Origin of the sequence: Thiomonas sp. FB-6 (assembly GCF_000377645.1) — a bacterium.
GTDB lineage: Bacteria > Pseudomonadota > Gammaproteobacteria > Burkholderiales > Burkholderiaceae_C > Thiomonas_A.
In genome coordinates, this window is record NZ_KB898471.1 from 438,429 (window position 1) to 552,810 (window position 114,382).

The 114,382-nt window shown below is 70.7% G+C and carries 95 protein-coding genes and 1 pseudogene (2 of these 96 only partly in view); 42 read left to right on the plus strand and 54 right to left on the minus strand.

What is annotated here, in order from left to right; genetic code table 11:
• The 7 genes from D466_RS0102055 to D466_RS0102085 all read right to left on the minus strand — a co-directional run.
• A protein-coding gene (locus tag D466_RS0102055) for a MoxR family ATPase (RefSeq protein WP_018912031.1) crosses the window boundary here: on the minus strand, positions 1-672 show its 5' portion. The gene continues 177 nt to the left of window position 1, outside the view; the window shows 672 of its 849 coding nt (coding positions 1-672); it begins with the start codon at positions 670-672; the stop codon falls past the left edge of the window.
• A gap of 17 nt (positions 673-689) precedes the next feature.
• Positions 690-1,337 carry a LysE family translocator gene (locus D466_RS0102060; RefSeq protein ID WP_018912032.1) on the minus strand — a complete coding sequence of 216 codons (648 nt, stop codon included), beginning with the start codon at positions 1,335-1,337 and terminating at the stop codon, positions 690-692.
• 99 nt (positions 1,338-1,436) lie between these two features.
• Positions 1,437-2,519 (minus strand): histone deacetylase family protein, encoded by a 1,083-nt coding sequence (locus tag D466_RS0102065; RefSeq protein WP_026284788.1) that lies wholly within the window; start codon positions 2,517-2,519, stop codon positions 1,437-1,439.
• A gap of 58 nt (positions 2,520-2,577) precedes the next feature.
• The gene (locus tag D466_RS0102070; RefSeq protein ID WP_018912034.1) at positions 2,578-5,712 is read right to left on the minus strand and encodes an error-prone DNA polymerase; all 3,135 of its coding nucleotides are present in this window, start codon (positions 5,710-5,712) and stop codon (positions 2,578-2,580) included.
• Between the two features lie 13 nt (positions 5,713-5,725).
• Positions 5,726-7,039, minus strand: a complete 1,314-nt coding sequence (locus D466_RS0102075; RefSeq protein ID WP_026284790.1) for a hypothetical protein — start codon at positions 7,037-7,039, stop codon at positions 5,726-5,728.
• A complete protein-coding gene (gene imuA, locus D466_RS0102080) occupies positions 7,002-7,718 on the minus strand; it encodes a translesion DNA synthesis-associated protein ImuA (RefSeq protein ID WP_018912036.1) in 717 nt (238 codons plus the stop codon). Before imuA ends, D466_RS0102075 begins: the two co-directional genes overlap by 38 nt.
• Positions 7,719-7,855: 137 nt before the next feature.
• Positions 7,856-8,317: an Lrp/AsnC family transcriptional regulator gene (locus D466_RS0102085; RefSeq protein WP_018912037.1), complete on the minus strand. Its 462-nt coding sequence runs from the start codon at positions 8,315-8,317 to the stop codon at positions 7,856-7,858.
• A 184-nt stretch (positions 8,318-8,501) separates the two neighbouring features.
• Between D466_RS0102085 and ald the strand changes: the two genes are divergently transcribed.
• From ald to D466_RS0102125, 8 genes are read left to right on the plus strand one after another with little or no spacing between them, the layout of a single operon-like run.
• Positions 8,502-9,620: an alanine dehydrogenase gene (gene ald, locus D466_RS0102090; protein WP_018912038.1), complete on the plus strand. Its 1,119-nt coding sequence runs from the start codon at positions 8,502-8,504 to the stop codon at positions 9,618-9,620.
• Between the two features lie 59 nt (positions 9,621-9,679).
• Positions 9,680-11,461, plus strand: coding sequence for a glycosyltransferase family 39 protein (locus D466_RS0102095; protein ID WP_026284791.1), 1,782 nt, complete (start codon positions 9,680-9,682; stop codon positions 11,459-11,461).
• Entirely contained in the window at positions 11,458-11,829 is a 372-nt protein-coding gene (locus tag D466_RS0102100; RefSeq protein WP_018912040.1) for an SMR family transporter, read from the plus strand. The genes D466_RS0102095 and D466_RS0102100 overlap by 4 nt, the downstream gene beginning before the upstream one ends.
• 10 nt (positions 11,830-11,839) lie before the next feature.
• Positions 11,840-12,985, plus strand: a complete 1,146-nt coding sequence (locus D466_RS0102105) for a DegT/DnrJ/EryC1/StrS aminotransferase family protein (protein WP_018912041.1) — start codon at positions 11,840-11,842, stop codon at positions 12,983-12,985.
• Positions 12,982-13,959, plus strand: a complete 978-nt coding sequence (locus D466_RS0102110) for a glycosyltransferase (protein WP_018912042.1) — start codon at positions 12,982-12,984, stop codon at positions 13,957-13,959. The genes D466_RS0102105 and D466_RS0102110 overlap by 4 nt, the downstream gene beginning before the upstream one ends.
• A gap of 29 nt (positions 13,960-13,988) precedes the next feature.
• Positions 13,989-14,918, plus strand: a complete 930-nt coding sequence (locus tag D466_RS0102115; RefSeq protein ID WP_026284792.1) for a formyltransferase — start codon at positions 13,989-13,991, stop codon at positions 14,916-14,918.
• Entirely contained in the window at positions 14,915-15,970 is a 1,056-nt protein-coding gene (locus tag D466_RS0102120; protein ID WP_018912044.1) for a bifunctional UDP-4-keto-pentose/UDP-xylose synthase, read from the plus strand. The genes D466_RS0102115 and D466_RS0102120 overlap by 4 nt, the downstream gene beginning before the upstream one ends.
• 26 nt (positions 15,971-15,996) lie before the next feature.
• Positions 15,997-16,896: a polysaccharide deacetylase family protein gene (locus D466_RS0102125; RefSeq protein ID WP_018912045.1), complete on the plus strand. Its 900-nt coding sequence runs from the start codon at positions 15,997-15,999 to the stop codon at positions 16,894-16,896.
• A gap of 54 nt (positions 16,897-16,950) precedes the next feature.
• On the opposite strand, the gene acs is transcribed toward D466_RS0102125, so the two are convergent.
• A complete protein-coding gene (gene acs, locus D466_RS0102130) occupies positions 16,951-18,933 on the minus strand; it encodes an acetate--CoA ligase (protein ID WP_018912046.1) in 1,983 nt (660 codons plus the stop codon).
• A gap of 304 nt (positions 18,934-19,237) precedes the next feature.
• Here acs and D466_RS0102135 point away from each other — a divergent pair, with 304 nt between their 5' ends.
• The 5 genes from D466_RS0102135 (at position 19,238) to D466_RS0102155 (ending at position 23,742) form a co-directional block, all read left to right on the plus strand.
• Positions 19,238-19,879 carry a YqhA family protein gene (locus D466_RS0102135; protein ID WP_026284793.1) on the plus strand — a complete coding sequence of 214 codons (642 nt, stop codon included), beginning with the start codon at positions 19,238-19,240 and terminating at the stop codon, positions 19,877-19,879.
• A 67-nt stretch (positions 19,880-19,946) separates the two neighbouring features.
• A complete protein-coding gene (locus D466_RS0102140; protein WP_018912048.1) occupies positions 19,947-21,476 on the plus strand; it encodes a fumarate hydratase in 1,530 nt (509 codons plus the stop codon).
• A 25-nt stretch (positions 21,477-21,501) separates the two neighbouring features.
• A complete protein-coding gene (murI, locus tag D466_RS20275) occupies positions 21,502-22,413 on the plus strand; it encodes a glutamate racemase (protein WP_018912049.1) in 912 nt (303 codons plus the stop codon).
• 39 nt (positions 22,414-22,452) lie between these two features.
• Positions 22,453-22,824 carry a methyl-accepting chemotaxis protein gene (locus tag D466_RS0102150; RefSeq protein WP_018912050.1) on the plus strand — a complete coding sequence of 124 codons (372 nt, stop codon included), beginning with the start codon at positions 22,453-22,455 and terminating at the stop codon, positions 22,822-22,824.
• A gap of 141 nt (positions 22,825-22,965) precedes the next feature.
• Positions 22,966-23,742 carry an exodeoxyribonuclease III gene (locus tag D466_RS0102155; protein ID WP_026284794.1) on the plus strand — a complete coding sequence of 259 codons (777 nt, stop codon included), beginning with the start codon at positions 22,966-22,968 and terminating at the stop codon, positions 23,740-23,742.
• Positions 23,743-23,813: 71 nt separating this feature from the next.
• Here the strand turns inward: D466_RS0102155 and ntrC are convergent, their stop codons facing one another.
• From ntrC to D466_RS0102180, 5 genes are all read right to left on the minus strand, one after another.
• Positions 23,814-25,316 (minus strand): nitrogen regulation protein NR(I), encoded by a 1,503-nt coding sequence (gene ntrC, locus D466_RS0102160; protein ID WP_018912052.1) that lies wholly within the window; start codon positions 25,314-25,316, stop codon positions 23,814-23,816.
• Between the two features lie 19 nt (positions 25,317-25,335).
• Positions 25,336-26,430, minus strand: coding sequence for a nitrogen regulation protein NR(II) (gene glnL / locus D466_RS0102165; RefSeq protein ID WP_018912053.1), 1,095 nt, complete (start codon positions 26,428-26,430; stop codon positions 25,336-25,338).
• Between the two features lie 21 nt (positions 26,431-26,451).
• Entirely contained in the window at positions 26,452-26,967 is a 516-nt protein-coding gene (locus D466_RS20280) for a hypothetical protein (RefSeq protein ID WP_156003907.1), read from the minus strand.
• Positions 26,968-27,141: 174 nt separating this feature from the next.
• A complete protein-coding gene (gene glnA / locus D466_RS0102175; protein WP_018912055.1) occupies positions 27,142-28,557 on the minus strand; it encodes a type I glutamate--ammonia ligase in 1,416 nt (471 codons plus the stop codon).
• Between the two features lie 292 nt (positions 28,558-28,849).
• Positions 28,850-29,635 (minus strand): molybdopterin-binding protein, encoded by a 786-nt coding sequence (locus D466_RS0102180; protein ID WP_018912056.1) that lies wholly within the window; start codon positions 29,633-29,635, stop codon positions 28,850-28,852.
• 116 nt (positions 29,636-29,751) lie between these two features.
• Here D466_RS0102180 and D466_RS0102185 point away from each other — a divergent pair, with 116 nt between their 5' ends.
• Together D466_RS0102185 and D466_RS0102190 are read left to right on the plus strand one after the other, a co-directional pair.
• Positions 29,752-31,116, plus strand: coding sequence for an aspartate aminotransferase family protein (locus tag D466_RS0102185; protein ID WP_369759383.1), 1,365 nt, complete (start codon positions 29,752-29,754; stop codon positions 31,114-31,116).
• 47 nt (positions 31,117-31,163) lie between these two features.
• Positions 31,164-31,673, plus strand: coding sequence for a hypothetical protein (locus D466_RS0102190; RefSeq protein WP_018912058.1), 510 nt, complete (start codon positions 31,164-31,166; stop codon positions 31,671-31,673).
• Positions 31,674-31,698: 25 nt separating this feature from the next.
• On the opposite strand, the gene D466_RS20285 is transcribed toward D466_RS0102190, so the two are convergent.
• Complete coding sequence (locus D466_RS20285; protein ID WP_196803399.1) at positions 31,699-35,436, minus strand: translocation/assembly module TamB domain-containing protein; 3,738 nt, start codon at positions 35,434-35,436, stop codon at positions 31,699-31,701.
• A gap of 62 nt (positions 35,437-35,498) precedes the next feature.
• Positions 35,499-37,304 (minus strand): autotransporter assembly complex family protein, encoded by a 1,806-nt coding sequence (locus tag D466_RS0102200; RefSeq protein WP_196803400.1) that lies wholly within the window; start codon positions 37,302-37,304, stop codon positions 35,499-35,501.
• Positions 37,305-37,477: 173 nt separating this feature from the next.
• Here D466_RS0102200 and D466_RS0102205 point away from each other — a divergent pair, with 173 nt between their 5' ends.
• Positions 37,478-38,116 (plus strand): FMN-binding negative transcriptional regulator, encoded by a 639-nt coding sequence (locus D466_RS0102205; protein WP_018912061.1) that lies wholly within the window; start codon positions 37,478-37,480, stop codon positions 38,114-38,116.
• A 38-nt stretch (positions 38,117-38,154) separates the two neighbouring features.
• On the opposite strand, the gene D466_RS0102210 is transcribed toward D466_RS0102205, so the two are convergent.
• Genes D466_RS0102210 through D466_RS0102230 form a run of 5 tightly spaced genes read right to left on the minus strand, consistent with a single transcriptional unit; the run spans position 38,155 to position 44,323 of the window.
• Complete coding sequence (locus D466_RS0102210) at positions 38,155-38,379, minus strand: formate dehydrogenase subunit delta (protein ID WP_018912062.1); 225 nt, start codon at positions 38,377-38,379, stop codon at positions 38,155-38,157.
• Positions 38,376-39,272 (minus strand): formate dehydrogenase accessory sulfurtransferase FdhD, encoded by an 897-nt coding sequence (gene fdhD / locus D466_RS0102215; RefSeq protein ID WP_018912063.1) that lies wholly within the window; start codon positions 39,270-39,272, stop codon positions 38,376-38,378. The genes D466_RS0102210 and fdhD overlap by 4 nt, the downstream gene beginning before the upstream one ends.
• The gene (fdhF, locus tag D466_RS0102220; RefSeq protein WP_018912064.1) at positions 39,269-42,199 is read right to left on the minus strand and encodes a formate dehydrogenase subunit alpha; all 2,931 of its coding nucleotides are present in this window, start codon (positions 42,197-42,199) and stop codon (positions 39,269-39,271) included. Before fdhF ends, fdhD begins: the two co-directional genes overlap by 4 nt.
• Positions 42,200-42,236: 37 nt before the next feature.
• On the minus strand, positions 42,237-43,805 hold the full coding sequence (locus tag D466_RS0102225) for an NADH-quinone oxidoreductase subunit NuoF (protein ID WP_018912065.1): 1,569 nt from the start codon (positions 43,803-43,805) through the stop codon (positions 42,237-42,239).
• Positions 43,802-44,323, minus strand: a complete 522-nt coding sequence (locus D466_RS0102230; RefSeq protein ID WP_018912066.1) for a formate dehydrogenase subunit gamma — start codon at positions 44,321-44,323, stop codon at positions 43,802-43,804. The genes D466_RS0102225 and D466_RS0102230 overlap by 4 nt, the downstream gene beginning before the upstream one ends.
• A gap of 172 nt (positions 44,324-44,495) precedes the next feature.
• On the opposite strand from D466_RS0102230, the gene D466_RS20290 reads away from it, so the two are divergent.
• Both D466_RS20290 and D466_RS0102240 read left to right on the plus strand, forming a co-directional pair.
• Complete coding sequence (locus D466_RS20290) at positions 44,496-45,623, plus strand: substrate-binding domain-containing protein (protein WP_018912067.1); 1,128 nt, start codon at positions 44,496-44,498, stop codon at positions 45,621-45,623.
• Between the two features lie 191 nt (positions 45,624-45,814).
• Positions 45,815-47,449 (plus strand): OFA family MFS transporter, encoded by a 1,635-nt coding sequence (locus tag D466_RS0102240; protein ID WP_038164765.1) that lies wholly within the window; start codon positions 45,815-45,817, stop codon positions 47,447-47,449.
• Positions 47,450-47,561: 112 nt separating this feature from the next.
• On the opposite strand, the gene D466_RS24645 is transcribed toward D466_RS0102240, so the two are convergent.
• The 3 genes from D466_RS24645 to D466_RS0102255 all read right to left on the minus strand — a co-directional run bounded on the left by D466_RS24645 (position 47,562) and on the right by D466_RS0102255 (position 52,641).
• Complete coding sequence (locus D466_RS24645) at positions 47,562-49,424, minus strand: methyl-accepting chemotaxis protein (protein WP_018912069.1); 1,863 nt, start codon at positions 49,422-49,424, stop codon at positions 47,562-47,564.
• Between the two features lie 92 nt (positions 49,425-49,516).
• Positions 49,517-51,829, minus strand: a complete 2,313-nt coding sequence (locus D466_RS20295) for a bifunctional diguanylate cyclase/phosphodiesterase (protein ID WP_018912070.1) — start codon at positions 51,827-51,829, stop codon at positions 49,517-49,519.
• Entirely contained in the window at positions 51,826-52,641 is an 816-nt protein-coding gene (locus D466_RS0102255; protein WP_018912071.1) for a metallophosphoesterase, read from the minus strand. The genes D466_RS20295 and D466_RS0102255 overlap by 4 nt, the downstream gene beginning before the upstream one ends.
• A gap of 124 nt (positions 52,642-52,765) precedes the next feature.
• Between D466_RS0102255 and D466_RS22615 the strand changes: the two genes are divergently transcribed.
• On the plus strand, positions 52,766-54,826 hold the full coding sequence (locus D466_RS22615) for a sensor domain-containing diguanylate cyclase (protein ID WP_018912072.1): 2,061 nt from the start codon (positions 52,766-52,768) through the stop codon (positions 54,824-54,826).
• On the opposite strand, the gene D466_RS0102265 is transcribed toward D466_RS22615, so the two are convergent.
• Complete coding sequence (locus D466_RS0102265; RefSeq protein WP_018912073.1) at positions 54,787-55,302, minus strand: GNAT family N-acetyltransferase; 516 nt, start codon at positions 55,300-55,302, stop codon at positions 54,787-54,789. The two genes, D466_RS22615 and D466_RS0102265, sit on opposite strands and share 40 nt — an antisense overlap.
• 122 nt (positions 55,303-55,424) lie before the next feature.
• Between D466_RS0102265 and D466_RS0102270 the strand changes: the two genes are divergently transcribed.
• Positions 55,425-55,637, plus strand: coding sequence for a DUF3563 family protein (locus D466_RS0102270; protein ID WP_018912074.1), 213 nt, complete (start codon positions 55,425-55,427; stop codon positions 55,635-55,637).
• Positions 55,638-55,689: 52 nt separating this feature from the next.
• On the opposite strand, the gene D466_RS0102275 is transcribed toward D466_RS0102270, so the two are convergent.
• The gene (locus tag D466_RS0102275; protein ID WP_018912075.1) at positions 55,690-55,890 is read right to left on the minus strand and encodes a hypothetical protein; all 201 of its coding nucleotides are present in this window, start codon (positions 55,888-55,890) and stop codon (positions 55,690-55,692) included.
• A gap of 493 nt (positions 55,891-56,383) precedes the next feature.
• Here D466_RS0102275 and D466_RS0102280 point away from each other — a divergent pair, with 493 nt between their 5' ends.
• On the plus strand, positions 56,384-56,779 hold the full coding sequence (locus D466_RS0102280; RefSeq protein ID WP_018912076.1) for a hypothetical protein: 396 nt from the start codon (positions 56,384-56,386) through the stop codon (positions 56,777-56,779).
• A 25-nt stretch (positions 56,780-56,804) separates the two neighbouring features.
• On the opposite strand, the gene D466_RS0102285 is transcribed toward D466_RS0102280, so the two are convergent.
• The 3 genes from D466_RS0102285 to D466_RS20305 form a co-directional block, all read right to left on the minus strand.
• Entirely contained in the window at positions 56,805-57,014 is a 210-nt protein-coding gene (locus D466_RS0102285) for a hypothetical protein (protein ID WP_018912077.1), read from the minus strand.
• A gap of 106 nt (positions 57,015-57,120) precedes the next feature.
• Positions 57,121-57,489, minus strand: coding sequence for a Gfo/Idh/MocA family oxidoreductase (locus D466_RS0102290; RefSeq protein WP_018912078.1), 369 nt, complete (start codon positions 57,487-57,489; stop codon positions 57,121-57,123).
• 188 nt (positions 57,490-57,677) lie between these two features.
• Positions 57,678-58,643, minus strand: a complete 966-nt coding sequence (locus tag D466_RS20305) for an AraC family transcriptional regulator (protein ID WP_018912079.1) — start codon at positions 58,641-58,643, stop codon at positions 57,678-57,680.
• A gap of 811 nt (positions 58,644-59,454) precedes the next feature.
• Between D466_RS20305 and D466_RS25080 the strand changes: the two are divergent.
• From D466_RS25080 to D466_RS0102310, 3 genes and pseudogenes are all read left to right on the plus strand, one after another.
• Positions 59,455-59,811, plus strand: a pseudogene (locus tag D466_RS25080) (methyl-accepting chemotaxis protein); the annotation flags it as partial.
• Between the two features lie 28 nt (positions 59,812-59,839).
• Positions 59,840-61,936 (plus strand): EAL domain-containing protein, encoded by a 2,097-nt coding sequence (locus tag D466_RS20315; protein WP_018912081.1) that lies wholly within the window; start codon positions 59,840-59,842, stop codon positions 61,934-61,936.
• 240 nt (positions 61,937-62,176) lie between these two features.
• A complete protein-coding gene (locus D466_RS0102310; RefSeq protein ID WP_018912082.1) occupies positions 62,177-63,304 on the plus strand; it encodes a mechanosensitive ion channel family protein in 1,128 nt (375 codons plus the stop codon).
• 16 nt (positions 63,305-63,320) lie between these two features.
• Here D466_RS0102310 and D466_RS0102315 read toward each other — a convergent pair whose 3' ends face one another.
• Genes D466_RS0102315 through D466_RS0102325 form a run of 3 tightly spaced genes read right to left on the minus strand, consistent with a single transcriptional unit; the run spans position 63,321 to position 66,879 of the window.
• Complete coding sequence (locus D466_RS0102315) at positions 63,321-65,051, minus strand: cobalt chelatase (protein WP_369759384.1); 1,731 nt, start codon at positions 65,049-65,051, stop codon at positions 63,321-63,323.
• Positions 65,052-65,059: 8 nt separating this feature from the next.
• Positions 65,060-66,034: a MoxR family ATPase gene (locus tag D466_RS0102320; protein ID WP_018912084.1), complete on the minus strand. Its 975-nt coding sequence runs from the start codon at positions 66,032-66,034 to the stop codon at positions 65,060-65,062.
• Between the two features lie 26 nt (positions 66,035-66,060).
• Entirely contained in the window at positions 66,061-66,879 is an 819-nt protein-coding gene (locus D466_RS0102325) for an IclR family transcriptional regulator (RefSeq protein WP_018912085.1), read from the minus strand.
• A 184-nt stretch (positions 66,880-67,063) separates the two neighbouring features.
• Here D466_RS0102325 and xsc point away from each other — a divergent pair, with 184 nt between their 5' ends.
• Positions 67,064-68,884 (plus strand): sulfoacetaldehyde acetyltransferase, encoded by a 1,821-nt coding sequence (xsc, locus tag D466_RS0102330; protein ID WP_018912086.1) that lies wholly within the window; start codon positions 67,064-67,066, stop codon positions 68,882-68,884.
• The gene (locus D466_RS0102335) at positions 68,881-69,903 is read left to right on the plus strand and encodes a bifunctional enoyl-CoA hydratase/phosphate acetyltransferase (protein ID WP_018912087.1); all 1,023 of its coding nucleotides are present in this window, start codon (positions 68,881-68,883) and stop codon (positions 69,901-69,903) included. Before xsc ends, D466_RS0102335 begins: the two co-directional genes overlap by 4 nt.
• Positions 69,904-70,052: 149 nt before the next feature.
• Here the strand turns inward: D466_RS0102335 and D466_RS0102340 are convergent, their stop codons facing one another.
• The 4 genes from D466_RS0102340 to D466_RS0102355 form a co-directional block, all read right to left on the minus strand.
• Positions 70,053-71,606, minus strand: coding sequence for a tripartite tricarboxylate transporter permease (locus D466_RS0102340; RefSeq protein WP_018912088.1), 1,554 nt, complete (start codon positions 71,604-71,606; stop codon positions 70,053-70,055).
• Positions 71,606-72,136, minus strand: coding sequence for a tripartite tricarboxylate transporter TctB family protein (locus D466_RS0102345; RefSeq protein ID WP_018912089.1), 531 nt, complete (start codon positions 72,134-72,136; stop codon positions 71,606-71,608). The genes D466_RS0102340 and D466_RS0102345 overlap by 1 nt, the downstream gene beginning before the upstream one ends.
• Before the next feature lie 61 nt (positions 72,137-72,197).
• Positions 72,198-73,190 (minus strand): tripartite tricarboxylate transporter substrate binding protein, encoded by a 993-nt coding sequence (locus D466_RS0102350; RefSeq protein ID WP_018912090.1) that lies wholly within the window; start codon positions 73,188-73,190, stop codon positions 72,198-72,200.
• A gap of 91 nt (positions 73,191-73,281) precedes the next feature.
• Positions 73,282-74,883, minus strand: a complete 1,602-nt coding sequence (locus D466_RS0102355; RefSeq protein ID WP_018912091.1) for an AMP-binding protein — start codon at positions 74,881-74,883, stop codon at positions 73,282-73,284.
• Between the two features lie 300 nt (positions 74,884-75,183).
• On the opposite strand from D466_RS0102355, the gene D466_RS20320 reads away from it, so the two are divergent.
• The 3 genes from D466_RS20320 to D466_RS0102370 all read left to right on the plus strand — a co-directional run bounded on the left by D466_RS20320 (position 75,184) and on the right by D466_RS0102370 (position 79,041).
• Complete coding sequence (locus D466_RS20320) at positions 75,184-75,996, plus strand: IclR family transcriptional regulator (RefSeq protein ID WP_018912092.1); 813 nt, start codon at positions 75,184-75,186, stop codon at positions 75,994-75,996.
• Between the two features lie 69 nt (positions 75,997-76,065).
• Positions 76,066-77,499: an aldehyde dehydrogenase family protein gene (locus D466_RS0102365; RefSeq protein ID WP_018912093.1), complete on the plus strand. Its 1,434-nt coding sequence runs from the start codon at positions 76,066-76,068 to the stop codon at positions 77,497-77,499.
• Between the two features lie 48 nt (positions 77,500-77,547).
• Positions 77,548-79,041 (plus strand): PLP-dependent aminotransferase family protein, encoded by a 1,494-nt coding sequence (locus D466_RS0102370; protein WP_018912094.1) that lies wholly within the window; start codon positions 77,548-77,550, stop codon positions 79,039-79,041.
• Between the two features lie 167 nt (positions 79,042-79,208).
• Here the strand turns inward: D466_RS0102370 and D466_RS0102375 are convergent, their stop codons facing one another.
• From D466_RS0102375 to D466_RS0102390, 4 genes are read right to left on the minus strand one after another with little or no spacing between them, the layout of a single operon-like run.
• Positions 79,209-79,946, minus strand: a complete 738-nt coding sequence (locus D466_RS0102375; RefSeq protein WP_018912095.1) for an ABC transporter ATP-binding protein — start codon at positions 79,944-79,946, stop codon at positions 79,209-79,211.
• A gap of 52 nt (positions 79,947-79,998) precedes the next feature.
• A complete protein-coding gene (locus D466_RS0102380; protein WP_018912096.1) occupies positions 79,999-81,018 on the minus strand; it encodes an ABC transporter substrate-binding protein in 1,020 nt (339 codons plus the stop codon).
• 58 nt (positions 81,019-81,076) lie between these two features.
• The gene (locus D466_RS0102385) at positions 81,077-81,928 is read right to left on the minus strand and encodes an ABC transporter permease (RefSeq protein ID WP_018912097.1); all 852 of its coding nucleotides are present in this window, start codon (positions 81,926-81,928) and stop codon (positions 81,077-81,079) included.
• A gap of 14 nt (positions 81,929-81,942) precedes the next feature.
• A complete protein-coding gene (locus D466_RS0102390) occupies positions 81,943-82,320 on the minus strand; it encodes a nuclear transport factor 2 family protein (RefSeq protein WP_038164768.1) in 378 nt (125 codons plus the stop codon).
• 383 nt (positions 82,321-82,703) lie between these two features.
• On the opposite strand from D466_RS0102390, the gene D466_RS0102395 reads away from it, so the two are divergent.
• A complete protein-coding gene (locus D466_RS0102395; RefSeq protein WP_018912099.1) occupies positions 82,704-84,131 on the plus strand; it encodes an FAD-binding oxidoreductase in 1,428 nt (475 codons plus the stop codon).
• A 110-nt stretch (positions 84,132-84,241) separates the two neighbouring features.
• Here the strand turns inward: D466_RS0102395 and D466_RS0102400 are convergent, their stop codons facing one another.
• Entirely contained in the window at positions 84,242-85,588 is a 1,347-nt protein-coding gene (locus D466_RS0102400) for an MFS transporter (RefSeq protein WP_231385647.1), read from the minus strand.
• Between the two features lie 275 nt (positions 85,589-85,863).
• Here D466_RS0102400 and D466_RS0102405 point away from each other — a divergent pair, with 275 nt between their 5' ends.
• The 3 genes from D466_RS0102405 to D466_RS20325 are packed head-to-tail and all read left to right on the plus strand — an operon-like array spanning position 85,864 to position 88,380.
• On the plus strand, positions 85,864-87,180 hold the full coding sequence (locus D466_RS0102405; protein ID WP_018912101.1) for a lipoprotein-releasing ABC transporter permease subunit: 1,317 nt from the start codon (positions 85,864-85,866) through the stop codon (positions 87,178-87,180).
• A gap of 46 nt (positions 87,181-87,226) precedes the next feature.
• A complete protein-coding gene (locus D466_RS0102410; RefSeq protein ID WP_018912102.1) occupies positions 87,227-87,811 on the plus strand; it encodes a DUF4337 domain-containing protein in 585 nt (194 codons plus the stop codon).
• A complete protein-coding gene (locus tag D466_RS20325; RefSeq protein WP_018912103.1) occupies positions 87,808-88,380 on the plus strand; it encodes a phosphatase PAP2 family protein in 573 nt (190 codons plus the stop codon). The genes D466_RS0102410 and D466_RS20325 overlap by 4 nt, the downstream gene beginning before the upstream one ends.
• Before the next feature lie 22 nt (positions 88,381-88,402).
• Here D466_RS20325 and D466_RS0102420 read toward each other — a convergent pair whose 3' ends face one another.
• On the minus strand, positions 88,403-90,046 hold the full coding sequence (locus D466_RS0102420) for an isovaleryl-CoA dehydrogenase (RefSeq protein WP_018912104.1): 1,644 nt from the start codon (positions 90,044-90,046) through the stop codon (positions 88,403-88,405).
• A 284-nt stretch (positions 90,047-90,330) separates the two neighbouring features.
• Here D466_RS0102420 and minC point away from each other — a divergent pair, with 284 nt between their 5' ends.
• The 3 genes from minC to minE all read left to right on the plus strand — a co-directional run bounded on the left by minC (position 90,331) and on the right by minE (position 92,221).
• Positions 90,331-91,062, plus strand: a complete 732-nt coding sequence (gene minC / locus D466_RS0102425; protein WP_018912105.1) for a septum site-determining protein MinC — start codon at positions 90,331-90,333, stop codon at positions 91,060-91,062.
• An 80-nt stretch (positions 91,063-91,142) separates the two neighbouring features.
• Positions 91,143-91,955, plus strand: coding sequence for a septum site-determining protein MinD (gene minD / locus D466_RS0102430; RefSeq protein ID WP_018912106.1), 813 nt, complete (start codon positions 91,143-91,145; stop codon positions 91,953-91,955).
• A gap of 14 nt (positions 91,956-91,969) precedes the next feature.
• Entirely contained in the window at positions 91,970-92,221 is a 252-nt protein-coding gene (gene minE / locus D466_RS0102435) for a cell division topological specificity factor MinE (protein WP_018912107.1), read from the plus strand.
• A gap of 123 nt (positions 92,222-92,344) precedes the next feature.
• Here the strand turns inward: minE and rfbD are convergent, their stop codons facing one another.
• A complete protein-coding gene (gene rfbD, locus D466_RS0102440; protein WP_018912108.1) occupies positions 92,345-93,271 on the minus strand; it encodes a dTDP-4-dehydrorhamnose reductase in 927 nt (308 codons plus the stop codon).
• A complete protein-coding gene (gene rfbB, locus D466_RS0102445; RefSeq protein ID WP_018912109.1) occupies positions 93,268-94,314 on the minus strand; it encodes a dTDP-glucose 4,6-dehydratase in 1,047 nt (348 codons plus the stop codon). Before rfbB ends, rfbD begins: the two co-directional genes overlap by 4 nt.
• A gap of 226 nt (positions 94,315-94,540) precedes the next feature.
• Between rfbB and D466_RS0102450 the strand changes: the two genes are divergently transcribed.
• The 5 genes from D466_RS0102450 (at position 94,541) to D466_RS0102470 (ending at position 99,841) form a co-directional block, all read left to right on the plus strand.
• The gene (locus D466_RS0102450) at positions 94,541-96,049 is read left to right on the plus strand and encodes a hypothetical protein (protein ID WP_018912110.1); all 1,509 of its coding nucleotides are present in this window, start codon (positions 94,541-94,543) and stop codon (positions 96,047-96,049) included.
• The gene (gene lysS, locus D466_RS0102455) at positions 96,046-97,575 is read left to right on the plus strand and encodes a lysine--tRNA ligase (RefSeq protein ID WP_018912111.1); all 1,530 of its coding nucleotides are present in this window, start codon (positions 96,046-96,048) and stop codon (positions 97,573-97,575) included. Before D466_RS0102450 ends, lysS begins: the two co-directional genes overlap by 4 nt.
• On the plus strand, positions 97,572-98,333 hold the full coding sequence (locus D466_RS0102460; RefSeq protein ID WP_018912112.1) for a methyltransferase domain-containing protein: 762 nt from the start codon (positions 97,572-97,574) through the stop codon (positions 98,331-98,333). Before lysS ends, D466_RS0102460 begins: the two co-directional genes overlap by 4 nt.
• A gap of 110 nt (positions 98,334-98,443) precedes the next feature.
• Entirely contained in the window at positions 98,444-98,923 is a 480-nt protein-coding gene (locus tag D466_RS0102465; protein ID WP_018912113.1) for a histidine phosphatase family protein, read from the plus strand.
• Positions 98,924-99,058: 135 nt separating this feature from the next.
• A complete protein-coding gene (locus D466_RS0102470) occupies positions 99,059-99,841 on the plus strand; it encodes a GNAT family N-acetyltransferase (protein ID WP_018912114.1) in 783 nt (260 codons plus the stop codon).
• Positions 99,842-99,855: 14 nt separating this feature from the next.
• On the opposite strand, the gene ppx is transcribed toward D466_RS0102470, so the two are convergent.
• Positions 99,856-101,385, minus strand: coding sequence for an exopolyphosphatase (ppx, locus tag D466_RS0102475; protein ID WP_018912115.1), 1,530 nt, complete (start codon positions 101,383-101,385; stop codon positions 99,856-99,858).
• 115 nt (positions 101,386-101,500) lie between these two features.
• Between ppx and ppk1 the strand changes: the two genes are divergently transcribed.
• Entirely contained in the window at positions 101,501-103,591 is a 2,091-nt protein-coding gene (ppk1, locus tag D466_RS0102480) for a polyphosphate kinase 1 (RefSeq protein WP_018912116.1), read from the plus strand.
• Between the two features lie 23 nt (positions 103,592-103,614).
• Here ppk1 and phoR read toward each other — a convergent pair whose 3' ends face one another.
• The 10 genes from phoR to ftsH form a co-directional block, all read right to left on the minus strand.
• Complete coding sequence (phoR, locus tag D466_RS0102485; protein ID WP_018912117.1) at positions 103,615-104,967, minus strand: phosphate regulon sensor histidine kinase PhoR; 1,353 nt, start codon at positions 104,965-104,967, stop codon at positions 103,615-103,617.
• A gap of 16 nt (positions 104,968-104,983) precedes the next feature.
• Complete coding sequence (gene phoB / locus D466_RS0102490) at positions 104,984-105,706, minus strand: phosphate regulon transcriptional regulator PhoB (RefSeq protein ID WP_018912118.1); 723 nt, start codon at positions 105,704-105,706, stop codon at positions 104,984-104,986.
• Positions 105,707-105,755: 49 nt separating this feature from the next.
• On the minus strand, positions 105,756-106,457 hold the full coding sequence (phoU, locus tag D466_RS0102495; RefSeq protein WP_018912119.1) for a phosphate signaling complex protein PhoU: 702 nt from the start codon (positions 106,455-106,457) through the stop codon (positions 105,756-105,758).
• A gap of 22 nt (positions 106,458-106,479) precedes the next feature.
• Positions 106,480-107,286 carry a phosphate ABC transporter ATP-binding protein PstB gene (gene pstB / locus D466_RS0102500; RefSeq protein ID WP_051083669.1) on the minus strand — a complete coding sequence of 269 codons (807 nt, stop codon included), beginning with the start codon at positions 107,284-107,286 and terminating at the stop codon, positions 106,480-106,482.
• A gap of 37 nt (positions 107,287-107,323) precedes the next feature.
• Positions 107,324-108,175: a phosphate ABC transporter permease PstA gene (gene pstA / locus D466_RS0102505; RefSeq protein WP_018912121.1), complete on the minus strand. Its 852-nt coding sequence runs from the start codon at positions 108,173-108,175 to the stop codon at positions 107,324-107,326.
• Positions 108,172-109,179 carry a phosphate ABC transporter permease subunit PstC gene (gene pstC, locus D466_RS0102510; RefSeq protein ID WP_018912122.1) on the minus strand — a complete coding sequence of 336 codons (1,008 nt, stop codon included), beginning with the start codon at positions 109,177-109,179 and terminating at the stop codon, positions 108,172-108,174. The genes pstA and pstC overlap by 4 nt, the downstream gene beginning before the upstream one ends.
• A 20-nt stretch (positions 109,180-109,199) precedes the next feature.
• The gene (pstS, locus tag D466_RS0102515; protein ID WP_018912123.1) at positions 109,200-110,237 is read right to left on the minus strand and encodes a phosphate ABC transporter substrate-binding protein PstS; all 1,038 of its coding nucleotides are present in this window, start codon (positions 110,235-110,237) and stop codon (positions 109,200-109,202) included.
• Between the two features lie 104 nt (positions 110,238-110,341).
• Positions 110,342-111,667: a phosphoglucosamine mutase gene (glmM, locus tag D466_RS0102520; RefSeq protein ID WP_018912124.1), complete on the minus strand. Its 1,326-nt coding sequence runs from the start codon at positions 111,665-111,667 to the stop codon at positions 110,342-110,344.
• Between the two features lie 58 nt (positions 111,668-111,725).
• Positions 111,726-112,499, minus strand: coding sequence for a dihydropteroate synthase (folP, locus tag D466_RS0102525; protein WP_051083670.1), 774 nt, complete (start codon positions 112,497-112,499; stop codon positions 111,726-111,728).
• Positions 112,500-112,615: 116 nt separating this feature from the next.
• Positions 112,616-114,382, minus strand: partial view of an ATP-dependent zinc metalloprotease FtsH gene (ftsH, locus tag D466_RS0102530; protein WP_018912126.1) — the 3' portion only. Its footprint extends 135 nt past the window's final position; 1,767 of the gene's 1,902 nt are visible here — the last part of the coding sequence; its start codon lies off the right edge, out of view — the gene reads right to left on this strand; its stop codon occupies positions 112,616-112,618.

Genomic DNA, 114,382 nt, shown 5'->3' on the forward strand with positions numbered 1-114,382 from the left:
GGAGGGCTTCTTCTTCAGCCCCTGCACTTCGCGCAGACCGAAGAACACCTCCAGCGCCTCGGTCAGCAGTTCCTTGCGCAGCCCGGGGAAATGCACGTCCACGATGCGCGTCATGGTCTCGCGGTCGGGGAACTGGATGTAGTGGAAAAAGCAGCGGCGCAGGAAGGCGTCCGGCAGTTCCTTCTCGTTGTTCGAGGTGATGAACACCAGCGGCCGGTGGAGCGCCCGCACGGTCTCGCGGGTCTCGTAGCAGTGGAACTCCATGCGGTCGAGTTCGCGCAGCAGGTCGTTGGGAAACTCGATGTCGGCCTTGTCGATCTCGTCGATCAGGACCACGCAGGGGCCTTCGTGCTCGAAGGCCTGCCACAGCACGCCCTTGACGATGTAGTTGCGGATGTCGTGCACCTTGGACTCGCCGAGCTGCGAGTCGCGCAGGCGCGAGACCGCGTCGTACTCGTACAGGCCCTGCTGCGCCTTGGTGGTGGACTTGACGTGCCACTGCAGCAGGGGCAGGTCCAGCGCGCGCGCCACCTCCTCGGCCAGCATGGTCTTGCCGGTTCCCGGCTCGCCCTTGATCAGCAGCGGACGCTGCAGCGTGATCGCGGCATTGACGGCGATCTTCAGGTCGGCCGTCGCCACGTAGTCGGAACTTCCCTCGAAACGCAGGGTCATGCAGGACTCTCCCGGAATCAGCCGGCGGCCAGGCGCGCGCCGAAGGCCAGGAACACCAGCCCGGTGCAGCGGTCGAGCGCGCGCGCCACGCGCCGGCTGGACAGCCAGCGCCCGATCGGCGCGGTGGCCGCGATCAGCACGGCGAACCAGGCCAGCGAAAGCACCACGTGCACGCAGGCCAGCAGGAACAGGAAGCCGCCCACCCACACGCCGTGCGGCACGAACTGAGGCAGGAAGCTGACGTAGAACACCCCGACCTTGGGGTTGAGCAGGTTGGTCAGCAGCCCGCGCAGCCCGTCCGACGCCGCCCCCGGCGCGCTGCCGCGGGGCGCGTGCACGGCGTCGGCGCGCGGCGCCGCCTGCGCGAAGGAGCGCCCCGGGCGCAGCAGCAGGCGCAGGCCCAGCCAGGCCAGGTAGGCGGCGCCCAGCAGGCGCAGCGCGTCGTAGGCGCGGGCGGAGGCCGCGAGCAGGGCCGCCAGGCCGGCCGCGGCGAGCAGGCCCCAGGCCAGGCAGCCCATGGCCACGCCCAGCGCGGCCGCCGCACCGCTGCGGCGCCCCGCGCCGGCCGCGCTGCGCAGCACCACGGCGGTGTCCACCCCCGGCGTGACGGTGAGCACCAGGGCCGCGGCGCTGAAGGCGAGCAGGGAGGAGACGACGGGGTTCATGGCCGGTGCCGGGGTTCGCGCAGACCCCCTATTGTGCACGGAGGTGCAGGCACCGCGCGCGGCAGCAGCCGTGCCGCGCCGGGCGCGCCGACGCGGGATTCAGCCCCCCGCCGAGCCCCCCGCCGCGCCGGCCTCGAAGCCCTGCAGCAGATTCACCGCGTTGGCCCCCAGCTCGGCCACCGCGTAGCCTCCCTCGAAGGTGAACAGCGTGGGCAGGCCGGCCCGCGCCAGGCGCTCGCCGACCCGCAGGTAGTGTTCGCCGCGCAGCGTGAAGCCGCTGATCGGATCGCCGGCGAAGGTGTCCAGGCCCATGGGCACCACCAGGGCCTGGGCACCGAAGTCGCACACCTCGCGCAGGGCACGCTCCAGGGCCTCGCTCCAGGCCTCGAAACCGCTGCCCCGCGGCAGCGGCAGGTTCAGGTTGCAGCCCTGCCCCGCGCCGGCTCCGCGCTCGTCGGCGAAGCCCAGGAAATAGGGGTATTCGGTGGCCGGATCGCCGTGCAGCGACACCGTGAGCACGTCGGGGCGCTCGTAGAACAGGGTCTGGGTGCCGTTGCCGTGGTGGTAGTCCACGTCCAGCACGGCCACGCGCGCGCAGCCGCCGTCGCGCAGCGCCTGCGCGGCCAGCGCCGCGTTGTTCAGGAAGCAGTAGCCGCCGAAGTAGTCGGGCCCGGCGTGGTGCCCGGGCGGCCGGGTCAGGGCGAAGGCTCCGCGCGCGCCCGCCAGCACTTCGCGCGCCGCGGCCAGCGCGCAGCCCGCGCCCGCGCGCGCCGCGGCCCAGCTTCCCGCGGTCAGCGGGGTGCCGGCGTCGAAGGCGTGCTGTCCCAGGCGAGCGGCGAAATGGTGCGTGGGCGCATCCATGCGGAAGGCGTGACGGTGGCCCAGCGGCCACACCGACGGCAGCGCGTCGCGTTGCGCGTTGTCGGGATCCAGCGCCACCCAGGCCTGCCAGGCGCCTCGCAGGAATTCCAGGTAGGCGCCCGTGTGCACGCGCAGCAGGGCCTGCTCCAGCGCGGCCTCGCCGACCTCGGGCTCGAGCAGTTCGCCCAGCGGACGCCGGCGCAGTTCGGCCAGCACGTATTCGAGGCGCTCGGGCACCTCGTAGCTGGGCACCATGCGCCCGCGGAACATTTCCTGCCGGCCGGCGTGCGCGGCGTGCAGGGGGTTGTGGAACGTCTTCATGCGCGAGGTCTCGAACCTGGGCGGGTGGGAGCCGGCCATTATCCCGGCAGCGGCGGGTTCAATGGAAATCGCGCGAGACGGTGGGCAGTTCCCCCAGCAGCGGCGTGAGGTCGAACAGGCGCTCGGCCAGCAGGCTGCCCACCGCGCCGTCGCTCTGCCAGCGCCCGGCCACCGCCAGCAGCCTCGCCCGCAGCAGCACCTGACGCTGGCGCTCGCGCAGGCTTTTCCAGCAGATCACCTGCACCACCCCGGTCTCGTCCTCCAGGGACACGAAGGTGGTGCCGCGCGCGGTCTCGGGCTGCTGGCGCAAGGTGACCAGCCCGCAGGCGCGCGCGCGGCTGCCGTCGGGCAGCGCGGCCAGCTGCTGCGCGCGCAGCCAGCGCGGATGCAGGCGCTCGCGCAGCAACGCCAGCGGGTGCCGGCGCAGGCTCAGGCCGGTGGCGGCGTAGTCGAACACCACGTCCTCGCCCTCCGAGGGCGCGGCCAGCTCCAGCTGCGGCTCGGCGGGGGCCGCACCGCGCAGCAGCGGCGGCAGCGCGTGCACCGCGGCGGCCTGCCAGACCTGCTGGCGCCGGTGCCCGGCCAGCCCGCGCAGCGCGTCGGCGGCGGCCAGCAGGCGCATGTCGCCGCCGGCCAGCGCGGCGCGGCGCGCCAGATCCACGGCGTCGGTGAAAGGGCCGTCCGCGCGCGCCGCCTCGATGCGCCGCGCCGCCTCGCGCCCGAGCCCGCGCACCAGGCGCAGTCCCAGGCGCACGGCGCCGCCTTCGAGGCTGCTGTCCCAGGCGCTGGCCCGCACGTCGGGCGGCAGCACGCGCACGCCGTGGCGCCGCGCATCCTGCACCAGCTGCGACGGGGTGTAGAAGCCCATGGGCTGGCTGTTGAGCAGCGCGGCCAGGAACTGCGCCGGATGGTGGCGCTTGATCCAGGCGCTGGCGTACACCAGCAGCGCGAAGGATGCGGCGTGGCTCTCCGGGAAACCGTACTCGGAAAAGCCCTGCACCTGGGCGTAGATCTGTTCGGCGAAGGCTGGGTCGTAGCCGCGCTCGACCATGCCGCCCACCAGGCGATCGCGCCAGACCTGCAGCGAGCCCTTGCGGCGCCACGCCGCCATCGCGCGGCGCAGCCCGTCGGCCTGGCCGGCGCTGAAACCGGCCGCCAGCATGCTGATCTGCATCACCTGCTCCTGGAACACCGGCACGCCCAGCGTGCGCTGCAGCGCCTGGCGCAGCGCGGAGCTGGGGTAGTGCACCGGCTCCAGGCCCTGGCGCCGCCGCAGGTAGGGGTGCACCATGCCGCCCTGGATCGGGCCCGGGCGCACGATCGCCACTTCCACCACCAGATCGTAGAAACAGCGCGGACGCAGGCGCGGCAGCATGCCCTGCTGGGCACGCGATTCCACCTGGAACACCCCCACCGAATCGGCCGCGCACAACATGTCGTAGGTGGCCGGATCCTCGGCCGGGATGTCCTGCATCGCGAAGGGCTGCCCGCGCGCGGCGCCGATCAGGTCCAGGGACTTGCGGATCGCCGTGAGCATGCCCAGCGCCAGCACGTCCACCTTGAGCATGCCCATCGCATCCAGGTCGTCCTTGTCCCACTCGATCACCGTGCGCCCGGGCATGGCCGCGTTCTCCACCGGCACCAGTTCGTGCAGCGGGTCGCCGCTGAGCACGAAACCCCCGGTGTGCTGCGACAGGTGGCGCGGGAAGCCCAGCAGCGCGCGCACCAGCGCCATCCACTGGCGCACCCCCAGGTCGGCGGGGTCCAGGCCGGCCTCGAACAGGCGCTCGGCGGCGATTTCGCGCCCGTCCCACCACTGCACGTTGCGCGCCAGGCGCTCGACCACCTCCGGCGCGAAACCCAGCGCCTTGCCCACGTCGCGGATGGCGCTGCGCGGGCGGTAGGTGATCACGCTGGCGGTCAGCGCCGCGCGCTCGCGCCCGTACTTGGCGTACAGGTACTGGATCACCTCCTCGCGGCGCTCATGCTCGAAATCGACGTCGATGTCCGGCGGCTCGTTGCGCTCGCGGCTGATGAACCGTTCGAACAGCACCTGCATGCGCGCCGGGTCCACCTCGGTCACCCCCAGGCACCAGCACACCACGCTGTTGGCCGCCGAGCCGCGCCCCTGGCACAGGATGCCGCGCGAGCGCGCGAAGGCGACGATGTCGTCGACGGTGAGAAAGTAATGCGCGTAGCCGAGCTCGGCGATCAGCGCCAGCTCGTGCTCGATGAGTTCGCGCATCGCCGCGTCGGGGCCGCCCGGCCAGCGCCGCTGCGCGCCTTCGAGCACGCGCCGGCGCAGGTGCTCGTCGGCCTCCAGGCCCGGCGGCACGATTTCGCGCGGGTAGTTGTAGCGCAGTTCCTCGAGCGAGAACACGCACTCGCGCGCCAGCCGCGCGCCGGCTTCGAGCAGATCGGCCGGATAGCGCCGGCCCAGCTGCTCCAGATCCTGCAGCGCGCGCTCGGCGTTGGGCTGCAGCTCCACGCCGCAGCCGGCCAGATCCCGTCCCAGGCGGATGGCGCACAAGGTGTCGTGCAGCGGCTGGCGCGACGCGGCGTGCATCTGTACGTCGGGGCAGGCCACGAGTTCCAGGCCCAGGCGCCGCGACAGCGCGCGCAGGCGCTGCAGCCAGCGCGCGTCGTCGAGCTCGCGGTGCAACTCCACGCCCAGCCGCAACGCATCGCCCAGGCTGTCGCGCAGCGCGGCGGCCCAGCCGAGCAGGCGCGCATCGTCGGCCCGGCGCGGCAGGCACAGCACGCCCAGGCAGGCGCCGGGCGGCTGGCGCAGCAAGGCCTCGAGCTCCAGGCGGTAGCTGCCCTTGGGCGACGCGCGGCGCAGCCCGGTGATGAAGCGGCACAGCGCGGCATAGTCCGCGCGCTGCCGCGCCAGCAGCACCAGCACCGCCTCGCTTTCGCCGTCCAGGCGCAGGCGGAACTGGCTGCCCAGCAGCAGTTTCACCCCGGCCTCGCGCGCCGCCACATGGGCGCGCACCACACCGGCCAGCGAGCATTCGTCGGTCAGCGCCAGCGCCGCGTAGCCCAGTTCGCCGGCGCGGCGCACCAGTTCCTCGGGATGGCTGGCGCCGCGCAGGAAACTGAAATTGGACATGCAGCGCAGCGCCGCACAGGCCGGCCGCGGCGCGTGCGCGCCAGGCTCGCCGCCGCCCCCGGGAATCGCGTGCTCCCGCATGCTTGCCGCTCCTTCAGAACACGCCGTGCAGGAACCACCGCGCGCGCGTTTCGCGCTCGCGGCTGCGAAACACCCACAGCAGTCCGGATCGCTCGTTCGCGGCCACCCAGTAGTCGCGCGCCACGTGATGCGTGCCGCCGGCCCCGTCGCGCTGCCACCAGCCGCCCTCGATGCGCTGGGGCCCCAGCAACAGCCGCAGCTCGCCCTGCCACAGCGGCTGCCCGCCGCGGCTGCGCAAGGGCAGCGGGCGCGGCAGCAGGAAGCTCGGCCGCGGCCCGGCGGCGCCAGCGGGCACCGCCGCAGCGGCCCGCGGGGCTTCGCCGAAGGCATGCCAGGCCTGCTGCCATTCGGGGCGATGGTCCGCCACCACGCTGCCCTGCAGCACCTTGCGCGGCCCCAGGCGCGCGGCCACGCGCTGCAGCGCCAGCACCAGTTCGCGCGCCGTGCCCGCATCCTGGGCCGAGGCCGCCGGCAGCAGGCTGGCGGTGACGCCGGCCAGGGGCTGCATGTCCTGCAATTCCAGTTCCAGCTCGATCACCGGAGCCGCCAGGCTCACATGCCCCAGGTGCTCGGCGAGCAGGCGCGCGAGCTGCTCGGTGCCGCGCAGCGGCAGCGCGGTGCGCACGGCCAGCTCGCCGCGGCCGTCGCCCAGGCGCGGCGTGTCGAAGCGCCAGCGCAGCAACAAGGCGGTGGCGCCGGCCTGGCGCGCGCCCAGCCAGCCTTCGAGTTGCAGCAACAAGCGGCGCGCGCCGAACAGCAGCGCCTGCGCGTCCTCCACCCGGGCCGGCAATTCCAGGCGAGCGCGAAAAGCCTGCGGCAGCGCGAACCAGGCATGCTGCTCGGCACGCAGGCCGTAGGCCTGGTCGAGCTGCTGCAGCAGTTGGGGGCCGCAGCGGCGCGCCAGGCCTTCGCGCGGCAGGCGCCGCAGATCCCCCAGGCAGCGGCAACCCAGGCGCTGCAGCAGCGCCGCCTGCGCGGCGGCGGCCTCCAGGCTGTGCAACGGCAGCGCGTCCAGCGCCCGCTCCAGGTCGCGCGGCGGCGTGGGCTCCGCGGCGGCGCGCGCCAGCGCCAGCGCCCCCAGCGCGGTTGCGGCCCAGGCCCGGCCCGCGGCGCCCAGTTCGGCCGACTCGGCGTCGATGCGCCGCCGCAAGGCCTCCAGGCCGCCGAACAGCCGCAGGCTGCGTTCGAGCTCGAGCAGCACCGCATGCTCCAGCAGTACCACGCGCGGCGTGAACTGCAGGCCCCAGACGGCCAGCGCATGCGCGCTCGCCGCGGCCGGCTCGGCCGGCTCAGGCCAGGCGCAAGCCAGCAATGCGACCCACAACATCGCCCTGCTCCTGCCCGGGAGTTTCGAGAATGGCCTGCGCGAGCGCGCCGGGCCGTGAGGCCAGGCGCAGTTCCTGCTCGTGGGCCGGGCCGCGGCGCTTGAGCAGGCGCACGCGCAGTTCCCAGGGCTCGCCGGGCCGTGCCTGCACGCGCAGCGGCGCCGGCGAGGCCTCGACGTGCGCCTGCTCGGGGCGCAACGCGAACACCGGGGCACGGCCTTCCTGGGCGTGGGCATGCAGGCGGCGCAGGGCTTCGGCGCGGCTGGCCGGCAGCCACACCAGCACCGCGGCCGCCCCGCCCGCGCGCAGCACCTGCTCGGCGGCCCACAGGCTCTGGCCGGCATCGCGGCTGCGCACCCACACCAGTTGCGCGGGGTCGAGGCCCTGCTCCTGCAGCCCCGGCAGGTACGGCACCGCCGGCGGCCCCACCAGCACCAGGCGGCCGCCCGACTGCAGCGCGGCACGCAAGGCCGTGCCCAGCAGGCGCCATTCCAGCAGCGCGCCCCGCGGGACAAGCAGTTCGGTCAGGCTGCCGCAGGGCCAGCCGCCCCCGGGGAGTTCGGCGTCGAGCCGCTCCCAGCCGCTGCGCAGCACCGGCGCGCCGGCATGCCCGAGGTCGACGCCGCGCCAGACGCTGGCGGCGAGCCCGGAAGACAACAGGGAGGATAGGGCGGCGGACATCGGACGGCCTCGCTTGCATCGACGGCGCCCGGATGTCCGGGCGGGAAGCGAAGCCTACCGAAAAACTGGATAAAAATACAGTGCACCGCGCATTCCGGGGCGGCCCGCCGCCGCCCCGCTCCCCACCCTTCGCCCGCCTACAAGGGATAGTCGGTGCGTCTGGCCACGGTGCGCAGCGCGAACACGCCCCGGATGCGCGCGACATGCGGCAGGCGCGCGAGCTCGCGCTTGTGCACGCGCTCGTACTCCTGCGGGTCCTGCACCGCGACGCGCAGAAGATAGTCGTAATCGCCGGCCACGAGATGACATTCAAGCACCTCGGGGCAGGCACTGGCCGCCTGCTCGAAAGCCGCCAGCGCCTCCTCGGTCTGCGCGTGCAGGCTCACTTCGACGAACACCGTGCTGGCCCGCCCCACCGCCCGCGCATCCAGCAGGGCCACGTAGCCGGCGATGATGCCCACCTTCTCCAGGCGCTGCACACGTCGCAGGCAGGCCGACGGGGACAGCCCCACGCGTTCGGCCAGTTCGGTATTGGCCATGCGCGCATTGCCTTGCAGCAAGGACAGAATGCTGCGGTCGAAACGGTCGAGTTCGGTCATCCCGGTAGCCTCCATTGGAATGCCAGCAATTCTGCACCTTTAACTGAAAATAATTCGTTGACGAATTGCAGAAACCGGTGTTTTCTTCGTGTGATTCCGAGAATCCCCACTGCAACACCTGGTTCGGGATTCGCGCCATGATGGCGGCCGGTCATGGAGCTCATTCGAGCGAGGAGCGCACAGCATGCTGGTAGGAGTCCCCCAGGAAATCAAGGTGCACGAATACCGGGTCGGGCTCACGCCCGAATCCGTGCGCGAACTCGTGCATCACGGCCACGACGTGCTGGTGCAGGCGGGCGCCGGCGAGGGCATCGGCGCGGACGACGCGACCTACGAGGCGGCGGGCGCGCGCATCGCCGCCGATGCGCAGGAGGTGTTCGCCCGCGCCGACATGGTGGTCAAGGTCAAGGAGCCGCAACCCGCCGAATGCCGCATGCTGCGCCCGGGGCAGTTGCTGTTCACCTACCTGCACCTGGCGCCCGACCCGGTGCAGGCGCAGGGGCTGCTGCAAAGCGGCTGCAGCGCCATCGCCTACGAGACCGTCACCGACGCGCACGGCCACCTGCCGCTGCTGGCGCCGATGAGCGAGGTGGCCGGGCGCATGGCCGTGCAGGTCGGCGCGGTGGCGCTGCAAAAGGCCGGCGGCGGCCGCGGCGTGCTGCTGGGAGGCCTGCCCGGCGTGCCCCCCGGCGAGGTGCTGGTGATCGGCGGCGGCACCGTGGGCACGCACGCGGCACGCATGGCCGTGGGCCTGGGCGCGCGCGTGACCGTGCTGGACAAGTCGCTGCCCCGCCTGCGCGAACTCGACGAGCTGTTCCAGGGCCGGGCGTCCACGCAGTACGCGACCCTGCACGCGCTGGAGGCCGCGCTGGAACGGACCGACCTGGTGATCGGCGCGGTGCTGGTGCCCGGCGCCGCGGCGCCCAAACTGGTGCGGCGCGACATGCTCGCGCGCATGCGCCCGGGCGCCGTGGTGGTCGACGTGGCCATCGACCAGGGCGGCTGTTTCGAGACCTCGCGCCCGACCACCCACGAGCAGCCCACCTATGTCGAATGCGGCGTGGTGCATTACTGCGTGGCCAACATGCCCGGCGCGGTGGCGCGCTCGTCCGCGCATGCGCTGAACAACGCCACGCTGCCCTTCGTGCTGGACCTGGCCGGCAAGGGCTGGGTACGCGCCTGCGAGGAAGACCCGCACCTGCTGGCCGGACTGAACGTGCACCGGGGGTGCATCACCCACCCGGCGGTGGCGCAGGCGCTGGGCCTGCCTTTCGTGCCGGCCCGGCAGGCGCTGGCGGAGTAGCCGGGAAGACCGGCGGGGGGCGGCTAAAATGCCCCCCGCGCACCGCCGCGCACTCCGCCGTGACCGAATCCTCCTCCGAAGACACCCTCCGAGATCCCCTGCCCTCGCGCCGCGCCCTGTTGGCGCTGGGCGCGCTGCTGGCCGTGTTGTGGCTGGGCGTGCTGGGCCTGCGCGACCTGGTGCCCACCGACGAAGGGCGCTACGCAGAGATCCCGCGCGAAATGGTGGCCACGGGCGACTGGGTCACGCCGCGCCTGGACGGGTTCAAGTACTTCGAGAAACCCCCGCTGCAATACTGGGCCACCGCCGCCAGCTACGAGCTGTTCGGCATCGGCCAGTGGCAGGCACGGCTGTGGACCGGGCTCAGCGGCCTGTTCGGCGTCGCCTTCACCGCCCTCGCCGGCTGTCTGCTGTGGGGGCGCCGCGCCGGGCTGTACGCGGGCGCCGTGCTGGCGAGCTGCGTGTACTGGCTCGCCATGGGCCACATCAACACCCTCGACATGGGCGTGTCCGCCTGCCTCGGCGGCAGCCTGCTGAGCTTCCTGCTGGCACAGCGCGACGGTGTGTCGCGCGGCGCCGAGCGGGGCTGGATGCTCGCCTGCTGGGGTTTCATGGGGCTGTCGCTGCTGTCCAAGGGGCTGATCGGGCTGGCCTTCCCCGGCATGACCCTGGTGCTGTACACGCTGTGGAGCCGGCAATGGGGGCTGTGGCGGCGCCTGCACATCCTGCCCGGGCTGGCGCTGCTGCTGGCCATCGCGCTGCCCTGGCACGTGATGGTGCAGTTGCGCAACCCCGAGTTCTTCCATTTCTATTTCATCTACCAGCAGTTCGACCGCTTCGCCACGCCCGACCTGTCGCGCCCGGGGCCGTGGTACTACTTCGTGCCGATCCTGCTGCTGGGCATGATGCCCTGGCTGGGGGCGCTGGCTCCGGCGCTGTGGCGTAGCGCCCGGCGCGGCCTGCGCCCGCCGCCGGACGAGAACTCCGGCTCGCTGCGCACACGGCGCGTGCTGCTGATCTGGGCGGGCTTCATCTTCGTGTTCTTCAGCGCCTCGCATTCCAAGCTGCCCTCCTACGTGCTGCCCATGTTCCCGGCGCTGGCGCTGCTGCTGGGCGAATACCTGGCGCGTGCGCGCGAGCGCGCCCTGGGCTGGCAGTTCGCGCTGTGGGCGCTGCTCAGCCTGGCCGCCGGCATCGGCTTCACCCAGCTGTGGCGGGCCGGCACCCACGTGACCCCGGGCGCGCTGTACCAGCGCTTCGGCTGGTGGCTGGAGATCACCGCGGTGCTGGGCCTGGCGGGCTCGCTGGCAGCCTGGCGCTGGGAGCGGCGGGAGCGCCGCAGCCTGGCGGTGCTGGCGCTGGCCGGCAGCATGTTCGTCGGGCTGACGGTGGCGACCCAGGCCTTCCAGATCCTCGGGCGTACCGCGTCCACGCGCGACGTGGTCGCGGCCATCCGGCCCTGGCTGCACCCGGACCAGCCCTTCTACACGGTGGGCACCTACGACCAGACCCTGCCCTTCTACCTGCGCCGCGAGGTCACGGTGGTGCAGTACCGCGGCGAACTCGATTTCGGCATCGGCCGGCAGCCCTCGCTGTGGGTGCCCACGCTGCACGACTTCGCCGCGCGCTGGCGCGCGGACCGGCTGCCGCTGGCCTTCCTGCCCAGCGGCGAGCTGCCGGCGCTGCGCGCCCTCGGCCTGCCGCTGCTGGTGATCGACAGCACCCCGCGCTACGTGGTCGTGGCCCGTCCCGACCAGGACTACGGCGCCGCGGCGCGCCAGGCGCGTTCGCGCCTGCCGGCGGCGTGGAATCCCGCATCCTCCCTGGAGAAGCAACCTTGACGCCCGTGGCCTTCGCGCTCGTGCTGACCGGCGTGATGCTCAACGCCGCCGCGCAACTGCTGATCAAGGCCGGCGCCGACACCGCCGGCCATTTCACCTTCACCGCCGGCCATATCCTGCGCGCCGGGCTGCATTTCGCGATGCAGTGGCAGATCCTCGCCGGCCTGGCCTGCTACGCGGTGTCGGTGGTGGTGTGGATCCTCGCGCTGACCCGCGTGCAGGTGTCCATCGCCTACCCCATGCTCTCGCTGGGCTACGTGGTCACCGCCTTCGCCGCCTGGGGCCTGTTCGGCGAATCCCTGAGCGCGCACAAGCTGCTGGGAATCGCCATCATCATCGCCGGCGTCGTCGTGCTCGCCCGTACCTGAAGGGTCCCCCATGTCCGCATCCGCCGCCGCCGAATTCCTGCCTTTCACGCGCCCCGAGATCGACGAGGAGACCATCGCCGGCGTGGTCGAGGTGCTGCGCTCGGGCTGGCTGACCACCGGCCCCTGGAATGCCCGCTTCGAGCAGGCGCTGTCGGAATACTTCGGCGGGCGCACGGTGCGCGCCTTCAATTCCGGCACCGTGACCATGGAGATCGCGCTGCGCATGATGGGCGTGGGCGCGGGCGACGAGGTCATCACCACGCCGCTGTCGTGGGTGGCCACGGCCAACGTGATCCTCGCGGTGGGCGCGCGCCCGGTGTTCGTGGACGTGGACCCGGCCACGCGCAACCTGGATCTGCGGCAAGTCGAGGCGGCGATCGGCCCCGCGACCAAGGTGCTGCTGCCCGTGCACCTGGCCGGCCTGCCCTGCGACCTGGATGCCCTCTACGACATCGCCGCGCGCCGCGGCCTGCGAGTGCTGGAGGATGCCGCGCAGGCCATCGGCAGCAGCTGGCGCGGACGCCGTGTGGGCAGCTTCGGGGACTTCGCCTCCTTCAGCTTCCACCCGAACAAGAACGCCACCAGCATCGAGGGCGGCTGCCTGGTGCTGCCGGCCGACGCCGACCCGGAACTGGCCGAGCGCTACCGCCTGCAGGGCGTGCGCCGCTTCGGCCTCGACGGCATGGACGTGGACCTGGTGGGCGGCAAGGCCAACCTGACCGACGTGGCGGCGCGCGTGGGCTGGGGCCAACTGCAGCGGGTGGAGGCCTTCAACGCGCGCCGGCGCGAACTGGCGCGCCTGTATTTCGAGGCGGCGGACGCCGCCGGGCTGGGCGCGCGCAGCGTGGAACTGCCGCCGCGCGAGTTCGCCGACTCCAACTGGCACATGTTCCAGGTGGTGCTGCCGGCGCGGGCGCCGCGCGCCGGGGTGATGCAGGCCCTGAAGGACCGCGGCATCGGCAGCGGCGTGCACTACCCGCCCATCCACCTGTTCAGCCTGTACCGCAATCTGGGCTTCGCCCCGGGCGACTTCCCGCAGGCCGAGCGCATCGGCGCGGGCATCCTCACGCTGCCGCTGTTTCCGGCGATGCGCGATGGCGACGTCGAACGCGTGCTTCGTGAACTTTCGGCAGTGCTGCGAGAATTCGGGGTATGAGCCAGTTGCCCTCCTCCCAGCCCGCGGTTTCGGTGGTCGTGCCCGTGTACAACGAGCAGGACGGCCTGGGCGCGCTGTTCGCCCGGCTGTATCCGGCGCTCGACGCGCTGGGCGAGCCCTACGAGATCATCTTCGTCAACGACGGCAGCCGCGACCGCTCGGCCGCGCTGCTGGCGGCGCAGCAACGCGAACGCCCCGACGTGACCCGGGTGATCCTGTTCAACGGCAACTACGGCCAGCACATGGCCATCCTGGCCGGTTTCGAGCATTGCCGCGGCGAGATCATCATCACGCTGGACGCCGACCTGCAGAACCCGCCGGAGGAGATCGGCCGCCTGGTGGCCAAGATGCGCGAGGGCCACGACTACGTCGGCTCCATCCGGCGCCAGCGCCAGGACAGCTGGTTCCGGCGCAACGCCAGCCTGTGGATGAACCGGCTGCGCGAGACCATCACCCACGTGCGCATGACCGACCAGGGCTGCATGCTGCGCGCCTACGGGCGCCACGTGGTGGACACCATCAACCGCTGCAACGAGGTCAACACCTTCGTGCCGGCGCTGGCCTACACCTTCTCGCTGAACCCCACCGAGATCGAGGTGGGGCACGAGGAGCGCGCGGCCGGGGAATCGAAGTACTCGCTGTTCAAGCTGGTGCGCCTGAACTTCGACCTGGTCACCGGCTTCTCGCTGATCCCGCTGCAGTTCATGTCCTTCCTGGGCATCGCGCTGGCGCTGGCCTCGGGCGCGCTGTTCCTGCTGCTCATGATCGACCGCCTGCTGTTCGGCTCGCAGGTGCAGGGGGTGTTCACGCTGTTCGCCATCACCTTCTGCCTGCTGGGCGTGCTGCTGTTCAGCATGGGCCTGCTGGGCGAGTACATCGGGCGCATCTACGAACAGGTGCGCGGGCGTCCGCGCTACGTGGTGCAGGCCGTGCTGGACGACACCGCGGGCGCCGGCGCGGCGAGCACGCCATGACCCCGGCCCCGGCGGCGGCCCCCGGCGCCATGCGCGCGGTGGTGTTCGCCTACCACAACGTGGGCGCGCGCTGCCTGCGCACCCTGCTGGCGCGCGGCATGCGCGTGGAACTGGTACTCACGCACCCGGACGACCCGGGCGAGAACCTGTGGTTCGAGCGCGTGGCCGACGTGGCCGCCGAGCACGGCATCCCCGTGCTGCTGGTGGACCAGGCGCTGGACCAGGCGCAGATCGAGCGCGTGCAGGCGCTGCGCGCCGACTACCTGTTCTCCTTTTACTTCCGGCGCATGCTGCCGCAGCCGGTGCTGGATTGCGCGCGCGTGGCGGCGCTGAACATGCACGGCTCGCTGCTGCCGCGCTACCGAGGGCGCGTGCCGGTGAACTGGGCCGTACTGCACGGCGAGACCGAGACCGGCGCCACGCTGCACCTGATGCAGGCCAGGCCCGACGCCGGCGACATCGTCGCGCAGCAAGCGGTGCCCATCCTGCCCGACGACACCGCGCGCGAGGTGTTCGACAAGGTCACGGTGGCCGCCGAGATCGCGCTGTGGCACGTGCTGCCGGCGCTGCTGCGCGGCGAAGTGCCCAGGAGCCCCAACCGCCTCGAGCGGGGCAGCTACTTCGGCGCTCGCAAGCCCGAGGACGGGCGCATCGACTGGAGCCGGCCGGCCGCGCAGGTCTACAACCTGATCCGGGCGGTGGCGCCGCCCTACCCCGGCGCCTTCTTCGAGGCCGGGGGACGCCGCCTGCTGGTGGCGCGCGCCCGGCTTGCAGCGCCGGCGCTGGCCGCCGCGCTGGAGGCCGGCGCCCCCGAAGGCCTTCATCTCCGCGCGGGTGCGCTGCTGGCACGCTGCGGCGACGGCGGCGTGCTGCACCTGCAACAGGTCTGGGACAGCGCGCAACCCGGCCTGGCCCTGGAGCCGCAACGCATCGCCCATCTCTTGCACCATCCATCATGAAAAAAGTCCTGATCCTCGGAGTCAACGGCTTCATCGGCCACCACCTGTCCAAGCGCATCCTCGGCACCACCGACTGGGAGGTGTACGGCATGGACATGAACACCGACCGCATCGCCGATCTGCTGGACAAGCCGCGGTTCCACTTTTTCGAAGGCGACATCACGATCAACAAGGAATGGATCGAATACCACGTGCGCAAGTGCGACGTGATCCTTCCGCTGGTGGCCATCGCCACGCCGGCCACCTACGTGAAGGCGCCGCTGCGGGTGTTCGAGCTGGACTTCGAGGCCAACCTGCCGATCGTGCGTGCCGCCGTCAAGCACCGCAAGCGCCTGGTGTTCCCGTCGACCTCCGAGGTCTACGGCATGTGCCCGGACGGCGAGTTCGACCCGGAAGCCTCGCCGCTGGTGTACGGGCCGATCAACAAGCCGCGCTGGATCTACGCCTGCTCCAAGCAGTTGATGGACCGCGTGATCGCCGGCTACGGCCAGCAGGAAGGGCTGGACTACACGCTGTTCCGTCCCTTCAACTGGATCGGCGCCGGGCTGGACACCATCTTCTCGGCCAAGGAAGGCAGCTCGCGCGTGGTCACGCAGTTCCTCGGCCACATCGTGCGCGGCGAGAACATCAGCCTGGTCGACGGCGGCATGCAAAAGCGCGCCTTCACCGACATCGACGACGGCATCGACGCGCTGATGCGCATCATCGAGAACCCGTCGGGCGTGGCCAGCGGGCAGATCTACAACATCGGCAACCCGGCCAACAACCATTCGGTGCGCGACCTGGCCGAGCGCATGCTGCGCCTGGCCGCCAGCATTCCCGAGTACGCCGAGACGGCGCACAAGGTGCAGCTGGTGGAGACCAGCTCGGGCGCCTACTACGGGGCCGGTTACCAGGACGTGGCCAACCGCGTGCCCAAGATCACCAACACCATGCGCGACCTCGACTGGGCGCCGCGCACCGACATGGACACCGCGCTGCGCAAGATCTTCGAGGCCTACCGCGGCCAGATCGCGCAGGCCCGCGCGCTGGTGGACGAGGCCGGCAACTGAGACGCCACGCCCCAGACGAGCCCCTCATGCCCCGCATCGCCCTCAAGGTGGACGTGGACACGCTGCGCGGCACCCTCGAGGGGGTTCCGGCGCTGCTGCGCCAGCTGGCGCGCCACGAGCTCCGCGCCACCTTCCTGTTCAGCCTCGGCCCGGACCACACGGGGCGCGCCCTCAAGCGCATCTTCCGCCCCGGCTTCCTCGCCAAGGTGCGCCGCACCTCGGTGGGCAGCAACTACGGACTCAAGACCCTGCTGTACGGCACGCTGCTGCCCGGCCCGGACATCGGGCGGCGCGCGGCCGAGCCGATGCGCGCCTCGTGGCGCGCCGGTCACGAGGTGGGGGTGCACACCTGGGACCACGTGCTGTGGCAGGACCACGTGGCGAGCCGCGATCGCGACTGGACCCGGCGCCAGCTGCAGCTGGCGGTCGAGCGCTTCGGCGAGGTGTTCGGGCGCGCGCCGGAGGTGCATGGCGCCGCGGGCTGGCAGATGAACCCGCAGGCCTACGAGCTGGAGCAGGAACTGGGCTTCAGCCTGGCCTCCGACTGCCGCGGCGACGCGCCCTTCCTGCCGCGCATCGGCGGGCGCGTGCTCGAGGTGCCGCAACTGCCCACGACGCTGCCCACGCTGGACGAGCTGATCGGCGTGGACGGCATCACCGCGGACAACGTGGCCGAGCACCTGCTGCGCCTGTCGCTGGACGGGCGCGACCACGTGTACACGCTGCACGCCGAGCTCGAGGGCGGCCAGCTCGGCCCGGTGTTCGAGGCCCTGCTGCAGGGCTGGATGGCCGCGGGGCTGCGCATCGGCACGCTGGGCGGCTACGCCGCCACGCTGGACCCGCGCCAGCTGCCGGTGCGCGAGGTGGGCCTGGGCAGCGTGCCGGGCCGCAGCGGCCTGCTCGCGGTGCCGCTGCCGGCGGCCTGAGCCGGGCTTCCCGGGCGCGAAAGGAGCCGGCGCATCGCGCCGGCCCGTTCCATCTCAGTGGTTGCGCGCCAGTTGATCGAGGATCGCCGGGTTCTCCAGGGTCGAGGTGTCCTGGGTGATCTGCTCGCCCTTGGCCAGCGTGCGCAGCAGGCGGCGCATGATCTTGCCCGAACGCGTCTTCGGCAGGTTGTCGCCGAAGCGGATGTCCCTGGGCTTGGCGATGGGGCCGATCTCGCGTCCGACGTGGTTGCGCAGCTCGTTGGCGATCTGCACCCCCTCCTCGCCCGTGGGCACCGCGCGCTTGAGCACCACGAAGGCGCAGATCGCCTCGCCGGTGAGTTCGTCCGGGCGCCCTACCACCGCGGCCTCGGCCACCAGCGGGTGCGAGACCAGCGCCGACTCGATTTCCATCGTACCCATGCGGTGGCCCGACACGTTCAGCACGTCGTCGATACGCCCGGTGATGGTGAAGTAGCCGGTGTTCGCATCGCGGATGGCGCCGTCGCCGGCCAGGTAGTAGCCCTTGAGCTCCTCAGGGTAGTAGCTCTTCTTGAAGCGCTCCGGATCCCCCCAGATGGTGCGGATCATCGCCGGCCAGGGCTTCTTGATCACCAGGATGCCCCCGGTGCCCCAGGGCAGGTCGTGGCCGGTCTCGTCCACCACCTCGGCGAACACCCCCGGCAGCGGCAGCGTGCACGAGCCCGGAACCATCGGCGTGGCGCCGGGCAGCGGGGTCATCATGTGGCCGCCGGTCTCGGTCTGCCACCAGGTGTCGACCACCGGGCAGCGGCTGCCGCCGATGTTCTGGTAGTACCACTCCCAGGCGGCCGGGTTGATCGGCTCGCCCACGGTGCCCAGGATGCGCAGGGAGTCGAGCTTGTAGTTGCGCGGATGCGCGGCCGGGTTGGCCTCCGCCGCCTTGATCAGCGAACGGATCGCGGTGGGCGCGGTGTAGAAGATCGTGACCTTGTGGTCCTGGATCATCTTCCAGAAGCGGCCGGCGTCGGGGAAGGTGGGCACGCCCTCGAACACGATCTCGGTCGCACCGCAGGCCAGCGGCCCGTAGGTGATGTAGGTGTGCCCGGTGACCCAGCCGATGTCGGCGGTGCACCAGAACAGGTCGTCGGGACGGATGTCGAAAGTCCACTGCATGGTCAGCTGGGCCCACAGCAGATAGCCCGCGGTGGAATGCTGCACGCCCTTGGGCTTGCCCGTCGACCCCGATGTGTACAGCAGGAACAGCGGGTGCTCGGCCTCGACCCACTCGGGCGCGCATTGCGCGGCCTGCGCCTCCACCAGCTCGTGCAGCCACAGGTCGCCCTTGGGGTTGAAGGCCACGTTGCCGCCGGTGCGCCGATACACCACCACGTTGCGCACGCTGTCGCAGCCGCCCAGGGCCAGCGCCTCGTCGACGATGGCCTTCAGCGCCAGCGACTTGCCGCCGCGGCGCTGCTCGTCGGCCGTGATCACCAGCACCGCGCCGGCATCCTCGATGCGGTCCCGCAGCGACTGCGCCGAGAAACCGCCGAACACCACCGAGTGGGTGGCGCCGATACGCGCGCAGGCCTGCATGGCCACGACGCCCTCGACCGACATGGGCATGTAGATCACCACCCGGTCGCCCTTCTTCACCCCCAGGCTCTTGAGCCCGTTGGCCATCCTGCAGGTGCGCTCGAGCAGTTCGCGGTAGCTCACCCGCGTGACCTTGCCGTCGTCGGCCTCGAACACGATGGCCGTGCGCTCGCCCTTGCCGGCCTCCACGTGGCGATCCAGGCAGTTGTAGGACACGTTGATCAGGCCGTCGCTGAACCACTTGTAGAAGGGCGCGGCGCTGGCGTCCAGCGTATGGGTGAAGGGCTTGTGCCAGCTCAGCCCCTCGCGGGCCAGGCGCGCCCAGAAACCCTCGAAGTCGCGCTCGGCCTCGTCCACCAGCGCGCGGTAGGCGTCCATGCCGGAGATGCGCGCGCCCTGCACGGCCTGCGCCGACGGGTAGTAGGTCTTCAGCGGCTGGTGTTCGGGGGCTTGTTGCTCGCTCATGGCTGTCTCCTGAGTGTTGGGCGGTTCGTGCCGCATTCGGGTTCCCGGCGGGCTGGCCCGCCCGCTGTCCGGTCCCACTGTAGGCTGTGGAAGTCCGATTGTGTACTCCCGGCTCTTACAGCGCCCTGACGTCGCGCAACGCGACGCCCCGACGGCGCCCGCCGCGCTTGCCGCCGCGTTTACACTTGGACGCATTCGCGGCGTGCCCCGGCGGCAGCTATGCTGGGCAGGCGGCTCCTGCCGCCGGCGCCCGGCTCCCCCGGCCTTGCGACTCCCCCGACTTCAGACTCCCCCTTCCGACCCGATGAGCGCACCCTCCCGCCCCAAGCCCCCCGTACCGCCGATTCCGGCGGTGGCGCGCCTGCTGTTCCTCAGCCGCTGGTTGCAACTGCCGCTGTACGCCGGCCTGATCGTGGCACTCGGCGTCTACGTGGTGCATTTCTGGATGGAGCTGTTCGACCTGGTGCGCGCGGCCATGGGCAGCCATCTGGCGCTGCAGCACCTGCTGGAGGGGCAGGCCGCGGGGCAGGCGGCCGAGCTCGGGCCGCAGCCCACGCGCCTGGGCGAGACCACCATCATGCTGGTGGCGCTGAGCCTGATCGACGTGGTCATGATCGCCAACCTGCTGATCATGGTGATCGTCGGCGGCTACGAGACCTTCGTGTCGCGCACCTACCTGGAGCAGCACCCCGACCACCCGGAATGGCTGTCCCACGTCAACGCCTCGGTGCTCAAGGTCAAGCTGGCCATGGCCATCATCGGCATCTCCTCCATCCACCTGCTGCGCACCTTCATCAACGCCGACGCCTACAGCGTCAAGGCGCTGGTGGCGCAGACCGCCATCCACATCACCTTCCTGGTGTCGGCGCTGGCGGTGGCCTGGACCGACCGGGTCATGACCCGCACCATCCACATGGGCGAGGAGCACGAGGCGGCGAGCCCATGAGCCGGCGCGGCGGGCTTAACATGCCGGGATAACCCGAAGACCATCCCGCCCCCCGGAGACCGCACCCATGACCAGCACCGTGATCCGCCAGGAAGACCTGGTGGAGTCCATCGCCGCCGCGCTGCAGTTCATCAGCTACTACCACCCGGCCGACTACATCCGCCACCTGGCGATGGCCTACGAGCGCGAACAGAGTCCGGCCGCGCGCGACGCCATCGCGCAGATCCTCACCAACAGCCGCATGTGCGCCGAAGGCCACCGGCCGATCTGCCAGGACACCGGCATCGTCAACGTGTTCCTGCGCGTGGGCATGGACGTGCGCTTCGAGGGCCTGAGCGGCTCGCTGCAGGACGCCGTCGACGAAGGGGTGCGCCGCGGCTACCTGAACCCGGACAACAAGCTGCGCGCCTCGGTGCTCGCCGATCCGCTGTTCGAGCGCAAGAACACGCGCGACAACACGCCGGCGGTGCTGCACGTGGAGCTGGTGCCGGGCAACACCGTGGACGTGCAGGTCGCCGCCAAGGGCGGCGGCTCGGAGGCCAAGTCCAAGTTCGCCATGCTCAATCCCTCGGACAGCGTGGTCGACTGGGTGCTCAAGACGGTGCCCACGATGGGCGCCGGCTGGTGCCCGCCGGGCATGCTGGGCATCGGCATCGGCGGCACGGCCGAGAAGGCGGTGCTGATGGCCAAGCAGGCGCTGATGGACGACATCGACATGAGCGAGCTGCTCACCCGCGGCCCCCGCGACCGCTTCGAGGAACTGCGCATCGAGCTGTACGAGAAGGTCAACGCGCTGGGCATCGGCGCGCAGGGTCTGGGCGGGCTGACCACGGTGCTGGACGTGAAGATCCGCCACTGGCCCTGCCACGCCGCCAACCTGCCGGTGGCCATGATCCCCAACTGCGCCGCCACGCGCCACGCCCACTTCGTGCTCGACGGCCAGGGCCCCGTGTACCTGGAGCCGCCCAGCCTGGACCTGTGGCCCGCCGTGCACTGGACCCCGGACACGCAGAAAAGCCGGCGCGTCAACCTGGACACCCTCACCCCCGAGCAGGTCGCGGCCTTCAAGCCCGGCGAGACCCTGCTGCTGTCGGGCAAGCTGCTCACCGGGCGCGACGCCGCGCACGCGCGCATCGCCTCCATGCTGGCCAAGGGCGAGAAGCTGCCGGTGGACTTCACCAACCGGGTGATCTACTACGTCGGCCCGGTCGATCCGGTGCGCGACGAAGCCGTGGGCCCGGCCGGGCCCACCACCGCCACGCGCATGGACAAGTTCACCGAGACCATGCTGGCGCAGACCGGGCTCATCGCCATGGTGGGCAAGGCCGAGCGCGGACCGGTCGCGCTGGAGGCCATCCGCAAGCACAGGAGCGCCTACCTGATCGCCGTGGGAGGCGCCGCGTACCTGGTGTCCAAGGCGATCAGGAGTTCGCGTCTGCTGGCCTTCCCCGACCTCGGCATGGAAGCGATCTACGAGTTCGAGGTGAGCGACATGCCGGTCACCGTGGCGGTGGACTCGCACGGCGACTCGGTGCACAAGAGCGGCCCGGCCGAATGGCAGGCGCGCATCGGCAAGATCCCGGTGAGCGCCGCCTGAGGCAGCGCGCCGCCCCGAGGCCCAGGTGAGCACGACCGCGCCGGACACGGCGCCCCTGGCGGACGCCACGGCGGACACGGCGGCGAGCCGGGCGGCGCAGGCTTCGGCGCCCTGCATCGGCGTGTTCGACTCGGGCCTGGGCGGGCTCACGGTGCTCGCGGCGCTGCACCGGCGCCTGCCGGGCGCGCGCCTGCTGTACGCGGCCGACTCCGCCTTCGCGCCCTACGGGGACCGCGACGCGGCCTACGTGCAGCAGCGCTCACGGGTGCTCACCCGCTTCCTGCTCGAACAGGGGGCGCAGATGATCGTGGTGGCCTGCAACACGGCCACCGCGCTGGCCATCGCCGAGCTGCGCGCCGAATGGCCGCGGCTGCCTTTCGTGGGCATCGAGCCGGCCATCAAGCCGGCGCTGGCGGCGCGCGCCGAGGCCGACGGTCCGGTGGGCGTGCTGGCCACCAGCGCCACGCTGGCCAGCGGCAGGTTCCGCAAGCTGCTGGAGCAGCACGGAGGGGGCGCGCGCGTGGTGCTGCAGGCCTGCCCCGGACTGGTCGAGGCCATCGAGGCCGACGGGCCGCAGGCGCCGCGCACGCTGGAACTGCTGCGGCGATTCTGCCAGCCCCTGCGTGAAGCCGGCTGCACCCGCGTGGTGCTGGGCTGCACCCACTATCCGCTGCTGGCCGAGGCCATCCGCGCGGCCGTCGGCGGCGCGGCACGCCTGCTGGACCCCGCCGATGCGGTGGCCGCCCAGGCCGAGCGCATGGCGCAGGGGCTGCCCTCGCGGGCGCCGGGCGCGGCGCTGCAGGCCTGGAGCAGCGGCGACCCTGCCTTGCTGCTGCGCGTGGCCGCGGCCTGCGCCTTGCCCATCGAGCGCGTGCTGGCGCTGCCGGCGCGGGACGCGACGGGCACGCGGCCTGGCGATCTCGCAAAAGCCCTGTAGGAAACCTTCAGAATCGTCCACAAGCGCAGCCTGGAGACCGTGGCCGGCACCCACGCGCGGGCCGAGCGCCTGGCCGCCTCCATGGCCCAGCAAGCGGCGCAGCACGCCCGCGGCACCGGCGAGGCCGTGCAGCGCACGGTGCAGGACATGCGCGCCATCGCCGAGCGCATCTCGGTGGTCGACGACATCGCCTACCAGACCAACATGCTGGCGCTCAACGCGGCCATCGAGGCCGCCGGCGCCTCGCAGGCCAGCGGCATCGCCCGGATCCACGCGGCGATGCCCCAGGTCAACGCCGCCACCCAGCACAACGCCTCGGCCCCCGAACAACTGGCGGCCACCGCCGAGCAGATGCGCGGCCAGGCCGCCGCGCTGCGCGCCAACGTCGAGCGCTTCCTCCTGGAAGCCTGAGGGTCTCGGGGGCGGCGCGATGAATGCAGGCGGCCGCGCCGCACGAGTATGCTCTGGCGCCATCGGCGCGCGCCCCGCGGCTTTCGGCCGCCGGGCGTGATGGGGTGCGCAGCGCATTCCGGCCGCTCCAACTCCGCCAAGATGAAAATCGCCACCTGGAACGTCAACTCCCTTTCCGTGCGCCTGCCGCAATTGCTCGACTGGCTGGCCGCGCAGCAGCCGGACATCGTGGTGCTGCAGGAGACCAAGCTGGTCGACGCGCGCTTTCCCCATGCCGAACTGCTGGCCGCCGGCTGGCAGGCGCAATGCTTCGGGCAGCCCACCTACAACGGCGTGGCCCTGCTGTCGCGCACGCCGGCGCAGGACGTGCAGCGCAACCTGCCGGGGCTGGACGATCCGCAGGCGCGCCTGATCGCCGCCAGCGTCGGCGGCCTGCGCGTGGTCGGCGCCTATTTCCCCAACGGCCAGGAACCGGGCAGCGAGAAGTTCGCCTACAAGATGGGATGGCTCGAAGCGCTGGAGACCTGGCTCGCCGGGCAGCTGGCCGCGCACCCCCGGCTGGTGCTGCTGGGCGACTTCAACGTGGCGCCGGAGGACCGCGACGTCTACGACCCCGAGGCCTGGCGCGGCAAGATCCACTGCACCGACGAGGAGCGCGCGCACTTCCACAAGTTGATCGGGCTCGGCCTGGTGGACGCCTTCCGCCTGTTCGAGCAGCCCGAGAAAAGCTGGAGCTGGTGGGACTACCGCAACCTGGCCTTCCGCCGCAACCAGGGGCTGCGCATCGACCACGTGCTGGTCTCGGAAGCGCTGCGCGCCAGCGTGCGCGCCTGCGCCATCGACCGCGCGCCGCGCAAGAACGAACGCCCCAGCGACCACGCGCCGGTGTGGGTGGAACTGGAGACGCCCGGCGCCTGAGACCGGCGCCTGAGACCGTCACCTCGGCGCGGCGCCCGATGGCGCCGCCCGGGGCCGGTCCGTGGCGCGGCTCAGTCCGGGTCCAGTCCCAGTTCCTGGATCTTGCGCGTGATGGTGTTGCGCCCGATACCCAGACGCTGGGCAGCCTCGATGCGTCGGCCGTGCGTGACCTCCAGCGCGGCCAGGATCACCGCGCGCTCGAAACGCTGGGTCAGCTGGTCCATCACCTGGGTGCCGCCGGATTGCAGCATCGAGCGGGCCTGGCCGGCCAGGTCGACCTCCCAGGCCGCGGCAACGGCAGCCGGCACGATGACAGCGCCCTGCGCCTCGGTACCGGACGCAGGCTCCGCCGCGGCAACCGGCGCGAAGGCTCCCGCGCCCGTCGCCACGCCGGCCACGCCCGCGCCCGCCGGCGCCTGCGTGGCGCCGCTGAGTTCGGGCGGCAGATCCTTCACGTCGACCACCAGGCCGGGCGCCATCACCGTGAGCCAGTGGCACAGGTTCTGCAGCTCGCGCACGTTGCCCGGGAAGGGATAGGCCTGCAGCACGGCCAGCGCGGCCTCGGACAGGCGCTTGGTCTCCACGCCCAGTTCGGCCGCGCTCTTGTGCAGGAAATGGCGCACCAGCAGTTCGATGTCCTCGCGGCGCTCGCGCAGCGGCGGCAGGCGCAGGCGGATCACGTTGAGCCGGTGGAACAGGTCCTCGCGGAACAGGCCGTCGCGCACACGCTGCTCCAGGTTCTGGTGCGTGGCGGCGATCACCCGCACGTTGGCGCGGATCGGCGCGTGCCCGCCCACCCTGTAGAAATTCCCGTCGGACAACACCCGCAGCAGCCGGGTCTGCAGTTCGTAGGGCATGTCGCCGATCTCGTCCAGGAACAGCGTGCCCCCCTCGGCCTGCTCGAAACGCCCCCGGCGCGAGGCCTGCGCGCCGGTGAAGGCCCCGCGCTCGTGGCCGAACAGCTCGCTTTCCAGAAGGTCGCGCGGGATGGCCGCGGTGTTGATGGCCACGAAGGGCCCCTGCGCCCGCGGGCTGTGACGGTGCAGCGCCTGCGCCACCAGTTCCTTGCCGCTGCCCGACTCGCCGGTGATCAGCACCGTCACCAGCGAGGGCGACAGGCGCCCGATGGCGCGGAACACATCCTGCATGGCCGGCGCCTGGCCGAGCAGTTCCGGCGTTTCCAGGCCGGCGCTCTCCGCGCCCTGCTCGCGCAGGCTCTCGTCGACGGCGCGCCGGATCAGGTCCACCGCCTTGTCTACGTCGAAGGGCTTGCTCAGGTACTCGAAGGCTCCGCTCTGGAAGGCCGACACCGCGCTGTCCAGGTCGGAGTAGGCGGTCATGATGATCACCGGCAGCTGCGGCTGGCTGCGCTTGAGCTCCTGCAACAGCGTGATGCCGCTGCCCCCCGGCATGCGGATGTCCGACACCAGCACCTGCGGCTGCTCGGTGGCCAGTGCCGCCTGCACCTCGCGGGTGCTGGCGAAGCTGCGTACGGGCAGCTCGGCCTTCTCCAGCGCCTTTTGCAGCACGAAACGGATGGATTGATCGTCGTCGACGATCCAGATGGGTTTCATCGCGGCCTCCGCGCCCGGTTCAGGCCAGAGGCAGCAGGATGCGGAAGTCGGTGTGTCCGGGCTGGCTGTCGCACTCGATGGTCCCCTGATGCTGTTGGATGAAGGTCTGCGCCAGGGTCAGACCCAGGCCCGAGCCACCGTCCCGCCCCGAGACCAGCGGAAAGAACATGCGGTCCTTGATGTGATCCGGGACCCCGGGGCCGTTGTCCATCACATGCAAGACCAATGCCAGGCGGTGGCGCTGCTTGACCACCGTCACCTGGCGTGCGATTCGCGTCTTGAACACGATGCGCGCGTCCCCGGCGGCGCGGCGCTCGGCCAGCGCCAGCGCCGCGTTGTGCGCGATGTTCAGCACGGCCTGGATCAGCTGCTCGCGGTCTCCGCGCAGCTCGGGCAGGCTGGCGTCGTAGTCGCGCACCACCTCCAGGCCGCGCGGGAACTCCGCCAGGATCACCGAGCGCACGCGCTCGAGCACCTCGTGGATGTTCAGCTCGGCCACCACGTGCGGCCTCCGGTGCGGCGCCAGCAGCCGGTCCACCAGGCTCTGCAGGCGGTCGGCTTCGTGGATGATCACCCGCGTGTATTCACGCAGTTCGCGGCTGTCCAGCTCGGCCTGCAGCAACTGCGCGGCGCCGCGGATGCCGCCCAGCGGGTTCTTGATCTCGTGCGCCAGGTTGCGGATCAGGTCCTTGCTGGCCTGCGCCTGGCGATGCCACTGCTCCTCGCGCTCCTGGCGGCTTTGCTGGCCCAGCTCCACCAGCTCGGCCAGCAGCAGCCCGGGCGCGTCGGTGCGCGAGACCACCACCTGCACCGGAATGGGCTCCGCGCCGGCACGCGCGATCATCGAATCGTCGAAGCGCTTGCTGGAGAATTCCTCGCCCAGTACCTGGCGCAGCGCCTCGCGCAACGGGCCGTGGCGGCTCAGCCAGTGCTCGAGTTCCTGGCCCAGAAGCTGGCGCCGCGACAGGCCCAGGCCGGCTTCCAGCGCCGCATTGGCGTGCACCACCCGCCCGTCGGCGTCCACCACCGCGGCCATCGTGGCCAGCCAGTCCAGCGCGGCCGCCGCGTGCAGCGCGGCATCCGGCTGCGCGTCGCCGCCGCCGTCCGCGGGCATGGCGGATTCGTTCACGCCTTCTCAGTTCGAGTAATGCTGAAGCTCACGCTGCAGCGCGTCGATGTTCGACTTGGTCAGGTCGATCTGCTGTTTCATCGCCTGCACCCGGTCGAGGTATTTCTGGTAGTTGCGCTCGTCGCCCAGGCGCTGCGGCTGGCCGTTGTTGTACTCCTGCATCTGCTGGGCCAGCTTGGCCTGCTGCGCCTGCAGCTCGCTTTGCAGCAACTGGCGCGCCTCGGCGTCGCGCTCGCTTTGCGCGCCGGAACTGACCTGCTCGGGGCCGGACGCGTGGTGCGCGTCGGCCGCCGGGCGGCGCGCCCGGTGCGCCGGCAGCGGCGTGGGCGAAAACACGCTGATATTCGCGTTGTCCACCGGCTTGCAGTTCTTCTCCCGCACCACGCTGAGCATGTTGGTGTAGGAGTTGTCGGGGCAGCGGTACACGCGAGCGGGATCGATGGCCTGCGCCGACGCGCCGGCCACGGCGCAGGCACCCAGACAGATCAGGAGAACAAGACGGCCAACGGCATCGGTGCGCATCGCAAACCCTGGAAGAACGGACCGGTCAACGGCATGATCGGCGGCGCCCGCGCGGCGGCCGGCATGCGCCCGAGTGTAAAGTAAACCGGCGCCGCAATCTCGCGACTGCGGCGCCGGCGGCTGCGAAGGCCCGGTCCGCCGCGGCCCCTCGCGGGCCCGCGGCGGGCGCGGACTTCACAGCGAGTAGTACATGTCGAACTCGACCGGGTGGGTGGTCATGCGGAAGCGCGTGACCTCCTCCATCTTCAGCGCGATGTAGGCGTCGATGAAATCGTTGCTGAACACGCCGCCGCGGGTCAGGAAGCCGCGGTCCTGGTCCAGGTAGCCCAGCGCCTGGTCGAGGCTGGAGCACACGGTCGGGATCTTCGCGTCCTCTTCCGGCGGCAGGTCGTACAGGTTCTTGCTCGCGGCCTCGCCCGGGTGGATCTTGTTCTCGACGCCGTCGAGGCCGGCCATCAGCATGGCGGCGAAGCCCAGGTACGGGTTGCAGGTCGGATCCGGGAAACGAACCTCGATGCGGCGGGCCTTGTCGCTTTGCACGTAGGGCACGCGGATCGACGCCGAACGGTTGCGGGCCGAGTAGGCCAGCTTCACCGGGGCCTCGAAGCCCGGCACCAGTCGCTTGTAGCTGTTGGTGCCCGGGTTGGTGATGGCGTTGAGCGCGCGCGCGTGCTTGATGATGCCGCCGACGTAGTACAGCGCGAAGTCCGACAGGCCCGCATAGCCGTTGCCGGCGAACAGGTTCTTGCCGTCCTTCCAGATCGACTGGTGCACGTGCATGCCCGAGCCGTTGTCGCCCACCACCGGCTTGGGCATGAAGGTGGCCGTCTTGCCGTAGCTGTGCGCCACGTTCTGCACCACGTACTTGAGCACCTGGGTCCAGTCGGCGCGCTGCACCAGGGTGGAGAACATGGTGCCGATCTCGCACTGGCCGGCGCCCGCCACTTCGTGGTGGTGCACTTCCACCGGAACGCCCATCTGCTCGAGGATCAGGCACATCTCGGAACGGATGTCCTGCAGGCTGTCCACCGGGGGCACGGGGAAGTAGCCGCCCTTGACCGCCGGGCGGTGGCCCATGTTGCCGCCTTCGATCTTCTCGCCGCTGGACCAGGAGGCCTCGTCGGAGTCGATCTTCACGAAGCAGCCGGACATGTCGACGTTCCAGCGCACCTGGTCGAAGATGAAGAATTCGGGTTCCGGACCGAAATAGGCGGTGTCGCCGATGCCCGAGGCCTTCAGGAAGGCCTCGGCCTTCTTGGCGATGGAGCGGGGGTCGCGGTCGTAGGGCTTGCCGTCGCCGGGTTCGAGCACGTCGCACTGCAGCAGCAGCGTGGTCTCTTCCATGAACGGGTCGATGTTGGCGGTGTTGGCGTCGGGCATCAGCAGCATGTCGGAGGCCTCGATGCCCTTCCAGCCGGCGACCGAGGAGCCGTCGAAGGCATGACCCTGGGTGAACTTGCTTTCATCGAACGCCGACACCGGCACGGTCACGTGCTGTTCCTTGCCGCGGGTGTCCGTGAAGCGGAAATCGACGAACTTGACGTCGTTTTCCTTCACCATGTTCAGTACGTCAGCAACCTGTTTGGTCATGCAAGTTCTCCGGAAAGGATGTTCGGTGGTGTGGAGGGAACGGCCCGCGGCTTCGGCCCGGTCGCTAGGCGCCGGAATGGCCGCCCATGCGGCTGCTCCGGGGCCCGCTCGACCCTGCTCGCAAATCTAGCAGAATCCATGCCATCCTCCGGTGATTTCACACCAGCCAGGACGGCCATGGGCGCAAGCCCGGCGCGCCGGGGGCCGCGCGCGCGGCAAGGCTGCGCCCCGTGCGCCGCGGCGTTCCGGCGCGCGCACCACGGACGTGCTCGACGCACCGGAATGGTGCTCATCAGATGGAACGCACCGTTTCGGTGCGCAGCTTCGCGCCCAGCTCGATCAGGCCCTGCCTGAGGGCATCGAAGGCGGGTTGCACGCACTGCGGTTCGCCCTTGACCCCGATCTCGATATGCCGCCCCCACTGGGCGTCGTCGACGCTGGGCAGGCTGTAGACCTTCACCTGCGCGTGCTCGCGCTCGATGCGCAGCATCAAGGGGGTGAGTTCCGACTCCATCGCGCCCTGCACGATCAGGCCGCGCTCCAGGTATCCGGCGGGACGCTGCAGATGCTGCAGCCGGGTATCGAGCACCCACTCGATCATCGGCCAGGCCATCACCGGGAAGCCGGGCACGAAATAGTGCTCGCGAATGAAAAAACCCGGGATCTGGTTGTAGGGGTTGGGAATGATCTGCGCGCCCTGCGGGAAGGTGCCCATCTGCAGGCGCTGCTGGTTGGCGGGCGATTCCGGCTCCCCCAGGGAGGCGGTGACGATGCGCTGGCGGATCAGCGCGGCCGCCTCGGGGTGCAGTTCCAGCGGCAGGCCGAGCGCGGCGGCGGCCGCGGCACGGGTGTGGTCGTCCGGCGTGGCGCCGATGCCCCCGCAGCTCAGCACGGTGTCTCCGCGCTCGAAACTCGCGCGCAGCGAATCGTGCAGCACCTGCGCATCGTCGCCCAGGTACTGCGCCCATTGCAATTGCATGCCGCGCGCGGCCAGCAGTTGCTGCACGCGGGAAAAATGCTTGTCCTGCCGCTTGCCGGACAGGATTTCGTCACCGATGATGTACAGACCCAGAGCCATGAGCTGGAGAAGCGCAGTTGAGCGGAACGATCTGGCAGCGCAAGTCCGGCATACCGGCATGCGCACCAGGGCCAAGTCGATCCCGTACATTGTTTGCGCAATCGGAGAAACTTTCCATGAACGCACGCGAGAATTCCCCTGATTCCCGGGCCGAGGCCGGCGCGGCGGCACCGATGCAGGCGCTGTGGATGCCCTTCACCGCCAACCGCGCCTTCAAGAGCGCGCCGCGCCTGCTGGTGCAGGCCAGCGGCATGTACTACCGCAGCGACGACGGCCGCGAGATCCTGGACGGCGCGGCGGGCCTGTGGTGCGTGAACGCCGGGCACTGCCGCGAGCCCATCACCCGCGCCATCCAGGAGCAGGCGGCGCGCATGGACTACGCCCCCTCCTTCCAGCTCGGGCATCCGCTGGAGTTCGAGGCCGCGCAGGCGCTGGCCGACATCGCGCCGGGGCGGCTCAAGCGCGTGTTCTTCACCAACTCCGGCTCGGAAAGCGTGGACACCGCGCTGAAGATCGCGCTGGCCTACCACCGCGCGCGCGGCCAGGGCCACCGCAACGTGTTCGTCGGCCGCGAGCGCGGCTACCACGGCGTGGGCTTCGGCGGCATCTCGGTGGGGGGCATTCCCGGCAACCGCAAGGTGTTCCATGGCGCGCTGCTGCCCCACGTGGACCACCTGCCGCACACCCACGACCTCGAGCACCAGGGTTTCTCGCGCGGCCAGCCGGCCTGGGGCGCGCACCTGGCGGACGAGCTCGAGCGCATCGTGCAGCTGCACGACGCCTCGAACATCGCCGCGGTCATCGTCGAGCCGGTGGCCGGCTCCACCGGCGTGCTGGTGCCGCCCCAGGGCTACCTGCAACGCCTGCGCGCGCTGTGCGACAAGCACGGCCTGCTGCTGGTGTTCGACGAGGTGATCACCGGCTACGGGCGCCTGGGCGCGCCCTTCGCCGCGCAGGCGCTGGGCGTGCTGCCCGACATCATGGTCACCGCCAAGGCGGTGAACAACGGCACCGTGCCCCTGGGCGCGGTGTTCGTGCGCGAGGACCTGGTCGACACCGTGTTCGACGCCGCCGGCGAGGGCGCCATCGAACTGCCCCACGGCTATACCTATTCCGGGCACCCGCTGGCCGCCGCCGCCACCTTGGCCACGCAGCGCCTGTATGCCGAGGAAGGGCTGCTCGACCGGGTGCGCCGCGACGGACTGGACAGCTACTGGGAACAGACCCTGCACGGCCTGCGCGACGCCCCGCACGTGCGAGACATCCGCAACATCGGCCTCATGGGGGCGGTGGAACTGCACCCCCGCGCCGACGGCGCCGGCCTGCGCGGGCAGGAGGTATTCGCGCGCTGCTTTGCACTTGGGGCGCTGGTGCGCTATACCGGAGACACGATCGCGCTGTCGCCGCCGCTGATCATCGAACGCGCGCAGGTCGACCGCCTCGCCGAGACGCTGCGCCGCGCGCTGCGGGAGACGCGCTGAGCGGCGGGCGAACCCATTCACCGCCCCACCCGCCCGAGGAGCCTTCCATGCGACGTCTCTATTTTCTGGTTCCGGACGTCCCCACGGCCTCGGCCGTGGTCGACGAGCTGCTGCTGGCGCGCGTGCCGGAGAAATCCATCCACGTCGTGGCGCGCGAAGGCACGCCGCTGGGCAACCTGCCCGAGGCAGGCCTGGCCGAGAAGTCCGACCTGATCCCGGCGCTCGAGCGCGGGCTCGGGCTCGGCGGAGTCACCGGCACGCTGGCCGGGCTGGTGGTCATCGCGGTGCCCGGCGCCGCCGTGGTCTCCGCGGGGGCCATCGTGCTCAGCCTGGCGGTGGCCGGCGGCGCGGTCGGCGCCTGGGTGAGCAGCATGATCGGGGTCAGCGTGGACAGCCCGCGCCTGCGGCCCTACGAGCAGGCCATCGAGCAGGGCAAGCTGCTGATGATGATCGACGTGCCCACGCAGCGCGTCGAGGAGATCGACCAGCTGGTAAGGCGCCAGCACCCCGAGGCCGAGCCCGAGGGCGTGGACCCCGACATTCCGGCCTTCCCCTGACCCCGCGCGCCTCCGGCGCGCGGGGTCAATCGAAATGGAAGGTGTAGAAAAGGTCGACGGCGTTGTCGGTGCCGGACTGCAGGCGCAGCGACAGGCGTTTGGTGAAGGTGTAACGCACGTTGAACAGGCTGCTGGCGGCCGCCAGCCCCTGTTCGATGCTCACCGACAGGCGTGAACTCAGCTTCTTGCCCACCGTGACCACGCTGTTCTGCAGGCCGCCCTGCCCGCTGAGCGTGAGCTGGTCCAGGCCCAGCGCGCCGGCCAGGCGACTGGTCAGCGGGACCCCCTGGCCGCTGGACAGCAGCGCCGCCGCGGCCGTTTGCAGCGCGGCGTTCTGGTCGCTGCCCACGGTGCTCGGGTCCTGGCCGAGGACCAGCCATGACAGGATGGCGCCGTCGGACATCGGCGGATCCGAGTTCAGTGCCACCTGGGGCGCGCGCAGCGTGCCCGTGACCCGCACCCCCACCTGCACCGGCAGGTTGTCGCGCTGCGCGGCCAGGTTCAGGCCCGGGTTGTCCACCGGCCCGGAGAAGTTCACGCTGCTGCCGGCGACCAGGCTCAGTTGCTGGCCGTAGGCCGAGTAGGTTCCGCTGCGCACGGCGACGCTGCCCTCGGCGTGCAGGGGCTGGCCGGGATCGGCGCGCAGCAGCAGCGCGCCCCCCAGGCGCGCGTCGACGCCGTAACCGCCGAGATGGAAGTCGCGGCCCAGGTCCAGGCGCAGTTGCGCGCTCACCGGCATCGCACCGCTTCCCGGAGGGGCCGGCGCCGGCCTGCCCTGCACCACCACGTCGGGCGCCAGGCGGGGCGTCTCGGCGCTGGCCAGCTCGATGTCGGCCTTGTCCACGTGCAAGGCGGCGTCCAGCGCCACCTGCCCATGCACCGCGCGCAGCGTGCCGCTTCCGCTGAGCTGCACCTGGCGCCCGGGGCGATCCAGCGCCTGCAGCCGGTCCAGCTTCCACGCGACGGCGCCGTTGAGCAGCCCCTCGGCCAGGCCCATGCTGCCGCTGGCCTGCAGGCTTCCCTGCCCGGAGGCATCGTCCACCCGCAGCGAGCGCAGGCGCAGGCGGTCGCCGTCGAACACGGCGTCGAGGCTGCCGTCGCGCAGGTCCAGGCCGATCTCGGGAAGGGCCAGCGCCAGGGCCTTGCCGGCCAGGCTTCCCTGCAGGCGCGGCGCCGCCAGGGTGCCCGATGCCCGCAGTTCGCCACGCAGGGCCCCGGCGGCGCGCGCGCCCTGGGGCAGCCAGCCCGACAGCCAGGAAAGCTCGGGCATGTCGAGCTTCGCGCGGCCGCTCAGCGGCGCCTGCGGGTCCACGCTCCAGCCCCGTGCCGACTGGCGCAGACCCAGGTCGGCACCCGCCTGCAGACTTCCCAGCCGGGCCCCGGCGGCGTCCAGCGCCGCGTGCAGGCTGCCCGCGCCGGCGTCCACGCGCAAGGCCAGGCGCGACAGGCCCAGCGGCAGGCCGCCCCCCGCCGGCAGCACGAGATCGCCGCTGCTGCGCTGAAGCTCCAGGTGCAGCGTCGGCGCGGGGCCGGTGCGCAGATCCCAGGCGGCCGCCAGGCGCAGGTCGGAGCGCAGCCCGTGCAGCCCTACGCCCGCCACGCGAGCCCAGTACGTCGGGTCGAGCCGGCTGGCTCGACCGCTGGACGACCAGGCCCCGGCTTCGCGGCGCAGGCTGCCCAGCTCGATGGTTCCGCCCGGGCTTTGCAGCGTTGCGTGGCGCAGCGCGAAACTCCCGTCCACGCCCACGCGCAACGCGGCAGGTGCGAGCAGGCGCAGGGGCAGCGAACCCGTGTTGTCCAGCGTGTCGATGCTCGCGCTCCAGCCCTTCGCGGGCAGCCAGGAGCCCTGCGCGCTCGCCTGCAGGCGCAGGCGCGGCGGAGCCAGCAGCCGCAGCTTCAGCGTGTGCGCGCGCAGGGTGCCGCGCAGTTGCAGCGCCAGCTCGCGCAGCGACTGGCCGGCCACGCGCAGGTCCTGGCCGCTGGCCTGCACGCGAAGCGGCCCCTGCAGTCCCTGGGCGATCTGCGCATCCAGATCGAGGCGGGCCAGCCGCAGCGAATCCGGCCCGCGCAACTCGCGCGCATGCAGGACGAGGCGGCCGCTGGGCGCGGGCAGTCCGCCGTGCACGGTGGCCCGCGCCTGCGCACTGCCGCTCCAGCCCTCGCCGAGTTGCGCCAGTGCCGGGGCCTGAAGCTGCAGCCGCAGGCTGTCGCCGGGCCGGCCGAAGCTGCCCTGGGCCTGCAGGCGGTTGGCCCCCAGGCGCAAGGCGGCCTGTACATCGCGCACCGTGCGCGGCGTCAGCAGTCCGCTGGCGCTGCCCTGCAGAGGCTGCCCGCGCCACCGGCTCGGCTCGACCCGCAGCGCAACGCGGGCGCTCGGCGCGGCCAGATCACCCTGCGCCTGCAATTGCAGGTTCAGGCGCGCGCGCGGCCAGTCGCCGAAACGCCGGGGATCGAAGTCGTGCAGGCGGGCCCGCAGCGAAAAAGCCCGTGCCTGCCCCTGTTCGAGGCTGCCGGCGAGGCTCAGTTCGGCGCCCTGGGCCTGCAGGCGCGCGCGCTCGACGTCGATGCGCCGCCCCGCGTGCCGCACTCGCAGCAGCGCCTGCCAGCCCGGCTGGCTCAGCGTGGCCGACAGGCTTTGCGCCTGCGCGCCGAGCGTGGCCTGCAGGCGGCCCTGCAGGCGCGTGGCCAGCAGGCGCGCATACAAGGCGTGCAGGTCCAGCGCGCGCGCCTGCAGGTCCACGGTGGCGCTGGCGTCGAGCGGCCAGGCGATGCTGCCGTCCAGGCTGCCGCCGCCCGCCAGGGCCGCGTGCAGGCCGGACGCGCGCAGCACGCCACCCTGCAGCGACAGCGCGGAGTCCAGGCGCGACAGGGGCAGGCGCCCCGCGTCGGCGCTTCCCGGCAAGGCGTTGCGCAGCGCAAGCTCGCCACGCAGCCCGTCCCGGGCGGTGCCGCGCAGGCGCGCCCGCAGGCTGAGTTCGGCTCGGGGCAGCGCGGGGTCGATGCGCCGCGGATCCAGGCCCTGTAGGTCCACGCTCGACGGGCCCAGCCATACGGGCTCGAAGGGAAGCAGCTCGGCCCGCAGCACGGCGCGCGCCTGCCAGGCCTTCAGCGTCGCCTCCAGACGCGGGTGTTCCAGGGTTCCGCCGACGCGGGAATCGAGCTGCAGGGGCTGGTGCCGCAGGTTCAGCTCGGCCCCCAGCGATCCGCGCAGCGAGAAGGGCGCGCGCGCGGCCATGTGCCAGCTCGTGCGCGCGCTGCCCCAGGGCCCGTTCCAGTCCCCCGCCAGCTGCCACGCGGCCGCGTCGCCGCGCAGGCGCGCCCGCAGCGAGCCCAGGTCCTGCCAGGCGCCCTGCCCCGCGCGGCGCCAGCGCAGGCGGCCCACACGCAGCGCGTCCACGCGCAGCGCCAGCGGCGGCGCCAGCTGCGCCGCCGGGCGCGAGGGCGCGCCGCCGGCGGAGGCGCTGGCGCCCTGCTGCAGATCCAGTTCCCCCGCCGACAGCTCCAGCACGTGCAGTTGGGGCGCCAGGTGCAGCAGGTCGCGCGGCTGCCAGCGCAGCACCAGGGCTCGCGCGTCCACGCGGGTCGTGCCGCGGCTCCACTGCAGGCGCGCCACGCGCAGGCCGCTCCACACGGAACCCTGCACGCCCTGCAGGCGCACGCCGCCGCGCGCGGCGGCCCAGCGCAGGCCCTCGGCGCTGCCCAGCCAGGCCAGCGCCGCGGCCAGTGCCGCGAGCAGCAGCACACAGCCCGCGGCGAGCCGCACGGCCCGGCGCCCGCGGCGCGGCGCGGCTGCCGCGCGAGAGCGGGGTTCGAGGCCGCCCGGCATCAGAAGCTCACGCCCGCGTTGAACTCGATGCGCGTCGAGCCGATCGCGCGCCCGTGCGCGAGGTTGACGCTCACCAGCCCCACCGGGCTGCGCCAGCGCACACCCACGCCGTAGCCCAGCACCGGGTGCAGGCTGTGAAAACTGTCCGCTGCGTTGCCGGCGTCGGCGAACAGCGCGACGCCCCAGCGCGGCAGCACCCAGTGCACGGCGTCGACGCCGGCGGTGAACAACGCGCGCCCGCCCACCACGGCACCGTCCTGCACCACGCCCAGGCTCTGGTAGGGGTAGCCGCGCACCGAACCGATGCCGCCCGCGCGGAACAGCACCTGCTGCGGAATGCCGTCCGCCGAGGGGCTCAGCACCTGGCCCAGCTCGGCGCGCAGGATCAGCTGGTTGTCCGGGCCCAGCGGCAGGTACTGCAGCGCGTGCAGGTCGATGCGCACGAAATTCTGGTCGGACAGCAGCGCCCGCGCGCCGCCGCTGATCTGCGCGCTCAACAGGTTGCCCCGCGTGGGGTCCAGCGGACTGTCCAGGCGCCGGCGCGTCCAGGTGTAGCCGGGCATCAGCGCCATGTTCGACGACACCGGGCCCCCGGTGAGCTGCTGCTGCTCGTTGATGAAGCGCAGCGACTCGATGGTATCGATCGGGCCGTCGCTGCGCCGGCGCTGCAGACCCAGGCTCTGGCTGCGCGTGGTCAGTCCCTGGATGTCCGAGTGCAGGAGCTGGGTGTCGATGCTGTAGCTGGCACCGTCGTGACGCTGCGGGAACTGCAGCGTGGCGCCCAGACTTTGCTGCAGGGTCTCCAGCTTGAGCGAGCTGCTCAGGCGCAGCGCGCGCCCGAACAGGTCCAGGTTGCCGTAGTCCATCTGGGTGCGCGCGCCGGTGTTGGTGCTGTAGCCCACGCCGAAGCCCAGGCGCTGCGCGCGCTGCTCGACCAGGTTCACGACCACCGGCAGCAGCTCGCCGCGCACGGCCGACAGCGGCGCGCCGACGGTCGCGCTGCGGAAATAGCGGCTGTCCTGCAGACGCGCCTGCAGTTGCAGCAGCTGGTCCTGGGAGTAGGGGTCACCCTGCGACCAGGGGGCCAGATTGCGCACCACGGACTCGGGATAGCGCCGCAGCCCGTGCACGCTCAGCGGACCGAAGCGGAAATCGGGGCCGGTGTCGAAATCCACCGAAAGACGCGCCGCGTGCCGTGCCGGGTCCACCAGCGCGCGGCTGGCGACGATGCGCGCCGCCGCATAGCGCCGCGTGCTCAGGCGCAACAGGGCATCGCTCTTGGCGGCCTGCCAGTCGGCGCTGTCGAACACGCTGCCGTCTCCCAGGCTCCAGTGGCGCAGCAGTTGCTCCTGCAGCGCGGGCGCCGGGCGGCCGTCGGGCCCGAGCACGCGCAAGCGCACGGCCGCCACGCGGCTGGGCTCGCCGGGCTCCACGCGCAGCACCACGCGCTGCGGGCGCCGCGTGGCGTCCAGGCGCGCCTCGACCCTGGGCGAGAAATAGCCCAGGGCCTCCAGCACGCGGCGCGCCTGCGCCGGCACGGTGTCGACCAGCGAGCGCAGTTGCTCCTCGCGCAGATCGCCGTAGTCCCGCCAGCGCTCCACGTCCAGGCTGCGACTCAGCACGCCGCGCAGTTCCTTCGGCGCCTCGATGTCGACCACGTAGGAGACGCCGCGGGGCGCCGAGGCGCCCCGCGCCGGCGCCACCGCGGCCGCGCCGGCGGCGCCCGGCAGGGCCAGCGCGGCGGCCAGCAGCCAACCCGCGCGACGCAGGGGCCGCGCCGCGGGGACAGGGACGCGGCGCGGCACGGAACGGAGGTGGCGCGGAAGCTGGATCGGCATGGGTGCTTGCGCCCGGCCGGCGTTCGGCACGAACGCGGACCCGGCAGACGGCATTATGGCTTCGCAGCAAATTCACCCTGTGCCCAGTCGGGTTTGCGAAGGCACAATCCAGGCTTGCGCAACCGGGAGGAGCCCGCGCCATGTACCTGCCCTGCCATTTCGCCGCCGAGGACCCCGCCGAGGTGCTGCGTCTGTTGCGCGCGCGCCCGCTGGCCACGCTGGTCACGCAGGACGCCGAGGGCCTGGACGCGAATCCAGTGGTGCTGCTGCCCGATACCGACGCGCAAGGCCGCCTGTCGCGCCTGCGCGGCCACGTGGCGCGCGGCAACCCGCTGTGGCGCCGCGCCGGCGCGGCGGGTTGCGAAGTGCTGGCGCTGTTCCACGGCGCGCAGGCCTACATCAGCCCGGGCGCACACCCGCGCAAGGCGGTGGACGGCAAGGTGGTGCCCACCTGGAACTACCTGATCGTGCAGGTGGCCGGGCGGCTGCGCGCCATCGACGACCCGGACTGGCTGCGCGCGCTGGTGGGCGAACTGACCGACACCCACGAGAGCGCGCGCGAGCAGCCCTGGGCCGTATCGGACGCACCGGAGGACTACGTGCGCTCGATGCTGGCCGGCGTGGTGGGCATCGACATCGAGGTGCTACGGGTCACGGCCAAGTTCAAGCTCAGCCAGAATCATCCCGAGCCGGCGCGCGCGGCGCTGGCGCGGGCCCTCGAGCAAGGCGCCGGCGACGACGCGCGCGAACTCGCGTCGCGCATGCTCGGCGCGTACTAAGGCCGGCGCGGCCGGCGCCGGGACGCGCCCGGAGCGCCTCAGGCCAGGAGCTGGCGGTGTTGGCGCAGGGCTTCCAGCACCACCGGCTCGATGCCCTTGCCGCCCTGGGCGTCGATGTAGTCCAGCAGTTCGCGGCGCATGCGCGGCTCCCAGAAGCGCTTGACGTGCATGGCGATGCCTTCCAGCGCCTCGCCGCGGTCCGGCATCGCCTGGAAGAACTGCCCGATGCGGTTGACCATGGAGATCAGGTTTTCGGTCTTCATGTGCAGAGCTGGCTGGTCGTGGTTTCGGGGAAGGATGCGGGGGCGGCTTCGAGGGCGATGCGCTGCGCCCCGCTGTACACCACCAGGTCGTCGCCGCGCGCCAGGCCGACCAGGCACATGCCGGCCTCGCGCGCGCTGCGCGCGGCCAGCGCCGTGGGAGCCGAAACGGCCACCAGCACGGGCACGCCGGCCTGCGCGGCCTTTTGCACCATTTCGACGCTGGCGCGGCTTGTGATCAACACGAAGCCCTGCGCGGCATCGGCGCCGGCGCGCGCCATGGCTCCGATCAGCTTGTCCAGCGCGTTGTGGCGCCCGACGTCCTCGCGCAGCAGCAGCAGCCGGCCTTGCGGGTCGCACCAGGCCGCCGCGTGCACGGCCCCGGTGGCCGCGTTCAGGCGCTGATGCTCGCGCAGCGAACCCAGCGCCCGGGCCACCGCGCGGGAACCCAGGGGCGTGCCCCGCGGGCGCGGCAGCGCGCGCAGCGGGCGCAGCGCCTGATCGAGGCTGTCGGTTCCGCACAGCCCGCAGCCGGTGCGCCCGGCCAGGCTGCGCCGGCGCTCGCGCAGGCCTTCGAAGCAGCGTGCCGCCACCTCGATCTGCAGCGTCAGCCCGCACGGCTCGCGCAGCACCTCGCAGTCATAGACCTCGGCGGCGCGCTCGACGATGCCCTCGCCCAGGCTGAAGCCCAGCGCGAAGTCTTCCAGGTCCAGCGGCGTGGCCAGCATCACGGCGTGCGACACGCCGTTGTACTGCAGCGCCACCGCGACCTCCTCGGGCAGCCAGTCGTCGACCTGCTGCGCGAGCCCGCCGCGCCAGCGCAGCACGTCCAGGCTGCGCGCGCCTTCGCACAGCCCACGCATGCCGGGCCCATCGGCGCCGCGCGCTGGCTTCATGTGGCCGCCACTTCCTTGCGCCCGGGCGCGGCCCCGGCCTCGCCCAGCGCATGCCCGGCGTGGCGCTGCGCCAGCAGCTGCTCCTGGGTGCGGCTGAAGCGCGTGTACTCGCGCTGCCAGCTCGAGGGCTGGCTGACCGGCATGACCTGCACCGCCGTCACCTTGTACTCCGGGCAGTTGGTCGCCCAGTCGGAGCTGTCGGTGGTGATCACGTTGGCCCCCGACTCGGGGAAGTGGAAGGTGGTGTAGACCACGCCGGGCTGCATGCGCTCGCTGACCTGGGCACGCAGCACGGTCTCGCCGGAACGGCTGGCAATGCCCACCCAGTCGCCGTCGCGGATGCCGCGGTCCTCGGCGTCGTGCGGGTGGATCTCCAGGCGGTCCTCCTCGTGCCAGCGGCTGTTCTCGGTGCGCCGGGTCTGCGCGCCCACGTTGTACTGCGACAGGATGCGCCCGGTGGTCAGCAGCAGCGGGTACTTGGGCGTGACCTTCTCGTCGCTGGCCACGTACTCGGTCAGGATGAAGCGGCCCTTGCCGCGCACGAAGGATCCGACGTGCATGGTCGGCGTGCCCTCGGGCGCCTGTTCGTTGCAGGGCCATTGCACGCTGCCCAGGCGGTCGATGAGATCGAAACTCACGCCGTGGAAGGTGGGCGTCAGCGCGGCGATCTCGTCCATGATCTCGCGCGGATGGCCGTAGTGCATCGGGTAGCCCAGCGCGTTGGACAGCAGCTGCGTGGCTTCCCAGTCGGCGTAGCCGGCCAGCGGGGGCATCACCTGGCGCACGCGCGAGATGCGGCGCTCGGCGTTGGTGAAGGTGCCGTCCTTCTCGAGGAAGGACGAACCGGGCAGGAACACGTGCGCGTACTTGGCGGTCTCGTTCAGGAAGATGTCCTGCACCACGATGCATTCCATGGCCGCCAGCGCGTGCGCAACGTGCTGGGTGTCGGGATCCGACTGCACGATGTCCTCGCCCTGGCAGTACAGCCCCAAGAAGGAGCCGTCCAGCGCGGCGTCGAACATGTTGGGAATGCGCAGGCCCGGCTCGGGCTGGATGTCCACGCCCCAGGCCTGCTCGAACTGCGAGCGCACGGTGCCGTCGGAGACGTGACGGTAGCCGGGCAGTTCGTGTGGGAAGGAGCCCATGTCGCAGGAACCCTGCACGTTGTTCTGGCCGCGCAGCGGGTTCACGCCCACGCCCTCGCGCCCGACGTTGCCGGTGGCCATGGCCAGGTTGGCGATGGCCATCACCGCGGTCGAGCCCTGCGCGTGCTCGGTCACGCCCAGGCCGTAGAAGATCGCAGAGTTCGGACGCCGCGCGCCCAGGCGGCCCTCGGTGTCGCCGGTGGCGAACAGGCGCGCGGCGGCGCGCAGTTCGGCCGCGGGCACGCCGGTCACGGCCTGCACCGCCTCGGGCGAATGCTCGGCACGGGCGACGAATTCACGCCACTGCTCGAAGGCCCTGGCTTCGCAGCGCTCGGCCACGAAGGCCTCGTCGACCAGGCCTTCGGTGACGATCACGTGGGCCAGCGCGTTGAGCACGGCCACGTTGGTCCCGGGACGCAGCGGGAGATGGTATTGCGCCTGCACGTGCGGGGACTTCACCAGGTCGATGCGCCGCGGGTCGACGACGATCAGCCGCGCGCCCTCGCGCAGGCGCTTTTTCATGCGCGACGCGAACACCGGGTGGCCGTCGGTGGGGTTGGCGCCGATGACCATGATCACGTCGGACTTCTCCACCGACTTGAAGGTCTGCGTGCCGGCGGATTCGCCCAGGGTCTGCTTCAGGCCGTAGCCGGTGGGCGAGTGGCACACGCGCGCGCAGGTGTCGACGTTGTTGTTGCCGAAGGCCGCGCGTACCAGCTTCTGCACCAGGTAGCCTTCCTCGTTGGTGCAGCGCGAGGACACGATGCCGCCGATGGAATCGCGACCGTGCTTGGCCTGGATGCGCTTGAACTCGGAAGCCGCGTAGCCGATGGCCTCCTCCCAGCTCACTTCCTGCCAGGGATCGGCGATGCTCTTGCGGATCATCGGCGTGGTGATGCGATCCTTGTGGGTGGCGTAGCCCCAGGCGAAGCGCCCCTTCACGCAGCTGTGCCCCTCGTTGGCCGCACCGTCCTTCCACGGCACCATGCGCACCACCTGGGAGCCCTTCATCTCGGCCTTGAAGCCGCAGCCCACGCCGCAGTAGGCGCAGGTGGTGGCGATGCTGTGCTCGGCCTGGCCCAGCTCGATCACGCTCTTTTCCATCAGCGTGGCCGTCGGGCAGGCCTGCACGCAGGCGCCGCAGCTCACGCACTCGGAATCCATGAAGGTCTCGCTCATGCCGGCGGCCACGCGGGACTCGAAGCCGCGCCCGCTGATGGTCAGCGCGAAGGTGCCCTGGGTCTCCTCGCAGGCCCGCACGCAGCGGTTGCACACGATGCACTTGGCGGGGTCGTAGCTGAAGTAGGGGTTCGACTCGTCCTTCGCGTCCGACAGATGGTTCGCCCCCGCGTAGCCGTAGCGCACGTTGCGCAGCCCGGTCACGCCGGCCATGTCCTGCAGCTCGCAGTTGCCGTTGGCGGCGCAGGTCAGGCAGTCCAGCGGATGGTCGGAGATGTACAGCTCCATCACGCCCTTGCGCAGTTCCTGCAGCCTGGGCGACTGGGTGCGCACCTTCATGCCGGCCTCGGCCGGCGTCGTGCAGGAAGCCGGGAAGCCCTTGCGGCCGTCGATCTCGACCAGGCACAGCCTGCACGAGCCGAAGGGCTCCAGGCTGTCGGTGGCGCACAGCTTGGGAACCATCACGCCGGCCTCGGCGGCCGCGCGCATCAGCGAGGTTCCCTCGGGAACCGTGACCTGCACGCCGTCGATGTCCAGCGTGACCTCGCGCTCGGATTCGCGCCGGGGGGTTCCCAGGTCGGCTTGCTTGAGTTGCTCGAGCATGGTTCGTGTCTCCGTGTCGGGGAATGCGCCGGGTGCTTCAGGCCGCCGCCGCGCCGGCGGCGTCCAGTCCGAAGTCCTGCGGGTAGTGGTTCAGGGCCGACAGCACCGGGTAGGGCGTCATGCCTCCCATCGCGCACAGGCTGCCGTGCACCATGGTGTCGCACAGGTCGCGCAGCAGGTGCACCTGCTGCGCGCGCTGCGCGGCGTCGCTCGCGCCGCGGATGCGGTCGATGACCTCCACGCCGCGGGTGGAGCCGATGCGGCAGGGCGTGCACTTGCCGCAGGACTCGATGGCGCAGAACTCCATCGCGTAGCGGGCCAGCCCGGCCAGGTCGGCGCTGTCGTCGTGGGCGACGATGCCGCCATGGCCCACCACCGCGCCCACCGCAGCGTAGGCCTCGTAGTCCAGCGGCAGGTCCCACTGCGACTCGGGCATGTAGGCCCCCAGCGGGCCGCCCACCTGCACGGTCTTGATCGGGCGCCCGCTGGCGCTGCCGCCGCCGAAATCGAACAGCAGTTCGCGCAGGCTGACGCCGAAGGCCAGTTCCACCAGGCCCGGACGCTTCAGGTTGCCGGCCAGCTGGATGGGCAGGGTGCCGCGCGAGCGGCCCATGCCGAAATCGCGGTAGAAGGCCGCGCCGCGCGCCAGGATCAGCGGCACCGAGGCGAAGCTGATCACGTTGTTGATCACCGTCGGCTGCCCGAACAGCCCGGCGATCGCCGGCAGCGGCGGCTTGGCGCGCACCACGCCGCGCTTGCCCTCCAGGCTTTCCAGCAGCGCCGTTTCCTCGCCGCACACGTAGGAGCCCGCGCCCAGGCGGGCCTCCAGGTCGAAGGACCGGCCCGAGCCCAGGATGTCCTCGCCCAGGAAGCCGGCCTCGCGGGCCAGCACGATGGCCCGCTGCATCGTGCGCATCGCGTCGGGGTATTCCGAGCGGATGTAGACGTAGCCGCGGGTGGCGCCGCTGGCCAGGCCGGCGATGGTCATGCCCTCGATGAGCATGAAGGGGTCGCCCTCCATGGTCATGCGGTCGGAGTAGGTGCCCGAGTCGCCCTCGTCGGCGTTGCACACCACGTATTTCTGCTCCGCCAGCGTGTTCAGCACGGTGCGCCACTTGATGGCCGTGGGGAAGGCGGCGCCGCCGCGCCCGCGCAGGCCGGATTCCATCACCTGCTCGACGATCTGCGGGGCCTGCAGGGCCAGCGCGGCACGCAGCCCGGCCCAGCCTTCGTGCGCCTCGTAGTCGGCGAGGGACAGCGGGTCGGTGATGCCCATGCGCGCGAAACACAGCCGCTGCTGGCGAGCCAGGTAGTCGATCTTCCCGGTGGGGCCGTGGCACAGCGGGTGGGCCGCGCCGCGCAGCAAGCCGGCATCGAGCAGCCCGGCCACGTCCCCCGGCTGCACCGGGCCGTAGGCGATGCGCCCATCGGCGGCCGCCACCTCGACCAGGGGCTCGAGCCAGAACATTCCGCGCGAGCCGTTGCGCACGACGTTCACGTCCAGCCCGCGGCGCGCGCATTCCTCGCGCAAGGCCTGAGCCACGGCGTCGGCGCCCAGCGCCCGCGCGGCGGAATCACAGGGAACGTACAGGGTCACGGTGCTCATGACTGGCCCTCCTCCAGCGCATCGATGCAGGCGTCGAAGCGCGACGGGGTGACGCGCGCGTGCAGGTCCTGGCCGATCATCACCGCGGGCGAGGCCGCGCACAGGCCCAGACAGTACACCGGTTCCACCTGGAAGCGGCCCTCGGCGTCGCGGCAGGCATGGCTGCCGGCGGCGTGGCCGTCGCAGCCGGTGCGCCGCAGCACGTGCTGGTACAGCGCCTCGGCGCCCATGGCCTGGCAGGACTCGGCGCGGCAGACCTGGATCACGTGGCGCGCCGGCGCCTCGGTGCGGAAATGATGGTAATAGCTGATCACGCCGTGCACTTCGGCGCGGGACAGGTTCAGGCCGCGGGCGATCTGCGGAACCACCTCGCCGGGAATGTAGCCGACGGCCTCCTGGATCTCGTGCAGGATGGGCAGCAGCGGGCCGGGCTGGCCGGCCCAGCGTGCCAGGGCCTGCGCCGCGACGTCCTCGGCGCCATCGCCGGAACGCGCCGCGCCTTGCTGGGTTTCTCGCATAGTGTCTCCTGGCAGGGTATTGCGGGACCACCGACCGCAGCGCCACGGCAAACCGCGCCCACGCCGCCGGACTGCGTCTGTTCTCCAACCACTTTAGGATCCGTGCATGCGTTGCGCAATATGCTTCGTCCGACGCATTTCATAAGAAACCGGGTTCCTAAGGCATAACCCTATGTTCGAGGTCACGATCGAAGCCCGCTGGACCCTGCGCCTGGACGGCGGCCCCGCGCTGCCGGGGCGCACCATCGCGCTGCTGCTGGCGGTGGCCGAGCACGGCAGCCTGCTGCGGGCCTGCGCCGAGGTGGGGGTGTCGTATCGCCATGCCTGGGCGCTGATCCGCGAAGGCGAGGCGCTGCTGGGCATGGCGCTGCTGGAGATGGAGCGCGGCAAGGGCTCGCGCCTGAGCCCCCTGTCGGAAAAACTGGTGTGGGCGCAACGCCGCATCGCCGCCAGGCTGTCCCCCACGCTGGACTCGCTGGGCTCGGAGCTGGAGGCCGAGATCGGCCGCGTGCAGCACGAGAACGACGCGGTGCTGCGCATCCGCGCCAGCCACGGTTTCGCGGTGGAGTCCCTGCACCAGCGGCTCAACCGCGACGGCGTACTCAACGAGCTGCGCTACTGCAGCAGCACCGACGCCGTGGCCTCGCTGGCGCTGGACAACTGCGACCTGGCGGGCTTCCACGTGCCTATCGGCGAGTTCGAGCCCGCGGTCATCGAGCACTACCGGCGCTGGCTGCAGCCGGCCACGCAGCGCGTGATCGGCCTGGCCACGCGGCGCGTCGGCCTGATCATCGCGCGGGGCAACCCGAAAAAGATCTACGGCATCGAGGATCTGGCGCGCGACGACCTGCGCTTCATCAACCGCCAGCCCGGCTCGGGCACGCGTTTCCTGCTGGACCTGCTGCTGCGCCGCGGCGGCATCGAGCCCGCGCGGGTGCACGGCTACGAGCAGTGCGAGCTCACCCATGCGGCGGTCGCCGCCTACGTGGCCAGCAACATGGCCGACGTGGCCTTCGGCGTGGAGACGCCGGCACGGCGCTTCGACCTGGATTTCGTGCCGCTGCACAGCGAGCGCTATTTCCTGCTGTGCCAGGCCCGGCGCCTGGGCGACGCGGTGCTGCAGCAGACCCTGCGCACCCTGTGCAGCGCCGAGTTCCGCGCCTCCGTGGACCAGCTCGCCGGCTACCAGGCCGACAACGCCGGGCGGGTGTTCGAACTCGGCGAGGCCTTTCCGGGGGTGTGGGCGCAAGGCGCCCGCGCGCGGCGCGCGAAGCCACGGCCACGCGGCGACGCGGCCTGAGCAGTGGCCGCGCTCGACCAATAGCGGAACTCACCGTTCCAATTATTCAAGATCAACCCCCTCGTATACACCACCCTCGGGTTCCACCTCCTAGATCCTTCGCTTCGTATGCGGTTATAACTAGTGGTGAAGCGGCGGCCCATGGAGCCTCCGCTCGTTCCGTTCATGACACCGAGTCCCGAGGAGACGAAATGTCCGAGGCTATGACCCAAACCCTGGCCGCACCCGGCCTGCTGGACCGCGCGCGCATCGTCGCCGGCCCGCGCTTCAACCGATGGCTGGTTCCGCCGGCCGCCCTGGCCATCCACCTGTGCATCGGCATGGCCTACGGTTTTTCCGTGTTCTGGCTGCCGATGAGCAAGCTGCTCTCGGGCAGCGACGCGACCTGCCAGGCCGCGGGACTGGGCACGCTCATGTTCTCGACCAGTTGCAACTGGAGCGTGCCGATGGTCACCTCCACCTTCGAGATGTTCATCGCCGTACTCGGCCTGGCGGCCGCGCTGTGGGGCGGCTGGCTGGAACACGCGGGCCCGCGCAAGGCCGGCTTCATCGCCGCGCTGTGCTGGGGCGGCGGCATGGTGCTCGGGGGCATCGGCGTGTCCATGCACCAGCTCTGGCTGCTGTGGCTGGGCTGCGGGATCATCGGCGGCGTCGGCCAGGGCCTGGGCTACATCACCCCCGTGTCCACGCTGATCAAGTGGTTCCCCGACCGCCGCGGCATGGCCACCGGCATGGCCATCATGGGCTACGGCGGCGGCGCGATGATCGGCGCGCCCATCGCGGTGGCGCTGATGAAGCACTACGGCGCCGGCAACGCGTCGGCCGGTGTGTCCGCCACCCTGATCACCATGGGCATCCTGTACCTGATCGTCATGTCTCTGGGTGCCTTCGGCATGCGGGTTCCGCCCAGCGGCTGGAAGCCCGAGGGCTGGACCGAGCCGACCAAGGCCAAGGCGATGGTGACCAGCAAGCACGTGCATCTGGACACCGCCTGGAAGACGCCGCAGTTCTGGCTGATCTGGGGTGTGCTGTTCCTGAACGTGACCGCCGGCATCGGCGTGATCTCGATGGCCAGTCCGATGCTGCAGGATGTGTTCGGTGGCCACCTGATCGGGCTCGACGCGACGACCGCGCTGAGCACCGCGCAGAAGGCGGCCATCGTCGCGTCGGCGGCCGGCCTGGTGGGCCTGATCAGCCTGTTCAACAGCCTGGGACGGTTCTTCTGGGCCAGCATCTCCGACCACATCGGGCGCAAGACGACCTACTACCTGTTCTTCATCATCGGCATCGTGATGTACCTCAGCCTGCCTGTGCTGGGGCACCATGCGATGGCGGCGGCCTTCGTGGTGGCGATCTGCATCATCCTGTCCATGTACGGCGGCGGCTTCTCCACCGTGCCGGCCTACCTGGCCGACATCTTCGGCACGCAGATGGTGGGGGCCATCCACGGGCGCCTGCTCACCGCCTGGTCGGCGGCGGGCATCGTCGGACCCTTCCTGATCGCGCACATCCGGCAGGCGCAGATCAACGCCGGCGTGGCCCACAACCTGGTGTACGACGGCACGCTGCACATCCTGGCGGGCCTGCTGCTGGTGGGCCTGATCCTCAACTCCCTGGTGCGTCCGGTGCACGAGAAGCACCACATGGACGAGGCACGCCTGGCACGGGAGAAGTCGCTGCAGCACGAGCAGCAGGGCGCCGACGGCGCGCACAGCGCGGCGCGCGGCAGCTTCGGCACCCTCGGACTGGTGTCCTGGCTGGCCATCGGCATTCCCTTCCTGATCGGCGTGTACATCGCGCTGACCAAGGCCGCGGCCTTGTTCTGAACCAGGCCCGGGCCGGCAACGGCCCGGGGCCGCGCGGCTCGCCCGCGACGAAAAAGCCAGGCATCGCGCCTGGCTTTTTTTCTGCTCCGCGAGCCGCCGCCGCGGCGTGGCCTCAGGGGAATCCCACGCGCAGGTTGCCCCACTGGCGCTCGCCCACGCGGATCGGCACGTCCAGTTCGCGCAGCACCTCCCCGGTGTCGCGCGCATAGATCATCAGGTGGATCGGCTTGGTGTTGTGCGCCGCCTCCAGGCCCGCGGCGTCGTTGAACATGCGCATGGCCCGGTTGCCCACCAGATCCTTCTGGGGATCGCCGGTCAGGGGCTGGTCGTAGATGGTGTTGTGGGTCGGCGTATAGCCATTGCGGTCCACGGCGAAGGCGAAGCGCAGCGTCGGGCTCCGGCCCAGCGTGCGGTCCAGCAAGGGCTGCACGCGCCGCTTGAACAGATCGCTGGCGCGGGTGCGGAACTTCGGCGGCTGCGAGCCCGGAATCGGCACGTACTGTTCGTCGAACAGTGCCTCGGGGGCTATCGCCCCCTCGGCCAGCGCCTGTTCCAGCGCCCGACCGATCTCCCGTGCGCCTTCGACGGCCGCGCGCGACGCCATGCTGAGTTCGGAGCCGGTATCGAAGTCCAGCGTGGCCTCGAGCAGCACCTTGTTCTGGTTCAAGGTCTCCAGCAATTGCGCGGACATTTCCTGCGCGCCCTGGATGCCCTGCTCGTTGGCCTGGCGCACGCCCGAGGCCATGCGCTCGAAACTCCCCGACAGCGCGCCCACCGCCTCGCGTGCCGACAGGCTCAGGCGCCGGATCTCGCCGAACACCTCCTGGTTGGCCTCGATGCCGGTGCGGATGTCGGCGAAGCCCTGCACCACTCCGCCCATCTGCTCGGAGCTGCGCTGCACCGCCTCGCCCAGGGTCCGCGACACCTGGCGCGCCACCGCCACCGAGGCCTCGATGGCCTCGATGGACTCGCCGGCCGTCACCACGGTCTGCGCCACCTTGGTGGCCAGCCGGCGCACCTCGTCGGCCACCACCGCGAAACCGCGCCCGGCCTCGCCGGCCCGCGCGGCTTCGATGGCCGCGTTCAGCGCCAGGAGATTGGTCTGGCCGGCGATGTCGCGAATAACCTGCAGCACCTGCGTGACGCCCTGCGCATGCTGGCCGATGCGGTCGAGTTGCTGCGCGTTGCGCGAGGTTTCGTCGCTGAGGGTCTGGAATTGTTCGCGTGCCCCGCCCACGTCGCGCTGGCGCGTCTCGCAGACCTGGAAGATCTGCTGCGCGCGCTCGGCGGCGCCGGCAATGTTGTGCTCGACCGCGTGCGCGGCGTCCACCACCTGCCCCACGCCTTCGCCCACGCGCTGGATCAGGACCTCCTGCTCGGCCTGGCGCTCGCGGAACACCTGCACCGAGGCGCTGGGCGAGAAATAACCCCGCGCCGCGGCCAGCCCGACCTTGGTCGAGCCCTGTTCCCAGGCCAGGGCCATGTCGCGCAGGAAGGCCAGCACCTGGCGCGCCTGGCCGTCCAGGGCCGCCAGTTCCTGCTCGGTCGCCGCCACCGGGCGCCGCGACAGGTCCTGCAACAGGCGCTGCGCGCCGCCCGGCTCGCCGGCCTGCGCCGGCCCCGGCCACGACAGGTGCAATCCGCAGACCCGATCCTGCTCGTCGCGCAGGGGCCGCAGCAGCAGGCGCGATGCGCCCGCGTCCAGTTCGGCCTGCTCCCGCGCGCCGGCGGCGAGTTCGCGCAGCGCGCCCATGAAGGCGGCCTGATCCAGGCCCAGCGCCTGCGCCCAGGCGGCCAGCGTGGAGCCCTCGGCCACGCCGAGTGGCTCGAGCACGCTTCGAGCCGCGTCGTTGAGATGGACGACGAGGCCGCCGGCGGAGCCGTCCGCCTGCGCCAGCATTTCGCAGCTGCGCAGCGGCGCCAGGATCTGGCGCAAGGCATGCAGCGCGGTGGGGTGGAAGTTTGGTTCGGCCATGGACCCGGGGACCTCGTCCTTAGCCAGACGACACAAGGCCGCGGGACTTGAGGCTGCGCGCAGCTGCCGGCGAGGTGCCGCGAGCGGCCCGCTCAGGGCAGCTCGGGTCGCCCCCAGAGAAAACCCTGCCCCCAATCCACGCCCAGGCGGCGCATCAATTCGAAGGTCTGTTGGGTTTCGATGCCCTCGGCGATGGTGACGATGCCCAGGCCGGCGGCCATGGAGCGGATGGACTCCACCATGGCCCGCGCCCGCGGCTCCTCCACCGCGCGCTGCACCAGCGCCTTGTCGATCTTCAGGTAACGCACCGGCAGGTCGAGCAGGTACAGGAAGGAGGAATAGCCGCTGCCGAAATCATCCAGCGCGAGCTCGAAGCCGAAGTCCAGCAGGGGCTGGAGCATCTCGCGGGTCTCGCGCAGATTGCCCAGCAACTGGCGCTCGGTGATCTCGATCACCACCGGGGCCGGCTCGCCGGGGCGGCGCGGCGGCAGGGCCGCCAGGAGTTCACGCGCGTCGCCGAGCAGGCCCTGCACCATGTCGCTGCGCGAAAGAAAGTCGGCCGAGCAATTGATCAGCAGCTTGGCCCCTGCCTCGCCATCGCCCTCGCCGATGCGCCCGGCAACATGCTCCAGCGCGCGCCGCGAGACCAGCGCATCGATGCTGTGTTCCAGGCGCAGGTGGTGCGCGGCATCGATGAAGGCCGCCGCCTCCAGTTCCTCGCCTTGAGGCGTCAGCAGGCGTGCCAGGGCTTCCTGGCCCACCACCTGGCCGCTGTGCAGGTCGATGAGCTTGTGATAGGCCACGCGCAGGCGCCGCTGGTGCAGCGCCTGCTGCAGGCGCGAGCCCACCGACAGGCTGCCGCCGTGCTGCGCCTGGGCCGCGCGCACCTGGTTGCGCCCCGCGCGCTTGGCGTCGTAGAGCAGCGCGTCCAGGCGCGACAGCAGACGCTCGGCGCTGCCGCCCGCCCCCTCCCAGATGGCGACGCCGAAGCTCGCCGTCATGTGGATGCCGTGCTCGCGGTGCACCACCACCTCGTCGGCGATGGCCGAACGCAGACGTTCGGCCACCTGGCAGCCCTGTTCCAGGTCGCTGCCCGGCAGCAGCACGAGGAACTCCTCGCCGCCCCAGCGCGCGAGCTCGTCCTGCGGGCGCAGCTGCTGGCGCAGCAGCGCGGCCACCACGCGCAGCACCTGGTCGCCGGCCTGATGCCCGTAGGAGTCGTTGAGCACCTTGAAGCGATCCAGGTCGAGCAGGATCATCGCGAAACCCATGCCCTGCTCGCGCGCGAGGCGGATCGCCTCGCCGAGGGCGGCGTCCATGCCGCGCCGATTGAGCAGGCCGGTCAGCGCGTCGCGCAGCGCGAGGTCGCGGTTGTAGCGAATCTGTTCGCGCAGCGCGTCCTGCGTGGCCTCGCGCGCGCGCTCTTCCGCCCGCAACCCGCGCAGCCCCTTGCGCAACAGCCAGGTGCCCAGCAGGCCGCTGCCCAGCAGCGCCGCCAGGATCGGCGCCATCGCACGCAGCCAGGTGGCGTAGACGGTGGCGAAGGGCAGGTTCACGCCGATCACGAAGGGCAGGCCCGGGCGGCGCAGGAACACGCCGAGCACGGCGTGGCCCACCGCCGTCGGCGAGCCGACGAAGGAGCCCTGCGCGGCCTGCGGGTGCAGGCGCAGCTGGCGCACCAGCACGCCGCTCTGCACGTAGCCGTAGCCCAGGCGCGAAGGCTGCGGACTGCGCATCTGCAGCAGGTGGTCGTCCTCGCGCAGCGCGACGATGGCCGCATCCGGATAGGGCACGCGCAGCTGCGACAGCAGCCCGTGGAAGATCTGCGGGTGCACCAGCACCAGCCAGCGCGCGCCGCCGACCTCGGGGTCGAGACGATGCAGGTTGGCCACCAGGAAACCCTCCCGCCCCCGCCCGGCCGAGGGATCGGGCGCCGGCGGCGCCACGCAGTCGCGGCGCGCGGCCGCGCAGCCGCGCCACGCGGCGCGGGTCAGCGGGCTCAGCGCCGGATCCTGCCCCGGGTACAGGGGCAAGGCGCCGGCCTGGCGCACGGGGCGCCCCTGCGCGTCGAGCAGCAGCGCGGCGCGCAGCGAGGGGTTGTGCCGCAGCAAGTCCCGCAGGACATCGTCGGGGGGGCGGGAGGCCAACTGCTCCTCCGCAAGCTCCTGCTTTTGCCGATATTCGTCCAGACGAGCACCAAGTTGCGCCGCATATTCACTGGCGTAAGCCCAGAGCAGGGAGCGCGCGCTGCGCTGCACCGCGCGCCATTGGTAGTAGCCGGCGGCAAGGCCCACGCAGACCAGGAAGATCAGCAGCAAGCCCCAGTAGCGCAGCACCAGGGCGCTCGAGGCCCGCGCGATGCCATCGGCGTCCCGCGCGGGCGCCTGGGCGGACGTGGAGTTCACCAAGGCTCTCCCAGGCGGATCAGGCATTCCGGGCGAAAGGCCGGGTTCTCGAATTCCAGCTCGGCGGCCTCGGCCGCCTGCTCGATGCGCCGCGCGTTGCCCCGCGGGTTGGCCACCACCCGGCACGCGCCGCCGCCGCCGGACACGAGGTAGTCGAAGCTGTCGTGCACATGCCCGTGCAGCCAGGCCCGCGCACCGGCCAGCAGGGGCTCCAGGCGGCTCGCGTAGGCGGGGTTCACCGGGTGCCCGGCGAATCGCGGATGCACCGAGCGGGCGCTGGGCGCGTGGTGCGTGATCACCACCGTGGGCCCGTCGAAGGGCCGCGCCAGCGAAGCCTCCAGCCAGGCGCGGCAACGCCGGTGCTCGGCCAGCGCGTCCTCGGGCGTGAACAGGCGGGGGCCGACGTGGATCACCGCGTGGTCGCGCATGCGGCGGGCGCAGGCCTGCATCTGCTCGCGCGCATCCATCGGTTCGTCGAGCGCGTAGTCGGTCCACAGCGTGCAGCCCAGCCAGCGCACGCCCCCGAAGCTGCATTCGTCGCCGTCCAGCACGGTCACCCGGGTGCCCTCGGCGGCACGCCGCAACTCCTCGCGCGTGCGCTGCCAGTCGGCGTCGAAGAATTCATGGTTTCCCGGCACGTACAGCACGGGCACCGGCCAGTCGGCGAACAGGCGCACGCCGTCCGCGCGCGCCCCGATGTCGCCCGCGAGCACCAGCAGGTCGGCCGCCGGAGCGGGCCTGATCAGGGTTTCGAAGGGAAATCGTCGCGCCAGACGCTCCAGGTGGAGGTCGGAGGCGAGCTGGATGATCATGCGCCCGATTGTGCTTGAGTCGGCGGGGCGCGGGCCGGCTGCGTCGCGCAATGCCGACCCAGGGTGTGGAATACGACACAAATCCGCGTCGGGGCGTCGATTCACACATTCGGATCGTTAGCATGTGTACGTGGAGATCCGCGACTTCAACCTCCTGGCGCGCCCCGCCGCGCTGCGCTACGCCGCCGCCACGGCCATCGTCGCGGCCGCGCTGGGCTTGCGCCTGCTGTTGCTGCCGGTCGAGGAACGGGTGGCCTACATCACCTTCTATCCGGCCATCGTCCTGGCCTACTACCTTTGCGGCAGCGGCCCCGGGCGCTGGGCCACGCTGCTGGCCGCGGTGGCCGGGCTGTTCATCTTCACGCCCCCGCACTGGTCGCTGCTGAGCACCCGCGCCGGGCTGCTGGCGGCGCTGTCCTTCCTGGTGTCCTCGATGCTGATCGGGCTGGTGATCCGGGCCTTGCAATCCACCGGGGCGCGCCTGCGGCACACCTTGCAGGATCTGCGCGACGCGCTGCGGCACCTGGAGACCAGCGAAAGCCAGCTCAGCGCCATCGTGCGCGACCAGAGCGACCTCGTGCTGCGCTTCGGGCAGCAGGGCGAACTGCTGTTCGCCAACGACGCCGCGCGCGATCGCTTCGCGCTGGGCGACAGCGACCCCGGGGACCTGGGCTGGGAGACGGTGGTGCATGCGCCGGACCTGCGCATCGTGCGCCGCGCGCTGGCCCGGCTGCGCCCGGACGCGGCCGCCGCCCAGGTGGAACTGCGGTTGCGCAATCCCGGCGGCGGCACGCGCTGGTACGACCTGCAGCTGCAGGGACTGTTCGACGCGGGCCGGCGCCCGGTCGAGGTCCAGGTCTCCGCTCGCGACGTGGACCCGCGCAAGCGCCTCGAGCGCAAGCTGGCCGAGACCAGCGCGGACATGCAGGATCTGTACGACAGCGCGCCCTGCGGCTACTTCTCGCTGGACGACATCGGGCGCTTCATCCGCATGAACCAGCAGACCTGCGCGCTGCTCGGATGTACGCCCGAGCAGGCGCTGGGCAAGCTCGGCCCGGCCGACTTCACCACGCCGCAAAGCCGGGCCGTGTTCGAGCAGCGCTTCGTGCAGATGCGAGCCGGGGAAGCCCCGCGCCCCTACGAGCTGGACGTGGTGTCCCTCGACGGCGTACGGCGGCACCTGCACATCCGCAGCAGCGTGCTCAGCGACGACGAGGGCCTGTTCCTGCGCTCGCGCTCGATGATGCTCGACATCACCGAGCTGCAGCAGGCGCGCGCGTCCCTGCAGGAACTGGTTCGCGAACAGGACGCGATGCTCAACAGCGAGCTGCTGGGCATCGTCAAACTGCGCAACGGTCTCTCGGTGTGGGTCAACGCGGCCGCCGAACGCATGTTCGGCTACGCGAGCGGCGAATTGCTGGGCCAGTCGCCACGCATCCTCCACCCGCCAGGCGCGGACTACCAGGCCATGGAGGCGCGGGCCTTCGGGCTGCTCACGCAGCAGGGGACCTTCCGCAGCCAGTTGCGCATGCAGCGCAAGGACGGCCAGGCGCTGTGGATCGACCTCAACGGCGCCATGCTGTCGCGCGAACGCGGCGAATCCCTGTGGATGATGCTGGACGTCAGCGTGCTGAAGCAGCGCGAGCAGCAGGCCACCGAACTCGCCCACCGCGACAGCCTCACCGGCCTGCCCAACCGGCTGGAACTGCGCCAGCGCCTGGACGAGGCCCTGGCCTGGCATGCGCGGGCCGGGCTGCGCCTGGCCCTGTGCTTCGTCGACCTCGACGGCTTCAAGAGCGTGAACGACCGCCACGGCCACCAGGCCGGCGACCTCGTGCTGGTGCACACGGCCCGGCGCCTGCAGCGCGCGGTGCGCGGGCATGATCTGGTGGCGCGCCTGTCGGGCGACGAATTCGTGTTCGTGCTCACGCGCCTGGCCTCGCCCGACGACGCCGTTCCGGTGATCTCCCGCATGCTGCCGCTGTTGTCCCAGGGCGTGGACCTGGGTGAGTCGCGGCTGGCCCAGGTGTCGGGCAGCATCGGCGTGGCGCTGTTCCCGGACCACGGCACCGACGCCGAAAGCCTGCTCCTGCGCGCCGACGCGGCGATGTACGAGGCCAAGCGGGCCGGGAGGGCCCAGGTGTGCTACGCCGCCGACGGCGCCGCGCGGCCCGGCGCCGCCTGAGCGCCAGACCCCGTCAGATCGAGCCCGAGGAACAGCACCCCCTCGAGCGGGTTGTATACGTAGGCCTCGATGGGCTTGAAACCCATCGAGGTGTACAAGGCCACCGCCTCGCGCATGCTCGCCAGCGTGTCCAGGCAGATGCGCCGGTATCCCGCGGCGCGCGCGTGCTCGCAGATGTCCTGCGCCAGGCGCCGCCCCAGGCCCAGGCCGCGCGCCGCCGGACGCAGGTACAGACGCTTCATCTCGCAGTCGCCGTCGCGCAGCGCGCGCAGCGCCACGCATCCCAGCGCCTGTCCGGAGTCGTCGCGGGCCAGCAGCAAGGCCCCGCCGGGGCTCGCGTAGCGCCCCGGCAGTTCGGCGAGTTCCTGCTCGAAACCCTGGAAACACAGGTCGACGCCCAGGCCCTGCGCGTACTCCCGGAACAGCTCGCGCACCAGTTCCAGGTCCCTGGGCCAGGCCGCCGGCTCAATTCGCATTGCGCGACGCCTTTTCACAACATGCGAAGCAAAGCCTCTTGGCAAGTCCAAGGGTTAACCCTATATTCGGGTTAACACCAACGCCCGAACCGGGCAGCCGATCCCCTCCGAGGGAGTTCATCATGTTCCATCCTGCCAAGTTTTTCGACGAACTGTTCCACTTCGACCCGCAACAGCGCCTGGACGAAGCCTATCTCGCGCAAGCCACCGACCTGAGCGACCTGGAGCGCCGCATGCTGGCGCTGGAAACCCAGGCCCACGAGCATATCGCGCACATCCCGGGCGGATACGCGATGCCCGACACCCTCGCCGGGCACGGGCGCCCGCGCTGGTAAGCGCACACCGGGCCGGGCACTGCCCGGCCTGGGCAGCAGGTCCAGGGCAGCCTCAGGGCTGCCGCGGTTCGAGTGCGGCGGCCACGCCCTGCGGACGCGGAGCCATGGGCGCCGAGCGCTGCGAGGCCGCGGCGCGAACCCGGCGCTCGCCGTAGCGCCGCACCAGCCAGCTCAACAGCTGGACGTCGTCGGCGCATTCGATGCGCACGCCCAGGCTCCACAGGGGCGGCTCCTCGATGGATGGATGCATCATGTCGTCCTCCTTGCGCCCGCGCGGGTTACGTGCCCGGGGGCTGCTGGCTTCCTGTTTTGCGCAACGCTAGGCGCCCCCGCGCCGCGGCGCGTTGCGATGGATCAACTTCCGTCGGCGCGTCGCCGGGCCCTCGACGGCAGCTTGCGCCGTGGCAAGAAAAAACCCGCCGGGGCGCGACGGGTGCAAGCTGCGTTCACACAGAGGCTTTCCAGGAATCGCCTGGCCGCCCCGAGAGCCCTGGACTCCCTCGGGGGGCTCCCACTCGGTCGCGGGCCGCGACCCGCGCGCGGCGCCGGGTCCGTGCGCACCGGCCGACACCGCGCTACTCAGACTAGGCCTCGCGTGTGACCGGAACATGTCAGCCGCGAGCCCGGCTCGCACCCGCGGCCCGGGCGCACAAGGCGCTTGAGTCCGCGCCGCAGGCAGCGCTATCCTCGCGTAATCGCCGCAATGCGGCTCCACGCGAGCATTCCAGCCACGAGCCGCGCCCCGCATGAAATCCCTCGACCGACCGTTCAGCGCCCCGCCGAGCATTTCCGAGACCACCGACCCACTCACCCTGGACAGCCTGCTGGACGGACTGGACCACGTCGGCCTGGACCGGCGCGGGAGCTTCCAGGCGCTGGAAGTCACCTTGTGGAGCCACCACGAAGGCTTGAGCACCGGCACCGGCGCCACGCTGGTGGGCGCGCGCCCCGGCAATGTGCTGGTCGTGCTGTCGGATTTCGCGATGAACCAGGGCGAGAAACTGGCCCTGCACCGCCCATTGCAGTTGGACGGGCCGTCGCCGCGCGTGCCCTGCCACGTGCTGTCCTCGCGCCCCGGCATGCGTGTCGGCGACGCCCGGCGCACCTACGTACTGGAATTGCAGCGCGCCCGCGCGGCCTGAGGCAGCGCCCGGCCCTGGGGCCTTTTTACAGGGAGTGCGCGGGAATGCAGGCGCCGAGTTCGCGCGCGATGCGCTGGGGCTTGGGTGACTCGCGCAGGCGCAGGCTGTGGGCCACCGCGCGGATGCGCCCGGCGTCGAAGCGCTCCAGCAGCCAATGCAACTGGCGCGCCTCCTCCGGACTCTCGACACGTACCCCCAGGCGGGTCCAGATGGGATCGCTGATCGGCGACGTCATCACTGCGTACTCCCTGCGACTGTTGTGCCCGCAGCTTACGCTGCAACGCAACATCCAGGTGTAAAAAAACGCAGGATCCGCTGACTTTCGAGCCCAGCCCGGGCCGTCAATACCCGGTGTCCGTGTGCACCTGCGGCAGGTCCTCGGAGGTGAGCATGGACCACACCAGACGCGCGACGCTTTCCGGGGCGATGACGGTGCGTGAATTACCCCGGGTCGCCAGGCCCTGGCGCAGGCTCTGGCGCACCGCCAGCTGACCGCTGAGGTCGAACACGATATCGATGCCCGCGGCCTGGCCCAGCAATTCGTTCAGGCTGAGCACCGGGATCCCCGCCGCCTCCGCGGCGGCACGCCCGGGCGTTTGCCCGGTTTCCGCGACCGCGGCGATCTCCAGTCCGCGCGACGCGCGCCCGAGCATGGCTTCGAGAAAGCGGGAACCCACACGTCCCAGGCCCACGATCGCGATTCGTTGCATTGAAGTCTCCTCCCTGTGTGTCGTGCCCCGCTTCCAGGCTGGGGTCCGTGCAATCCTGTCGCGGATGGTACCCAATGGCGCAGCTTCGCGGCGCACCGGGCGGGTAAACACGCAGGTCTGGCGCAGCCAGCCGGGCCTGCTGTCCAACGACTCGGCCTCGTTGCGCTATGACCGCCGCGGCCGTGCGTTCAGTCCTGCTCGATCGCGCGCAGGCGCCTGCGCATGGCGCCCGGCGTCACCCCGTACTCGGACCTGAAACGCCGCACGAAATGCGAGGCATCGGCGTAGCCCACGCGGCGGCCGATCTCGGCGACCGACAGGGCCTCGAAATGCCGGTCGCCCAACAGGCGCAGGGCCACCGCCATGCGCTGTGCCTGCAGGCGCTCGGCGAAGGAGCTGCCGTCGCGTGCGAGCGCGCGGTGCAGGGTGCGCTCGGAGACCCCGAGCTCGGCGGCCACCTCGGCCGAGGTCAGGCCGAATTTCCCGAAGTGCCGTTGCACGCAGGACTGCGCCAGGGCGGCCAGATGGTCCGCGTCCAGCGCGCGCGCGCCCTCCGGCGCCCGCTCGCGCAGCGCCAGCGCCAGCAGGCTGCCGAACTGGGTCGCCAGCAGATCGCGCTGCGCGGCCAGCGTGTCCAGGCGCTGCGGCTGGATCTGGCGCAGCATCAGCGACAGGACCGAACTCCAGCCGGAGTCGGCGCGCAGCACCTGGGGCGCATCGAATGCGGCCTCCGGCAGCCAGGCGCGCAGCCACGACGCGGTGAGGGAAATGGAAAGGGTCCGCGTGCGGCCGGGGCGGCGCATCTCGAAACCCTTGCGGAAATCCGCGCAGACGATGTCGCCGGGGGCCAGCGCGAAACCTTCGCGCCCGCCGCGCAGGGTCCATTCCGACGGGGTGTCCATCACCATCAGCAGCACGTCCGCGTCGCTGCAGGCACGATCGGCCGGCGCCTCCGGCAGGACCATGCGCGGCACGGCCGAGTCCACCCAGGACATGCGCAGGGGCCCGCAGCTGGCCTGCAGCAGCGAGGCCTCGACGCTGGCCTCGCGCGGCATGTCCATCTCGGCATGGAAGATCTGGTCGCGCAACAGCGCGAGCCAGTAGTCGCGTGCCATCCACGGCGGAACGTCGCTGGTGGACCAGCGCTTGAGCATGGCAGGACACACGTGAGGCGCGCTCCTCGGCGGGATGGGAAGGCTTGCGGGGCGCGAGTATAGGCAACCCAACAGCTTCCAGGAATGTTTTGTTACGTAGATATCTCACTTGCGCAACCTATGGGAATCACCGAGCAATACATGGCGTTCCGATTCCATGGCCTGGCAAGTTTCGGCCATACACCAATGCTTCCGATCCTTATTCTCAGGAGGTCCACACTGCGAATGGAGATCGGGTGCGATGACCCCAGAGCAATTGCTGTTCATGGCCGAGAACCTGCTCGGCCCGCTGTCGACCCTGGAGATGCTGGCCGAGGCCGACGAAGCCTACGAGAACAAGTTGTTGTTCATGAACGCCGCCGCCCGGGAACTGTTCGCGCAACGCCGCTCCGAACTGAATGGCTATCTGCACGGCGCCGATGTCGCGGACTCCGCCGGCAGGAGCATCCACCAGTTCCACCGCAACCCCTCTGTGCAGAAGGAGATCTTCCGGGACCTGATGGAGGGCAGGCGTTCCAGCTACGTGGTGAGCCTGGGGCTGGGCAAGTCCCGCTACCAGATCAGTGTCTATCCGGTGCGCACGCTCGACGGCCGGCTCGTGGCCTTTCACGCCAGCTGGCTGGACATCACCGCGCGCACCGCGGTGGAGCAGTTGTCCCGCACCCTGCTGGAGGCCTCCGAGGGACTGCAGGCGGAAATGCAGTCCAGCCTGCGCGGGCTGGAAAGCGCGGTGGACGTGCTGCATGCACTGCAGGACCTCGCGCAAAAGAGCTCCCAAAGCGTGGAGTCGCTGAGTTCGGCCGCCAAGAGCATCGGCGGCATCGTGCAGACCATCCGCGAAATCGCCGCGCAGACCAACTTGCTGGCGCTCAACGCGGCGATCGAGGCCGCGCGGGCCGGGGACCACGGGCGGGGCTTCGCCGTGGTGGCCGACGAAGTACGCAATCTCGCGCTGCGCGTGCAGGACGCGACCTCGCGAGTGCAGCAACACGTCGAGGCCATCGGCACCGAGGTCGAGGGCATCACGCGGCACACGGACCAGGGCCGGCGCACCACGCGCGACGCGGTGTCCACCATCCAGATCGTGTCGACCCAGTTCCAGGGCGTGGGCGGCCTGTCCAACGAGCTGCTCGGCACGGCCCGGCACCTCGAGGAGGTCATGGCCTGAACGGCCCCGCTCGTTCCCGCCGCCGCGCATGACCCCGCCCATGGTGCTCGCCCCTCTCTCGCCCGAGGCCATCTACGGGCCCGCCGTGGCCCCGCTGCTGGAGATGCTGCAGCGCTCCGCCGCCGCGTTGACGCAGGGCTTCGCGCAGCGCTTCTACGGTTCGCTGATGCAGGCGCGCGAGACGCGCGCCGTGCTCGATCTGCTGGGCAGCGGCGAGTTCCAGCGCCTGCAGTCCGCGCAGACCCGGCACCTGCTGATGTTGCTGGACCCGCTGCTCGAGGCCGAGGCTCACCGCGCGAAGGCTCGTCGCGTGGGCAGGGTGCACGCGCTGGTGGGCGTGGACATGATGTGGCTGATCGATGCCTACAACCTGTACCAGCAGGCGCTGCACGATGCGCTGCGCGACCTGCCCAGGCAGGCACGCCTGCAATTGCAGCATGTGCTCGACCGCCGGCTGCTGCTCGACCTGCAGGCGCAGAGCGCCGGATACCAGCAGGTCGACGAGGAACTGTCGCTGGCCCTGACCAGCATCCAGCAGGCGGCGATGACCGCGCGCAGCACCATCGACCTGTACCAGGGTGTGCTCCGGGCCCTGGCGGGCATCGACGGCGTGCTGGCGGTCAACGTCGCGCGCCTGGGCGCGCAGGAAGTGCTGGAGATCGAGGCCATCGACGGGGTGCTGGCGCAGGCGTACGCGGATGCCATCCGCGCCGGCGGGGCCCCACCCATCCGCATCGCGCGCGACGCGCCCGGCGGCGGCGAGCCCGAGGGCGTGGCGGCGCGCGCCTGGCGCTCGGCCCAGGTCACGAGCAGCGACGCCTACCAGCTCGATCCCGGGGTGGAGCCCTGGCACGCGCTGGGCATGCGCCTGGGCTTTCGCTCCAGCGTGGCGATCCCGCTGGCCGACGAGGCCGGCCAGACCTTCGCGCTGCTCAGCGTCTACAGCCGCTGGCCCGGATTCTTCCGCGCCCGCGGCCGGCAGCTGTTCCTGCAGCATGTCCAGCAGACCCTGGCGCTGGCGGCGCTGCGCCACGTCCAGGGCCACGTGGTCGCGCACAGCTTCCGCCAGCATTACCGGGAACTGATCGCCACGCGTGCCATGACCTTGCTGTATCAGCCCATCGTCGACCTGAGGACGGGCGCGCTGCGCAAGGTCGAGGCGCTCGGCCGCCTGCTTCGCCCCGACGGCACCCTGATCAGCCCCGGCGAGTTCCTGCCCACGCTGGGCAACCACGACCTGCTGCGCCTGTTCGAGTTCGGCGTCGAGCAGGTCTGCCGCGACCTGGCGGACTGGCATGCGAAGGGCCTGCATCTGGCGGTGTCGTTGAACCTGCCGCCGCAGGGCATCGGCGACCCGGCCTACCGGGAGGCGCTGCTGCGCACCCTGCGCGACACCCGCACCGACAGCCGACTGCTGGAGCTCGAGATCCTGGAGTCGCAGGACTTCAAGCAGGCGGAGAACCGCGACCTGTTCCTGCGCGAGCTGAAGACCCTGGGCATCCGCCTGGTCCAGGACGACCTGGGATCGGGGCATAGCTCGCTGCTGCGTCTGGACAGCATGCCCTTCGACGAGGTGAAGATCGACCAGGGCCTGGTGCGCCGGGCGGCCCGCAAGCACCCGCACCGCGCCTTCGGATTCATCTACTACCTCACGCAGCTGGCGCACGAGCTGGGGGTGTCGGTCACCGTGGAGGGCCTGGAGAGCCAAGGCCTGATCGAGGCGGCGGCCGTCATGGGGGCCGATTGCGGACAGGGCTTCGGCATCGCCCGCCCCATGCCGGCCGCGGAGGTCGGGGCCTGGGCGCTGGCGCGCCGCGAAGCCGTCGACCCGCTCAACCCGCGCACGCCCTGGGGCGCGCTCGCCGGCTACCTGCTGTGGGACCGCGAACTCAAGGCGCTGGATCCCTGGCCCGACCTGGCCGAGGATTTCGTGCGCGCGCCCTGTCGGGTACAGCGCTACATCGAACGCCACGACCCCGGCAACGCGCGTCTGCAGCAACTGCTCGACAAGAACCACGCGGTGGCGCTGCGCGGCTCCTCGGGGCGCATGTACCGGCTCACGCGCCACGACGTGATCCAGTCGCTGGCCGAACTGGGCCGCCGAAGCGCGCCGACCGTGCGCTGAATCGGCCGGGGCTCCGGGGCGCGGCGGGAACTCGCGTCCGCGCAGCGCTCCATGACCCGGCGCGATTGAACCTAGAATGCTTCGCACCGCCCCGTCGGGAGCGCACGCTCGCTGCGGCTCCCGCGCGGTCCCTGCTTCGCGGCCTGCGCCGCGAAGCGTGCGGGCCCTCCATGGCTTGCGCGCCGCGCGCGCGGCCCCGCGCCCGCCCACCCTGCCCCGCAGGGTCCATCGACTCAAGGCATGCATGAACAACTGCTGACCCGAGCTGCCGCATGGATCGGCACGCACGGCCCCGAATCCGCCGCGATCGGGCTGAGCCTGCTGGCGCTGCCGGCCTTCGCGCTGGGCGCGCGCCTGGTGCTGCGGGCCCAGCGCTCGGGCGGCATCGGCCCGCTGTTGTGGATGCGCACGCGCCGGGCGCTCGGCGCCGTGTGGACCCTGCTGGTGCTGCGCCTGGACCTGCTGCTGCTCCATGCCCGGCACGCGGCACCGGAGTGGCTGTTGCTGGCCCTGCAACTGGCGCTGATCGCCAGCCTGACCTGGTTGAGCATGCGTCTGGTGCATGCCTGCGGCGAGGCCGTCACGCTGCGCCGCGGCGGCCTCGGCCTGCCCGAGGATCCCCGGCTGCTCGACACCAATCTGCAAGCGCGCGGCGCGCTCACCCGCGCCAGGGTGCTCACGCGCGTGGTCAATCTGCTGGTGGCGCTGGTCGGGCTGGGCCTGGCGCTGATGAGCATTCCAGGCGTGCGCCAGATCGGCACCAGCCTGCTGGCCTCGGCGGGGATCGCCGGCGTGGTCGTGGGTTTCGCCGCGCGTCCCGTGCTGAGCAATCTGCTGGCCGGGCTGCAGATCGCGCTGACCGAGCCGATCCGCATCAACGACGTGTTGATCGTGGAGGGCGAATGGGGGCGCGTGGAGGAGATCACGGGCACCTACGTGGTGTTCAGGATCTGGGACGACCGGCGCCTGATCCTGCCCTTGCAGTGGTTCATCGAGCACCCCTTCGAGAACTGGACCCGCACCAGCGCGAGCCTGCTGGTCACGGTGTTCCTGTGGGTGGACTACGGCATGCCGGTGCAGGCGCTGCGCGACGAGCTCAAGCGCCTGTGCGCCGCCGATCCGGATTGGGACGGACGCCACGCGCTGGTGCACGTGACCGAGTCCAACGACCAGGCGCTGCAAGTTCGCCTGCTCATGAGCGCGGCCAACTCGGCGCGCGCATGGGAGCTGCGCTGCCGCGTGCGCGAGTCCATGGTGTCGTACCTGCAGCGCGAATGGCCGCAGCATCTGCCCCGGCGCCGCCTGCGCTGGCCGGCCGAGGACGACGAGGCCTCGGCGCCGCCATGGAAGGCGCGCGAGGCCTCCTGAAGCGCTCGGCGCGCGCTCAGGCGCGCGCGATCAGCGTCAGCAGTTCGCGCAAGGCGCCGTTGCCGCGCAACTGCGACAGGTCCAGCGCGACGCTGAGCGGATACAGCGCGCCGAGGTCGAGTCCCACGCCCACGCCCATCACCTCGGCCTCGCCGCGCGCGCGCAGGCGCTGCACCACGTCCACCAGGTGCTGTTCGAGGTAGCCCGGCGGATTGACGTTCTCGCTGGCGGTGTCCATCGGGCAGCCGTCGGAGATCACCAGCAGCAGGCGCCGGCGGTGGCCCAGGCCCTGCATGCGCGAGGCGGCCCATTGCACCGCCTCCCCGTCAACCCCCTCGCGGTACAGATCGGGCTTGAGCAGCGCGGCGATGCCGGCGCGCGAGCGCCGCCACGAGGACTCGCGGGCCTTGAACACCAGATGCGTGACCTCGTTGAGCCGCCCGGGATGCCGGGGCTGGCCGGCTCGCAGCCAGTCGCGCCGCGCGCGCCCGCCGTTCCAGGCACCTGTCGTGAAGCCGAGGATCTCGTGCTCGACACCGGCGAGATCCAGCGCGCGCGAGAAGGCGTCCACCAGCAGCGCCACCGGCTCGGCATGCTGGCGCATGGAGCCCGAGCAGTCGATCAGGAAACTCAGCATGCAGTCGGCCAGCGGCTGGCTGGGCTGCTCCACGAACAGCCGGCGCTCGGCCGGCGAGGCCACGAGCCGGGCCAGGCGGCGCCCGTCGATGCGCCCCTGCTCGTGCCCCCCCTCCCAGCCGTCGGGCTGCGCGCGCGCGAGCAAGGCGCGCAGCTGGGCGCCCAGGCGTCCGACGTGGATGCCGCTGGCGGCCGCCAGCGCGTCCAGGCGCTCGCGCAGCTCGCGCAGCAGCTCGGGGCGCACCAGCGCGGCCGCCTGCAGCTCGCGGTCCCAGGCGCGCGTGAACACGCGGTAGCTCACGGCGTCGGCCGGTGCTGTGCCGCGGCTGGAGGGTGCCGCCTGCAGGGCCTCGCCGTCGCCGCCGTCCGGCTCCAGCAGCCATTCGAAACCGTTGCGGCTGTCCTGGCCCTCGGCCGCGTCGGAGTCCTCCGACGCGCCGGCCTGCTCGCGCGCCTGGCGCGCGCGCAGGCCCACCTGCGCCGCGAGTTCCAGCGCCACCCGCGCGTAGGCCTGCTGGTCCTCGCGCAGGCGCGTGAGGTCGCGCAGCGCCGGGCCCAGCACCTCGGCCATGCCGAAACGCGTGCCTTCGATGAGGTCGGCGATAGGCTCGGGCAGTTCCTCGCCGTTGATGCGCGTGCGCGCCACCTGGGCCACCGCGAACACCAGGAGGCCCAGCGTGCCCTCGGTCAGCCCGGAGGCCACGAACTCCTCGGACCAGGCGCGGAAGCGATGTTCCAGGTTGCGCCGCAACCCGAGCTGCACGGCCGGCGCGAGCGATTCCACGCGGAACTGCTCGAGCATGTCGAACACCAGGCGCTCGAGCGCGTCGGCGGGCTGCAGGCGCTGGTGCAAGGCGCCATCCGAGCGCGACACGCGCAGGGCCAGGCCGTCGGCGGCGCCGCGCAGCGAGCCCAGGTCGGCCTGGCCGAACACCGGATACAGATGGGCGGCGAAGCGCGGCAGGCGCTGCGCGCCGCGCCACAGCCCGCCGCCCCGCCACTGCAGCTGCGCCTGCCCCGACACGGCGCGGATAGCCGCGCCGCACAGTTCCTCCAGGCGTCGTTGCTGGCGCGCCAGCGCGCGTTGCTCGTCCATCACAGCTTCGCTCACACGCTGCCTCAGGCCGCCGCGGCGGCGGCCCCGGTGCCGAGCTCCTCGCCGAAACAGCGCTGGTAGTACTCGGCCACCAGCGTGCGCTCGGCGTCGTCGCACTTGTTCAGAAAGGACAGCCGGAATGCCAGCGCCGGGTCGCGGAAGATCTCGCAGTTCTCGGCCCAGGTGATCACGGTGCGCGGGGACATCAGCGTGGACACGTCGCCGGCGGCGAAACCGCGGCGCGTGAGCTCGGCCACGGCCACCATGCGCGCCACGAGCTCGCGCCCGGCCGGCGTGTCCTTGCCCGGCACGCGCGCCAGCACGATGGCGATTTCCTCCGCCGCCGGCAGGTAGCTCAGCGAGGCGACGATGTCCCAGCGGTCCATCTGCGCGTGGTTCAGGCGCTGCACGCCCTGGTACAGGCCGTTGAGGTTGCCCAGGCCGACGGTGTTGGCGGTGGCGAACAGGCGAAAGTGCGCATGCGGGCTGAGCACGCGGTTCTGGTCGGTGAGCGTGAACTTGCCGTCGCGCTCGAGGATGCGCTGGATCACGAACATCACGTCGGGGCGCCCGGCGTCGTATTCGTCGAAGATCAGCGCCACCGGGCGCTGCAGCGCCCAGGGCACGATGCCCTCCTGGAATTCGGTGACCTGCGCGCCGTCGCGCAGCACCACCGCGTCCTTGCCCACCAGGTCCAGGCGGCTGATGTGGGCGTCCAGGTTCACGCGCACGCAGGGCCAGTTCAGGCGAGCGGCAACCTGCTCGATGTGCGTGGACTTGCCCGTGCCGTGCAGGCCCTGCACCAGCACGCGGCGGTTGCGCCGGAAACCGGCCAGCAACGCCAGCGTGACGTCGGGGTTGAAGCGGTAGGCCTCGTCCACCTCGGGCACGTGGTCGTCGCGCTCGGCGAAGGCCGGCACCTGGAGATCGGAGTCGATGCCGAAGGTTTCGCGCACGCCGAGCATGCGCTCGGGCCGCAGGTCGTTCAGGTCGGTCATGGTGGATCGAAGCTTGGAAGGGTTGGTCAGGCGCGGTGCGCGCGGGGCATGGCATCGGCCTCGATGCGCGCCAGCGCCTCGGCCGCGCGGCGCAGCGCCGGCAGCACCTGCGGCGCGCGCTCGGGGCTCAGGCGCATCACCGGGGCCTGCACGGCCACGCACAGGTTGCTCAGGCGCCCGGGCTCGGCCGGCACGGCGACGGCCACGCACAGCAGGCCGGGCAGGAATTCCTCGCGGTCCAGCGCGTAGCCCTGCTCGCGCACCTGATCGAGCTCGCGCTCGAGCACAGCGGGCTCGGTGATGGTGGCCCCGGTGTAGGCGTCCAGTGGCACGTGGTCGAGCAGGCGCCGGCGCTGCGCCGGCTTCATCTGCGCCAGCATCAGCTTGCCGCTGGCCGAGCAATGCACCGGCACGCGCGAACCCGGGTGCAGATAGAAGCGCAGCGGCGCCGCGGTCTCCACGCGATCCAGGTACACCACCTCGCTGCCCGCCAGCGCCGTGATGTTGCAGCTCTCGCCGAGTTCCTGCACCACCGAGCGCAGCACCATGCGGCGCGCTCCGTTGAAGCTGTCGTTGAGCATGATCTGCTCGGCCAGCCGGCGCAGGCGCAGCCCGGCGGCGTAATGCCGCGCGTCGCCCTGGCGCTGCAGCAGGGCGGCCTGTTCGAGCTGCGCCAGCATGCGGTGCACGGTGGGCTTGGGCAGGCCCAGTTCCACGGCCATCGACTGCAGCGTGAAGGGCTGGTCGCGTCCGGCCACCGCCTCGAGCAGCCCGAACAGCCGCGCCAGCGGCGTGTCCGCGGCGCCCGCGCTGTGCACGGGGGGCGGGATGTCAAGGCTTTGCATGGACTCGGGCTCGGGGAAGGGGTGGTTGTGATTTCGATTTTTGAAACATCATATACCGGAATCCGGAATTCGCTGTTGACTCACGGACGGGCCGAACCTATAGTTCGCCCACCGTCGAGTGGAATGTTGCGTCTCGTTTTTCGCAAATCCATCGCCGTCCTGTTCCCACCGGAGACTTCCCGCCATGAGCCAGACCCCTCCCGCCGACAACCGCAAAGTCGTCACCGGCGTGCAAAAGATGACCCCTTCCGAGGCCTTTGTCGAAACCCTGGTCGCCAATGGGGTGACAGACATCTTCGGCATCATGGGCTCGGCCTTCATGGATGCGATGGACATCTTCGCGCCGGCCGGCATTCGCCTGATTCCCGTGGTGCACGAGCAAGGCGCCGCGCACATGGCCGATGGCTACGCCCGCGTCAGCGGCCGCCACGGCGTGGTGATCGGGCAGAACGGCCCCGGCATCAGCAACTGCGTCACGGCGATTGCCGCCGCCTACTGGGCGCACAGCCCGGTGGTCATCGTCACCCCCGAGACCGGCACCATGGGCATGGGCCTGGGAGGCTTCCAGGAGGCCAACCAGCTGCCGATGTTCCAGGAGTTCACCAAGTACCAGGGTCACGTGGTCAACCCCAAACGCATGGCCGAGTTCACCGGCCGCTGCTTCGACCGCGCCATCAGCGAGATGGGACCGACCCAGCTCAACATCCCGCGCGACTACTTCTACGGCGAGATCCAGTGCGAGATCCCGCGCCCGATGCGCGTGGACCGCGGAGCCGGCGGCGAGCAGAGCCTGAACGACGCGGCCGAACTGCTGGCGCAGGCCAAGTTCCCGGTGATCCTCGCCGGCGGCGGCGTGGTCATGGGCGACGCGGTCGAGGAATGCAAGCAGCTGGCCGAACGCCTGGGCGCTCCGGTGGTCACCGGCTACCTGCGCAACGATGCCTTCCCCGCCAGCCACCCGCTGTGGGCCGGCCCGCTGGGCTACCAGGGCTCCAAGGCGGCCATGAAGCTGATCGCCCAGGCCGACGTGGTGGTGGCGCTGGGCTCGCGCATGGGCCCCTTCGGCACCCTGCCGCAGCACGGCATGGACTACTGGCCCAAGAACGCCAAGATCATCCAGGTCGAGGCCGATCACACCAACCTGGGCCTGGTGAAAAAGATCACGGTGGGCATCTGCGGCGACGCCAAGGCGGCCGCCAAGGCCATCGCGCAGCGCCTGCAGGGCCGCACGCTGGCCTGCGACGCGAGCAAGGCCCAGCGCGCCGACACCATCCGCTCCGAGAAGGCGACCTGGGAGAAGGAACTCGACGCCTGGACCCACGAGCTCGACGCCTACAGCCTGGACATGATCGAGGAGGCGAAGCAGGAGAAGCCCTTCAGCGGCGGCGACTACCTGCACCCGCGCCAGGTGCTGCGCGAACTCGAGAAGGCCATGCCGCCGCGCGCCATGGTGTCCACCGACATCGGCAACATCAACTCGGTGGCCAACAGCTACCTGCGCTTCGAGGAGCCGCGCAGCTTTTTCGCGCCCATGAGCTTCGGCAACTGCGGCTACGCGCTGCCGACCATCATCGGCGCCAAGCTGGCGGCGCCCGACCGCCCGGCCATCGCCTACGCCGGCGACGGCGCCTGGGGCATGAGCATGGTGGAGATCATGACCTGCGTGCGCCACGACATCCCGGTCACCGCGGTGGTGTTCCACAACCGCCAGTGGGGCGCGGAGAAGAAGAACCAGGTGGACTTCTACAACCGCCGCTTCGTCGCCGGCGAGCTGGAAAGCGAGAGCTTCGCCGGCATCGCGCGCGCCATGGGCTCGGAAGCCATCGTGGTCGACCGCCTGGAGGACGTGGGCGCGGCGCTCAAACGCGCTGTGGACATGCAGATGAACCAGCGCAAGACCTGCGTGATCGAGATCATGTGCACCCGTGAACTGGGCGACCCCTTCCGGCGCGACGCGCTGAGCAAGCCGGTGCGCTTCCTCGACAAGTACAAGGACTACGTGTGAAGGCCGGCCCCGTCCCCCCGGGCGGGGTCGCGCCCGGCGCGGGTTGCGGGGGCGCCGGCGAGTCCCGCGGCGACCCGGGCTCGTCCCGCGACTTTCCGCGCCTGCGCGAGCTCATCGAGCGCGCCCGCCTCGTCGCCTCGCGGGAACGCGCGCGCGTCGGGCTGGTGCATCCCTGCGATGCGCTGGCCCTGCAGGCCGCCCGGTTGATCCGCGACGAAGGCGTCGCGCAGCCCCTGCTGGTCGGCAACCGGCGCCTGATCGAGGTCGCGGCCGAGCAGGCCGGCGTCGACGCGCGGGACTTCGAGATCGCCGAGACCGCCGCCGACGCGCCCGCGGCGGCGGCCCGTGCGGTCGAGCTGGCCCGCGAGGGCACGCTGCGCGCGCTGATGAAGGGCTCGCTGCACACCGACGAGCTGATGTCCGCCGTGGTGCACCGGGAAACCGGCCTGCGCTCGAGCCGGCGCATCAGCCACGCCTTCGTGTTCGACCTGCCCCGCTATCACAAGCTGCTGGCCCTGGCCGATTGCGTGGTGAACATCACGCCGGACCTGAAGTCCAAGCTCGACATCGTCGGCAATGCGCTGGACCTGCTACGCCGCATCGGCGTCGCCCACCCCTCGGCGGCGGTCGTGGCCGCGGTGGAGACCGTGAACCCGGCGATCGCCGCGACCCTGGACGCCCAGGAACTGGTGCGCCTGGGGCGCGAGGGCCGCTGGGGCGACGCCGACATCGAGGGCCCGCTGGGCTTCGACAACGCCTTCTCCGCGCAGGCGGCGCGCACCAAGCGCATCGAGTCCGTGCACGCCGGAGACTTCGACCTCATGGTCGTGCCCGACCTCAACGCCGGCAACATGCTCTACAAGAGCTTCGTCTACGTGGGCGGCGGCGAGTGCGCCGGACTGGTGCTGGGCGCACGCGTGCCCATCGTGCTGACCTCCCGCGCCGATTCGCTCACCGCGCGTGTGGCCTCCGTCGCGCTGGCGGCGATCGCCACCCGCGAGGACGCGGCGCAGCCCTGAGGGTTCCCGCGCCGGGCCGCGGCCCGGCGCGCGGGGGCGCGGCAAAAAAAGGGGCCTCGTGCGCAAGCGCGACGAGGCCCGGACAAACACGAGGATCTCGGACCGGCACACCACCCCGGCGGGCGGCGTGCCTGTGCATCCTGCGCGCCTCAGCCGCGCGGATGGGAGGCGGTTCCGGCGATCGCCGGCCGGCGCCCTCGCCGGCGCAGCCAGTGCAGCAATTCGCGCGAGACGGGGTAGAACACCGCGAAGGCGGACATCGCCAGCAGGGTGCCGCTGAGGGGCTCGATGAAGGGCGCCGTCCAGTTGCCGTGGTGCACCACCATGCTGCGCATGAAGTTGGTCTCGCCGATGGGCCCGAGGATCGCGCCCAGCACCATGGGCGAGATCGGGAAACGGTACTTCTCGAACAGATAGCCCAGCACGCCGAAGATCAGGATCATCCAGACGTCGGACATGGAGTTGCGGTCGGCGTAGGCCCCCACCAGGCAGAACAGCACCACGATGGCGTTGAGCAGGTACTGCGGGATCAGCAGCACGCGCACGACCAGGCGGATCCAGAAAAAGCCGATCAGGCACATGCCGATCACCGCCACGAACATCGAGGCCAGGATGGTGTAGACCGTCACCCGCGAGGCCGGATCCGACAGCAGCATGGGCCCGGGCTGCACGCCGTGCAGCAGGAAGGCCGCCAGGATCACCGCGGTGGCGGCGCTGCCGGGAATGCCCAGCGTGAGCATGGGGATCAGGTGTCCGGCCACCGAGGCGGTGGAGCCGATCTGCGGCGCCACGATGCCGCTGGGGTGCCCGGTGCCCAGCTTGGCGCGCTCGCGTCCGTACTGCTTCTCCACGCCGTAGCAGATGAAGGAGGTGATGGTCGCGCCGGCTCCCGGAACCACCCCCAGCAGCGTGCCCAGCACGCTGCTGCGCAGGATGGTGCCGCGCACCCCCCAGATCTCGCGCAGGCGCGGGAACGTGGTCTGCACCTTCACCTTGGCATCGGAGGGCGCGCCCTTGATGGCCAGGCCCTGCCCGATGCGCTTGAACACCTCGCCCAGGCCGTACATGCCCACCAGCACCGCGACCAGCTGCACGCCGTCGCCCAGGATGGGCACGCCGAAGGTGTAGCGACTGACGCCGTAGATGCTGTCCACGCCGATGCAGGCCACCAGCAGCCCCAGGGAAAGGCTCACGAAGGCTTTGACCAGCGACTTGCCGGCCAGCGAGACCACCGTGGTCAGGCCGAACACGATGGCGGCGAAGTAGTCCTCGGAATTGAACTTCAGGGCCACGTCGGTCAGCGGCTGGGTCAGCGCGACCATCACCGCGGAAGACACCAGGCCGCCGATCAGCGCGGCCACCAGCGCCCAGCCCAGCGGCTTGGCCGCGCCCTCGCGCTTGCCCATGGTGTAGCCGTCCCACAGCAAGGGAACGTCGTTGGGCTCGCCCGGGATGCGGTAGAGGATGGTGGTGAAACACCCGCCGTAGGTGCCGGAGAAGTAGATCGAGGTGAGCAGGATCACCGCCGGCTCGATGTCCATCTTGTAGGTGAAGGGCAGCGCCAGGATCACGCCCATGACGAAACCCAGCCCCGGCATGATGGACACCAGCATGCCCACCAGGATGCCCACGACCAGCATGAGCAGGTCGTAGGGCTGGAACACGTGCATCAGCCCGATGGCCAGATCGTGCAGAACGTTCATCAGTGGATCCCCAGCAGCTTGAACACCAGCAGCGAGACCTGCATGAAAGGTCCGACGCCCAGCGGTAGCGACACGTACACGACCTTCATGAAAATCAGCGTGAACACCCCGGACAGCGCCAGCGCCGTCCACGGAAGCCAGGCCCAGCGCCGCATGCCGCCGATGAGCAGCAGCGCGCCGGCGAACAGCAAGGTGGCGATGAAAAAGCCCAGGTACGGCATCGAGGCCACGTACACCCCGGTGGCCGCCACCCCCACCCACACCAGGTAGGGATGGGTCTCGGGCGGCGACAGCAGCGCCTCGTCGACCGGCTCGGGCTCCAGCGCCTCGCCCGACGCGAAGACCGCGCCCAGCAGCCCGACCAGCGACACCGCGGCGAGCAGCACGCAGATCATCTTGGGCCACAGGTCGGGCCCGGGCATGCGGGCCGTGCTGAGAATGGGGAACCGGTCGGCCTGCATGTACAGGAACACGGCCAGCGCGAGGGTGATCAGGTATGGGATCACGCGCTTGAGCATGCTGGTGGACATCGCCTCTCCCTGGCAATCGATCCGGCGTGGGCGCCGCGCCCGCGGCGCGGCGCCCACGCGTTTACTTCGAGATCTCGATCGTGTGCTCGGCCTGGCGCAGCCAGCCTGCCATGAAGGCGTCGGCGTTCTGCATGGGCACGTAGCTGTTCGGATCGGCGTACTGCTGGTTCAGGTAGGCCTTGAACTCGGGAGTCTGCGCCACCTTGGCCAGCGCGTCGGCAAGCTTCTTCACACGGTCAGGCGGCGTACCGGCCTTGACCACGATGGCCCGGAACTGCGGCAGGGTCACGTCCAGCCCGAGCTGGCCCGACACGGGCACCTTCTCGAAGGCGGGAATCGGCACCGGCTTGGGATAGAAGAACAGCACCGGGCGGAACTTGCCAGAATCGAAGTAGCTGCGCACGTCGCCCGTCTGCTCGTACACGATGTCGGCATTGCCGCCGAGGATCGAGCTGTAGCGCTGGCCGGGCTTGGCGAAGGGCACCGACTCGAGCTTGATGCCCAGCTTGTGCGCCAGGTAGCGGGTGGTGATGTCGTCGGCACTGCCGAAACCGGTCACCGCGACGGTGAGGGTCTTCTTCTTGGCGGCGTTCTCCACGTCCTGCCAGGTCTTCAACGGGCCCTTGGCATTGACCCAGTAGCCCGAGGGCTGCTGGATCATGATGGCCAGCGGGATGATCTGGTTGAGCTTGAACGGCGGGTTCTTGCCCGACAGTAGCGCGAAGGTGTCGCCGATCAGCACGGCGACGTTGTAGCCGTCGGCCGGCGAGGTCAACAGCTTGGTCATGCCGACCACGCCGTCCGCGCCGGGCACGTTGATCACGGGCAGCGACACGCCGAGCTGCTTCTCCATGATCTTCGAGGAGGTGCGCGCCAGCAGGTCGGCACCGCCGCCGGCCCCCCAGGGCACGATGAAGTTGATCGGGTGGTCCGGGTAGGCCGCGTGCGCCAGGGGCAAGGCGGCGGCCAGGCCCAGCGCGCAGGCCGCCTTGCGCAGGCGCCCCGTCCACGACGCACGCGGCGTCTCGCTTCCTCGGGTTGATGAATGCAGCATGGTCTGTCTCCTGTTGGCTTTGTATCAGGGTACTGCCAGGTGTGTCGCCGGGTGATACCCCGACAACGGCCGGCGCCGGCCCGGCTCCGGATCAGGCGGGTTGCAGGCGTAGCGAGCGACGCACTGCCTCCGCCGGAAGTTCGGTGAGTTTCAAGCGCTGGATCTTTCCCGAAGGTCCGCGCGGAAGATCGTCGACGATGTGGCAGGCCCTGGGCATCTTGTACCGACCCAGATGCTGCAGGCAATGCTCGCGCAGCTCCTGCTCCTCCAGCCCCGCCCCGGGCCGCAGCACCAGGTAGGCCTCGATATTCTGACCGTAATTGCTGTCCTTCACACCCACGGCGGCGGCCTCCAGCACCGAGGCATGCTTGAGCAAGGCTTCATCGATCTCGCGCGGCGCGATGTTCTCGCCGCCCTTGATGATCAGTTCCTTCGCGCGTCCCGTGATGAAGTAATAGCCGTCGGCGTCGCGGTAGCCGAGGTCGCCGGTGCGGAACCAGCCGTCGGCGGTGAAGGCCTTGGTGGTCTCCTGGGGATTCTTCAGGTATCCGCGCATGACGTTGCCGCCGCGCAGCTGGATCTCGCCCACCTCGCCGTCGCCCAGCACGGCGCCGTCGGCCCCGGCCACGCGGGCCTCGGTGCCCGAGGGGCGCCCGATGCTGCCGATCTTGCGCAGTTCGCGCTGCACGGGATTGCTGAACGAAGGGGCGGCGGTCTCCGTCAGCCCCATGGTCTCGATGATGTCCACGCCGAAGCGCTGCTCGAAGGCGCGATGGTGCTCGGGCGGCAGCGCCGCCGACGCGGAACGGCAGAAGCGGATGCCGGAGAGTTCGCGCGGCCCGAGTTCGGGCGGAGCCGACTGGATCAGGTAGGCGATGATGGTCGGCACCGCGTTCACCCACGTGCAGCGGGTTTGCAGCGCGTCGCGCCAGAAGCTCGAGGCCGAGAAACGCGCCGGCATGGCCAGTGAACCGCCGTGGGTCAGCGGCGTGACCAGGTTCACCACCAGTGCGTTGATGTGGTACAGGGGCAGCGGCGCGAGGCCGCGGTCGGCCGGACCCAGCCGGTGCTCGCGGCTGATGTTCACCCCGTTGGCGCACAGATTGCCGTGGCTGAGCAGCACGCCCTTGGGCGTGCCGGTGGTGCCGGAGGTGTACATCAGCAGCGCGGCGTCGTCCAGCTCCGGAGGCCGCGCCGGCTGGCGCGCCACGCCGCGCGCGCGCTCCAGCCAGCCGGCGTCGCCGATCACCTCGATGTGCAGCTCGCGCGAGGCCTGCGCCGCCAGGCTGCGCAGCAGGCTTTCGTGCTCGGGCACCGTCAGCACCAGGCGCGTCTCGCTGTGCTCGAGGATGTAGGCCAGTTGCGCGGGCTGCGACAACAGGTTGATGGGATTGACCACCATGCCCTGGTACATCGTGGCCAGGATCAGCATCGCCGCTTCCAGCCCGTTGGGCATGAACAGCGAGACCACGTCGCCCTGCGCCAGGCCATGGGAGGCGAAATACGCGCCGAGTTCCGCGCACACGCGCTGCACCTCGGCGAACGAGAGTTCGCGCCCGCTGTCCGTGGCCACGAAATAGATGGCTCCAGGATCGCGTTCGGCATTCGTGTCCACGAGGGACTGGATGCTGCACAACTGGCCGTTCTCGGCGGGCAGCAGGGCTTGGGCGAAAGGGCTCTCGGGACGGTTCATGGAAGCTGTGGCCGGTTCGGCATCGCGTGTTCGCCCCTGCCCGCGTGCCGCCTGGAAAACCGGCTGCTGCGGGGGGCGTGTCGGCAATTTAGGGAAAAAATGCCAACGAACAGTCCCGTTTTTCGCAATCGATCGACAATTGAAGCGCCGTGATGTTTCGATGCGTTTTTCGGGACGATTCCAGGCCGATTTCCGCTCCGAGAACTGGATACAGTTCAGTCCATGGCCTGCGCGTGGGCTTTGCGCGCTCGCCTTTCGCCGCCCGAACCCCCACCGCCTGCCGTGTCCAGCCGAACAGCCATGACCTCGAACCAGTCCAACGCCGCGGCGGTGCGCGCATTTCGCGTGCTCGAGCTGCTCAGCACCGCCGAATCCATGAGCCTGATGCAGATCTCCGAAGGCCTGCAGTTGCCCAAGCAGACGGTGCACCGCATCCTCAAGACCCTCGGCGCCGCGCAGCTGGTGGTGCGCAATCTCGACGGCCAGGGCTACGAATGCGGGCCGCGAGTGCGCCAGATGAGCGTGTCGGCCCTGATGCACACGGGCCCGGCGACGGCGCGCCGCGCGGTGCTGCGCAAGCTGGGCGAAAGCCTGGGCGAGACGGTGAACCTGACGGCGCTGGACGGCGACCTCATCGTCTACCTCGACCGCGTGGAGACCGACTCTCCGCTGCGCATGCACCTGCAGCCCGGCTCGCACGTGCCGCTGCATTGCACCTCCAGCGGCAAGCTGCTTCTCAGCCTGCAGCCCGCGGCGATGCGCAACCGCATCGTCGACTCGCTGCCGCTGCGCAAGATGACCGAGCACACCATCACCGACGTGGCGCGCCTGCGCCAGGAACTGGCCGACACGCGCCGCCGGCGCATCGGCATGAACGATCAGGAATTCATCCAGGGCATGGTGTCGATCGCCGTGCCGGTGATGCGCGACGCCTATCGCGCATGGGGCGCGGTGGCCGTGCAGGCCCCACTGGCCCGCCATGACATCGAGGCGCTTCTGCGCCATGTGCCGGCCATGCGCGAAGCCGCCGACGCCATCGCCGAGATGGTGCCCCCGTCGTCGCGCAAGGCACGCGCGCCGGCCCAGGAACCCGCCACCGACGAGGCCGCCTGAGCCCGTGGATCGGCTTTCCACGGCCCCGGCTTCCGCGCTTCCCTTCACCCCAGCATCGAGGATTTCCGCATGGACATGAAGACTTCCCCTTCTCCCGAGCACGACGGCGTGCGCCGCCAGGTGGCCGAATGCGTGGCGCGCGCCCGCGCCGCGCAACGCGTGTACGACGGCTTCGACCAGGAACGCGTCGACGAGGTGGTGCTGGCCGCCGGCTGGGCCATCATGGAGCCGGCGCGCAACCGCGCGCTGGCCGAGCTCGCCGTCGCCGACACCGGCCTGGGCAACGTCGAGGACAAGGTGATCAAGAATCACCGCAAGACCCTCGGGCTGCTGCGCGACCTGCGCGGCGCGAAGTCGGTGGGCGTGATCTCCGAGGACAAGGCCAAGGGGGTGATCGAGATCGCGCGCCCGATCGGCGTGGTCGGCGCCGTGACGCCGTCGACCAACCCCGGCGCGACCCCGGCCAACAAGATCATCAACGCGCTCAAGGGGCGCAACGCCGTCATCCTGGCGCCGTCGCCCAAGGGCCACGGCACCAGCACCCTGCTGCTGCGCTACATCCACGAGGAGCTCGACCGCGTGGGCGCCCCGCGCGACCTGGTGCAGCAGCTGGCGGCTCCGGTGAGCAAGGCGGCCACGCAGGAGCTGATGCGCCAGGTGGACCTGGTGGTGGTCACCGGCTCGCAGAACAACGTGCGCGCGGCCTATGAAAGCGGCACCCCGGCGATCGGCGTCGGCGCGGGCAACGTTTCGGTGATCGTCGACGAGACGGCCGATCCGGCGCAGGCGGCCGAGAAGATCCGGCGCTCCAAGACCTTCGACAACGCCACCAGTTGCTCCTCCGAGAACAGCGTGGTGATCGTCGAGGCCGTGTACCAGCGCATGCTCGACGCGTTGCGCGAGCAGGGAGGCGTGCTGCTGGACGCGGCCCAGAAGCAGCGCCTGCAGCAGACCATGTGGCCCGCCGGCAAGCTGTCGGCCGCGGTGACCGCCAAGGCCGCGCCGGTGATCGCCGCGCTGGCCGGGCTGCACGGCCCGGCTTTCGACAGCGCGCGCTTCCTCATGGTGGAGGAGACCGGCACCGGCGAGCAGCACCCCTTCTCGGGCGAAAAGCTCTCCCCGGTGCTGACGGTGTATCGCGCGCGCGATTTCGAGCACGCGCAGGACATCGTGCGGGCCATCTACGCCTACGAGGGCGCGGGCCATTCCATCGGGCTGCACTCGCAACGTCCGCAGCGCGCGCTGCACCTGGGACTGGTGATGCCGGCCTGCCGCATCATCGTGAATCAGGCGCACTGCTTCGCCACCGGCGGCAGCTTCGACAACGGACTGCCCTTCTCGCTGTCCATGGGTTGCGGCAGCTGGGGGCGCAACAGCATCTCTGATAACCTGAACTACAAGCACTATCTCAACATCACGCGCGTCGCCGCCCCGTGCACGCCGGACGAGCCGAGCATGGACGACATGTTCGGCGCGTACCGCAGGCGCCACGGGCTCGCCTGAGCCCGGGGCCGCCGCACGCGGCGCGGCCGCGCCGCGTGCCGCCGCCCGATGAACCAGCGCACCAACACCCTGCTGTGGAAACAGCTGCTGCAACGCAGCGCACGCAGCAACCTGAGCCTGCAGGGCCAGATCCGCGAAATGCTGGTGTCGGCCATCCTCGACGGCCTGATCGAGCCGGGGAGGCCCGTGCCCTCCGGACGCGAACTGGCCGAACAGCTGGGCGTGGCGCGCAACACCGTGGTGCTGGCCTACAAGCAGCTGGCCGACGAGGGCTACCTGCTGTCGCGCCAGCGCAGCGGGCACTTCGTGAACGCCGAATTCGTGGCCGGGCTGCGCGCGCACGGGCCGGGCGCGGAGGACAGCGGCGCGGCCTCCGCCCCCATCGACTGGGATAGCCGCCTGCGCCTGCGACCCACCCGCCAGCGCAGCATCCACAAGCCGGCCGACTGGCAGAAGTACCCCTACCCTTTCCTGTACGGGCAGTTCGACGCCTCGCTGTTTCCCACCGCCAACTGGCGCGAATGCTGCCTCAAGGCGCTGTCCGTGCTGGACATCCGCGACTGGGCTCCCGACCACATCAACCGCGACGACGAGACCCTGGTGCAGCAGATCCGCACCCGCGTGCTGCCGCGCCGCGGCGTGTGGGCTCAGGCGGACGAGATCGTGGTCACGGTGGGAGCCCAGCACGCCCTGTACATGGTGGCCGACCTGCTGCTGGGCGAGCACAGCACGCTGGCGCTGGAGAACCCGGGCTACCCCGACGCGCGCAACATCTTCGCCGCGCGCACCTCGCGTCTGCTGCCCATCGACGTGGACGCCGACGGCCTGCCGGTGGACCAGCGCCTGCACGGGGCCGACTACCTGTACGTCACGCCCAGCCATCAGTGCCCCACCGGCGTGACCATGCCGCTGGAACGCCGGCAAAGTCTGCTGCACTGGGCCGAGCGCAACGACCTGATCATCATCGAGGACGATTTCGAGAGCGAGAACCGCTTCGGCGGCGAGCCCATTCCGGCGCTCAAGAGCCTGGACCACAAGCATCGCGTGATCTACATCGGCAGTCTGTCCAAGAGCTGGGCGCCGGGGCTGCGCCTGGGCTACATCGTCGCTCCGGCGCCGCTGGCCCGCGAGTTCCGCGCGCTGCGCCGCCTGATGCTGCGCCACCCCTCGACCTTCGTGCAGCGGGCCTTCGCGCTGTTCCTGTCCCTGGGCCACCACGACGCCCAGTTGCGGCGCATCGCCATGGCCCAGCAGCAGCGCAGCCAGGCCGTGCTGCGGGCGCTGGCCGAGCACCTGCCGCAATGCGAAGTCACCCCGGTGATCGGCGGCGGCTCGTGCTGGCTGCGCCTTCCCGACGGCATCGACACCATCGAGCTGGCGCGTCGCGCCGCCGAGCAAGGCGTGCTGCTGGAGTCCGGCGACGTGTTCTTCTTCCAGCAACCCGCCCCCGGATCCTTCCTGCGCCTGGGCTGGCAATCGATCCCCGACAAGGCCATCGAACCCGGAATCGCACTGCTGGGCAAAACCCTACAAAGCCTGTAAGCCCCGAGGCCGCCGAACGCAGCTACGCTTCCCACCTGAAAGCCCTGGCTACCGCGACACGGCTCCAATGTCAGGAGCACTCCCGCCGCAGGGCCGCCCCAAGGCGGGGTGCGTCCCCCCTGGGGGGACGGAGCGGGGGCCGCCCCCCGCGACGGAGGGGGCCCACGTCAATGCGCCAGGATGCCCATGGCCTGCTTTTTCAGCTCCAGGAACTGGGGCTCGAAGCTGGTCTCGGGCGTGCGCGGGCGCTCGAGCTCGATGGGCACGTCCAGCGCCACCCGGCCCGGGCGCGCCGACAGCACCACCAGGCGCGTGCCCAGGAAGATCGCCTCGTCGATGTCATGGGTGATGAACACGATGGTGCAGCGCAGCTTCTCCCACAGCGAGGTGAGGAAGGACTGCATGGACGCGCGGGTCTGCGCGTCCAGCGCGCCGAAGGGCTCGTCCATCAACAGAACCTTGGGCTTCATCACCAGCGCGCGGGCGATGGCCACGCGCTGCTGCATGCCCCCGGACAGCTCGTAGGGCTTGTGGCGCGCGAAACCTTCCAGGCCGATGATGCCCAGGATCTCGGCACTCTCGCGCCGGCGCTGCTCGCGCCGCATGCCCTGCAGTTCCAGCCCGAACTCGATGTTGTCCTGCACGTTCAGCCAGGGGTACAGGCCCGCCTGCTGGAACACCACCACGCGGTCGGCGCCGGGGCGGCTCTTGACCTCCCCGTCGATGTAGATGGACCCGCGCGACGGCGTGGTCAGGCCCGCCAGCAGGTGCAGCAGCGTGGTCTTGCCGCAACCCGAGGATCCGAGCACGGTGACGAACTCGCCGCCCTGGAACTGCAGGTTGATGTTCTCCAGCGCGGTGGTGGCGCCGAAGGTCTTGTACAGGGAATCGATGACGATGTTCACGTGCCTGTCCTCGGCGGGGCGGCGCTCGCCGCCCCGCGGTTGAAACGCCGGGTCAATGCGCGAGGTGCTCGGAGTACTGCGGGGCGACGTTGTCGGCGAAGCTCGCCGGCACCTGCTGGATACGCCCGATCTGCTGCAACACCTTGGCCGTGTTGACCAGGGTCATGTAGGTGGCCGAGGTCTTCACGCCCGCGCCCTGGCCCATGCCCTTGGGCGAACTCTGGTCGGCGCCGGAGAACAGCTCGTAGCCGGCCAGTTCCTTGCGCGCCACCGGCACCGTCACGCCGGTCTGGCGCGCCATGTCGGCGATCGCCTGCTCGGTGTCCTTGCGGGTGATCTGGTAGCCCTCGTCCATGGCCGCCACGAAACCGCGCACCAGCGCCGGGTGCGCGGCCGCCCACTTGGAATCGGCGATGCACACGTTGTAGCTCGAGGCCGTGCGCGGCAGGTCGCCGTCGGTCTTGAGCACCTTGCCTCCGGCGGCCTGCAGCGCGCTGAACACGGGATCCCAGACGATGGCCGCGTCGATCGCGCCGGTCACCCAGGAGGTGCGCATCTGCGGCGGGGCCATGTTGATCTGGGTCACCGAGTCGTAGGCCACGTGCGCCTCGGCGAGGAAGGTGGCCAGCTCGAAGGAGGCCTGGGAGCCGGCGACGATGGCGATCTTCTTGCCCTTCAGGCCGGCCACCGTGGTGATGCCGCTGCCGGGCTTGACCACGATGCCCGCGGCCGTGGTGTAGCGCTCCTGGTTGTACACGATGGTCATCGGCAGGCCCTGCGCGATCGCCGTGACCAGCGGCGGCACGCCCAGGCCGCACATGAAGGTCAGGCTGTTCGAGGCCAGCGCGCTCATCGCCGCGGGGCCGGAACTGAACATCTTGTACTCCACCTTGGCATGCATGTCCTTCTCGAACAGGTGCCGGGCCATGGACACCATGTAGGGATCGGCGCCGTTGTTCTCGTAGCCGATGATCACGTCGGGCTTGTCGGCCGCCATGGCCGCCATCGGGACCAGGCCTGCTGCCAGGGTGCAGGCGGCGAGCGCGCCGCGCATCCAGGATCGCTTGTTCATGTGCTCTCTCCTGCGTTGGGGGATGTACTCGAAGCCCTGCGGGCCGTGGATGAAAATGTCAGTTGTGCCCGCGCCAGGGCACGACCAGGCTTTCGATCTTGCGGATCACCAGTTCCATCGCGTAGCCGATGAGCCCGATGACCACGATGCCGACGATGACGATGCTGACCTGCAGCGCCTGCCCGGCGAACTGCACCAGCCAGCCCAGGCCGCTGCTGGCGGCGATCAGCTCGGCCGCCACCAGGCAGGTCCAGGCCACGCCGATGCCCACGCGCATGGCGGTGAAGATCTCCGGCATCGCCGACGGCAGGATCACCTTGCGGAAGATCTGCGCGTTGCTCGCGCCCAGCGTGCGCGCCACCGACACGCGCAGCGGCGGCGTGCTCTTCACCCCCGAGATGGTGCCGATGATGATCACCGGGATCGTGCCCACCAGGATCAGGATGGCCTTGGGAAGCTCGCCGATGCCGAACCACACCACCAGCAGCGGGATGTAGGCCAGCGGCGGCACCGGGCGCACGAACTGCAGCAAGGGATCGACGATGTCGAACACCACCTTGTTGCGCGACATCAGCAGGCCCACCGGGACGCCGATGACGATGGCGCCGACGAAGCCGATCAGGATGCGAAAACAGCTGATGCCGATGTCGGCGCTCAGCGACTGTCCGCCGTAGCCCTGGCGCACGATGGCCACGAAGGCCTTCCACACCGCCACCGGCGAAGGCAGCGCGAAGGGAGGGAACACCCCCGCGACGGCCACCAGCTGCCAGGCGACCAGCGCGCCCAGCAGCACCAGCACGGTGATCCACTGCGGCGCGAGTTTCAGGCGCGCCCTGCGCTCGGGGCGGGCGGGAGGGGGCGGCGCGGAAACGTTCATGTTCTGGCCTCGCGGTTCGGGGATCGCACTCATGGAAGGGGCCTCCGTCAGCGAGCGGGGATGCGTTCCTTGCGGAACGCGTTCTTCACCGCGATGCGGCCGCCGGCGAAGGTGAACACGTCGACCATGCGGGCCTCGATGCGCACACCGTCGGCGCGCGTGCCGCGGAAGGTGGACTCGGTGACTCCGCGCTCGCCGCATACGAAATGCACCGGGTCCAGCCAGGCGGCGTCGGGAAAGGTCTTCCAGGCCAGTTCGAAGCCGGCACGCACCTCGTCGCGGCCGCGGAAACTGCGGCCGAGCACGTCCGGGCCGCCCACCGCATGGAATACGCAGTCGTCCGCCATGAAGCTCATCAATGCTTCGAGATCATGCGCATTCCACGCGTCTGAAAATGCCTGGAGAGTATCTACGGTCGGACTCATATTCAACGGCTCTGCGGTTTTGACGATGGCTTCGGTTTTTTCAATATAGTGATGCGCCGCCTCGCCTGTGTAGATCCAGTTCATCGCTTTTGATTGGTCCAGATCGGCGGCCGGGACTCTGCTCCGTGGGAGCCTCGGCTTTCGTTCAGGAATCGCGGGTTTCTACCCCTCTGGAAAACCCGGATGGTTCCGTGTCCGGACGGCTTCGCACCACGATTGTGCATCGCGCAAAATCGGTGGACGATTATGGTGCGGCGCACGCACCGAATCTGGACCACCATTTTGGTGCGATCTGGATCCATGCCCGCCCAAAATCGGAATCTATCATGGCTCGTAAATCTCTTGGTTCCACGAGTTTCCTTGAATCCCCGGGCACGACTCCCATGAATGTCTCCGCCGAAACCGAAGCGCGCTCCGCGCAGCAGCCCTACGACCCCCGCTACGACCCCCTGGTGAACGCCACGCCCGGACAGGGCAGGGACTACGCGCCCACCTACTGGGTCGGGACGGCCGGGCCCCCTCCGGCCGACGACGGCCCGGTGCGCGGCGACCTGGACGTCGACGTGGCCGTTGTCGGCTCGGGCTTCACCGGGCTGTCCGCCGCGCTGTTCCTGGCGCGCGAGCACGGCATCCGCGCCACCGTGCTGGAAGCCAACCAGACCGCCTGGGGCTGCACCAGCCGCAACGGCGGCCAGGGCCAGAACGCCAGCGGCCGCCTGTACCGCTCGCAATGGATCGCACGCTGGGGGCGCGACGTGGCCGTGCGCCTGGACCGGGAGATCCGCGAGGGCTTCGAGACCTTCAAGTCCCTGGTGGCCGAATTTCCCGAGTGCGAACCCCAGCCGGGCGGGCATCTGTACATCGCGCACCGGGACAAGAAGATGGACTTCCTGCGCAACGAGGCGCAGGTCATGCGCGAGGTGTTCGGCTACGACACCCGCATGCTCAGCCGCGCCGAGGTGCACGAGCGCTACGTGCGCGACGCCGAATGCAGCGGCGCGCTGCACGAGCCCGACGGCATCGGCGTGCATCCGCTGAAACTGGCCTTCGCCTACCAGCGCGCCGCGCGCGCGCTGGGCGTGCGCATCCACACCGCCAGCCCGGTCCAGCGTTTCGAGGGCGCCAAGGGCCGCTACCTGCTGCACACACCGGGCGGCGTGGTGCGCGCGCGCGCGGTGGCCTTCGCGACGGGCGGCTACACCAGCAACGCGCTGCACCCGCGCCTGCGCAACAAGATCCTGCCCATCCTGTCGAACTCGCTGGTCACGCGCGTGCTGAGCGACGACGAGATCGAGGCCACGGGATTCCGCACCCACGAGGTGATCACCGACACGCGCACGCTGCGCTTCTACTACCGCCTGCTGCCCGACCGCCGGGTGCAGATCGGCAGCCGCAGTTCGATCACCGGCGCCGACGCGCCCCATCCCCGGCACCTGCAACTGCTCATCGGCGGACTGCATCGCAAGTTCCCCGCGCTGCGCGGAATCGACATCGACTATTCGTGGTGGGGATGGGTGGACGTCAGCCACGACATGATGCCGCGCATCACCCAGCCCGACCCCGCCGAACAGGTGTTCTACGCCCTGGGCTACGGCGGCAACGGCGTGTCCTTCTCGGCCCATGCCGGGCGCCGCCTGGCCCAGCGCGTGGCCGGCAAGGCGCCGCCGGTGCTGGACCTGCCGATCTACGCCGGCGAGCTCGAGTACCCCAACGCCTTCGACCTCGTGCGCTCGCCGCTGCTGGCGCCCATGCGCCGGTTGGGCCAGCGCTTCCTGTACCGCTGGTACTACCTGCGCGACGAAAGGCTTTGAACCCCGCGCCGGCTCCAGGCCGGCATGCGAAGGCCCCGGCGCCTTGACGACGCCGGGGCCTTTTTCGCATCGGCCCGCGGGGCGGGCCGTCCCTGCTCGCCCGCGCGGCCTCAGGCGCGCTGCGCATCCTCGCGGGAGATGCCCCGCATCAGGCTCACGGACACCAGGCTGACCAGCGACACCACGACCATGTAGCCGGCCACCAGCCAGGGCTTGCCATGGCCCACACCGATCAGCGCGGTGGCGATCAGCGGCGTCAGGCCGCTGGCGAAGATGCCGGAGAACTGGTAGGCGAAGGACACCCCGGTGTAGCGCACGTGGGCGTCGAACTGGCTGGCGAACAGCGAGGACTCGGGCCCGTAGACCATCGGGTAGCCCAGGCTGAAGGGGATGATCAGGCCCAGCAGCACGACGCCGTAGTTGTGCGCGCCCCAGTTGTGCATGATCCAGAAGGACAGCACCGTGGACACCGCGATGAACACCGTGCCGATGGAGAAGATCCGGCGCAGCCCGAAGCGGTCCGCGGCCCAGCCCGACAGCACGATGAAGGGCAGCATCAGGGCCGAGGAGATGATCACCGCGGTGAGCGCGTCGCCGCGGGTCAGGCCCAGCGAATGGGTGATGTAGTAGATGCTGAACACGCCGAAGGTGTTGAAGCAGGCGCCCTCGACGTAGCGCGCGCCCAGGGTCAGCAGCACCTCGCGCTTGAAGTCGCGGAACATCACCGCCACCGGCACCGGCACGATGCGCTTTTCCCGCTGGGCGCGTTCGAAGTCCGGCGTTTCCAGGATCTTCAGGCGCACGTACAGGCCGATGGCCACGAGCAGTCCGCTCATGAAAAAGGCCACGCGCCAGCCCCAGCTGATGAAGGCGCTGTCCGGCAGCAGGTTGAGCACGGCCACCACCGCGGCACTGCTCATCAGGCCCAGGGGAACGCCCAGCTGCGGCCAGCTGCCGTACAGCGCGCGCTTGCCCGGGCTGGCGTGCTCGATGGTCATGAGCACCGCGCCGCCCCATTCGCCGCCGATGCCGATGCCCTGCAGCACGCGCAGCACCAGCAGCAACAGCGGAGCGGCCACGCCCACCGCCGCGGTGGTGGGCAGCGCGCCGATCAGGAAGGTCGAGCCCCCCATGATCAGCATGGTCAGGACCAGGATGGTCTTGCGTCCGATGCGGTCGCCGAAATGCCCGAAGATGATGCCGCCGATGGGCCTGGACAGGAAACCCACCGCGAAGGTGGTGTAGGCGGCGATGGTGCCGATCACCGGCGACAGGTTGGGGAAGAACAGGCGGTTGAGCACCAGTGGCGTGAGCACGCCGTAGAGGAAGAAGTCGTACCACTCGATGGTCGTTCCCAGCGTGCTGGCGAACACGATCAGGGCCTTGCTGGTGCTCGGCGCGGCCAGGCCAGGGGATGCCCCGGGATCGGGCATGGCCCGCGATGGTGATGCGCTCATGGTGTCTCCTCGACGAAAGGGCGTTGGGGCTGCACTGCTGCTGCGCCCCGGCCTGGCGGCCGGGACTCGGCACGGAACCCGCGGGCCGACGGCCGACGCGAATTGTTTTTTAAAAAATGAGACGTTTTGTTCCGTAGACGCCACTATATGCGCCGCCCGTCCGGACCACAACGTTCCACACATCGGGATTTGCCCTAGCTACGACGCGCGCGCCACCGTCCGCGTGCCCCCCGCGCCGGGCCCGCCCGCGGGCAACACGCATACACTGCTCGCCCATGTCCGCCCCCCCCGTTCCCGCCGGTTCGCCCCTGCCCGCACCGCCGCCCGCGCCCTCGGCCTGGCCTTTCGAACTGCTGATCGGCTGGCGCTACACGCGCGCCGGCCGGCGAACCCGGCACAACGGTTTCATCTCCTTCATCTCCTTCATCTCGGTGGCGGGCATCGCGCTGGGCGTGGCCGCGCTGATCGTGGTCATCTCGGTCATGAACGGCTTCCAGGAACAGGTGCGCGACCGCATGCTGGGCGTGATTCCCCACGTGCAGGTGCTCAGCGCCGACGGCGGCTCGCTGGGGCCGGACTGGCAGGCCCTGGCCGCGCGCCTGCGCCGCGACCCGCAGGTCACCGGCCTCGCCCCGGTGGTGCAGGGACAGGCCCTGCTGGCCCAGGGCAATTCCCTGTTCGGCGTGCTGGCCTGGGGGGTCGAGCCCCGGCTGGAGCCCCAGGTCTCGAGCATCGCCTCGCACATGGTCGCCGGCTCGCTGGACGCGCTGCGCCCCGGTGAATTCGGCGTGGTGCTGGGCGAGGACCTGGCACAGCGCCTGGGCGTGGGCGTGGGCGATCTGGTCACCATGGTCGTGCCCAGCGGCTCGCTGACCCCGGCGGGCATGATCCCGCGCCTGCGCAGCCTGCGCGTGGTCGGCGTGTTCCGCATCGGCCACTACGAATACGACTCCAGCCTGGCCCTGCTGGACCTGCGCGACGCCTCGCGCCTGTTCCTCACCCAGGGCCCCACCGGGCTGCGCCTGCAGACCCGCTCCATCGACGACGCGCCGGCGGTCGCCCAGCAACTGCAGGCGATGCTTCCGCCCAACCTGGTCGCGCAGCCCTGGACCGCGCAGAACCGCACCTGGTTCGAGGCGGTGGTGATCGAGAAGCGCATGATGTTCATCATCCTGGCGATGATCGTCGCGGTGGCCGCGTTCAACCTCGTGTCCACGCTGGTGATGACGGTCACCGACAAGCAATCGGACATCGCCATCCTGCGCACCCAGGGCGCCAGCCCGCGCTCGATCATGGGCATCTTCGTGGTGCAGGGGGCCGTCACCGGAGTGTTCGGCGTGCTCTCCGGCGTGGCCCTGGGCCTGCTCATCGCCTTCAACGTGGACCCCATCGTCTCCTTCCTGGAATGGCTGTTCCACACCCAGTTCCTGCCCAGCAGCGTGTACCTGATCCACACCATGCCCAGCGATCCGCGCCTGGGCGACGTGCTGAGCATCACCCTGATCGCGCTGGGCCTGAGCCTGCTGGCCACGCTGTACCCGAGCTGGCGCGCCTCGCGCGTGCAACCCGCGGCCGCGCTGCGCTACGAATGAACCCGGCGCCGAGCGCGCCCCCGCCCCGAGACGAGGACCGAAGACCATGAGCGAGAACGGCGTTCACGCCCACGCCCCCCACGAGGAAATGCTGCACCACGCCGCGCAGGCCCATCCCTCCCGCCTGAACCAGTGGGTCGCGGTGTTCACCGCGGTGCTGGCGGCGCTGGGCGCGCTGGTCAGCTACCAGGGCTCGGTGCTCATGGAAGAGGTGCTGCTGAACAAGAACGAGGCGGTGCTGGAGAAGGCCCATGCGACCGACCAGTGGAACTACTACCAGGCGGTGAGCACCAAGCAGCACCTGATGGAGCTGTCGCGCGACCTGGCGCCGGCCGAACGGCGCCCCGCGATCGACGCCAAGATCGCCAAGTACGTGGCGCAGAAGGGCGAAATCGCGAAAAAGGCGCGTGAGCTCGACGCCGCCTCGGCCCACGCCAACGAACACTCGCTGCACCTGAGCCGCCCGCACGCGGCGATCCTGCGCGCCATCATCGCGCTGCAGATCGCCATTTCCCTGGCCTCGATCACGGCGCTGACCGGCAAGCGCTGGCTGTTCGGCATCGCCGCGCTCAGCGCGCTCGCCGGCGTCGGCCTGTGGATCGCCGCGCTGGGCTGGAAGGTGCTGGCGTGAACGGCCCCTGGTGGTATGCCTGGGGCGGGCTCAACCAGCGCCTGTTCCTGGACGTCAACCACGCCGGATCGGGGTGGCTGTGGAACCACCTGGCCGCCTGGGGCACGCTGGCGGGCGACCATCTGTACTACCCGCTGTGGGCCGCGCTCGCGCTGGCCCTGGCGCACAAGCGTCCTCAGTTGCTGGACCCGCGCGCGGTGCTGTGCTTCCTGATCGCCTACCTGTTCGACTGGCTGTTCGTGGCCTCGATCAAGCCCTGGCTGGATTTCCCGCGCCCGCCCCTGGTGCTGGGTCTGGGCGCCGTGCACGTGATCGGTCGCCCCGAGCTGTACCACAGCTTTCCCTCGGGCCACAGCGCCTTCGCCTTCACCGCCATGGCCAGCATGCTGCCGGGCGCGCACTGGAGCCTGCGCGGGCTGCTGGTGGCCTACGCGCTCTGGGTCGCATGGTCGCGCATGGCGGTGGGCGCGCATTTCCCGGCGGACGTGCTGGGAGGGGCGCTGATCGGCGTGTTCTCGGCCTGGCTGGCAACCCACGTGCTGGAGTGGACCGGCTACGGCCGGCGCTGAAGCCGCCGCACGGCCCTTCCCGTCAATCCATGGGCCAGGCGCGGCGCAGCAGCGCGTCGGCCTGGCCGATGGGCACGCCGACGCCGAACACCCGCCCGCCCGCCCCGCGCAGGCGGGTGTCGACGAAGGCGTCGGCCACGGCCTGCGGCGCGTGCGCGCTCAGCAGCGCGGCCTGCACCAGCAGCACCAGTTGCTGCGCCAGCTGGCGCGCCAGCGAGGCGTCGTGCAGCGCCTGCGCGCACAGCAGCTCGAAGTCGCGCAACGCCTGTGCCGGCAGCGTGCCGGCGCGCGCCAGCCATTCGCGCAGCGCGGCACCGGCCTCCGGCTCCGTGCGCAGGGCGCGCAGCAGGTCCAGCACCACCACGTTGCCGCTGCCCTCCCAGATGGAATTCACCGGCGCCTCGCGCAGCAGGCGCGGCAGCGCCGACTCCTCCACGTAGCCGTTGCCCCCCAGCACTTCCATGCACTCGGCCAGGGCCTGCACCGCGCGCTTGCACACCCAGAACTTGGCGGCCGGGGTCAGAATGCGCTGCAGGGCGCCTGCCAGCGGGTCCGCGCCGGCGTGCTCGTAGGCCCAGGCCAGGCGCAACGCCAGCGTGGTGGCCGCCTCGCTCTCCAGCACGAGGTCGACCAGCACGGCCTGCATCGCGGCATGCGCCTGCAGCGCCTGGCCGAAGGCGCGCCGCCGCCTGGCGTGGTGCAGCGCGGCCACCAGGCCCGCGCGCAGCAGCGCGGCGGAACCCAGCACGTTGTCCATGCGCGTGGAGTGGGCCATGCGCAGCACGGTGGCGATGCCGCGCCCGGGTTCGCCGATCATCAGGCCCCAGGCGTCCTCGAACTCCACCTCCGCGCTGGCGTTGGAACGGTTGCCCATCTTGTCTTTCAGGCGCTGCAGGCGCAGCGCGTTGCGCCGGCCGTCGGGCGTCCAGCGCGGCACGTAGAAACAGCTGGGCGCGGCACCGGGCTCGCGCGCCAGCACCAGGTGCGCGTCGGACTGGGGCGCCGAGAAGAACCACTTGTGCCCGCGCAGCGCGTAGGCGCGGCCGCGCCCGGGCGCCTCCAGGGCACGCGCCTGGGTGCTCAGCGCGCGCAGGTCCGAGCCTCCCTGCTTCTCGGTCAGGCCCATGCCGACCAGCATGCCGCGCTTGGCCGGCAAGGGCGCGTCGGCGGGGTCGTACTCGGCGCTCAGCACATGCCCCTGCACGCTGTCCCACAGTTGCGGCTCGGCGCGCAGCAGCGGCACCGATGCGAAGGTCATGGTGGTCGGGCACAGCGTGCCCGCCTCCACCTGCCCCTGAAGCACGAAGGCCGCGGCGCGCGCGACGAAGGCGCCGGGACGCGCCTGCAGCCAGGGCGAACAATGCAGGCCGCGGCGCCAGATGCCCTGCATGAGTTCGTGCCACGCCGGATGAAACCGCAGCTGGTCGACCCGCCGCCCCTGGGCATCGTAGGCGTGCAACTCGGGCGGGTGGGCATTGGCCAGGCATGCGAGTTCGGCCTGGCGCGCCTGGCCCAGCTCGGCGCCGATGCCGTGCAGCGCATCGTCGGCCCAGGCCGCGCCTTCGCGCAGCACCGCCTCGCGCAGCGCCTGGTCGGCATCGAAGAGGTTGTGCTCGGGAGGGGGGTCGACCACGTTGTCGACCTCGTGGGTGGTCCAGTCCTGCATCGCGGTACGGCGGGCCCGCCTGCGCGGCCCCGCGGATCCGGCGGCAATGGCCGCGGTTGCCTTCGCGTTATAGGCCCGCCTGTGCGGCCGGGCAAGCACGCGGCCAAGTACCATACGCGGGGTCGGGCCCCTTCGAGCCCTCAACCTGCCCCCATCGCCCCCTTCGAGCCAGCGTTGCGCACCGTGATTTCGCCGCCCCGCCCCGAGTCGACCCCAACCCCGCGGGCAGCGGGCTGCAAGCAGCCCGGCCCCCCGCATGCCGCCGGCCTGCCGGCCCGCCGCCCATGACGGCGCGCAAATCCCCGCTGTTCGACCTGCGCGCCGGCGCCGTCGAGGCGCTGCAGCTCAGTCCGCGCAGCGCAGACCCGGGCGCGCTGCGCGAGGCGCTGGAACAGCACCTGGCCGGCTCGCCCGACTTTTTCCGCGGCGAGGCGCTGGTCATCGACCTGAGCCGCCTGCCCGAAGGTCATGCGCTGGACGTGGACGCGCTGGCCGACTGGCTGGCCGAGCGCGGGCTGCGTCCGCTGGGCCTGCTCGCCGGCGCCGGCGAGGCGCCGGCCACGCGCCTGCCGCTGCTGCACGGGCGGGCGCGGCCGGCGGCCGACGCCGCCCCGCAGCCCTCCGGCGCGGCCGTGCCGGCCGCCGAAGCCGCGAAGGCCGCTGCCGCGCCTGCCGCGGGTGCGTCGACCGTGCTGGTCGACCGGCCGCTGCGCTCGGGCCAGCGCGTGTACTCGGCCGGCGACGTGATCGTGCTGGACGCGGTCAGCCACGGCGCGGAGATCATCGCCGGGGGCAACATCCACGTCTACGCGGCGCTGCGCGGGCGCGCACTGGCCGGCGCGCACGGCGACGCCGGCGCGCGCATCTTCTGCAGTTGCCTGGAGCCCGAACTGGTGGCCATCGCCGGCGTGTACCGCACCGCCGAGCAGCCCCTGCCGGCCGAGGTCGCGGGCAAGAGCGCGCAGGTGCTGCTCGAAGGCGACACGCTGCGCTTCGAGCCGCTACGCGGGCGCTGAGCCCCCAGGCAGCGAGCCGGAACTCCCGATCCATTCCCCCATTTCCCCAGCGGCCCTACTCCCATTCGTTTTCCGTCACCATGGCAAAAATCATCGTCGTCACCTCGGGCAAAGGCGGAGTCGGCAAGACCACGACCAGCGCGGCCTTCGCCTCCGGCCTGGCCCTGCGCGGGCACAAGACCGCGGTCATCGACTTCGACGTCGGCCTGCGCAACCTGGACCTGATCATGGGTTGCGAGCGCCGTGTGGTGTACGACTTCATCAACGTCATCCAGGGCGAGGCCAAGCTGAACCAGGCGCTGATCAAGGACAAGGTCTGCGACCAGCTGTTCGTGCTCCCCGCGTCGCAGACCCGCGACAAGGACGCATTGACCCCGGAAGGCGTGCAGAAGGTGCTGGAGGAACTCGACGCGATGGGCTTCACCTACATCGTCTGCGACAGCCCGGCGGGCATCGAGAGCGGCGCGCTGCTGGCCATGCACTTCGCCGACGAGGCGCTGATCGTCACCAACCCCGAGGTGTCCTCGGTGCGCGATTCCGACCGCATCCTGGGCATCCTGGGCTCCAAGACCCGGCGCGCCATCGAAGGGGGCGAGCCCATCCGCGAGCACCTGCTGATCACCCGCTACAACCCCCGGCGCGTCGCGGAGGGGGAGATGCTGTCCATCGACGACATCCAGGAAATCCTGCGCCTGAAGCTCATCGGCGTGGTGCCCGAGAGCGAGGCCGTGCTGCAGGCCTCGAACCAGGGCACCCCGGCCATCCACCTGGACGGCTCCGACGTGGCCAGCGCCTACCAGGACGTGATCGCGCGCTTCCTCGGCGAGGAGCGCCCCCTGCGCTTCACCGAGTACCAGAAGCCCGGTCTGTTCAAGCGCCTGTTCGGCCGGTGAGCAGGAGAATGCCCATGTCCATCCTGTCCTTCCTGCTGGGCGAGAAGAAGAAGACCGCGAGCATCGCCAAGGAACGCCTGCAGATCATCCTCGCCCACGAACGCGCCTCCGGCGCGCCGGCCGATTACCTGCCGGCGCTGCAACGCGACCTCATGGAGGTGATCTCGCGCTACGTGCGCATCGATCCCAACGACATCCAGGTCAAGCTCGAACGCCACGAGTCCCTCGAGGTGCTGGAGGTCAAGATCGAGATCCAGCAGTCCTGAGCGCCCCCAGGGCCGGGCTGCGCCCAGCCCGCCCCCCGTGGGGGTCAAGAAAACTTGGGGCGGCCCGGCGTTTTCTTGAGAGGCCACACCCGCGCCCGCGGGCCTGGGGTCCTGTCCCCTGGCTCAGAGCGCGTAGGCTTCGTCGAGCATGCGCTCGACCTGCGGCTGCCAGGGCGGCAGCCACACCCCCAGCCAGGCCTGCAGCGCCTGGCAGTCCAGGCGGGAATTGGCCGGGCGCGGCGCCGGCACCGGGTAGTCCGCGGTGCCGATGGCCTGCACGTCCGCGGCCCGGCAGCGCAGGCGCATGCCGCGGCGCTCGACATGCTCGAGCACATGACAGGCGTAACCGTGCCAGCTGGTGCTACCGCTGCTGCTCAGGTGGTACAGCCCGGCATTGGCGCGGGCGAGTTCCGGCTCGCGCAACAGGCGGTGCAGCGCCAGCGCGCTGAGGTCGGCGATCAGCTCCGCGGAGGTGGGCGCGCCCACCTGGTCGGCCACCACGCGCAAGGATTCGCGCTCGCCCGCCAGGCGCACCATGGTCTTGGCGAAATTCGCCCCCCGCGCCGCGAACACCCAGGACGTGCGCAGAATCAGGTGGGCGCAGCCGCTGGCGCGGATGGCCCGCTCGCCGTCGAGCTTGCTGCGCCCGTACACGCTCAGCGGGCGCGGCGCATCGTCCTCGCGCCAGGCCCGCGTGCCGCTGCCGTCGAACACGTAGTCGGTGGAATAGTGCAGCAGCCAGGCGCCGCTGGCCGCCGCGTAGTCGGCCAGCAGCGCCGGGCCTTCGGCGTTCACGCGCTGCGCCGCCTCCGGCTCGTCCTGCGCGCGGTCCACCGCGGTGTAGGCGGCGGCGTTGACCACCACCTGCGGACGCAGGCCGGACAGCAGCGCACGCAGCCCCGCGGCGTCGCCCAGGTCGGCCTGCGCGCGTCCCATGGGCACCAGTTCGCCCAGCGGCAGCAGCGCGCGGCGCAATTCCCAGCCGAGTTGCCCGTCGGCGCCCAGCAGCAGGATGCGCGGACTCCGGCCGGAGCGCAGCGCTGCGTTCACGGCAGGCTCGCCTCGCGGTAGCTGCCGTCGAGCACATGCGCCACCCAGTCCTCGCGTTCCAGGTACCAGCGCAGCGTGCGTTCCAGGCCGGCGGCGAAGTCCACCTGCGGGGCCCAGCCCAGTTCGGAGGCGATGCGCGAGCCGTCGATGGCATAGCGGCGGTCGTGCCCCGGACGATCGGCGACGAAGGCGATCTGCCCCGCATAGCTGGCCCCGTCGGCGCGCGGGCGCAGGGTATCCAGCAGGGAGCACAGGCGGCGCACCAGGTCGATGTTGCGCACCTCGTTGCGCCCGCCCACGTTGTAGCTGCGCCCGGGTTCTCCGCGCGCCAGCACGAGCTCGATGGCCCGGCAGTGGTCCTCCACGTACAGCCAGTCGCGCACATTGCTGCCGTCCCCGTACACCGGCAGGGGCTTGCCCGCCAGTGCATGGTGGATCATCAGCGGAATGAGTTTCTCCGGGAACTGGTAGGGCCCGTAGTTGTTCGAGCAGTTGGTGGTCAGCACCGGCAGCCCGTAGGTGTGGTGCCAGGCCCGCACCAGATGGTCGCTGGCCGCCTTGCTGGCCGCGTAGGGGCTGTTGGGCGCGTAGGCCGTGGTTTCGCGAAAGGGCGCGTCCTGCGGGCCCAGCGAGCCGAAGACCTCGTCGGTGGACACGTGCAGGAAGCGGAAGGCGCCCGCCTGCTCGCGCTCCAGGCCCGCGAGATGGGCGCGCGCGGCTTCCAGCAACTCGAAGGTGCCCTGCACGTTGGTGCGGATGAATTCGCCCGGCCCGTCGATGGAACGGTCCACGTGGCTTTCCGCGGCGAAATGCACCAGCGCGCGCGGCCGGTGCCTGCGCAGCAGTTCCTGCACCGCGGGCCGGTCGCAGATGTCCACGCGCGCGAAGCCCAGGCGGCTGTCGCCACGCAACTCGGCGAGGTTTTCCGGATTGCCGGCGTAGGTCAGCGCATCCAGCACCAGCAGCGGCTCGTCCTTGCGCCGCAGCCAGGAATGCACGAAATTGGCGCCGATGAACCCGGCCCCTCCGGTGACGAAGATCATGGGTGGGAAGTCGCTCTCGTTGGACGGCGGCGGCCTGCCGCGCCGCACATTCTAGAGTCCCCTGCCGCGCGGTCCGCCGGCCAAGCCGGCGGACCCGGTAGAATCCCCAGGTTTGGCGCGGGGGAAACCAAGCAGGTCCCTGAGAAGCACACGCCGACAAGCACACGCCCTCGAAGGCGTACGCCGCCCTCCCGAACCCGCCCGGTGCGCCGGGCCGACGCCCGACATGCCCGCAAGTTCCACCATCGACACCTCGGGCCTGCGCCTGGAGTTCACGCGCCACGGCGCGCAGGCGCTGGCCACGGCCCGCACCACGCTGGCCACGCTGCCCCAGCAGCCCGCCGACCTGGTCTCCAGCAGCGTGCTCAACGGCAGCGAGGGCCGCCCGGCCTGGCACATGCTCTCGCGCCTGGGGGCGCAGGGGCGCGACGCAGCCTCCGCGGCCGCCGCCGGCTTCCTGCAGGCCGAACACGTACGCATGGTCGAGTGGGCCGAAGATCTGATCGGCTCGTCCGGGCAGCCGCTGGACATCATCCACCTGGGCGCCGGGGGTTCCGAGACGCCGATGCTGGCTCTGCACACCGCGCTGTCGGTGCTGCGCGAGCCACGCTGCCGCGTGCACTGGGTGGCCAACCTGGACGGATCGACCCTCGACGCCGCGCTGCGGGCCAGCGACCCGGCACGCACCTGGGTGCTGATCAACAGCAAGTCCTTCCGCACCCAGGAGGTCATGCGCAACGCCGAATCGGTGGTGCAGTGGCTGCAGGCCCATCTGGGGCCGGCCGGAGCGCGCGCCCGCCTGGTGGCGCTGACCGCCAACGCCGAGGCCGCCTACCAGCGCTTCGGCATGCCCATGGCCCAGGTGTTCCGCTCGCTGCCCGAGATCGGTGGGCGCTTTTCCCTGTGGAGCGCCCATGGCATGGCCCTGCTGCTGGCCTTCGGCGCCGACGCGGTGGCCGAGCTGCACGCCGGGGCGCTGGAGATGGACCGGCATTTCCTCGAGACTCCGCTGGGCGCCAGCGCTCCGGGGCTGCTGGCCGGCCTGTCGCACGCCTACCGCGTGCGCTTCGGGCTGCCGCTGCTGTCCATCGGCCTGTACGGCGACGCCTTCGCCCACATGCCGCTGTACCTGCAGCAGCTGTTGATGGAATCCCTGGGCAAGTCCACTTCGGCCGACGGCCTGCAGCCGGTGGCGGTGAGCGGCCCGGCGGTGATCAGCGGCGTGGGCACGCCGGTGCAACACACCTACTTCCAGCTGCTGCACCAGGCGGCGGTTCCGGTGTTCCACGAGATCGTCGCCGTGGCCAGGCCCTGGCATGCGCGCCAGGCCGAGCACCTCGCACTGCTGTCCAACGCGCTGGGCCAGGCCGACGCGCTATGGAACGGCAAGGACGCGTCGAGCTGGCAGCGCGAGCTGATGCAGCAGGGCATGCCCGCGGCCGAGGCGCTGCGTGCCGCGCACCACCGCGCCTGTCCGGGCGGGCGCCCGTCGACCTTCATCTGGATTCGCGAACTGTGCCCGCACCAGTTGGGCGCCCTGCTCGCGCTGTACGAGCACCGCACCGTGGTCGAGGGCTGGCTGTACGGCATCAACCCCTTCGACCAGTGGGGCGTGGAGCTGGGCAAGACCCTGGCCACGCGCATCGAGCAGGCCCTGCTGACCCGCGACGCGCAGGGGCTGAGCGACGAGACCACCGCTTCCATCGATTACCTTCGCCAACAACTCGCCTCATGACCAAGCCATCCGCCGAAGCGCCCGGCGCAAGCGCGCCCAGCAGTCCCGCGAACGCCTCCGCTCTGCTGGGCGAACGCCGAGCCAAGCTGGCCGCGCTGCGCGCGCAGGGCAGCGCCTACCCGAACGACTTCAAGCCCGACTCCCGCGCGGACTCGTTGCACGCCGACTACGACCCGGTGCCCGCCGACGAGTTGCCGGCGCTGGCGCGCCAGGTTTCGGTGGCGGGGCGCCTGATGCTCAAGCGCGTGATGGGCAAGGCCAGCTTCGGCACCCTGCAGGACGCCAGCGGGCGCATCCAGATCTACGTCACCAACGACCATACCGGCGAGGCCGGCCACGGCGCCTTCAAGCACTTCGACCTCGGCGACATCGTGGCCTGCCGCGGCACCCTGTTCAAGACCCGCAGCGGCGAGCTCACCGTGCAGGCCGCCGAGGTGCGGCTGCTGGCGAAGAACCTGCATCCGCTGCCGGACAAGTTCCACGGCCTGGAGGACGTGGAGACGCGCTACCGCCAGCGCTACGTCGACCTGCTGGTCACGCCGGAGGCGCGCCAGCGCTTCGTCGACCGCGGGCGCATCGTCTCGGCGCTGCGCCTGGAGATGGAACAGGCCGGCTTCGTCGAGGTGGAGACCCCGATGCTGCACCCCATCCCCGGCGGCGCCAACGCCAAGCCCTTCATCACCCACCACAATGCGCTGGACCAGCAGATGTTCCTGCGCATCGCGCCCGAGCTGTACCTGAAGCGCCTGGTGGTGGGCGGCTTCGAGCGGGTGTTCGAGATCAACCGCAACTTCCGCAACGAGGGCATCTCGGTACGCCACAACCCCGAGTTCACGATGATGGAGTTCTATTGCGCCTACTGGAACCACCAGGACGTGATGGACTACACCGAGGGCCTGTTGCGCCAGGCCGCGATCCGCGCCCGCGGATCCGCGCGCTTCCAGTACCAGGGCCGCGAAATCGACTTCGACTCCGGCTTCGCGCGGCTGAGCGTGCGCGACTCGGTGGCGCTGCATGCCGGGCTGGACCCGGCCTCGCTCGACGACCCGCAGGCGCTGCGCGAACTGCTGCGGCGCGCCGGCGAGCCGGCGCCCGCGCACTGGGGAGTGCCGGAACTGCAATTCGGCGTGTTCGAGGCCGTGGTCGAGGAAAAGCTATGGCAGCCGACCTTCATCGTCGACTACCCGGTGGAGGTGTCGCCGCTGGCCCGCGCCAGCGACGCCGACCCGACGGTGGCCGAACGCTTCGAGCTGTTCATCGCCGGGCGCGAGATCGCCAACGGCTTTTCCGAACTCAACGACCCCGAGGACCAGGCGGCGCGCTTCGCCGCGCAGGTGGCGAACAAGGACGCCGGCGACGAGGAGGCCATGTATTTCGACGCCGACTACATCCGCGCCCTCGAGGTGGGCATGCCCCCGGCGGGCGGCTGCGGCATCGGCATCGACCGCCTGGTCATGCTGCTCACCGACGCCGCCAGCATCCGCGACGTGATCCTGTTCCCGGCGCTGCGCCGCACGGCTGGATGATGCGGCGCCGCCGCCGTCCCGACGAGCCTTTCCTGTGCCAGGAGCGAGGCGAGGTCTCGCTGCACTTCGGCATGTCGGCCCTGCAAAGCCGCATGCGCAGCGCCGACCCCACCCAACTGGTGCTGGACTACACGCGGGCGATGATGGCCTTCGTGCTGGTGCTTCCCTGGCCGGAGCACGTGGTCATGATCGGGCTGGGCGGCGGCTCCCTGGCCAAGTACTGCCGTGCCCACCTGCCCGGCTCGCGCTTCACGGCGGTGGAGATCAACCCCGACGTCATCGCCATGCGCGGTGCCTTCGCCGTGCCGCCCGACGATGAACGCTTCGCCGTGGTGCAGGCCGACGGAGCCGCGTGGATCCGCGAGCACGAGCGCAGCTGTGACGTGCTGCTGCTCGACGGCTTCGATTCCGCCGGGCTGCCGGAGTCGCTGTCCAGCCAGGAGTTCTACGACGCCTGCGCGCGCGCACTGCGACCGGGCGGCCTGCTGGTGTCGAACCTGTGGGCGCCGCAGTTCCGGCGCGACGAGGCGATCCGGCGCATGCGCGCGGCCTTCGAGTCGGGGGTCGCCGCGATGAGCGCCGAGCAGGGCGAGAACACCATCGCGCTGGCGCGCCGCGCCGGCGGCTGGCCCTCGCCGGAGCGGCTGTTCCAGCGCGCCCGTGAACTCGAGCCCGAGCACGCACTGGACCTGCAGGCAGCCGCGCGGCGCCTGGTCATGGCCCTGCAGGGGGCGCCGGTCGAACCGGATCCCTGCTGAAACCCCGGGTTTCTTGCGGGAAAGGCCTGCACGGCGCGGGCCGGGCGCGCTACAGTGCCGGCAGGCTCGGCAGCTCAAGCGCCGGAGCCGGGCCCTGCCGGACCTTCCCGATGAGCACCCTGCTGCATGTCCTTTTCTGGCGTCATGCCGAAGCGGAGGAATCCGCGCCCGGCGGCGACGACCTGCGCCGCGCGCTGACCCGCGAGGGCCGGCGCGACGCCAGCGCGATGGCCGCGTGGATCAAGGCCCACGTGCCCAAGCCCTGGACCGTGTGCTGCAGTCCCGCGCTGCGCAGCCGGCAGACCGCGCTGGCGCTGGCGGACTACCCGGTCGAGCGCGCCGAACTGGCGCCCGACCGCGGCGTGGTGGACATCCTGGACCTGATCGAATCCAGCCGCGAGGACGGCCACGCGCTGGTGCTGTGCGGACACCAGCCCTCGCTGGGCAGTGCCGCGCTGCGCTGGCTGTGCGAGGCCGAGGCCGCGTTCACACTGCGCAAGGCCGGCCTCGTGTGGGTGTGCGAGCGCGAGCGCGACGGCCAGCCCAACCGCGTGCTGCGCGCCTGCGTCAGCCCTGATCTGATCGACTGAGACCGCGGTGGGCCCACGGCTCGGCACGGGGCCGGCCGTGGCGCCCGAATCTGTCATCGCGGCGTCACGGTTTGGTCACGGGATCGACATGTGGCTCTCGTATCGTGTTGCAACACCCCACACGAGGAGCCTGGAATGTTCGATCACGACCCCGCGGATTCTTCCCGCCAGGGCCGGCATTGCACCGAGACGGCCAGCGCGCGCGGCAAGCTGCGCATCTCCTGGGCGCGTCATGCGGACGAGGTGCGCGAAGCCCAGCGCCTGCGCTGGAAGATCTTCGTCGACGAACTCGGCGCGCGCAGCGGCAGCCCCGAGCCGGGCCACGACATCGACATCTTCGACCCCTACTGCGACCACCTGCTGGCGCGCGACGCCGAGGACCGGCTGGTGGGCACCTACCGCGTGCTGCCCCCGCACCAGGCCAAGCGCATCGGCGGCCTGTATTCCGAGACCGAATTCGACCTCACGCGCCTGCTGCATCTGCGCCCGCGCCTGCTCGAGCTGGGCCGCGCCTGCGTGCACCGCGAGCACCGCAGCGGTGGCGTGATCATGGCGCTGTGGGCGGGACTGGCCGACTACATGCGGCGCCACGAGCTGCAGGCGATGATCGGCTGCTCCAGCGTGTCCATGCGCGATGGCGGGCACTACGCCGCCAGCCTGTGGGCGCGGCTGCGCGCCACGCACCTGGCGCCGGCCGAGGATCAGGTGCAAGCCCGCGTCGCGCTGCCGGTGGACAACCTGCGCAAGGACCTGCCCGCGGAAGCCCCGGCCCTGCTCAAGGGCTATCTGCGCGTGGGCGCGCGGGTCTGCGGCGCGCCGGCCTGGGACCCCGACTTCAACACCGCCGACTTCCCGCTGCTGATGCGCCTGGACGCCGTGCAGCAGCGCTACGCGCGGCACTTCCTCGGCAACGCTTGAGGGGGGACAGCCCCTCAGGACACGAGCTGGGCCTGCAGCTGCAGTTGCAGGTCCAGGCCCACGCGCTGCCACTCCGAGACCTCCTGCTCCAGACTGTACTGGGTGAGCGGCGAGGCGCGCAGCCAGCGCGCGCCGGCCTCGATGCGCGTGCCCGACACGCCCTGCGCGCCGGCCACCAGGCGCAGCCCGCCGTCGAGTTCCACGTCGCGCCGGTTGCGCGCCAGCAGCACCGCCAGGCGCAGCGCGAGCAGCGAGCGCAGGTCCACCGGCGGGCCGGTCAGCGCGCCGAGTTTTTTCAGTTTGCCGCCGTGGCACAGCAGCATCTCCGCCATCGCCGCCTGCTCGCTGCGCGAGAAGCCGGGCATGTCGGCGTTGCCGACGATGTAGGCGGAATGCTTGTGGTAGGCGCTGTGGGAGATCGACAGGCCCACCTCGTGCAGCTGCGCGGCCCAGCGCAGCGCCTGGCGGCGCTCGGACGAGGCCTGCGGATCGAGCTGCCCGAGCAGCGCCAGCGCCAGTTGCTCCACGCGCGCGGCCTGGCGCGCGTCCACCGCGTAGCGCTCGGTGAACTGCTGCACCGTGAGTTCGCGCATGTCCTGCTGCTGCTCGCGCCCGAGCAGGTCGTACAGCACCCCCAGGCGCAGGCCGGCGTCGGTGGCCTCCATGTCCTTCAGGCCGAGCTCCTCGAACACCGCCAGCATGATGGCCAGGCCCCCGGCGGCCACCGGCAGGCGGTCGGGCTTGAGCCCCGGCATGCGCAGGGTGCTCAGGTCCTCGGCCTGCACGTAGATCTTGCGCAGGCGGCGCAGGCCGCCACGCGTGATGCCCAGGCTGGCGCCGGAATCATTGAGCTGGCTGCCCACCAGGATGTCGGCCAGTGCGCGCGCCGTGCCGCTGGAGCCCACCGCCGAGGCCCAGCCGGTCTTGCGGAAACCGCGCGCGATGATCTGGATCTCGCGCCGAGCCGCCAGCTCGGCCGACTTCATGCGCTGCTCGTCGACCCGCCCGGCGGGGAAGAATTCGCGGGTCATCGACACGCAGCCGATGTACAGCGATTCCATCACCCGCGGCTCCAGCCCCGAGCCGATGATGAACTCGGTGGAGCCGCCGCCGATGTCCACCACCAGGCGGTGCCCCGCGGACGGGGTCACCGAGTGGGCCGCGCCGATGTACACCAGGCGCGCTTCCTCGCGCCCGGCGATCACCTCGATCGGGAAGCCCAGCGCCTGCTGCGCCCGTTCCAGGAAGGCCGGCGCGTTCTTGGCCACGCGCACCGCGTTGGTCGCCACCGCGCGCACCCGCTCGGGGTGGAACTGGCGCAGGCGCTCGCCGAAACGGCGCAGCGTGGCCAGCGCGCGCTGCTGGCTCTCCTCGGTGAGGCTCTTGTTCTCGTCCAGGCCCGCGCCCAGGCGCACCGGCTCACGCAGCGAATCCAGCGGGTAGATCTGCGCGCCGTGCGGGCTCTCGGCGGCCTTGCCCACCAACATGCGAAAGCTGTTGGATCCGAGATCGACGGCGGCGAGATGCTGGACTTTCAGGGACATGGCGCAAGTGGAACACGGCCGGATGACACGCCCTTGACGATGTCATGTAGATTTCATGGGAATGTGGGATCGTAAGCCTTTCCCGATTCCGCCCGCGTCCGTTTCCCGCCGATCCATGGCCAAGCCAGCACCCTCTCCCCTGATCAACCGAGAAATCGGTATCCTGGCCTTCAACCGCCGCGTGCTGGCGCAGGCGCAGGATCCGGCCATTCCTCCGCTGGAGCGCCTGCGGTATCTGTGCATCGTCGCGTCGAACCTGGATGAATTCTTCGAGACCCGCGTGGCGCAGCTGCAGGACCTGCTGGAACACGAGCCGGCCGCGCTGACCCCCGACGGCCTGCCGGTGGCCGAGGCGCTGCGCCTGATCGCCGACGACACGCACGCGCTGGTGGCCGAGAAGTACCGGGTGCTGCAACAGGCCATCTACCCCATGCTGCGCGACGTGGGCGTTCGTTTCGTCACCAGCGGGGAATGGTCGCCGCGCCAGCAGCGCTGGGCGCGCTCCTATTTCGAGCGCGAGGTGCTGCCGGTGCTCACGCCCATCGGCCTCGACCCCGCGCACCCCTTTCCCAAGGTGCTCAACAAGAGCCTGAACTTCGCCGTCATGCTCGAGGGCACGGACGCATTCGGGCGCAACGTGGACCTGGGCATCATCCAGGCACCCAGGGCCCTGCCCCGGGTGCTGGAAATGCCCCAGGATCTGGTGGAGGACGACAAACTGCACAGTTTCGTGCTGCTGTCCTCGCTGATGCAGGCCTACGCCGGCCATCTGTTCCCCGGCCTGAAGGTGCAGGGCGTGCACCAGTTCCGCGTCACCCGCAACAGCGAACTGTTCGTGGACGACGACGAGATCACCAACCTGCGCACCGCGCTGCAGGGCGAGCTGCGCGCGCGTCACTACGGCGACGCCGTGCGCCTGGAGGTCACCTCCGCCTGCCCGCAGCCGCTGCTGGAGCGCCTGATGCGCGAGAACGGGCTGCACGCGCGCGACTGTTTCCGCGTGGACGGCCCGGTCAACCTGGCGCGCCTGCAGTCGGTCATCGACATGCTGCCGCAGTCGCGCCTGACCTATCCCCCCCACCTGCCGGCCGCGCTGCCCGGCTGGCCGGGCGCCGAGCCCGAGCTGTTCGAGCGCATCCGCGCCGGCGACGTGCTGTTGCACCACCCCTACGACAGCTTCGCGCCGGTGGTGGATCTGGTGCGCACCGCCGCGCGCGACCCCCAGGTGCTGGCCATCAAGCAGACCATCTACCGCGCCGGGCACACCTCCGACCTGATGGAGGCGCTGATCGAGGCCTCGCGCAACGGCAAGGAAGTCACGGTGGTGCTGGAACTGATGGCGCGCCTGGACGAGGAAACCAACATCAACTGGGCGGCGCGCCTGGAGGCCGAGGGCGCGCATGTGGTGTACGGTGTGGTGGGCTTCAAGTGCCACGCCAAGATGCTCATGGTGGTGCGCCGCGAACGCACCGGGCGCCGCACCGAGCAGCTGCGCCGCTACGTGCACCTGGGCACCGGCAACTACCACACCCGCACCGCGCGCCTGTACACCGATTTCGGGCTCATGACCGCCGACGAGGCGATCTGCGCCGACGTCAACCAGGTGTTCCTGGAGATCACCGGCTCCTCCCGCTTCGCGCCGCTGCGCCGCCTGTGGCAGTCGCCCTTCTCGCTGCTGGACAAGCTGATCCGTTCCATCCGCCACGAGGCGCGGCTGGCGCGCGCCGGCAAGCCCGCGCGCATCTGGGCGCGGGTGAACGCGCTGCTCGAGCCCACGGTGATCGGCGAGCTGTACAAGGCCGCGCGCGCCGGCGTGGAGATCCGCCTGCTGGTGCGCGGGCCCTGCATGCTGCGCCCGGGCATCGCCGGACTGTCCGAGAACATCCGCGTGCGCTCGGTGATCGGCCGCTTCCTGGAGCATGCGCGAGTGTTCTACTTCCACAACGACGGCGCCGAGGATGTGTGGATCTCCTCGGCCGACTGGATGGAACGCAACCTGTTCCGCCGCGTCGAGATCGCCGCGCCCATCCTGGACCCCGAGGCCAAGGCGAAGGTCATCCGCGAAGGCCTGCGCGTGCACTGGACCAACCCCGGCAATGCCTGGGACATGGACGGCGCCGGCAACTGGCGCCGCGCCCGCGGCTGGCAGCGCGGCCGCAGCAGCCACCAGGTGCTGATCGACTCGCGCGAACCCGAGACGCCCTGAGCCCAGGCAGGCCTCGGGCGGGCTCAGGCGCCGGGCTCGAGGGCCGGCACCTGCGGCGCCGCGGGCTGCGCGACCACCACGCGCTGCGAGGGGAAGCGGGCACTGAAGGTGCTGCCATCGCCCAGCTGGCTGGCAATGCGCAGCTCCGCCTGGTGGCGCAGCAGCGCGTGCTTGACGATGGCCAGCCCCAGTCCGGTGCCCCCCGATTCGCGCGAGCGCCCGCGGTCGACGCGGTAGAAGCGCTCGGTCAGACGCGGGATGTGCTCGACCGCGATGCCGATGCCGTCGTCGCTGACGCTGAACTCGCCTCCCGCTTCGCCCAGGCCGCTGTCCAGCACGCGCCAGCGGATCTGGATCAGCCCGCCTTCGGGGGTGTAGCGCACGGCATTGCTCACCAGGTTGCCGAAGGCGCTGGAGAGCTCGCCGCCGGCGCCGCGCAGCTTGCTCAGGTCGGCCTCGGCCTCGATGCGGTGGCGCCCGCCCGACAGCGCGCGTGCGTCGGCGGCCAGGCGCGCCACCATGTTGGGCATGTCCAGCAGTTCCTCGGCGGGTTGGTGCGGGTCGCCTTCCAGGTGGGCCAGGGTCAGCAGGTCCTCCACCAGATGGCGCATGCGGTCGCTCTGCTGCTGCATCAGCACCAGCACGCGCTCGCGCTCCTCGGCGGAGAAGTCCAGGCTGCGCAGGGTCTCGACGAAACCCGCGATCACCGTCAGGGGCGTCTTGATCTCGTGGGAGACATTGGCCACGAAGTCGCGGCGCATCGCCTCGGTGCGTTCGATCTGCGTGACGTCGCGCGACAGCAGCAGGCGGTCGCCGTCGCCGTAGGGAATTACCTGCACGCTCAGCAGCAGGGTGCCGTGGCTGCCGTTGCGGCGCATCAGCAAGGGTTCGGCGAACTGGCGCCCCGCCAGGTAGCCGACGAACTCGGGGTTGCGGATCAGGTGCACCGCGTGCTGGCGCATGTCGCGCCGCGGGTCCAGCCCGAAATGCCCGGCCGCGGTGGCGTTGCACCAGTCGATCTGCCCGTGCTCGTCGATCAGCATCACCCCGTTGGGCGAGGCCTGCAGCGCCTCGATGAAGCGCGCGAGCTTGTTCTCCTCGCGCTGCACCCGGCTTTGCCACAGGCGCAGCTGGCGCGCGCTGCGGTAGAACACCTCGCCCCAGGCGCCGACCGAGGCCGGAATGCTGTCGCGCTGCGGGAAGCGCAGCCAGCTGAGCAGTCGGGCACGGGCCAGGGTGTCGAAGGCGACGACCCCGAGCGCGATCGCGCACGCCAGCGCCAGGCCGGCGGCCTCGTCCAGCCAGTGCGCCACCAGCGCGCCGGCCAGCGCCATCACGGCCCCGATGGCGGCCAGGCGGATGATCACGGAACGCATGGGCGGGAAAGGCGGCTCAGCCGGCGGCGGTGGCGCCCTGGCGCTGCGTGAACCGGTAGCCGGCTCCGCGCACCGTCTCGACCAGCTCCGAGCAGTTCGCCGGGGCCAGCGCCTCGCGCAGGCGCTTGATGTGCACGTCCACGGTGCGCTCCTCGATGAACACGTGGTCGCCCCAGACCTTGTCGAGCAGCGCGCCGCGGCTGTGCACGCGCTCCGGATGGGTCATCATGAAGTGCAGCAGCTTGAACTCGGTGGGACCCAGGCGCAGTTCCTTCTCCGCGCCGTCGGGCGCGGTGTAGGTGACGCGCCGCGTGCCCGGGTCGACGGCCAGCGCGCCCGCGCGCACCGGCTCGTCGGTGAGCTGGGGCGAGCGCCGGCGCAGCACGGCGCGGATGCGCGCCAGCAGTTCCTTGGGCGAAAAGGGCTTGGTGATGTAGTCGTCGGCGCCCGCGTCGAGCCCGGCGATGGTGTCGGTTTCCTCGCTGCGCGCGGTGAGCAGGATCATCGGGATGCCGCGGGTGCGCGCCCCCTGGCGCAACTCGCGCAGCAGCGCGACGCCGGACATGCCCGGGAGCATCCAGTCCACCAGCATCACGTCCGGCAATACGTCGCGGATCAGACGCAGGGCCTCCTCGGCGCTCCCCGCCACGATGGGGCAGTGCCCCGCGTGGCGCAGGTTCACCGCGAGCAATTCGGCGATCGCGGGTTCGTCTTCGACTATCAGGATGTTGCTGGGCATGGATCGGTCTCGGGCTCGCGCTTCCCTCCCGCGGCGCGCGCGCAGGGGTTCACAGGGTTCCCGCCACCTCGTTGAAGGCTTCCTTGTTGTGGCGTACGTCGGTGCCGCGCACCACGTAGATGACGAACTCGGCGATGTTCTTGGCGTGGTCGCCGATGCGCTCGATGGCCTTGGCGATGAACACCATGTCCAGGCTGGCCGAGATGTTGCGGGGGTCTTCCATCACGTAGGTGATGAGCTTGCGCATGAAGGAATCGAACTCGGCGTCGATGGCGCTGTCGGCGGTGACGATGTCCACCGCGGCGCGCTCGTCCAGGCGCGCGAAGGCGTCCAGCGCCTTGCGGATCTGCGCCACCGCGAGGTCGGACTCGCGAATGATCTCGTTGAAGGAGATGCTCAGGTTCGCCCCGGCCTCGATCAGGTCGCGCGCCATGCGCGCGATACGGTCGGCCTCGTCGCCGACGCGCTCCAGGTTGGTGATGGTCTTGGAGATCGCCAGCATCAGGCGCAGGTCACGCGCGGTGGGCTGGCGCTTGGCGATGATCTGCGCCACGTCGGCGTCGATCTCCACCTCGAGCTGGTTCACCCGCTTCTCGGTGAGCATCACCCCGCGCGCGGCCTCGGCGTCGAAGTGGCGCACCGCGTAGACCGCCTGCGCGATCTGCGACTCGACCAGGCCGCCCATCTCCAGCACGCGGGTGGTGATGGCGCTGATCTCGGCGTCGAACTGGGTGGAAAGGTGCTTGTCCATGGCTGTTTCTCCTGGCGTGCCGTCAGCCGAAACGGCCGGTGATGTAGTCTTCCGTTTCCTGCTTGCGCGGCTTGAGGAAGATCTGGTTGGTGTCGCCGAACTCGATGAGCTGACCCAGGTACATGTAGGCCGTGTAGTCCGACACGCGCGCGGCCTGCTGCATGTTGTGGGTGACGATGGCCACCGTGTAGTCGCTCTTGAGCTCGGTGACCAATTCCTCGATCTTGCCGGTGGAGATCGGATCCAGCGCGGAGGTCGGTTCGTCGAGCAGCAGCACCTCGGGCTTGATCGCGATCCCTCGCGCGATGCACAGCCGCTGCTGCTGCCCGCCCGACAGGCTCATTCCGCTCTGCTTGAGCTTGTCCTTGACCTCGGCCCAAAGGCCGGCGCGCGTGAGGCTCGCCTCCACGCGCTCATCCATGTCGGCGCGACTCATCCGCTCATACAGGCGCACCCCGAAGGCGATGTTCTCGTAGATCGACATCGGAAAGGGCGTGGGCTTCTGGAACACCATGCCGATCTTCGCGCGGATCAGCGAGACGTCCGTCTTCGTGCCCAGGATGTTCTCGCCATCGATCACGATCCGACCTTCCGCGCGCTGCTCCGGATAGAGCTCGTGCATGCGGTTGAACGTGCGCAGAAGGGTCGACTTGCCGCAGCCCGACGGCCCGATGAACGCCGTGACCTGGTTCTCGGGGATATCGAGGTTGACGCTCTGGATGGCGCGAAACTTGCCGTAGTAGAAATTGAGATCCCGCACCTCGATCTTGGTGCGGTGCTCGACGGTCTTGGCCTCGCCGGCTTCGGCGACAGGCAGCGCAGCACTCATGGACATGTTCATCGAAGTTCGTTCGGTGGGCGCGCGCTCAGCTCTTTTCCCCGCGCCGGCGCAGCAGCCAACGCGAGCCGGCGCTCAGCAGCAGAATGAAGACCATGGCGACGAACGCTCCGGCCCAGGCCATCTGCTGCCAGTTCGCGTAGGGGCTCATCGCGAAGTTGAAGATGACCACGGGCAGGTTGGCCATGGCATGGTTGACGTCGAGACTGAAGTACTGATTGTTCAGCGCCGTGAACAGCAGCGGCGCGGTCTCGCCACTGATGCGCGCGACACCGAGAATGATTCCGGTGAGGATGCCGGTGGAAGCCGCCCGCCAGGTGATGTGCGTGATCACCTTCCAGTAGGGGGTGCCCAGCGCGATCGCCGCTTCGCGCAGCGAGCCGGGAACCAGCCGGAGCATCTCGTCGGTGGTGCGCACGACCACCGGGATGAGAATCAAGGTCAGCGCGATGCCGCCGGAAAACGCCGAGAAATGCCCCATCGGATCGACGACGATGGCATAGGCGAACAAACCGATGACGATCGACGGCGCACTCAGCAGGATGTCGTTGAGAAAGCGCACGATCGCACCCAGGCGGTGCTTGACGGCGAACTCGCCGAGCCACGTCCCCGCGAGCACGCCCACGGGCGTGCCGATGAGCACGGCCATGCCCAGCAACAGCAAACTGCCGACGAAGGCGTTGCGCAAGCCGCCGCCGTCGGCTCCCGGCGCCGGCGTGTCCTGCGTGAACAGTGCCCAGTTCATGGCCGGCAAGCCATAGCGCAGCGTGGTCCACAGGATCCAGACCACCCAGAAGATGCCGAACACGGTCATCAGCACCGCGATCGACATGTTGATCCAGTTGGTCAGGCGACGACGCCTGTACAGCAGCGTGTTCATGATCGGGCCCCCTGCGCTGCCGACTCCAGCCGCATCAACAACAGCTTGGCCAGCACGAGCACGATGAAGGTGATCACGAACAGGATCAGGCCCAGCGCCAGCAGCGAGGAACGGTACAGGTCGCTGGTCGCCTCGGTGAACTCGTTGGCGATGACCGAGGCGATCGAACTGCCCGGCATCAGCAAGCTGGCCTGCAGCCGGTTCGCATTGCCGATGATGAAGGTCACGGCCATGGTCTCGCCCAACGCCCGGCCCAGTCCGAGAAAAATTCCGCCCGTCACGGCAGTCCGCGTGAATGGCAGCACGACATACCGCGCCACCTCCCAGGTGGTCGCACCCAGGGCGTACGCCGATTCCTTGAGGGCCGGCGGGGTCACCATGAACACGTCGCGCATGATCGACGAAATGAACGGGATGATCATGATCGCCAGCACGATGCCCGCGGCCAGCATGCCGATGCCCATGGGCGGGCCCTGAAACAGCAGGCCGAGACCCGGAATGGCGCCCAGATGATCGTTGATCCACGGCTCGAATGCCGCGAACCATGGCGCGAAGACGAGCAGGCCCCACATGCCGTAGATGATGCTGGGAATGGCCGCCAGCAGTTCGATCGCGGCGGAAACGGGGCCGCGCAGCCAATTGGGCGAAAGTTCCGAAATGAACAAGGCGATGCCGAAGCTCACCGGCACCGCGATGACCATCGCGATGGCCGAACTGATCAACGTGCCGCCGATGAAGACCAGCGCCCCGAACTGGTTGTTGACCGGGTCCCAGGTGCTGGTGACCAGGAACCGCCAGCCGAAGGTATGCAGCGCCTTCGAGCCCTCCCCCACCAGCGAGATCATGATCGCCACGAGCGAGATCGCGACGAGGAAGGCGACGACTCCGGTCGTCTTGCGGAACAGAAAATCCGCCAGGACGGACGGAGCCTTCCTGGCGGACTTCGCCTGTCCCGGGATATCCGCCGCCGATGCTTCGGCGGCGAGAGCCTCGGAACCGTTCATTTCAGCCTTTCAGCATGGGCTCACAGGCCCAGGTTCTTCTTCCAGTACGCCTTGATCGCGTCGACCGTGCTCGGGGGCAGCGGGCCGAACGCAATGTCCTTGGCCATCGACTGGCCGTGGTCGAAGCCCCACAGGAAGAACTTGGTGACTTCGGCGTTGGTTTCCTTCGGCGCCTTGGTGCTCAGGATCTGCCAGGTGCAGCCCGAGATCGGCCACGTGCCGTCGCCCGGCTGGTCGGTCAGGATCACGTAGAAATCCTTCGCCTTCGTGAAGTCGACGTGCGCGGCGGCGTTCTGGAAGCCTTCCAGGCTGGGCGAAACCACCTTGCCGGCCTGGTTGATCATGCGCGAGTACGTCAGCTTGTTCTCGAGGATGTAGGCATACTCGACGTAGCCGATCGAGCCCTTGATGCGCTGCACGTAGGCCGCGACGCCTTCGTTACCCTTGCCGCCCACTCCCACCGGCCAGTTCAGCGAGGTATTCGCCCCGATCTTCTGCTTCCACTCCGGGCTGACCTTCGACAGGTAGTCCGCGAACGTGAAGGTGGTGCCCGAACCATCCGAACGGTGCACGACGGTGATGTCCATGTCCGGCAGCTTCACGCCCGGATTGAGCTTGGCGATCGCAGGATCGTTCCACTTCTTGATCTTGCCCAGGTAGATGTCGGCGACCACCGGGCCGCTGAGGATCAGTTCACCCGGCTTGATACCCGGCAGGTTCATCACCATGTCCTCGCCGGCAATCGCCGTCGGGAACTGGATCAGATGGCTCGCGGACAGCTCGTCCGGCTTGAGCGGCATGTCGCTGGCGCCGAACGCAACCGTCCCGGCCTTGATCTGGGCGATGCCGCCACCCGAGCCGATACCCTGGTAGTTGACCTTGTTGCCGGTTTCCTTGGCGTAGGCAGCCGACCACTTCACGACCAAGGGATAGACCCAGGTGCTGCCGGCACCCGTGAGATTGACCGAGGCCAGGGCGTTGCCCGCCAGGCCCAGACCGAAGATGCCGGAGACGGCGCCGGCCAGCGCGAGTTTGGTGAAGGTACGACGAGTATTCATGGATAGTTCTCCTGTTCAGGCGATGGTTTTCTCACTGCGATGGCCATCCTAGGAACCCAATATGACGATCATATGACAACGCCGCCCGCCCTCCAAGACCGGGATCAGGCTCCCTGCAGCACGTCCGCCAGTCCCCGGGCGAGGGTTTCACCGAACTCGCGGCGTGCATGCTCGACCATGATGCGCAACACCGGCTCGGTACCGCTGGGGCGGATCAACAGACGGCCCTGGCCGTCGAGGCGTCGCTCGGCCTCCTCGCGCGCCTTCGCGAACCCGGCGTGGCCGCGCCAGTCCAGGCCGTCGCGCATGCGCACGTTCAGCAGCGTCTGCGGCAGCAGTTGCAGGCTGGCCAGTTGCTCGGCCAGCGAGCGCCCCGTGCGCACCACCAGCTCGAGCATCTGCAACGCCGCCACGATGCCGTCGCCGGTGGTGTGGCGGTCCAGCAGCAGCATGTGCCCGGAGCCCTCGCCGCCGAGCTTCCAGTCGCGCGCCAGCAATTCCTCCAGCACGTAGCGGTCGCCCACCGCGGCGCGCACGAATTCCATGCCCTGCGCGGCCAGCGCCTGCTCCACCGCGAGGTTGGTCATCAGCGTGCCGACCACGCCCGGGGGACGGCGGTCCATGGCCAGCAGGTACAGCAGCTCGTCGCCGTTGAACAGGCGCCCGCTGGCGTCCACCAGCTGCAGCCGGTCGGCGTCGCCGTCCAGCGCGATGCCGTAGTCGGCGCGCTGCTCGCGCACCGCCGCGATCAGCGCCTGCGGCGCCGTGGCGCCCACGCCCTGGTTGATGTTGAAGCCGTCGGGCTGCGCGCCGATGGCCACGACTTCGGCGCCCAGCTCGTGGAACACCGAGGGGGCGATGTGGTAGGCCGCGCCGTGCGCGCAGTCGACCACCAGGCGCAGGCCCTTGAGGGTGCGGTCGTTGGGAAAGGTGCTCTTGCAGAACTCGATGTAGCGCCCGGCTGCGTCGTCCAGGCGACGCGCCTTGCCCAGTTGCTCGGAGGGCACGCAGCCCTCGGCACGCGGCAGTTCGGCCTCGACCTGCAGCTCCCAGCTGTCGGGCAGCTTGCTGCCGCCGGCCGAGAAGAACTTGATGCCGTTGTCCGCGTAGGGGTTGTGGGAGGCGCTGACCACGACGCCCAGGTCCAGGCGCAGCGCGCGGGTCAGGTAGGCCACCCCGGGCGTGGGCAGCGGGCCCACCAGCACGACGTCGCAGCCGGCGGCGGCGAAACCGCACTCCAGCGCCGCCTCCAGCATGTAGCCCGACACCCGCGTGTCCTTGCCGATCAGCACCGTGGGTCGCCGCGCGCCCTGCGCGCGCAGCACGCGTCCGGCCGCCTGGCCCAGACGCAGGCCGAATTCCGGAACGATCGGCGCCGTGCCCACGCGCCCGCGCACCCCGTCGGTGCCGAAATATTTCCTGCTGCCCAAGATCTCCGCTCCCCTGGTTTGGTGGCTTGCGATGCATGCGCGATGCGCGCCCGATGGCTCAGGCGCGCATCGCCTCGAAGGTCCGTACGGCGTCGCGCGTGGCGGCCACGTCGTGCACGCGCAGAACCTGCGCGCCGGCGGCCACGCAGGCCAGCGCAGCGCCCAGGCTGGCGGCCACGCGCTCGCGCGGCGCCTGGCCCGACGTGGCGGCCAGCATGGACTTGCGCGACACCCCCACCAGCAGTGCGCAGCCCAGGCCGCGAAGCTGGCCCAGGCGGCGCGCAAGCTGCAGATTGTGCTCGCGTGTCTTGCCGAAGCCGAAACCCGGGTCGACGCACAGGCGCTCGAGCGCCACGCCGGCCTGGCGCAGCGCCTGCACGCGCTGACCCAGGAAGCCTGTCACCTCGGCCGCCACGTCGTCGTAGTGCGGCGCCTGCTGCATAGTCGAGGGCTCGCCCTGCATGTGCATCAGGCAGGCGCCGGCGGCGGGGCTGGCGGCCACGGCCTCCAGCGCGCCCGGCCGGCGCAGCGCCCACACGTCGTTGACCACGTCGGCCCCCATCTCCAGCGCCGCGCGCATGGTGCGAGGATGGTAGGTGTCCACCGACAGCGGAACCTTCCAGCTCACCAGTTCGCGCAGCACCGGCTCCAGGCGGCGCCATTCCTCCTCGTCGCCCACCGGCACGGCACCCGGCCGGGTGGACTCGGCGCCCAGGTCCAGCAGGTCCGCGCCCTCGTCGAGCAGGCGCCGCGCATGCGCCAGCGCGGCCGCGGGCGCGGCGTGCTGCCCGCCGTCGGAGAAGGAATCGGGCGTGAGATTGACGATGCCCATCAGCAGCGTGCGCCGCAGCTCCAATGCGAAGCGCCCGGCCTGCCACACCCTCGCGGGGGGCAGGCCGGGCGCGTCGGGTTTCGACGCCGGCTCGGCCAAGGCGGACGGGGCCCGGCTCAGACCGGACTGGCGGTGGGCGCGTCGCTGGGCAGGCCGCCGCTGCTGCGCCCGGCGTTCGGCGGCTGGTTGGTCGGCAGCGTTCCCGGCGGGCGCGGCGGACGCGGCGGGCGCCCGGACATGATGTCCTCGATCTGCTCGGAGTCGATGGTCTCCCACTCCAGCAGTGCCTGCGCCATCGCGTGCATCTTGTCCTGGTTGTCCTCGATGAGCTTGCGCGCCAGCGCGTACTGCTCGTCGATGATGCGGCGGATCTCCGCGTCGACCTTCTGCATGGTCTGTTCCGACACGTGCGTGGTCTTGGTGATCGAGCGCCCGACGAACACCTCGCCCTCGTTCTCGGCGTAGACCATCGGCCCCAGCGAGTCGGACATGCCGTAGCGCGTGACCATGTCGCGCGCCAGCTGCGTGGCACGCTCGAAGTCATTGGAGGCGCCGGTGGTCATCTGGTTCATGAACACTTCCTCGGCGATGCGCCCGCCGAACAGCACGGAGATCATGCTGAGGATGCGGTCGCGCCCCATGCTGTAGCGGTCGATCTCGGGCAGCTGCATGGTCAGGCCCAGCGCGCGGCCGCGCGGGATGATCGTGACCTTGTGCACCGGGTCGGTCTGCGGCATCAGGCGCGCCACCAGCGCGTGGCCGGCCTCGTGGTAGGCGGTGTTGCGGCGCTCGTCCTCGGGCATGACCATGGAGCGGCGCTCCGCGCCCATCATGATCTTGTCCTTGGCGCGCTCGAAGTCCTCCATCTCCACCAGCCGGGCGTTGCGCCGCGCGGCGAACAGGGCCGCCTCGTTGACCAGGTTGGCCAGGTCGGCGCCCGAGAAGCCCGGGGTGCCGCGCGCCAGGATGTCGGCGCGCACGTCCGGGCCCACCGGGGCCTTGCGCATGTGCACGACCAGGATCTGCTCGCGCCCGCGGATGTCGGGCAGCTGCACGTAGACCTGGCGGTCGAAGCGGCCCGGGCGCAGCAGCGCGGGGTCGAGGATGTCGGGGCGGTTGGTGGCGGAGATGACGATCACGCCCAGGTTGGTGTCGAAGCCGTCCATCTCCACCAGCATCTGGTTGAGGGTCTGCTCGCGCTCGTCGTTGCCGCCGCCCAGGCCGGCGCCGCGATGGCGCCCGACCGCGTCGATCTCGTCGATGAAGATGATGCAGGGAGCGTGCTTCTTGGCCGTCTCGAACATGTCGCGAACCCGCGACGCGCCGACGCCGACGAACATCTCGACGAAGTCCGAACCGGAAATCGAGAAGAAAGGCACCTTGGCCTCGCCGGCCACGCTCTTGGCCAGCAGGGTCTTGCCGGTTCCGGGAGGCCCGACCAGCAGCACGCCGCGCGGGATGCGCCCGCCGAGCTTCTGGAATTTCTGCGGATCGCGCAGGAAATCGACCAGTTCCTTCACCTCTTCCTTGGCCTCGTCGCAGCCGGCGACGTCGGCGAAGGTGACGGTGTTGCTGGACTCGTCGAGCAGGCGCGCCTTGGATTTGCCGAAGCTGAAGGCCCCGCCGCGTCCGCCGCCTTGCATCTGGCGCATGAAGTACACCCACACGCCGATGAGCAGGAGCATCGGGAACCAGGAAATCAGGATCTGCATCAGGAACGACTGTTCCTCACGCGGGGCACCGACCACCTGCACGCCGTCCTTCATCAGGTCGCCGGTCATCCACAGGTCGCCGGGGGAGCTCAGCGAATAGTGGCTGCCGTCGGTGGTGGTCACGTCCAGCGTGCCGCTCTGGTGCACGACCACCTTTTTCACGCGGCCCTG

What these genes read in the sequence shown, in the direction of transcription:
- D466_RS0102060 (WP_018912032.1), bottom strand. Translation starts at nt 1,337, where the DNA reads ATGAACCCCGTCGTCTCCTCCCTGCTCGCCTTCAGCGCCGCGGCCCTG.
- D466_RS0102065 (WP_026284788.1), bottom strand. Translation starts at nt 2,519, where the DNA reads ATGAAGACGTTCCACAACCCCCTGCACGCCGCGCACGCCGGCCGGCAG.
- D466_RS0102070 (WP_018912034.1), bottom strand. Translation starts at nt 5,712, where the DNA reads ATGCGGGAGCACGCGATTCCCGGGGGCGGCGGCGAGCCTGGCGCGCAC.
- D466_RS0102075 (WP_026284790.1), bottom strand. Translation starts at nt 7,039, where the DNA reads ATGTTGTGGGTCGCATTGCTGGCTTGCGCCTGGCCTGAGCCGGCCGAG.
- imuA (WP_018912036.1), bottom strand. Translation starts at nt 7,718, where the DNA reads ATGTCCGCCGCCCTATCCTCCCTGTTGTCTTCCGGGCTCGCCGCCAGC.
- D466_RS0102085 (WP_018912037.1), bottom strand. Translation starts at nt 8,317, where the DNA reads ATGACCGAACTCGACCGTTTCGACCGCAGCATTCTGTCCTTGCTGCAA.
- ald (WP_018912038.1), top strand. Translation starts at nt 8,502, where the DNA reads ATGCTGGTAGGAGTCCCCCAGGAAATCAAGGTGCACGAATACCGGGTC.
- D466_RS0102105 (WP_018912041.1), top strand. Translation starts at nt 11,840, where the DNA reads ATGTCCGCATCCGCCGCCGCCGAATTCCTGCCTTTCACGCGCCCCGAG.
- D466_RS0102110 (WP_018912042.1), top strand. Translation starts at nt 12,982, where the DNA reads ATGAGCCAGTTGCCCTCCTCCCAGCCCGCGGTTTCGGTGGTCGTGCCC.
- D466_RS0102115 (WP_026284792.1), top strand. Translation starts at nt 13,989, where the DNA reads ATGCGCGCGGTGGTGTTCGCCTACCACAACGTGGGCGCGCGCTGCCTG.
- D466_RS0102120 (WP_018912044.1), top strand. Translation starts at nt 14,915, where the DNA reads ATGAAAAAAGTCCTGATCCTCGGAGTCAACGGCTTCATCGGCCACCAC.
- D466_RS0102125 (WP_018912045.1), top strand. Translation starts at nt 15,997, where the DNA reads ATGCCCCGCATCGCCCTCAAGGTGGACGTGGACACGCTGCGCGGCACC.
- acs (WP_018912046.1), bottom strand. Translation starts at nt 18,933, where the DNA reads ATGAGCGAGCAACAAGCCCCCGAACACCAGCCGCTGAAGACCTACTAC.
- D466_RS0102135 (WP_026284793.1), top strand. Translation starts at nt 19,238, where the DNA reads ATGAGCGCACCCTCCCGCCCCAAGCCCCCCGTACCGCCGATTCCGGCG.
- D466_RS0102140 (WP_018912048.1), top strand. Translation starts at nt 19,947, where the DNA reads ATGACCAGCACCGTGATCCGCCAGGAAGACCTGGTGGAGTCCATCGCC.
- D466_RS0102155 (WP_026284794.1), top strand. Translation starts at nt 22,966, where the DNA reads ATGAAAATCGCCACCTGGAACGTCAACTCCCTTTCCGTGCGCCTGCCG.
- ntrC (WP_018912052.1), bottom strand. Translation starts at nt 25,316, where the DNA reads ATGAAACCCATCTGGATCGTCGACGACGATCAATCCATCCGTTTCGTG.
- glnL (WP_018912053.1), bottom strand. Translation starts at nt 26,430, where the DNA reads ATGCCCGCGGACGGCGGCGGCGACGCGCAGCCGGATGCCGCGCTGCAC.
- D466_RS20280 (WP_156003907.1), bottom strand. Translation starts at nt 26,967, where the DNA reads ATGCGCACCGATGCCGTTGGCCGTCTTGTTCTCCTGATCTGTCTGGGT.
- glnA (WP_018912055.1), bottom strand. Translation starts at nt 28,557, where the DNA reads ATGACCAAACAGGTTGCTGACGTACTGAACATGGTGAAGGAAAACGAC.
- D466_RS0102180 (WP_018912056.1), bottom strand. Translation starts at nt 29,635, where the DNA reads ATGGCTCTGGGTCTGTACATCATCGGTGACGAAATCCTGTCCGGCAAG.
- D466_RS0102185 (WP_369759383.1), top strand. Translation starts at nt 29,752, where the DNA reads ATGAACGCACGCGAGAATTCCCCTGATTCCCGGGCCGAGGCCGGCGCG.
- D466_RS0102190 (WP_018912058.1), top strand. Translation starts at nt 31,164, where the DNA reads ATGCGACGTCTCTATTTTCTGGTTCCGGACGTCCCCACGGCCTCGGCC.
- D466_RS0102205 (WP_018912061.1), top strand. Translation starts at nt 37,478, where the DNA reads ATGTACCTGCCCTGCCATTTCGCCGCCGAGGACCCCGCCGAGGTGCTG.
- D466_RS0102210 (WP_018912062.1), bottom strand. Translation starts at nt 38,379, where the DNA reads ATGAAGACCGAAAACCTGATCTCCATGGTCAACCGCATCGGGCAGTTC.
- fdhD (WP_018912063.1), bottom strand. Translation starts at nt 39,272, where the DNA reads ATGAAGCCAGCGCGCGGCGCCGATGGGCCCGGCATGCGTGGGCTGTGC.
- fdhF (WP_018912064.1), bottom strand. Translation starts at nt 42,199, where the DNA reads ATGCTCGAGCAACTCAAGCAAGCCGACCTGGGAACCCCCCGGCGCGAA.
- D466_RS0102225 (WP_018912065.1), bottom strand. Translation starts at nt 43,805, where the DNA reads ATGAGCACCGTGACCCTGTACGTTCCCTGTGATTCCGCCGCGCGGGCG.
- D466_RS0102230 (WP_018912066.1), bottom strand. Translation starts at nt 44,323, where the DNA reads ATGCGAGAAACCCAGCAAGGCGCGGCGCGTTCCGGCGATGGCGCCGAG.
- D466_RS20290 (WP_018912067.1), top strand. Translation starts at nt 44,496, where the DNA reads ATGTTCGAGGTCACGATCGAAGCCCGCTGGACCCTGCGCCTGGACGGC.
- D466_RS0102240 (WP_038164765.1), top strand. Translation starts at nt 45,815, where the DNA reads ATGTCCGAGGCTATGACCCAAACCCTGGCCGCACCCGGCCTGCTGGAC.
- D466_RS24645 (WP_018912069.1), bottom strand. Translation starts at nt 49,424, where the DNA reads ATGGCCGAACCAAACTTCCACCCCACCGCGCTGCATGCCTTGCGCCAG.
- D466_RS0102255 (WP_018912071.1), bottom strand. Translation starts at nt 52,641, where the DNA reads ATGATCATCCAGCTCGCCTCCGACCTCCACCTGGAGCGTCTGGCGCGA.
- D466_RS0102265 (WP_018912073.1), bottom strand. Translation starts at nt 55,302, where the DNA reads ATGCGAATTGAGCCGGCGGCCTGGCCCAGGGACCTGGAACTGGTGCGC.
- D466_RS0102270 (WP_018912074.1), top strand. Translation starts at nt 55,425, where the DNA reads ATGTTCCATCCTGCCAAGTTTTTCGACGAACTGTTCCACTTCGACCCG.
- D466_RS0102275 (WP_018912075.1), bottom strand. Translation starts at nt 55,890, where the DNA reads ATGATGCATCCATCCATCGAGGAGCCGCCCCTGTGGAGCCTGGGCGTG.
- D466_RS0102280 (WP_018912076.1), top strand. Translation starts at nt 56,384, where the DNA reads ATGAAATCCCTCGACCGACCGTTCAGCGCCCCGCCGAGCATTTCCGAG.
- D466_RS0102285 (WP_018912077.1), bottom strand. Translation starts at nt 57,014, where the DNA reads ATGACGTCGCCGATCAGCGATCCCATCTGGACCCGCCTGGGGGTACGT.
- D466_RS0102290 (WP_018912078.1), bottom strand. Translation starts at nt 57,489, where the DNA reads ATGCAACGAATCGCGATCGTGGGCCTGGGACGTGTGGGTTCCCGCTTT.
- D466_RS20305 (WP_018912079.1), bottom strand. Translation starts at nt 58,643, where the DNA reads ATGCTCAAGCGCTGGTCCACCAGCGACGTTCCGCCGTGGATGGCACGC.
- D466_RS20315 (WP_018912081.1), top strand. Translation starts at nt 59,840, where the DNA reads ATGACCCCGCCCATGGTGCTCGCCCCTCTCTCGCCCGAGGCCATCTAC.
- D466_RS0102310 (WP_018912082.1), top strand. Translation starts at nt 62,177, where the DNA reads ATGCATGAACAACTGCTGACCCGAGCTGCCGCATGGATCGGCACGCAC.
- D466_RS0102320 (WP_018912084.1), bottom strand. Translation starts at nt 66,034, where the DNA reads ATGACCGACCTGAACGACCTGCGGCCCGAGCGCATGCTCGGCGTGCGC.
- D466_RS0102325 (WP_018912085.1), bottom strand. Translation starts at nt 66,879, where the DNA reads ATGCAAAGCCTTGACATCCCGCCCCCCGTGCACAGCGCGGGCGCCGCG.
- xsc (WP_018912086.1), top strand. Translation starts at nt 67,064, where the DNA reads ATGAGCCAGACCCCTCCCGCCGACAACCGCAAAGTCGTCACCGGCGTG.
- D466_RS0102340 (WP_018912088.1), bottom strand. Translation starts at nt 71,606, where the DNA reads ATGAACGTTCTGCACGATCTGGCCATCGGGCTGATGCACGTGTTCCAG.
- D466_RS0102345 (WP_018912089.1), bottom strand. Translation starts at nt 72,136, where the DNA reads ATGTCCACCAGCATGCTCAAGCGCGTGATCCCATACCTGATCACCCTC.
- D466_RS0102350 (WP_018912090.1), bottom strand. Translation starts at nt 73,190, where the DNA reads ATGCTGCATTCATCAACCCGAGGAAGCGAGACGCCGCGTGCGTCGTGG.
- D466_RS0102355 (WP_018912091.1), bottom strand. Translation starts at nt 74,883, where the DNA reads ATGAACCGTCCCGAGAGCCCTTTCGCCCAAGCCCTGCTGCCCGCCGAG.
- D466_RS20320 (WP_018912092.1), top strand. Translation starts at nt 75,184, where the DNA reads ATGACCTCGAACCAGTCCAACGCCGCGGCGGTGCGCGCATTTCGCGTG.
- D466_RS0102365 (WP_018912093.1), top strand. Translation starts at nt 76,066, where the DNA reads ATGGACATGAAGACTTCCCCTTCTCCCGAGCACGACGGCGTGCGCCGC.
- D466_RS0102370 (WP_018912094.1), top strand. Translation starts at nt 77,548, where the DNA reads ATGAACCAGCGCACCAACACCCTGCTGTGGAAACAGCTGCTGCAACGC.
- D466_RS0102380 (WP_018912096.1), bottom strand. Translation starts at nt 81,018, where the DNA reads ATGAACAAGCGATCCTGGATGCGCGGCGCGCTCGCCGCCTGCACCCTG.
- D466_RS0102385 (WP_018912097.1), bottom strand. Translation starts at nt 81,928, where the DNA reads ATGAGTGCGATCCCCGAACCGCGAGGCCAGAACATGAACGTTTCCGCG.
- D466_RS0102390 (WP_038164768.1), bottom strand. Translation starts at nt 82,320, where the DNA reads ATGAGTCCGACCGTAGATACTCTCCAGGCATTTTCAGACGCGTGGAAT.
- D466_RS0102395 (WP_018912099.1), top strand. Translation starts at nt 82,704, where the DNA reads ATGAATGTCTCCGCCGAAACCGAAGCGCGCTCCGCGCAGCAGCCCTAC.
- D466_RS0102400 (WP_231385647.1), bottom strand. Translation starts at nt 85,588, where the DNA reads ATGAGCGCATCACCATCGCGGGCCATGCCCGATCCCGGGGCATCCCCT.
- D466_RS0102405 (WP_018912101.1), top strand. Translation starts at nt 85,864, where the DNA reads ATGTCCGCCCCCCCCGTTCCCGCCGGTTCGCCCCTGCCCGCACCGCCG.
- D466_RS0102410 (WP_018912102.1), top strand. Translation starts at nt 87,227, where the DNA reads ATGAGCGAGAACGGCGTTCACGCCCACGCCCCCCACGAGGAAATGCTG.
- D466_RS0102420 (WP_018912104.1), bottom strand. Translation starts at nt 90,046, where the DNA reads ATGCAGGACTGGACCACCCACGAGGTCGACAACGTGGTCGACCCCCCT.
- minC (WP_018912105.1), top strand. Translation starts at nt 90,331, where the DNA reads ATGACGGCGCGCAAATCCCCGCTGTTCGACCTGCGCGCCGGCGCCGTC.
- minD (WP_018912106.1), top strand. Translation starts at nt 91,143, where the DNA reads ATGGCAAAAATCATCGTCGTCACCTCGGGCAAAGGCGGAGTCGGCAAG.
- minE (WP_018912107.1), top strand. Translation starts at nt 91,970, where the DNA reads ATGTCCATCCTGTCCTTCCTGCTGGGCGAGAAGAAGAAGACCGCGAGC.
- rfbB (WP_018912109.1), bottom strand. Translation starts at nt 94,314, where the DNA reads ATGATCTTCGTCACCGGAGGGGCCGGGTTCATCGGCGCCAATTTCGTG.
- D466_RS0102450 (WP_018912110.1), top strand. Translation starts at nt 94,541, where the DNA reads ATGCCCGCAAGTTCCACCATCGACACCTCGGGCCTGCGCCTGGAGTTC.
- lysS (WP_018912111.1), top strand. Translation starts at nt 96,046, where the DNA reads ATGACCAAGCCATCCGCCGAAGCGCCCGGCGCAAGCGCGCCCAGCAGT.
- D466_RS0102460 (WP_018912112.1), top strand. Translation starts at nt 97,572, where the DNA reads ATGATGCGGCGCCGCCGCCGTCCCGACGAGCCTTTCCTGTGCCAGGAG.
- D466_RS0102465 (WP_018912113.1), top strand. Translation starts at nt 98,444, where the DNA reads ATGAGCACCCTGCTGCATGTCCTTTTCTGGCGTCATGCCGAAGCGGAG.
- D466_RS0102470 (WP_018912114.1), top strand. Translation starts at nt 99,059, where the DNA reads ATGTTCGATCACGACCCCGCGGATTCTTCCCGCCAGGGCCGGCATTGC.
- ppx (WP_018912115.1), bottom strand. Translation starts at nt 101,385, where the DNA reads ATGTCCCTGAAAGTCCAGCATCTCGCCGCCGTCGATCTCGGATCCAAC.
- ppk1 (WP_018912116.1), top strand. Translation starts at nt 101,501, where the DNA reads ATGGCCAAGCCAGCACCCTCTCCCCTGATCAACCGAGAAATCGGTATC.
- phoR (WP_018912117.1), bottom strand. Translation starts at nt 104,967, where the DNA reads ATGCGTTCCGTGATCATCCGCCTGGCCGCCATCGGGGCCGTGATGGCG.
- phoB (WP_018912118.1), bottom strand. Translation starts at nt 105,706, where the DNA reads ATGCCCAGCAACATCCTGATAGTCGAAGACGAACCCGCGATCGCCGAA.
- phoU (WP_018912119.1), bottom strand. Translation starts at nt 106,457, where the DNA reads ATGGACAAGCACCTTTCCACCCAGTTCGACGCCGAGATCAGCGCCATC.
- pstB (WP_051083669.1), bottom strand. Translation starts at nt 107,286, where the DNA reads ATGAGTGCTGCGCTGCCTGTCGCCGAAGCCGGCGAGGCCAAGACCGTC.
- pstA (WP_018912121.1), bottom strand. Translation starts at nt 108,175, where the DNA reads ATGAACACGCTGCTGTACAGGCGTCGTCGCCTGACCAACTGGATCAAC.
- pstC (WP_018912122.1), bottom strand. Translation starts at nt 109,179, where the DNA reads ATGAACGGTTCCGAGGCTCTCGCCGCCGAAGCATCGGCGGCGGATATC.
- pstS (WP_018912123.1), bottom strand. Translation starts at nt 110,237, where the DNA reads ATGAATACTCGTCGTACCTTCACCAAACTCGCGCTGGCCGGCGCCGTC.
- folP (WP_051083670.1), bottom strand. Translation starts at nt 112,499, where the DNA reads ATGGGCATCGTCAATCTCACGCCCGATTCCTTCTCCGACGGCGGGCAG.